The sequence below is a fragment of the Streptomyces sp. NPDC090083 genome (genome assembly GCF_044747445.1).
Classification (GTDB): domain Bacteria; phylum Actinomycetota; class Actinomycetes; order Streptomycetales; family Streptomycetaceae; genus Streptomyces.
The window spans coordinates 392187-505749 of the sequence record NZ_JBIVED010000002.1; the positions used below are offsets into that span (position 1 = coordinate 392187).

At 71.2% G+C, this 113563-nt stretch carries 99 protein-coding genes and 2 tRNA genes (2 of these 101 only partly in view); 53 read left to right on the forward strand and 48 right to left on the reverse strand.

Annotated elements, in window-relative coordinates; translation table 11 throughout:
• The 3 genes from pfkB to ACIPTO_RS07585 form a co-directional block, all read left to right on the forward strand.
• Positions 1–442: the final stretch of a 1-phosphofructokinase gene (gene pfkB / locus ACIPTO_RS07575; protein ID WP_366316781.1), read on the forward strand. Its footprint begins 506 nt before the window's first position; the window shows 442 of its 948 coding nt (coding positions 507–948); the start codon falls outside the window, past its left edge; the stop codon is at positions 440–442.
• A 142-nt stretch (positions 443–584) separates the two neighbouring features.
• On the forward strand, positions 585–2714 hold the full coding sequence (locus ACIPTO_RS07580) for a fructose-specific PTS transporter subunit EIIC (protein ID WP_401190097.1): 2130 nt from the start codon (positions 585–587) through the stop codon (positions 2712–2714).
• A gap of 115 nt (positions 2715–2829) precedes the next feature.
• Positions 2830–3084: a hypothetical protein gene (locus tag ACIPTO_RS07585; RefSeq protein WP_366316777.1), complete on the forward strand. Its 255-nt coding sequence runs from the start codon at positions 2830–2832 to the stop codon at positions 3082–3084.
• An 87-nt stretch (positions 3085–3171) separates the two neighbouring features.
• Here ACIPTO_RS07585 and ACIPTO_RS07590 read toward each other — a convergent pair whose 3' ends face one another.
• From ACIPTO_RS07590 to ACIPTO_RS07605, 4 genes are all read right to left on the reverse strand, one after another.
• Positions 3172–3918: a DUF6227 family protein gene (locus ACIPTO_RS07590; RefSeq protein ID WP_352181851.1), complete on the reverse strand. Its 747-nt coding sequence runs from the start codon at positions 3916–3918 to the stop codon at positions 3172–3174.
• Positions 3919–4075: 157 nt separating this feature from the next.
• Entirely contained in the window at positions 4076–5302 is a 1227-nt protein-coding gene (locus tag ACIPTO_RS07595; RefSeq protein ID WP_401190099.1) for an Ig-like domain-containing protein, read from the reverse strand.
• A 273-nt stretch (positions 5303–5575) separates the two neighbouring features.
• Positions 5576–6604: a P1 family peptidase gene (locus ACIPTO_RS07600; RefSeq protein WP_401190101.1), complete on the reverse strand. Its 1029-nt coding sequence runs from the start codon at positions 6602–6604 to the stop codon at positions 5576–5578.
• Positions 6605–6657: 53 nt separating this feature from the next.
• Positions 6658–7887, reverse strand: coding sequence for a low temperature requirement protein A (locus ACIPTO_RS07605; RefSeq protein WP_401190102.1), 1230 nt, complete (start codon positions 7885–7887; stop codon positions 6658–6660).
• 49 nt (positions 7888–7936) lie between these two features.
• Here ACIPTO_RS07605 and ACIPTO_RS07610 point away from each other — a divergent pair, with 49 nt between their 5' ends.
• Complete coding sequence (locus tag ACIPTO_RS07610) at positions 7937–8113, forward strand: hypothetical protein (RefSeq protein ID WP_366316769.1); 177 nt, start codon at positions 7937–7939, stop codon at positions 8111–8113.
• An 8-nt stretch (positions 8114–8121) separates the two neighbouring features.
• On the opposite strand, the gene mscL is transcribed toward ACIPTO_RS07610, so the two are convergent.
• The 6 genes from mscL to ACIPTO_RS07640 all read right to left on the reverse strand — a co-directional run bounded on the left by mscL (position 8122) and on the right by ACIPTO_RS07640 (position 13960).
• Positions 8122–8580, reverse strand: coding sequence for a large conductance mechanosensitive channel protein MscL (mscL, locus tag ACIPTO_RS07615; RefSeq protein WP_366316767.1), 459 nt, complete (start codon positions 8578–8580; stop codon positions 8122–8124).
• Between the two features lie 174 nt (positions 8581–8754).
• On the reverse strand, positions 8755–9279 hold the full coding sequence (locus tag ACIPTO_RS07620) for a hypothetical protein (protein WP_401190831.1): 525 nt from the start codon (positions 9277–9279) through the stop codon (positions 8755–8757).
• A 227-nt stretch (positions 9280–9506) separates the two neighbouring features.
• Positions 9507–10340 (reverse strand): S-methyl-5'-thioadenosine phosphorylase, encoded by an 834-nt coding sequence (locus tag ACIPTO_RS07625; protein WP_401190105.1) that lies wholly within the window; start codon positions 10338–10340, stop codon positions 9507–9509.
• A gap of 99 nt (positions 10341–10439) precedes the next feature.
• Complete coding sequence (locus ACIPTO_RS07630; RefSeq protein ID WP_366316763.1) at positions 10440–10760, reverse strand: FmdB family zinc ribbon protein; 321 nt, start codon at positions 10758–10760, stop codon at positions 10440–10442.
• 70 nt (positions 10761–10830) lie between these two features.
• On the reverse strand, positions 10831–12108 hold the full coding sequence (locus ACIPTO_RS07635) for an MFS transporter (protein WP_401190107.1): 1278 nt from the start codon (positions 12106–12108) through the stop codon (positions 10831–10833).
• A gap of 271 nt (positions 12109–12379) precedes the next feature.
• Positions 12380–13960 (reverse strand): potassium/proton antiporter, encoded by a 1581-nt coding sequence (locus tag ACIPTO_RS07640; protein WP_401190109.1) that lies wholly within the window; start codon positions 13958–13960, stop codon positions 12380–12382.
• 194 nt (positions 13961–14154) lie between these two features.
• Here ACIPTO_RS07640 and ACIPTO_RS07645 point away from each other — a divergent pair, with 194 nt between their 5' ends.
• Positions 14155–16905 (forward strand): penicillin acylase family protein, encoded by a 2751-nt coding sequence (locus tag ACIPTO_RS07645; protein WP_401190110.1) that lies wholly within the window; start codon positions 14155–14157, stop codon positions 16903–16905.
• A 49-nt stretch (positions 16906–16954) separates the two neighbouring features.
• Here the strand turns inward: ACIPTO_RS07645 and ACIPTO_RS07650 are convergent, their stop codons facing one another.
• Entirely contained in the window at positions 16955–17536 is a 582-nt protein-coding gene (locus ACIPTO_RS07650; RefSeq protein WP_401190112.1) for a 5-formyltetrahydrofolate cyclo-ligase, read from the reverse strand.
• A gap of 132 nt (positions 17537–17668) precedes the next feature.
• On the opposite strand from ACIPTO_RS07650, the gene galU reads away from it, so the two are divergent.
• From galU to ACIPTO_RS07685, 7 genes are all read left to right on the forward strand, one after another.
• On the forward strand, positions 17669–18571 hold the full coding sequence (gene galU / locus ACIPTO_RS07655) for a UTP--glucose-1-phosphate uridylyltransferase GalU (protein WP_366316753.1): 903 nt from the start codon (positions 17669–17671) through the stop codon (positions 18569–18571).
• Between the two features lie 5 nt (positions 18572–18576).
• Positions 18577–19899, forward strand: a complete 1323-nt coding sequence (gene glp / locus ACIPTO_RS07660; RefSeq protein WP_401190114.1) for a gephyrin-like molybdotransferase Glp — start codon at positions 18577–18579, stop codon at positions 19897–19899.
• A gap of 62 nt (positions 19900–19961) precedes the next feature.
• The gene (gene moaC / locus ACIPTO_RS07665; RefSeq protein WP_401190116.1) at positions 19962–20474 is read left to right on the forward strand and encodes a cyclic pyranopterin monophosphate synthase MoaC; all 513 of its coding nucleotides are present in this window, start codon (positions 19962–19964) and stop codon (positions 20472–20474) included.
• Positions 20471–21001 carry a molybdenum cofactor biosynthesis protein B gene (locus tag ACIPTO_RS07670; RefSeq protein WP_401190118.1) on the forward strand — a complete coding sequence of 177 codons (531 nt, stop codon included), beginning with the start codon at positions 20471–20473 and terminating at the stop codon, positions 20999–21001. The genes moaC and ACIPTO_RS07670 overlap by 4 nt, the downstream gene beginning before the upstream one ends.
• A gap of 20 nt (positions 21002–21021) precedes the next feature.
• A complete protein-coding gene (locus ACIPTO_RS07675; protein WP_401190120.1) occupies positions 21022–21636 on the forward strand; it encodes a GNAT family N-acetyltransferase in 615 nt (204 codons plus the stop codon).
• A gap of 209 nt (positions 21637–21845) precedes the next feature.
• Positions 21846–23201 (forward strand): gephyrin-like molybdotransferase receptor GlpR, encoded by a 1356-nt coding sequence (glpR, locus tag ACIPTO_RS07680; RefSeq protein WP_401190122.1) that lies wholly within the window; start codon positions 21846–21848, stop codon positions 23199–23201.
• Positions 23202–23262: 61 nt separating this feature from the next.
• A tRNA-Ala gene (locus ACIPTO_RS07685) sits at positions 23263–23336 on the forward strand.
• A gap of 125 nt (positions 23337–23461) precedes the next feature.
• Here ACIPTO_RS07685 and ACIPTO_RS07690 read toward each other — a convergent pair.
• A complete protein-coding gene (locus tag ACIPTO_RS07690) occupies positions 23462–24127 on the reverse strand; it encodes an ArsR/SmtB family transcription factor (protein ID WP_401190123.1) in 666 nt (221 codons plus the stop codon).
• 70 nt (positions 24128–24197) lie between these two features.
• Between ACIPTO_RS07690 and ACIPTO_RS07695 the strand changes: the two genes are divergently transcribed.
• Positions 24198–25136: a hypothetical protein gene (locus ACIPTO_RS07695; protein WP_401190125.1), complete on the forward strand. Its 939-nt coding sequence runs from the start codon at positions 24198–24200 to the stop codon at positions 25134–25136.
• Positions 25137–25306: 170 nt separating this feature from the next.
• On the opposite strand, the gene ACIPTO_RS07700 is transcribed toward ACIPTO_RS07695, so the two are convergent.
• On the reverse strand, positions 25307–25783 hold the full coding sequence (locus tag ACIPTO_RS07700; protein ID WP_401190127.1) for a GNAT family N-acetyltransferase: 477 nt from the start codon (positions 25781–25783) through the stop codon (positions 25307–25309).
• Positions 25784–25946: 163 nt separating this feature from the next.
• On the opposite strand from ACIPTO_RS07700, the gene ACIPTO_RS07705 reads away from it, so the two are divergent.
• Entirely contained in the window at positions 25947–26750 is an 804-nt protein-coding gene (locus ACIPTO_RS07705) for an exodeoxyribonuclease III (protein ID WP_401190129.1), read from the forward strand.
• Here ACIPTO_RS07705 and ACIPTO_RS07710 read toward each other — a convergent pair.
• Positions 26738–27370: a MerR family transcriptional regulator gene (locus ACIPTO_RS07710; protein ID WP_401190833.1), complete on the reverse strand. Its 633-nt coding sequence runs from the start codon at positions 27368–27370 to the stop codon at positions 26738–26740. The genes ACIPTO_RS07705 and ACIPTO_RS07710 overlap by 13 nt on opposite strands.
• A 216-nt stretch (positions 27371–27586) precedes the next feature.
• Here ACIPTO_RS07710 and ACIPTO_RS07715 point away from each other — a divergent pair, with 216 nt between their 5' ends.
• The 4 genes from ACIPTO_RS07715 to ACIPTO_RS07730 all read left to right on the forward strand — a co-directional run bounded on the left by ACIPTO_RS07715 (position 27587) and on the right by ACIPTO_RS07730 (position 31320).
• Positions 27587–29191, forward strand: coding sequence for a flavin-containing monooxygenase (locus tag ACIPTO_RS07715; RefSeq protein WP_401190130.1), 1605 nt, complete (start codon positions 27587–27589; stop codon positions 29189–29191).
• On the forward strand, positions 29188–30126 hold the full coding sequence (locus ACIPTO_RS07720) for an alpha/beta fold hydrolase (RefSeq protein WP_401190132.1): 939 nt from the start codon (positions 29188–29190) through the stop codon (positions 30124–30126). The genes ACIPTO_RS07715 and ACIPTO_RS07720 overlap by 4 nt, the downstream gene beginning before the upstream one ends.
• Positions 30123–31043, forward strand: a complete 921-nt coding sequence (locus tag ACIPTO_RS07725) for an SDR family oxidoreductase (RefSeq protein ID WP_401190134.1) — start codon at positions 30123–30125, stop codon at positions 31041–31043. The genes ACIPTO_RS07720 and ACIPTO_RS07725 overlap by 4 nt, the downstream gene beginning before the upstream one ends.
• A gap of 91 nt (positions 31044–31134) precedes the next feature.
• On the forward strand, positions 31135–31320 hold the full coding sequence (locus tag ACIPTO_RS07730) for a hypothetical protein (RefSeq protein WP_366316727.1): 186 nt from the start codon (positions 31135–31137) through the stop codon (positions 31318–31320).
• 831 nt (positions 31321–32151) lie between these two features.
• Here the strand turns inward: ACIPTO_RS07730 and ACIPTO_RS07735 are convergent.
• Positions 32152–35472, reverse strand: a complete 3321-nt coding sequence (locus ACIPTO_RS07735) for a S41 family peptidase (protein ID WP_401190136.1) — start codon at positions 35470–35472, stop codon at positions 32152–32154.
• Between the two features lie 165 nt (positions 35473–35637).
• On the opposite strand from ACIPTO_RS07735, the gene ACIPTO_RS07740 reads away from it, so the two are divergent.
• The 4 genes from ACIPTO_RS07740 (at position 35638) to ACIPTO_RS07755 (ending at position 39813) form a co-directional block, all read left to right on the forward strand.
• The gene (locus tag ACIPTO_RS07740) at positions 35638–36237 is read left to right on the forward strand and encodes a TetR/AcrR family transcriptional regulator (RefSeq protein ID WP_366316723.1); all 600 of its coding nucleotides are present in this window, start codon (positions 35638–35640) and stop codon (positions 36235–36237) included.
• 122 nt (positions 36238–36359) lie between these two features.
• Positions 36360–38594, forward strand: a complete 2235-nt coding sequence (locus ACIPTO_RS07745) for an MMPL family transporter (protein ID WP_401190139.1) — start codon at positions 36360–36362, stop codon at positions 38592–38594.
• Between the two features lie 95 nt (positions 38595–38689).
• Entirely contained in the window at positions 38690–39241 is a 552-nt protein-coding gene (locus ACIPTO_RS07750) for an isochorismatase family protein (protein WP_401190140.1), read from the forward strand.
• A gap of 59 nt (positions 39242–39300) precedes the next feature.
• Positions 39301–39813 carry a YbaK/EbsC family protein gene (locus tag ACIPTO_RS07755; RefSeq protein ID WP_366316717.1) on the forward strand — a complete coding sequence of 171 codons (513 nt, stop codon included), beginning with the start codon at positions 39301–39303 and terminating at the stop codon, positions 39811–39813.
• Between the two features lie 45 nt (positions 39814–39858).
• Here ACIPTO_RS07755 and ACIPTO_RS07760 read toward each other — a convergent pair whose 3' ends face one another.
• The 7 genes from ACIPTO_RS07760 to ACIPTO_RS07790 form a co-directional block, all read right to left on the reverse strand.
• Positions 39859–41328, reverse strand: coding sequence for a metallophosphoesterase (locus tag ACIPTO_RS07760; RefSeq protein ID WP_401190143.1), 1470 nt, complete (start codon positions 41326–41328; stop codon positions 39859–39861).
• Positions 41329–41395: 67 nt separating this feature from the next.
• Positions 41396–42562 carry a serine hydrolase domain-containing protein gene (locus ACIPTO_RS07765; RefSeq protein ID WP_401190145.1) on the reverse strand — a complete coding sequence of 389 codons (1167 nt, stop codon included), beginning with the start codon at positions 42560–42562 and terminating at the stop codon, positions 41396–41398.
• Between the two features lie 45 nt (positions 42563–42607).
• Complete coding sequence (locus tag ACIPTO_RS07770) at positions 42608–43063, reverse strand: organic hydroperoxide resistance protein (protein WP_366316711.1); 456 nt, start codon at positions 43061–43063, stop codon at positions 42608–42610.
• A gap of 123 nt (positions 43064–43186) precedes the next feature.
• The gene (locus ACIPTO_RS07775; RefSeq protein ID WP_401190147.1) at positions 43187–43654 is read right to left on the reverse strand and encodes a MarR family winged helix-turn-helix transcriptional regulator; all 468 of its coding nucleotides are present in this window, start codon (positions 43652–43654) and stop codon (positions 43187–43189) included.
• The gene (locus tag ACIPTO_RS07780) at positions 43651–44409 is read right to left on the reverse strand and encodes an energy-coupling factor ABC transporter ATP-binding protein (RefSeq protein WP_401190149.1); all 759 of its coding nucleotides are present in this window, start codon (positions 44407–44409) and stop codon (positions 43651–43653) included. The genes ACIPTO_RS07775 and ACIPTO_RS07780 overlap by 4 nt, the downstream gene beginning before the upstream one ends.
• A complete protein-coding gene (gene cbiQ / locus ACIPTO_RS07785) occupies positions 44397–45158 on the reverse strand; it encodes a cobalt ECF transporter T component CbiQ (protein WP_401190151.1) in 762 nt (253 codons plus the stop codon). Before cbiQ ends, ACIPTO_RS07780 begins: the two co-directional genes overlap by 13 nt.
• A gap of 1 nt (position 45159) precedes the next feature.
• Positions 45160–46194 (reverse strand): energy-coupling factor ABC transporter permease, encoded by a 1035-nt coding sequence (locus ACIPTO_RS07790; RefSeq protein ID WP_401190153.1) that lies wholly within the window; start codon positions 46192–46194, stop codon positions 45160–45162.
• Positions 46195–46397: 203 nt separating this feature from the next.
• Between ACIPTO_RS07790 and ACIPTO_RS07795 the strand changes: the two genes are divergently transcribed.
• The gene (locus tag ACIPTO_RS07795; RefSeq protein WP_366316702.1) at positions 46398–46751 is read left to right on the forward strand and encodes an SsgA family sporulation/cell division regulator; all 354 of its coding nucleotides are present in this window, start codon (positions 46398–46400) and stop codon (positions 46749–46751) included.
• A gap of 23 nt (positions 46752–46774) precedes the next feature.
• On the opposite strand, the gene ACIPTO_RS07800 is transcribed toward ACIPTO_RS07795, so the two are convergent.
• The 3 genes from ACIPTO_RS07800 to ACIPTO_RS07810 form a co-directional block, all read right to left on the reverse strand.
• Complete coding sequence (locus ACIPTO_RS07800; RefSeq protein WP_401190154.1) at positions 46775–48454, reverse strand: penicillin-binding transpeptidase domain-containing protein; 1680 nt, start codon at positions 48452–48454, stop codon at positions 46775–46777.
• A 128-nt stretch (positions 48455–48582) separates the two neighbouring features.
• Entirely contained in the window at positions 48583–50220 is a 1638-nt protein-coding gene (locus tag ACIPTO_RS07805) for a penicillin-binding transpeptidase domain-containing protein (RefSeq protein ID WP_401190155.1), read from the reverse strand.
• 201 nt (positions 50221–50421) lie between these two features.
• Positions 50422–52173, reverse strand: a complete 1752-nt coding sequence (locus ACIPTO_RS07810; RefSeq protein ID WP_401190156.1) for a dolichyl-phosphate-mannose--protein mannosyltransferase — start codon at positions 52171–52173, stop codon at positions 50422–50424.
• Positions 52174–52235: 62 nt separating this feature from the next.
• Between ACIPTO_RS07810 and rsmI the strand changes: the two genes are divergently transcribed.
• The 10 genes from rsmI (at position 52236) to ACIPTO_RS07860 (ending at position 64768) form a co-directional block, all read left to right on the forward strand.
• Positions 52236–53096 (forward strand): 16S rRNA (cytidine(1402)-2'-O)-methyltransferase, encoded by an 861-nt coding sequence (gene rsmI, locus ACIPTO_RS07815; protein ID WP_401190157.1) that lies wholly within the window; start codon positions 52236–52238, stop codon positions 53094–53096.
• Positions 53097–53378: 282 nt separating this feature from the next.
• Positions 53379–53828 carry a hypothetical protein gene (locus tag ACIPTO_RS07820; protein WP_401190158.1) on the forward strand — a complete coding sequence of 150 codons (450 nt, stop codon included), beginning with the start codon at positions 53379–53381 and terminating at the stop codon, positions 53826–53828.
• Positions 53829–53875: 47 nt separating this feature from the next.
• Positions 53876–54763: a TatD family hydrolase gene (locus ACIPTO_RS07825; protein ID WP_401190159.1), complete on the forward strand. Its 888-nt coding sequence runs from the start codon at positions 53876–53878 to the stop codon at positions 54761–54763.
• 143 nt (positions 54764–54906) lie between these two features.
• Positions 54907–56217, forward strand: coding sequence for a ubiquitin-like domain-containing protein (locus ACIPTO_RS07830; protein WP_401190160.1), 1311 nt, complete (start codon positions 54907–54909; stop codon positions 56215–56217).
• A gap of 125 nt (positions 56218–56342) precedes the next feature.
• A complete protein-coding gene (rsmA, locus tag ACIPTO_RS07835) occupies positions 56343–57260 on the forward strand; it encodes a 16S rRNA (adenine(1518)-N(6)/adenine(1519)-N(6))-dimethyltransferase RsmA (RefSeq protein ID WP_401190161.1) in 918 nt (305 codons plus the stop codon).
• The gene (locus tag ACIPTO_RS07840; protein ID WP_401190162.1) at positions 57257–58159 is read left to right on the forward strand and encodes a 4-(cytidine 5'-diphospho)-2-C-methyl-D-erythritol kinase; all 903 of its coding nucleotides are present in this window, start codon (positions 57257–57259) and stop codon (positions 58157–58159) included. The genes rsmA and ACIPTO_RS07840 overlap by 4 nt, the downstream gene beginning before the upstream one ends.
• An 82-nt stretch (positions 58160–58241) precedes the next feature.
• On the forward strand, positions 58242–60044 hold the full coding sequence (locus ACIPTO_RS07845; protein WP_401190163.1) for an ABC-F family ATP-binding cassette domain-containing protein: 1803 nt from the start codon (positions 58242–58244) through the stop codon (positions 60042–60044).
• Positions 60045–60234: 190 nt separating this feature from the next.
• Positions 60235–61956, forward strand: a complete 1722-nt coding sequence (locus ACIPTO_RS07850) for a PQQ-binding-like beta-propeller repeat protein (RefSeq protein WP_401190164.1) — start codon at positions 60235–60237, stop codon at positions 61954–61956.
• Positions 61957–62002: 46 nt separating this feature from the next.
• On the forward strand, positions 62003–63841 hold the full coding sequence (locus ACIPTO_RS07855; RefSeq protein WP_401190165.1) for a PQQ-binding-like beta-propeller repeat protein: 1839 nt from the start codon (positions 62003–62005) through the stop codon (positions 63839–63841).
• Between the two features lie 237 nt (positions 63842–64078).
• Complete coding sequence (locus ACIPTO_RS07860; protein ID WP_366316678.1) at positions 64079–64768, forward strand: response regulator transcription factor; 690 nt, start codon at positions 64079–64081, stop codon at positions 64766–64768.
• Positions 64769–65219: 451 nt separating this feature from the next.
• Here the strand turns inward: ACIPTO_RS07860 and ACIPTO_RS07865 are convergent, their stop codons facing one another.
• Positions 65220–65552: a hypothetical protein gene (locus ACIPTO_RS07865; protein WP_366316676.1), complete on the reverse strand. Its 333-nt coding sequence runs from the start codon at positions 65550–65552 to the stop codon at positions 65220–65222.
• 21 nt (positions 65553–65573) lie between these two features.
• Positions 65574–67253, reverse strand: a complete 1680-nt coding sequence (locus ACIPTO_RS07870; RefSeq protein ID WP_366316674.1) for a sodium:solute symporter family protein — start codon at positions 67251–67253, stop codon at positions 65574–65576.
• Positions 67254–67444: 191 nt separating this feature from the next.
• Between ACIPTO_RS07870 and galT the strand changes: the two genes are divergently transcribed.
• From galT to galK, 3 genes are read left to right on the forward strand one after another with little or no spacing between them, the layout of a single operon-like run.
• A complete protein-coding gene (gene galT / locus ACIPTO_RS07875; protein ID WP_401190166.1) occupies positions 67445–68503 on the forward strand; it encodes a galactose-1-phosphate uridylyltransferase in 1059 nt (352 codons plus the stop codon).
• Positions 68503–69465 carry a UDP-glucose 4-epimerase GalE gene (galE, locus tag ACIPTO_RS07880; protein ID WP_401190167.1) on the forward strand — a complete coding sequence of 321 codons (963 nt, stop codon included), beginning with the start codon at positions 68503–68505 and terminating at the stop codon, positions 69463–69465. The genes galT and galE overlap by 1 nt, the downstream gene beginning before the upstream one ends.
• Before the next feature lie 22 nt (positions 69466–69487).
• The gene (gene galK / locus ACIPTO_RS07885; RefSeq protein WP_401190168.1) at positions 69488–70630 is read left to right on the forward strand and encodes a galactokinase; all 1143 of its coding nucleotides are present in this window, start codon (positions 69488–69490) and stop codon (positions 70628–70630) included.
• A gap of 78 nt (positions 70631–70708) precedes the next feature.
• On the opposite strand, the gene ACIPTO_RS07890 is transcribed toward galK, so the two are convergent.
• From ACIPTO_RS07890 to ACIPTO_RS07900, 3 genes are all read right to left on the reverse strand, one after another.
• On the reverse strand, positions 70709–71173 hold the full coding sequence (locus ACIPTO_RS07890) for a hypothetical protein (protein WP_401190169.1): 465 nt from the start codon (positions 71171–71173) through the stop codon (positions 70709–70711).
• 14 nt (positions 71174–71187) lie between these two features.
• Positions 71188–72426: an MFS transporter gene (locus ACIPTO_RS07895; protein ID WP_401190170.1), complete on the reverse strand. Its 1239-nt coding sequence runs from the start codon at positions 72424–72426 to the stop codon at positions 71188–71190.
• A gap of 72 nt (positions 72427–72498) precedes the next feature.
• Positions 72499–72954: an N-acetyltransferase gene (locus ACIPTO_RS07900; protein WP_366316664.1), complete on the reverse strand. Its 456-nt coding sequence runs from the start codon at positions 72952–72954 to the stop codon at positions 72499–72501.
• Positions 72955–73214: 260 nt separating this feature from the next.
• Here ACIPTO_RS07900 and ACIPTO_RS07905 point away from each other — a divergent pair, with 260 nt between their 5' ends.
• A complete protein-coding gene (locus ACIPTO_RS07905) occupies positions 73215–73982 on the forward strand; it encodes a response regulator transcription factor (protein ID WP_043684893.1) in 768 nt (255 codons plus the stop codon).
• Here ACIPTO_RS07905 and tamR read toward each other — a convergent pair.
• Positions 73941–74438: a MarR family transcriptional regulator TamR gene (gene tamR / locus ACIPTO_RS07910; protein ID WP_200685517.1), complete on the reverse strand. Its 498-nt coding sequence runs from the start codon at positions 74436–74438 to the stop codon at positions 73941–73943. The genes ACIPTO_RS07905 and tamR overlap by 42 nt on opposite strands.
• Before the next feature lie 104 nt (positions 74439–74542).
• On the opposite strand from tamR, the gene ACIPTO_RS07915 reads away from it, so the two are divergent.
• From ACIPTO_RS07915 to ACIPTO_RS07925, 3 genes are all read left to right on the forward strand, one after another.
• Positions 74543–75346 (forward strand): trans-aconitate 2-methyltransferase, encoded by an 804-nt coding sequence (locus ACIPTO_RS07915; protein WP_366316661.1) that lies wholly within the window; start codon positions 74543–74545, stop codon positions 75344–75346.
• Between the two features lie 3 nt (positions 75347–75349).
• Positions 75350–75712 carry a VOC family protein gene (locus ACIPTO_RS07920; protein WP_366316659.1) on the forward strand — a complete coding sequence of 121 codons (363 nt, stop codon included), beginning with the start codon at positions 75350–75352 and terminating at the stop codon, positions 75710–75712.
• Positions 75713–75794: 82 nt separating this feature from the next.
• The gene (locus ACIPTO_RS07925) at positions 75795–75968 is read left to right on the forward strand and encodes a CsbD family protein (protein WP_366316657.1); all 174 of its coding nucleotides are present in this window, start codon (positions 75795–75797) and stop codon (positions 75966–75968) included.
• An 89-nt stretch (positions 75969–76057) separates the two neighbouring features.
• Here ACIPTO_RS07925 and ACIPTO_RS07930 read toward each other — a convergent pair whose 3' ends face one another.
• Positions 76058–76735, reverse strand: coding sequence for a TetR/AcrR family transcriptional regulator (locus ACIPTO_RS07930; protein ID WP_366316655.1), 678 nt, complete (start codon positions 76733–76735; stop codon positions 76058–76060).
• A complete protein-coding gene (locus ACIPTO_RS07935) occupies positions 76732–77748 on the reverse strand; it encodes a fatty acid desaturase (RefSeq protein WP_366316653.1) in 1017 nt (338 codons plus the stop codon). The genes ACIPTO_RS07930 and ACIPTO_RS07935 overlap by 4 nt, the downstream gene beginning before the upstream one ends.
• A gap of 306 nt (positions 77749–78054) precedes the next feature.
• On the opposite strand from ACIPTO_RS07935, the gene ppc reads away from it, so the two are divergent.
• Positions 78055–80787 (forward strand): phosphoenolpyruvate carboxylase, encoded by a 2733-nt coding sequence (ppc, locus tag ACIPTO_RS07940; RefSeq protein WP_366316651.1) that lies wholly within the window; start codon positions 78055–78057, stop codon positions 80785–80787.
• Between the two features lie 80 nt (positions 80788–80867).
• Here ppc and ACIPTO_RS07945 read toward each other — a convergent pair whose 3' ends face one another.
• From ACIPTO_RS07945 to ACIPTO_RS07970, 6 genes are all read right to left on the reverse strand, one after another.
• The gene (locus ACIPTO_RS07945; protein WP_366316649.1) at positions 80868–81314 is read right to left on the reverse strand and encodes a hypothetical protein; all 447 of its coding nucleotides are present in this window, start codon (positions 81312–81314) and stop codon (positions 80868–80870) included.
• 89 nt (positions 81315–81403) lie between these two features.
• Positions 81404–82006, reverse strand: coding sequence for an aminoacyl-tRNA hydrolase (gene pth, locus ACIPTO_RS07950; protein WP_401190171.1), 603 nt, complete (start codon positions 82004–82006; stop codon positions 81404–81406).
• Positions 82007–82111: 105 nt separating this feature from the next.
• Positions 82112–82699 (reverse strand): 50S ribosomal protein L25/general stress protein Ctc, encoded by a 588-nt coding sequence (locus ACIPTO_RS07955; RefSeq protein WP_366316645.1) that lies wholly within the window; start codon positions 82697–82699, stop codon positions 82112–82114.
• 191 nt (positions 82700–82890) lie between these two features.
• A complete protein-coding gene (locus tag ACIPTO_RS07960) occupies positions 82891–83871 on the reverse strand; it encodes a ribose-phosphate diphosphokinase (RefSeq protein WP_366316643.1) in 981 nt (326 codons plus the stop codon).
• Between the two features lie 77 nt (positions 83872–83948).
• Positions 83949–85394, reverse strand: coding sequence for a bifunctional UDP-N-acetylglucosamine diphosphorylase/glucosamine-1-phosphate N-acetyltransferase GlmU (glmU, locus tag ACIPTO_RS07965; protein ID WP_401190172.1), 1446 nt, complete (start codon positions 85392–85394; stop codon positions 83949–83951).
• 186 nt (positions 85395–85580) lie between these two features.
• Positions 85581–85652 (reverse strand) — tRNA-Gln (locus ACIPTO_RS07970).
• 214 nt (positions 85653–85866) lie between these two features.
• Here ACIPTO_RS07970 and ACIPTO_RS07975 point away from each other — a divergent pair.
• On the forward strand, positions 85867–87213 hold the full coding sequence (locus tag ACIPTO_RS07975; RefSeq protein ID WP_401190173.1) for a sensor histidine kinase: 1347 nt from the start codon (positions 85867–85869) through the stop codon (positions 87211–87213).
• A 355-nt stretch (positions 87214–87568) separates the two neighbouring features.
• Here ACIPTO_RS07975 and ACIPTO_RS07980 read toward each other — a convergent pair whose 3' ends face one another.
• A complete protein-coding gene (locus ACIPTO_RS07980; RefSeq protein ID WP_401190174.1) occupies positions 87569–88063 on the reverse strand; it encodes an SUKH-3 domain-containing protein in 495 nt (164 codons plus the stop codon).
• 136 nt (positions 88064–88199) lie between these two features.
• Positions 88200–88739 carry a YwqJ-related putative deaminase gene (locus tag ACIPTO_RS07985; RefSeq protein ID WP_366316635.1) on the reverse strand — a complete coding sequence of 180 codons (540 nt, stop codon included), beginning with the start codon at positions 88737–88739 and terminating at the stop codon, positions 88200–88202.
• A gap of 363 nt (positions 88740–89102) precedes the next feature.
• Between ACIPTO_RS07985 and ACIPTO_RS07990 the strand changes: the two genes are divergently transcribed.
• From ACIPTO_RS07990 to ACIPTO_RS08000, 3 genes are all read left to right on the forward strand, one after another.
• On the forward strand, positions 89103–90098 hold the full coding sequence (locus ACIPTO_RS07990; RefSeq protein ID WP_366316633.1) for an SMI1/KNR4 family protein: 996 nt from the start codon (positions 89103–89105) through the stop codon (positions 90096–90098).
• An 8-nt stretch (positions 90099–90106) separates the two neighbouring features.
• The gene (locus ACIPTO_RS07995; RefSeq protein ID WP_401190175.1) at positions 90107–92701 is read left to right on the forward strand and encodes an SUKH-4 family immunity protein; all 2595 of its coding nucleotides are present in this window, start codon (positions 90107–90109) and stop codon (positions 92699–92701) included.
• A 191-nt stretch (positions 92702–92892) separates the two neighbouring features.
• A complete protein-coding gene (locus tag ACIPTO_RS08000) occupies positions 92893–93780 on the forward strand; it encodes a DivIVA domain-containing protein (protein ID WP_401190176.1) in 888 nt (295 codons plus the stop codon).
• Positions 93781–93859: 79 nt separating this feature from the next.
• Here the strand turns inward: ACIPTO_RS08000 and ACIPTO_RS08005 are convergent, their stop codons facing one another.
• The 4 genes from ACIPTO_RS08005 to ACIPTO_RS08020 all read right to left on the reverse strand — a co-directional run bounded on the left by ACIPTO_RS08005 (position 93860) and on the right by ACIPTO_RS08020 (position 98489).
• A complete protein-coding gene (locus ACIPTO_RS08005; protein ID WP_401190177.1) occupies positions 93860–94462 on the reverse strand; it encodes a hypothetical protein in 603 nt (200 codons plus the stop codon).
• Positions 94459–96180 carry a PHP domain-containing protein gene (locus ACIPTO_RS08010; RefSeq protein ID WP_401190178.1) on the reverse strand — a complete coding sequence of 574 codons (1722 nt, stop codon included), beginning with the start codon at positions 96178–96180 and terminating at the stop codon, positions 94459–94461. The genes ACIPTO_RS08005 and ACIPTO_RS08010 overlap by 4 nt, the downstream gene beginning before the upstream one ends.
• Before the next feature lie 126 nt (positions 96181–96306).
• The gene (locus ACIPTO_RS08015) at positions 96307–97992 is read right to left on the reverse strand and encodes a cation acetate symporter (RefSeq protein WP_401190179.1); all 1686 of its coding nucleotides are present in this window, start codon (positions 97990–97992) and stop codon (positions 96307–96309) included.
• Positions 97989–98489 (reverse strand): DUF485 domain-containing protein, encoded by a 501-nt coding sequence (locus ACIPTO_RS08020; protein ID WP_401190180.1) that lies wholly within the window; start codon positions 98487–98489, stop codon positions 97989–97991. Before ACIPTO_RS08020 ends, ACIPTO_RS08015 begins: the two co-directional genes overlap by 4 nt.
• A gap of 350 nt (positions 98490–98839) precedes the next feature.
• Here ACIPTO_RS08020 and ACIPTO_RS08025 point away from each other — a divergent pair, with 350 nt between their 5' ends.
• Genes ACIPTO_RS08025 through ACIPTO_RS08035 form a run of 3 tightly spaced genes read left to right on the forward strand, consistent with a single transcriptional unit; the run spans position 98840 to position 101370 of the window.
• Complete coding sequence (locus ACIPTO_RS08025) at positions 98840–99133, forward strand: polyprenyl synthetase (RefSeq protein WP_401190181.1); 294 nt, start codon at positions 98840–98842, stop codon at positions 99131–99133.
• Positions 99123–100178, forward strand: a complete 1056-nt coding sequence (locus ACIPTO_RS08030) for a polyprenyl synthetase family protein (RefSeq protein WP_366316617.1) — start codon at positions 99123–99125, stop codon at positions 100176–100178. The genes ACIPTO_RS08025 and ACIPTO_RS08030 overlap by 11 nt, the downstream gene beginning before the upstream one ends.
• Before the next feature lie 31 nt (positions 100179–100209).
• Positions 100210–101370 carry an oxygenase MpaB family protein gene (locus tag ACIPTO_RS08035; RefSeq protein ID WP_366316615.1) on the forward strand — a complete coding sequence of 387 codons (1161 nt, stop codon included), beginning with the start codon at positions 100210–100212 and terminating at the stop codon, positions 101368–101370.
• Positions 101371–101382: 12 nt separating this feature from the next.
• Here ACIPTO_RS08035 and ACIPTO_RS08040 read toward each other — a convergent pair whose 3' ends face one another.
• Entirely contained in the window at positions 101383–102798 is a 1416-nt protein-coding gene (locus ACIPTO_RS08040; RefSeq protein WP_401190835.1) for an MFS transporter, read from the reverse strand.
• 502 nt (positions 102799–103300) lie between these two features.
• On the opposite strand from ACIPTO_RS08040, the gene ACIPTO_RS08045 reads away from it, so the two are divergent.
• From ACIPTO_RS08045 to mfd, 3 genes are all read left to right on the forward strand, one after another.
• The gene (locus ACIPTO_RS08045; protein ID WP_366316611.1) at positions 103301–104089 is read left to right on the forward strand and encodes an ABC transporter ATP-binding protein; all 789 of its coding nucleotides are present in this window, start codon (positions 103301–103303) and stop codon (positions 104087–104089) included.
• On the forward strand, positions 104086–106659 hold the full coding sequence (locus tag ACIPTO_RS08050) for an ABC transporter permease (RefSeq protein ID WP_401190182.1): 2574 nt from the start codon (positions 104086–104088) through the stop codon (positions 106657–106659). The genes ACIPTO_RS08045 and ACIPTO_RS08050 overlap by 4 nt, the downstream gene beginning before the upstream one ends.
• A gap of 222 nt (positions 106660–106881) precedes the next feature.
• A complete protein-coding gene (gene mfd / locus ACIPTO_RS08055) occupies positions 106882–110436 on the forward strand; it encodes a transcription-repair coupling factor (RefSeq protein WP_401190183.1) in 3555 nt (1184 codons plus the stop codon).
• 153 nt (positions 110437–110589) lie between these two features.
• Here mfd and ACIPTO_RS08060 read toward each other — a convergent pair whose 3' ends face one another.
• Positions 110590–111273 carry a TetR/AcrR family transcriptional regulator gene (locus ACIPTO_RS08060; protein WP_401190184.1) on the reverse strand — a complete coding sequence of 228 codons (684 nt, stop codon included), beginning with the start codon at positions 111271–111273 and terminating at the stop codon, positions 110590–110592.
• Between the two features lie 106 nt (positions 111274–111379).
• Between ACIPTO_RS08060 and ACIPTO_RS08065 the strand changes: the two genes are divergently transcribed.
• Both ACIPTO_RS08065 and ACIPTO_RS08070 read left to right on the forward strand, forming a co-directional pair.
• Entirely contained in the window at positions 111380–112288 is a 909-nt protein-coding gene (locus ACIPTO_RS08065) for a hypothetical protein (RefSeq protein ID WP_401190185.1), read from the forward strand.
• A gap of 237 nt (positions 112289–112525) precedes the next feature.
• Entirely contained in the window at positions 112526–113251 is a 726-nt protein-coding gene (locus tag ACIPTO_RS08070; protein WP_366317118.1) for an HNH endonuclease family protein, read from the forward strand.
• Between the two features lie 112 nt (positions 113252–113363).
• Here ACIPTO_RS08070 and ACIPTO_RS08075 read toward each other — a convergent pair whose 3' ends face one another.
• Positions 113364–113563, reverse strand: the 3' end of a protein-coding gene (locus ACIPTO_RS08075; RefSeq protein WP_401190186.1) for a hypothetical protein. It continues 550 nt past the right edge of the window; 200 of the gene's 750 nt are visible here — the last part of the coding sequence; its start codon lies beyond the right edge, outside the window; it ends in the stop codon at positions 113364–113366.

Consider the following 113563-nt stretch of genomic DNA (forward strand, 5'->3'; position numbering starts at 1 on the left):
GCTCATCGAGGCGCTGCGCGAGGGCCCGGACGTCGTCAAGCCGAACGCCGAGGAACTCGCCGAGGCCGTCTCCCGCCCGCTCGCCACCGTCGGCGACGCGGTCAAGGCGGCCGAGGAACTACGGGAGTTGGGCGCCGGTGCCGTCCTCGCCAGCCTCGGCGCCGACGGGCAGCTGCTCGTGGACGGCTCCGGTGTCTGGTACGGCAGCGCGCGCGTCGACGCCGTACGCAGCAACGTCGGTGCGGGGGACTCCTCGCTGGCCGGCTTCCTGATCGCCGGCGGCAGCGGCCCCGAGGCCCTCGCCTCCGCCGTCGCCCACGGCGCCGCCGCCGTCCAGCTGCCCGGCAGCGTGATGCCCACCCCGGCCGACCTCGACCCGGCCGCGGTGACCGTCACGGCGGACGTCCCGGTGGACCGCGTCCTCACGGAGCCGGTGACATGAGCGCGCCCACGGTCCCCACGGCCGCGCCCCCCCGCGCTCCGTCAACGGCCGCCCCCTCCCCGCAGTCCCGCCGTACCCCCGTCCCCGTCCCCACCCCCGCCCACGGCAGTCCCCGGGCGATACGCGAGCGAAGGAGCCCGCGATGAGCGAGATGATCACCGCGGACCTGGTCGACCTCGACCTGTCCGCCGACACCAAAGAGGCGGCGGCACGTGCCCTCGCCGAGCGCATGGTCGCCCAGGGCCGGGTCACCGACCTCGACGGCTTCCTCGCCGACGTGGCCGCCCGCGAGGCGCAGATGCCGACCGGCCTCGACGGCGGCATCGGCATCCCGCACTGCCGCAGCGAGCACGTCACCGAGCCGTCCCTCGCCTTCGGCCGCAGCGCCGGGGGAGTCGACTTCGGCGCCCCCGACGGCCCCGCCGACCTGATCTTCCTGATCGCCGCGCCCGCGGGCGCCGACGACGCCCACCTCACGATCCTCTCCTCGCTGGCCCGGCAGCTCATGAACGCCGAGTTCACGTCCGCGCTGCGGTCGGTGGGCGACGCGGAGAGTGCGGCGGCGCTGATCCGCGGCGACGAGACCCCGGCGGCGAGCACCTCCGACGACTCCGGGCGCTCCGAGAACGCCGAGGACGTCGAGGACTCCGGGGGCTCCGAAGACTCCGTGGCGGCGCCGGTGGCGGCCTCCACCGACGCCGCCACGGACAGCACGGCACCGGCGTCCGCCGGGAACGGGAACGGAGCCGGCGACGGTGACCGGGGCAGCGGCGGCCCGTTCCGTATCGTCGCCGTCACCTCCTGCCCCACCGGCATCGCGCACACCTACATGGCGGCCGAGTCGCTGGAGAACGCGGGCCGCGAGGCCGGTGTCGACCTGGTCGTCGAGACGCAGGGCTCGGCCGGTTTCACCCGGCTCGACCCGGCGGTGATCGCGGCGGCCGACGCCGTGATCTTCGCCCACGACGTGCCCGTACGGGACAAGGACCGCTTCGCCGGGAAGCCGACCGTCGACGTCGGTGTGAAGGCGGGCATCAACCGCCCCGCCGAGCTGATCTCCGAGGTCCGCGGCAAGGCGGAGCGCGGCGAGGTCACCGGCGGCGCCACGCCCACCCCGGTCGAGCGCGGCGGCGAGGAGGGCGAGGGCTACGGCACCAAGCTCCGCAAGTGGCTGATGTCCGGCGTCAGTTACATGGTCCCGTTCGTCGCGGCCGGCGGTCTGCTGATCGCCCTCGGCTTCGCGATCGGCGGCTACGAGATCAAGTCCGCGCCCTCGGTCATGCAGCACTTCGTGTGGACGCAGGCCGACAGCTGGGCCGCGCTGATGTTCCAGATCGGCGGCGTCGCCTTCGGCTTCCTCGTCCCGGTCCTGGCCGGTTACATCGCCTACGGCATGGCCGACCGGCCGGGTCTGGTGCCCGGGTTCGTCGGCGGCATGATCGCCTCCACCATCAACGCGGGCTTCCTCGGCGGTCTGGCCGCCGGTCTGATCGCCGGTGGTGTGGTGCTGGCGATCCAGAAGGTGAAGATCCCCAAGCCGGTGCGGGGGATCATGCCGGTGGTCGTGATCCCGCTGATCTCCACGGCGATCGTCGGGTTCCTGATGTTCGTGGTCATCGGCAAGCCGATCGCCTCGGCGCAGAAGGGCATGACCGACTGGCTCAACGGCCTCAGCGGCTCGAACGCGATCCTGCTGGGCGCCCTGCTCGGCCTGATGATGTGCTTCGACCTCGGCGGCCCGGTCAACAAGGTCGCGTACACCTTCGCCACCGCCGGTATCGCGGTCTCCAACCCCAGTGACTCCGCGATGAAGATCATGGCCGCGGTGATGGCGGCCGGCATGGTCCCGCCGCTGGCGATGGCGCTGGCCACGACCGTGCGCGGCAAGCTCTTCACCGAGACCGAGCGCGAGAACGGCAAGGCCGCCTGGGTCCTGGGCGCCTCCTTCATCTCCGAGGGCGCGATCCCGTTCGCGGCGGCCGACCCGCTGCGCGTCATCCCGTCCTCGATGGTGGGCGGCGCGATCACCGGAGCCCTGTCGATGTCCTTCGGCGCGACCCTGCGGGCCCCGCACGGCGGCATCTTCGTGGTCCCGCTGATCGGCAACCCGTTCCTCTACCTGATCGCCATCGCGGTCGGCATGTGTGTCACGGCGGCCCTGGTCGTCGTACTGAAGGGCATGCGCAAGCCGGCCGCCGGGGGCACCGCTCCCGGGACACCGGAGGAGCTGGCCGCCCCTGCCGCGGAGCCGAAGCAGCCGGTCGCCGTGTAGGGCTTGTCCGGCCTCCGTCCGGCCGCTTTTGGGTCATGGTGAGGTGTTCACGGCAACTGCGAGATACGTCACGGTCCGGGGCCATGGTCCCGGACCGTGGTGTCTACTGGACCGCATGCCTGAGCACGTCTCGATCCTCCAGCTGACCGGTGCGGCCGTCCTCGCCCTGGCGACCGTCGCCTGGGTGTTCGGTCTGACGCGCATTTTGCGCCGCTCCTTCGCGGAGCCCACCGCATGGCACGCGGCCCACCCGGCCTACGGCCTCCCGTCCCAGCGCGCCACCCCTCCGCACGTGGAGTCCGTCGAACTGACCCCGGCCGAGCGCGACGCGTTCGCGGGTCTCGTACGACAGCTCAGCGACGGGCGCTGAACGAGCGGAGCGCTTCTGGGCCGCCGGGGACCGCTGAGGGCGCTGGAGGCCGGGCCGCGCGGAGACCGCCCCGTCCGTCCCTGGCCGCTACGAGACCTGCGCCGCCCGCCGCTCCATCGCATCCCGGGCCGCGTCCTCGCTGACGTACACCTCGCACATGTGCCGGCCGTCCGGCGTCGCCGTGTGCTCGACCTCCCACAGGGAGATCTCCGTCCCGTCCTGCAACAGGAACGCGTGCTCGTAGAGCGAGAAGCACAGCGCCGCCCTGCCCGCCCGGAACGGCCGGCCGAAGGCCTGCGTGATCTGGTGCGCGAACGCCGTCTCCAGCAGCTCGGCCGTCTCCGCGCCCGGCTTGTCCGCGTTCTCCGCCCGGCGCAGTAAACGGCGCGCGTGGTCCGCGGAGTCGTCCGCCAGGTACGTGTGCCGGGGCTCCGGGAGCGGCGACAGCTGGACCAGCACCGGCAGTTCGAAGTCCGGGGTGTCCGGCGGCAGCGGGAGCCGCACGGTCGCGGTGCGCAGCTCCTCCTCGTCCACGTACACCTCGTGCTGCGTCTCGCGGCCCAGCACGGTGTTGTGGACGAGCTCCCACAGGGTGAGCGCCGAACCGTCGGCGAGCAGCCACGTGTGCCGGTACGTCTCCCGGTGCAGGCCGGCGCTGTGGTGCGCGGAGTGCAGCGAACTGTCGTGCGCCAGCGCGCAGTCGAGGCGCCCTATGGTCTCGTCGGGCAGCTCGAAGGAGTTCAGGGCACGGCCGAGGAGTCGCTCGAGGTGCTCTTGCGGAGACTCGGGCGACTCGGGTTGTTCGTACGCTGCCGTGTCGTACGGAACGCTCAAGGCTTCTCCCGGCGTTGCTGCATGTCACCTTGTGGGTGCATACCGTAGCCCCTCGGTCGGACATCATGTCCGGGAACCGAGAAAACGTATGCCCAGAAAACGCGCGGGCCGCGCGGGATGTTCCCGCGCGGCCCGAGATTCCGTCAAAATCCGCCGGTCAGGCGGCACTTCCGGACGTCCACTCGCTCCACGACATGTTCCAGCCGTTGAGTCCGTTGTCCGGGTCCACCGTCCTGTCGGGGGAGTTCTTCACGATCACGACGTCCCCGATGAGCGAGTTGTCGTAGAACCACTTGGCGTTCGTCGCGCCCTGCGCGCCCTGTACGTCCGCGAGCCCGACACAGCCGTGGCTGGTGCCCGTCCGGCCGAAGGGCGGGTTGGACTGGTTGTACCAGTAGTTGCCGTGGATGAACGTCCCCGACGAGGTCAGGCGCATCGCGTGCGGCACGTCCGGGATGTCGTACTCCCCGCCCAGACCGACCGTCCGGCTGTCCATCCGCGTCTGCGTGAACTTCTCGGAGATCACCATCTGGCCGTTGTACGTGGTGTGTTCGGGGCTGCCGGACGAGATCGGCAGCGACTTGAGGGTCTGGCCGTCCCGGACGACCGTCATCGTCTGCGTGTTGACGTCGACCGTGGAGACCTGCGAGCGGCCGACCGTGAAGGTCACGGTCTTCTTCTGCACGCCGTACACGCCGTTCGCGCCCTGCACGCCGTCCAGGTCGATCTTCATCGTGACCTTGGAGCCGGCCTTCCAGTAGTCCTGCGGCCGGAAGTCCAGCCGCTGCGCGCCGAACCAGTGGCCCACGACCTGCTGCCCGGTGCTCGACGTGACGGTGATGTGCGACTGCACGGCCTTCTTGTCGCTGATCGTCTTGTCGAACGTGAACGACACCGGCATCCCCACGCCGACCGTCGTCCCGTTGTCCGGGGTGTACGTCCCGATGAAGCTGTTGCTCGAAGTGACCGTCGTGAAGATGGAGTTGGCGGCCGCGGTCTTGCCGGACGAGTCCTTCGCGGTCGCCGATATCTGGTACTTGGTCCCGCGCTCCAGCTGCTCCTTCGGCTTCCAGCCGGCGCCGTCCGCGGACATCGCGCCGTCCACGGCCTGGCCGGAGCCCGCGACCGTCATCTTCACGTCGGTCAACTTGCCGCCGCTGACCCGCACTCCGGTCGCGTTGATGGACGCGTTCGTCGAGCCGTCCTTCGCCGAGATGACGATTTTCGCGGTGGACGTCTTCGCGGTGGTGCCGCCGCCGTTCTTGGTGTCGGTGTTGGCGTCCGCGCTGGCGTTGCCGCCGCATGCGCTGAGGGTGAGGGTGCCGACCACCAGGGCGGCGATGGCCCCCAGTACGCGCCGCGCTGCTATGTCCGGCGTTGTCACGGGCTGCTCCAGGTTCGGTGTGGTGTGCGGTGTCCGCTGTGATGCGTGAACGAAGAGCGGCGCGAGGCCGGGGTGGGTTCCCTCCGTTTCTCTTGGACGCCGTCCGGTGACAGAACCGGGACATATACGGGGTGCCCGCCTGCGTCCGGACGAGGTGACCGCCCGCAGCCGGACGAGGTGGCCGGCCGCGCCCCGGACGAGACGGCGGAGTGCCCGACGAGGTGGCGCAGTGCCCGACGAGGTGGCGGAGTGCCGGACGAACTGGCGGAGTGTCTACCGTCTGCCGTACAGCTCCTCGTACGACGGCCACGTCCCGCCCGGGCCGTCCACCGGCTCGGCGGCCCGCACCGCTCGCACGATGGCCCTGGTCACCGCGTCCGCGCCCGCCGCCAGGACCTCGTTCAGGGCCAGGGGGTTCTGCGCGTCCAACGGGCGGGTCCCGGTCGCCAGCGCGAAGACCGTGTCGCCGTCGTTCAGCAGGTGCACCGGGCGCACGGCGCGCGCGATGCCGTCGTGCGCCGTGCCTGCCAGTTTCTGCGCCTGGGCTTTGGTGAGGGTGGCGTCCGTGGCCACCACCGCGAGGGTCGTGTTCAGCGGGGGAGGGGTGTTCTTCGCCGCCGCCCCGGTCAGGCGTCGTCTCGCCGCCTCGTGGACCTCCGGGTCGGGGTACGTCACCCAGCCCTGGAACAACTCCCCGTACAGCACGCCCGTTTCCGGGTCCGCTGCCGAGCCTGCCGCGTTGGCCACCACCAGTGCCGCCACCGTGACGCCCGACTCCAGCACGATGCTCGCGGTGCCGACTCCGCCCTTCAACTGCCCGACCACCGCGCCCGTACCCGCGCCCACGCACCCCTCCCGCACCCGCACCCCGGGCCCGCTGATCGCCGCGGCCTCGACCGCGGCCCGGCCCGTCGCCGCGTCCGGCCGCGCCCTGAAGGTGCCGCCGCGGCCCAGGTCGAACACGCAGGCCGCGGGTACCACGGGCACCACGTGCAGAGGGTCGGCTCCCACCCGTACCCCGCGTCCCTGCTCCTCCAGCCAGGCCATCACCCCCGACGCGGCGTCCAGTCCGTACGCGCTGCCGCCGGTCAGGACGATCGCGTCCACCCGTTGCACCAGGTTGCGTGGGTCCAGCGCGTCCGTCTCCTTGGTGCCGGGGCCGCCGCCTCGTACGTCCACCGCGGCCACCGCTCCGCCCTCCGGCGCCAGCACGACAGTGGTGCCCGTGAGCCAGCCGTCGCCCGCCCTTGTCGCATGGCCCACCCGCACACCGGCCACATCCGTCAACGCGTCAACTGTCATGGCCCCCAGTCTTGCCCAGCACCTGACGGATCGGGGGACCTTCCGCGCGTCGGTCAGGCCGTCGGTGCCGTCGGTGCGGCCCCGCTCCCCGCGGTCGCCATGCGTGCCGTCAGGGTCACCCCGACCGCCACCGTCAGCGCCGACACCAGTCCCGCCGCCAACACCGCCCAATGACCCAGGAACGTGCAGCAGATCACCAGCAACGCGGCCACCGGAAGGACCAGTTGCTGCGCGATGCCCACCTTGTAGTGACGGGCGTGCAGGGCCCAGACGCTGAGCAGGTAGAGGGCCGTCGGCAGGGTCACCGCGGCGGAGGCCGCCAGGGTGGAGACATGGGCCTTGCCCACCGCCTCGGTCACCGCAACCTCCAGGCCCGCGCCGATCGTGGCCGCCGCGGCGAAGATCAGGTAGTGGCCGTAACCCCAGAGGAACGCCTGCTGGTTGGAGCGCAGGTGCCCGTGGATCGGCACCACGAAGTAGATCCACCAGGCGGCGAACACGATCAGCAGCCCGCCCGCGGCGATCGGCAGCAACTCGCCCAGCGCGTCGTGCTCGTCCACCCCCGACTTCACCGCCACCGTCGCCGCCGCGATCGTCTCGCCCAGCACGATGATCGTGAACAGGCCGTACCGCTCGGAGATGTGGTGCGGATGCCAGGGCGTCGTGCAGTCCTTCTCCGCGTACAGCGGCACGCACAGCTCCGCGATCACCATCACGAGGAACACCCACGCCCGCGCGTGCTCCGGCAGCACCACCAGCCCCAGCCAGCCGACCAGGCAGAGGAGTACGCCGCCCGCGTACCTCAGGGCCATCGTGCGCTCCGGGCCCTGTGCCGCCCGCGCCGCCCGGAGCCACTGCGATGCCATCGCCAGCCGCATGATCAGGTAGCCGAGCCAGACGACCACGTAGTCGTGCTGTTCGAAGGCCCGCGAGACGCCGGCCGCGAGGACCAGGACGCCGGCGATCTGCACCAGGGTGACGACGCGGTACAGCACGTCGTCGTTGTCGTAGGCCGAGGAGAACCACGAGAAGTTCATCCATGCCCACCAGATGGAGAAGAACTGCATCGCGTAGTTCAGGATGCCCTCGCCCGCGTGTCCCTCGACGACGGCGTGCGCCAGCTGGACGCCCGCCTGCGCGATGGCCACGACGAAGCACAGGTCGAAGAAGAGCTCCAGCGGAGAGGCGACCCGGTGCGGCTGGTCTCTGCCCCGGGCGGTGAGCGGGCGTGCGAGGCGCAGGGGGCCCTGGGGCCTGGGGGAGCTGTGGGTGTCCGAGGTCATGGGCACTAGCACAGCAGATGACCTCCGCAGGTGGCCGTACCCTGGAGGCATGAGTACCGCCCCTGGCCCCGAGCCGCGCGATCCGAAGCCCGCGCTGGTCTTCGACGACCCGCTGAGCCGGCCGTCCTCCGACGACACGGACCGCGGGTGGGGCGAGCGTCCCGAGGGTGACAGCGCCGCCGATCTGAAGCGCTTCCTCGACGAGAAGCCGCCCCACCACATCTGAGCCGTCCGTTACGGCTCGCGGTGTCCTTCGCCGCGCTGCGCGACGAGCGCGTCGCGGATCTCCTTGAGGACCTCCAGCTCGGTGATCTCGATGATCTCCTGCGTGCCCTCCTTGGCCTTCCGATGGGCCTCGATCCGCGCCAGGTACTTCGACATCGGCAGGACCATCAGGAAGTAGACGACGGCAGCGGTGATCACGAAGCTGAGGGTGGCTCCCAGGACGGAGCCCCACATCAGCTGGATGCCCTTGTCGCCGGAGCAACTGCTGCTCAGACACGAGCTGTAGGTGTCCAGGTTCTGTGTGCCGATCGCCCCGACGAGCGGGTTGATGATCCCCTTCACCACCGAGTTGACGATGTTCGTGAAGGCGGCACCGATGACGACCGCGACTGCCAGATCGACGACGTTCCCGCGCATCAGGAAGGACTTGAAGCCCTGCCAGACGCTCGGTTCCTTCTTCTCGCTCAACTCGGAGCCTCTTCTCGCACGCGCGGTGTGTGGAACGAACAGGTCCGCAACCTACGTCAAGGTCCGGCCGTCCTGTCCAATTCAGTAACTCGAAAGAGGGACTTGACAGCAAGTCGCCGAGCCCGCGAAAGACCTGGTTCACCCGCCGGACCAGCACCGACACCCACCGGCTGATCAGCACAGCGTCACCGCCAGCCGTGCCGTGACGCTCGCGCCTGCCAGCCGCGCCGCCGTGCCGCGCGGTACCGACAGCACCACCAACGCCCCGCCGCCGTCCGCCACTTCGACCGGCTCGGGCACCTTCGTCACCCGCGCCCCGCGCGCGACCACATGCGCCTCGCCGCCCGCCGCCGACTCCTCTGCGGCGATCACATCGACCCGGTCACCCGCCCGCAGCAGCCGCACCGTGCCCGCGTCGGCGATCCGCACCGGCGCCGACACCCATTCCACCGCCCGGCGCTGCCGTACCGGATCGGCCGCCGGGTGCCCGCGCGGCCGTTCACTGTGCCGTACCTCCGCGGCCTCCCGCGGGCCGGCCGCCACGAGCGCCGCGGCCGTCAGCGCCAGCCCCGCGGCCACGGCGCGCCTCCGATGCCGTAGCAACCGGTGCAGCTGCCGGAGGCCGCCCCGCACCCGCACCGGCGCGAAGTGCGGCACCTCGCACGTGGGCGGAGCGTCGGTGCCCAACGGGCGCGGCACGGCGGCGGGACGGGGACCGGGACCGGGTGAGGCCGGGGAGAGCGGTCCTGACGGGGCTGTGAAGGGCGGACGGGAGAGGGACACGGGAAACACCACCTGCGACGAGGGATCAGCTTGCGGTCCCACGATGAGGCTTCGCGCCGATGCCCGCCGGAGCCCGTGCGGTACCCGCCGGTTGTGGACAACTCCCTCACCCGAACGGGACGTTCCGCCGCCCGGGTCCCCGGCTACGGCAGTACGAAGCCCGGGTCCATGCCGCCCAGCGCGTTCGCGCACAGGCAGTCCCGCTCCCCGCTCTCCGGCAGCGCGGCCACCGTGTCGAAGAGCACGCCACGCAGCCGGTCCACGTTGGCCGCGAACACCCGCAGCACCTCGTCGTGGGAGACGCCCTCGCCGGTCTCGGCGCCCGCGTCGAGGTCGGTGACGAGGGTCAACGAGGAGTAGCAGAGCTCCAGTTCACGGGCGAGCGCGGCCTCGGGGTGGCCGGTCATACCGACCACCGACCAGCCCTGCGCCTGGTGCCAGAGCGACTCGGCGCGGGTCGAGAAACGCGGGCCCTCGATCACCACGAGCGTGCCGCCGTCCACCGGCTCCCAGTCCCGCCCGCGCGCCGACTTCAGCGCGGCGGCCCGCCCGGCCGGGCAGTAGGGATCGGCCAGCGACACGTGCACCACGTTCGGCACCGCGCCGTCGGGCAGCGGGAGTCCGTCGAAGTACGTGCCCGCGCGGGACTTGGTGCGGTCCACCAGCTGGTCCGGCACCAGCAGCGTGCCCGGCCCGTACTCGGGGCGCAGCCCGCCCACCGCGCACGGGCCGAGGACCTGGCGGACGCCGACGGAGCGCAACGCCCAGAGGTTGGCGCGGTAGTTGATGCGGTGCGGCGGCAGATGGTGGCCGCGTCCGTGCCGGGGCAGGAACGCGACCCGCCGGCCGGCGATCTCGCCGAGGAAGAGGGAGTCGCTGGGGGGTCCGTAGGGGGTGTCCACCTCGACCTCGGTCACGTCGTCGAGGAACGAGTAGAAGCCGGAGCCGCCGATTACGCCGATCTCTGCGTTCGCCATGTCCCGCACCCTAGCGGCCCCCGAAAAAGCGGGGGGAGCGGGCTCCGGAAACACCGAGGACCCTGTCGTCGTACGACGACAGGGTCCCGCGAAAACGTCTTACGCGGCGGAGCTGCTGCTGGACGAGGAGCCCGAGCTCGACGACTTCGAGTCCGAGGAGGACGACGACGTCGAGGTGGTGGAGGGCTTCGAGTCCGAGGACGTCGACGGCTTCGGGGTGGCCGGCGTGCTGCTCGACGAGGAGCCGCGGCTGTCGTTCCGGTAGAAGCCGGAGCCCTTGAAGACAATGCCGACCGCGGAGTACACCTTCTTCAGGCGTCCACCGCAATTGGGGCACTCGGTCAGCGCGTCGTCGGTGAACTTCTGGACCGCTTCAAGGCCCTCGCCGCACTCGGTGCACTGGTACTGGTAGGTCGGCACTGTTGTCTTCCTCCTGGCACTCTCACTCAGTGAGTGCTAACGAGCGTCCATACTGACGTATTCCCGGGGATCAGTCCACTGCCACCGGCACGCGGTGACCGACGCCACGTGCCACGGTGTGGCTGTGGGGCCGGGTCGCCAGGCGCGAGCGCAGGGCCAGCAGGGTCCCCAGGGCGAGCACCGTGCCGACCATCGGGACCAGGAAACCGGCGCCGCCCCACAGGCGGTCCTCCAGCTGTCCCGCGACCGTGACGGCGGCGGCCTGGCCGAGGGCGACCGCGCCGGTCAGCCAGGTGAAGGCCTCCGTGCGGGCGCCGGCCGGGACGAGCCCCTCGACCAGCGTGTAGCCGGTGATCAGGGCGGGCGCGATGCACATGCCGACCAGGAGACCCAGGCCCGCCAGCAGCGGCACGGAGTGGGCGGTCCACAGGGCGGACGCGGTCAGCGCGAGCGCCGCGTACCCGATCAGGAGGCGGCGCTGCGGGGCCACCCTCCAGGCGACGGCACCGCAGACGATCCCGGAGAGCATGTTGCCCGCGGCGAACGTGCCGTACAGGACGCCGTTCAGACCCGGTTCGCCGATGGACTCGGTGAACGCGGCCAGGGAGACCTGCATCCCGCCGAAGACGGAACCGATGCCCAGGAAGGTCACGATCAGCACGCGCACCCCGGGGACGCCGAGTGCGGAGGCGTGCTCCACGCGTGCGTGCCCGGCGGCGACGGCCACCGTGGGCTGCGTGCTCTTCTGGGCGGCGAACAGGAGACCGCCGACGAGCGTCAGGGAGGCCTCGGTGATCAGGCCGGCGGCCGGGTTCACGGCGGTGCACAGGGCGGTCGCCAGGAGCGGGCCGAAGACGAAGGTCAGCTCGTCCGTGACGGACTCGAAGGCCGCGGCGGTGCTCAGCAGCGGGGAGTCCTGGAGCTTCACGCCCCAGCGGGCGCGCACCATGGGCCCGATCTGCGGCACCGAGGCACCGGTCGGCACGGCCGCCACGAACAGCGCCCACAGGGGCGCGTGACCGAGCGCGAGGGCCGTGAACGTGAGACCCGACAGGGCGTGCACCAGGACGCCGGGCAGCAGGACGGTCCGCTGTCCGTAGCGGTCGGCCAGGCGCCCGCTGTAGGGCGCGAACAGGGCCATGGAGACACCGGTGACGGCCGCGGCGGCACCCGCCGCGCCATAGGAGCCGGTGGTGTGCTGGACCAGCAGCACGATGGAGATGGTGAGCATCGCGAACGGCTGGCGTGCCGCGAAGCCGGGGAGCAGGAACGTCCAGGCGCCGCGCGTGCGCAGCAGCTGCCCGTATCCGGGACGGGATCCCGTCCCGGAGGTGACCGTGGATGCCACGGCCCGTGCCTTTCCGCCGCCTGGTAGCGCGCCCTGTGCGGGGGGCGCCGAGAGCTGTCCTCTTGCGCGGAACTGCGGTAGATACCGGTGCCCACTGCGGAGAGGGTTTCGGCCGCCATACGGTCGCGCCAGCACTGCTTCAGGCAGAGTTGGTTCGATCAGAATGTGCCTTCATCGTACAGGCGGCGAGGTGCGGTGAGCCTGTGAAAACGGGCACCACGCGCGCGTTCACCTGTGATTGGTGAACATGTGAACCGTACGAAACATGCCCTTAACGGCCGGCGCCGGTGACGTCCGTGCCCAGCCACCCCGCGAGCTTGCCGCCGTGGCCCACCGCACGCAGGCGCTGTTCCGCCGCGTCCCGGACGGGGTCCGTGGTGACCACGAGGAGTTCGTCGCCGCGCCGCAGGACCGTCGAGGGCAGCGGCACGAACGACTTCCCCTCGCGCACGACGAGGGTGACCGCGGCCCCGGCCGGCAGTCTCAGCTCGTTGACCTCGACGCCGTGCATCTTCGACTCCGCGGGGATCGCCACGGACAGCAGATGCCCGCGCAGCCGCTCCAGGGGCGCCGATTCGACTCCGAGGTCGTCGGCCTCCGCGCCCTGGCCGAGCCGCAGCTTGCGTGCCAGCCAGGGGAGCGTCGGTCCCTGGACGAGGGTGTAGACGACGACCAGGACGAAGACGATGTTGAAGACGCGACGGCTGCCGGAGACGCCGTTCACCATGGGGATCGTCGCCAGGATGATGGGCACCGCGCCGCGCAGTCCGGCCCAGGACATGAGGCTCTGCTCCTGCCAGGGCACCCGGAACGGCGTGAGGCTCACCACCACGCTGAGCGGCCGGGCGACCATCGTCAGCACCAGGCCGATGATGAGCGCGGGCCAGACGTCGTCCCCCAGTTCGTGCGGGGTGACCAGCAGGCCGAGCAGGACGAACATGCCGATCTGGGCGATCCAGCCGAGCCCCTCGGCGAACCCGCGTGTGGCGGGCCAGTGGGGCAGCTTGGCGTTGCCGAGCATCATCGAGGCGAGATAGACCGCCAGGAAGCCGCTGCCGTGCGCCAGGGCGCCCGCCGCGTACGCGGTGACCGCGATGGCCATGACGGCGATCGGGTAGAGGCCGGAGGCGGGCAGTGCCACGTGCCGGAGTCCCCAGGAGCCGAGCCAGCCCACCGCGAGGCCCATGGCGGCCCCGATGGCCAGTTCCAGTGCTATCTCGCCCACCAGCAGGTACCAGTGCTCGACGGGGCCCGCCGTGGAGAAGGCGACGACCAGGATGACCACCGGGGCGTCGTTGAAGCCGGACTCGGCCTCCAGCGTGCCCGTCACGCGCGTGGGGAGGGGGATCCGGCGCAGCACGGAGAAGACCGCCGCCGCGTCCGTCGAGGACACCACCGCCCCGATGATGAGCGCCTGCCGCCATTCCAGGTCGACCACGTAGTGCGCGGCCGCGGCCGTGACGCCGACGCTCACCGCCACCCCTGCCAGCGCCAGTGTGGCGGCGGACGACAGGACGGGCCTGACCTCTTTCCACTTCGTGCCGAGGCCGCCCTCGGCCAGGATCACGACCAGGGCCGCGTACCCGATGACCTGGGTCAGCTCGGCGTTGTCGAAGTGGATGTCGCCGACGCCGTCCTGCCCCATGGCGATGCCGATCCCCAGGTACACGAGCAGGCTGGGGAGCCCGCTGCGCGAGGAGATCCGGACCGCCGCCACGGCGACGAGCAGGACGAGCGAGCAGACGAGCAGAAGCTGGTCGAGGTGGTGGACAGTCAGTGGCCTTCCCTTCCTCGGCTGACGCGTCTCTGGGGCGACAGCGCACGTACGGGGGACGCGGGGCTGCGGCGCCATACATCCAAGTACTTCGTTACCTTACCTAACTCTTGACGTTTTCTTGACGCTTCTCGAGGCAGGATCGAACGCCCGTCCGCGTCAGTACCCGACTCCGCGTCAAGTCGCCCGGGACCCTGCGCCTATGGTTGCTCCAGCGCTCAGTCAAAAGCACAGCCCGCCCTGCCGCTCGCGTTAGGACAGCAAGGACAGCGATGCCCCCCAACACCACCGCCTCATCGGGTCATAAGCCCGGCAAGTCCGGCAGGAAAAAGGGGCGCAAAGCCCGTCTATTGGTGCTTGTTCTGGTACTGGCCATCATCGGGGGCATCGCCTACGGCGCGTACTGGTCGATCAGCACGGTCCGCGCGTCCCTTCCGCAGACCACCGGATCGATCACCCTCGACGGCCTGTCCGGACCCGTCGACGTGAAGCGCGACAGCTACGGCATCCCGCAGATCTACGCGTCCTCCGACGAGGACCTGTTCATGGCCCAGGGCTACGTCCAGGCGCAGGACCGGTTCTACGAGATGGACGTGCGCCGGCACATGACCTCCGGCCGGCTCTCCGAGATGTTCGGCAAGGGCCAGGTCAAGAACGACGAGTTCCTGCGCACCCTGGGCTGGGACCGGGTGGCCCAGAAGGAGTACGACACCACGCTGTCGGCCTCCACGAAGAAGTACCTCCAGGCCTACGCCAAGGGAGTCAACGCCTACCTCAAGGGCAAGGACGGCAAGGACATCTCCCTGGAGTACGCGGCCCTAGGGTTCGAGAACGACTACACCCCGCAGAAGTGGACCCCGGTCGACTCGATCGCGTGGCTCAAGGCGATGGCCTGGGACCTGCGCGGCAACATGCAGGACGAGATCGACCGCGCCCTGATGACCACCCGCCTCGGCCCCCAGCAGATCGCGGACCTGTACCCGGAGTACCCGTACAGCCGCAACCAGCCGATCGTCACCGAGGGCGAGTACAACGACTACACCAAGACCTTCGGCGACGCCGACAGCTCCACCGGTACGTCCACGGGCGGCACGACGGGCTCGACGTCGTCCTCGTCGGGTTCGGCCTTCACGAGCCAGCTCTCGGGCCTCTCGGACGTCCTGGAGGACCTCCCGACGGCGGTCGGCGTGAACGGCCAGGGCATCGGCTCCAACTCCTGGGTCGTCGCCGGGAAGAACACCATCACCGGCAAGCCCCTCCTGGCCAACGACCCGCACCTGGAGGCCTCGCTGCCCTCCGTCTGGTACCAGATGGGCCTGCACTGCCGCGCCGTCTCCAGCAAGTGCCAGTACGACGTCTCCGGCTACACCTTCGCGGGCATGCCGGGCGTCATCATCGGCCACAACCAGAACATCGCCTGGGGCATGACCAACTCCGGGGTCGACACCACCGACCTCTACCTGGAGAAGCTCTCCGGGGACGGCTACCTGTACGACGGCAAGACGAAGCCCTTCACGACCCGCACGGAGACCATCAAGGTCGCCGGCGGCGCGTCCAAGAAGATCGTCGTCCGGGAGACCAACAACGGCCCCCTGCTGTCCGACCGCGACGACGAACTCGTGAAGGTCGGCAAGAAGGCCACCGTCGACACCGCGGCCCCCGACAGAGGCGACGGCTACGGCATCGCCCTGCGCTGGACCGCCGAGGACCCGGGCACCACCATGGACGCCGTCTTCGCCATCGACAAGGCGTCCAACTGGACCGAGTTCCGCGCGGCCGCCACGAAGTTCGACGTGCCCTCCCAGAACCTCGTCTACGCCGACACCAAGAACAACATCGGCTACACCCTGCCCGGCAAGATCCCCACGCGCGGGAAGGGCGACGGCTCGCTGCCGGTGCCCGGCTGGGACCCCAAGTACGACTGGACCGGCTACATCCCGCAGGCCGCCCTGCCGTACGAGTTCAACCCGAAGCGCGGCTTCATCGTCACCGCCAACCAGGCCGTGATCGACAAGGACAAGTACCCGTACACGCTCACCACGGACTGGGGCTACGGCACCCGCAGCCAGCGCATCACCGATCTGATCCAGTCGAAGATCGACGGCGGCGGCAAGATCTCCACCGACGACATGCGGCAGATGCAGCTCGACGACAGCAGTGAGATCGCCAAGCTGATCGTGCCCAAGCTGCTGAAGCTCGACATCGACGATCCGGACGTGCGCGAGGCCCAGAAGCTCCTGGAGGGCTGGGACTACACCCAGGACGCCGATTCGGCGGCTGCCGCCTACTTCAACTCGGTCTGGCGCAACATCCTCAAGCTCGCCTTCGGCAACAAGCTCCCCAAGGAGCTGCGGGTCAAGGGCCAGTGCCTGTTCGTCACGCCGGTCGACACCACCGGGCCCGCCGACGAGACCAACCAGAAGGTCCGCGAGTGCGGCGAGCGCGACGCCGACGAGGCGCAGCCGGACGGCGGCGACCGCTGGTTCGAGGTCGTCCGCAAGCTCATGGACGACCCCACCAACGACTGGTGGAAGACCCCCAAGTCGGGCAACCGCCCGGGGGCGACCACCATGAACCAGCTGTTCGAGCGCGCCATGATCGACGCCCGCTGGGAGCTCACCGCCAAGCTCGGCAAGGACATCGACACGTGGAGCTGGGGCAGGCTGCACCGCTTGTTCCTGAAGAACCAGACCCTGGGCACCGAGGGGCCCGGCATCGTCCAGTACATCCTCAACCGCGGCCCCTGGAAGCTCAGCGGCGGCGAGGCCACGGTCAACGCGACCGGCTGGAACGCGGCCGGCGGCTACGGAGTCGTCTGGGTGCCGTCGATGCGCATGGTGGTCAACCTGGACAACTTCGACAAGTCCAAGTGGATCAACCTCACCGGAGCCTCCGGGCACGCCTACAGCGCGCACTACACCGACCAGACCAGCAAGTGGGTCAACGGTGAGCTGCTGCCCTGGTCGTTCTCGTCCAAGGCGGTCGACGACAGCACGAGCGACACCCTGGTGCTCAAGCCGTGAATCGTTGAACGAACTGAAATGGCCCTCCACGCGCGCGTGGAGGGCCATTTCAGTTACCGGGGAACCGCCGCACACCCGAAGGTGTCACCACGGCCCGCACCGGCCGGTCGTGGGCCTCCGCGGGGACGCGCTCGACGACCTCGGAGTCGTACAGCAGCACCACCGGCGCGGGATGCGCGCCCGCCCGCTCCAGCCGCGCCAGCACGCGGTCGTACGACCCTCCGCCGCGGCCCAGGCGCATCCCGCGCCCGTCGACCGCCAGACCGGGCAGCAGGACGACGTCGGCGGCCGTTACGGCGTCCGGGCCGAGCCGCTCGCCGGTGGGCTCGAACAGGGCCATCTTTCCGCCGTGTTGGACCCGCGCGAGCGAGCCCTCGCCGCTGTAGGCGCCCCAGTCCAGGTCGTTGTCCGGGAGGAGCACCGGCAGCAGCACTTCGATGTCCCGCGCGCGGAGTGCGTCCAGGAGCGCGAGCGTCCCGGGCTCGGTCCCGACGGAGACGTAGGCCGCCACCGTGCGTGCCTGCGCCAACTCCGGCAGTTCCAGGGCACGGTCGGCGAGCGCGTCGCCCGCCCCCCGCACGTCATCGGCCGTCAACCTGTTCCTCACCATGAGGAACTCTCGTCGCAACATTCGCTTGTCAGGCTCGGCTTCACGTCCCAGGTCACGCACTGGTCCCACACGCCCCTTTCCTAATCTGCTCATATGAGAATGTTTCAGCCAGTGCCACAGATTCCGCACAAAGGCACCGGATAAGGTTCGGGCATGACTCAGTCGCACCCCAGGATCAGCAAGGCTGTCATTCCCGCAGCCGGTCTCGGCACCAGGTTCCTGCCGGCCACGAAGGCAACTCCCAAGGAGATGCTGCCGGTCGTGGACAAGCCCGCGATCCAGTACGTGGTCGAAGAGGCCGTGTCGGCTGGGCTCGACGACGTCCTCATGATCACAGGACGCAACAAGCGCCCTCTTGAGGACCACTTCGACCGCAACTACGAGCTCGAATCCGCCCTCCAGAAGAAGGGCGACGCGGGCCGGCTCGCCAAGGTCCAGGAGTCCAGCGACCTCGCGACCATGCACTACGTCCGCCAGGGCGACCCCAAGGGCCTCGGCCACGCCGTGCTGTGCGCCGCCCCGCACGTCGGCCAGGAGCCCTTCGCCGTCCTCCTCGGGGATGACCTGATCGACCCCCGCGACCCCCTCCTCGCGCGCATGGTCGAGGTCCAGGAGCTGCACGGCGGCAGCGTCGTCGCCCTCATGGAAGTCACGCCCGAGCAGATCCACCTCTACGGCTCCGCGGCCGTCGAGGCCACCGCGGACGCCGACGTCGTCAAGGTGACCGGCCTGGTCGAGAAGCCCGACGCGGCCGACGCCCCGTCGAACTACGCGATCATCGGCCGCTACGTCCTCGACCCCCACATCTTCGACATACTGCGCAAGACCGAGCCGGGCCGCGGCGGCGAGATCCAGCTCACCGACGCCCTCCAGCAGCTCGCCACCGACGAGAAGATCGGCGGCCCCGTGCACGGCGTCGTCTTCAAGGGCCGCCGCTATGACACCGGCGACCGGGGCGACTATCTGCGTGCCATTGTCAGACTCGCGTGCGAACGTGAAGACCTGGGGCCGGACTTCCGGGCCTGGCTTCGCAGTTACGTAGCCGAGGAGATGTAGCAACGTTGAGCACCGCCGCGACCCGCACCGCAGGACCCGACCACCTCTGGACGGTGGACGAGCACCTGGAGGACATCCTCGCGACCGTCCGCCCCCTGGATCCCATCGAGCTCCAACTGCTCGACGCCCAAGGCTGCGTCCTGGTCGAGGACATCATGGTGCCGGTCTCGCTCCCGCCCTTCGACAACAGCTCGATGGACGGGTACGCGGTACGGGTCACGGACGTCGCGGGCGCGAGCGAGGAGTACCCGGCCGTCCTGACGGTCATCGGTGACGTCGCGGCCGGCCAGGCCGAGTCCCTTCATGTGGGCCCCGGAGAGACCGCCCGCATCATGACCGGCGCCCCGCTCCCGCCCGGCGCCGAAGCCGTCGTCCCCGTCGAGTGGACCGACGGAGGCCTCGGCGAGGGCCCCGTCGCCGGCATGCGGGCCCGCAGCCAGTCCCCCGAGGGGGCCGACGGCCACGTGCACGTGTACCGCTCGGCCGAGGCACGCGCGCACGTACGCGCGCAGGGCAGCGACGTGAAGGCGGGCGACCGCGCCCTGACGGCCGGCACCGTCCTCGGCCCGCCGCAGATCGCCCTCCTCGCCGCCATCGGCCGCGGCACCGTCCGCGTACGCCCGCGCCCGCGTGTGGTCGTCATGTCCACCGGCAGCGAACTCGTCCAGCCCGACGAGCAGTTGGGCAGCGGCCAGATCTACGACTCGAACAGCTTCGCCCTCACCGCCGCCGCCCGCGACGCCGGAGCCATCGCCTACCGGGTGGGCGCCGTCGCCGACGACGCCGAGACCCTCCGCTCCACCATCGAGGACCAGCTCGTCCGCGCCGACCTCATGGTCACCACCGGCGGCGTGAGCGTCGGGGCCTACGACGTCGTCAAGGAGGCGCTGTCCTCCGTGGGGGACGAGGACGAGGAGGGCGCCGGGATCGACTTCCGCAAGCTCGCCATGCAGCCCGGCAAACCCCAGGGCTTCGGCTCCATCGGCCCCGATCACACCCCGCTGCTGGCCCTCCCCGGCAACCCGGTGTCGTCGTACGTCTCCTTCGAGCTGTTCGTCCGCCCCGCGATCCGCACCCTCATGGGCCTGGACGACGTGCACCGTCCCAGGACCCGGGCCACGCTCACCGCGGACAAGGCACTGACCTCCCCGAAGGGCCGCAGACAGTTCCTGCGCGGGACCTACGCCGACGGCGCGGTCACCCCCGTAGGAGGCGCCGGATCGCACCTCGTGGCGGCCCTCGCGCTCGCCGACGCGCTGATCGTCGTCCCCGAGGAGGTCGAGTCCGTGGAACCCGGCACCGAGGTCGACGTGGTCCTGCTCGGCTGACTGCCACTGGTTGGCGGTACCGTGTCGCGCACAACACGCCCGGACCGGGAGCGCCACACAGCATGACTGAGCCTTTCCGGGGGAGCACCTCCGGACCCCCTGCCCACGACCGACTGACGCACATCGACGAAGCGGGCGCCGCCCGGATGGTCGACGTGTCCGGCAAGGACGTGACCGCGCGCACCGCCACCGCCACCGGACGCGTCCTCGTCTCGGCCCGCGTGGTCGAACTGCTGCGCGGCGAGGGGGTCCCCAAGGGCGATGCCCTCGCCACCGCGCGCATCGCCGGGATCATGGGCGCCAAACGCACCCCGGACCTGATCCCGCTCTGCCACCCGTTGTCGGTGTCGGGTGTGAAACTGGATCTGTCGGTCGCGGACGACGCCGTACGCATCCGGGCCACCGTGAAGACGACGGACCGCACAGGCGTCGAGATGGAGGCGCTCACCGCGGTCTCCGTCGCCGCGCTCACCGTGATCGACATGGTCAAGGCGGTCGACAAGGAAGCGGTCATCACGGACGTGCGTGTGGAGGAGAAGTCGGGCGGCAAGTCGGGCGACTGGAGCCGGACATGACGCCCGACAGCACGCTGCCCCGGCCGTATCGCGCCCTGGTGGTCACGGCCTCCAACCGGGCCGCCTCCGGCGTCTACGAGGACAAAGGCGGCCCGCTGGTCGCCGACGGCCTCAGAAGCCTCGGCTTCGCGGTCGAGGGGCCGCGCGTGGTCCCCGACGGCGACCCGGTGGCGGCCGCGCTGAGAGCCGCCGTGCAGGACGGCTACGACGCCGTCGTCACCACCGGCGGCACCGGTGTCTCGCCCACCGACCGCACCCCTGAGGCGACCCGCGCGGTCATCGATTACGAGGTGCCGGGCATCGCCGAGGCCATCCGGGCGTTCGGACGGGAGAAGGTGCCGACCGCGGCGCTCTCCCGGGGGCTCGCCGGAGTCGCCGGGCACACACTGATCGTCAACCTTCCGGGGTCCACCGGCGGTGTGAGGGACGGCCTCGCCGTCCTGGAACCCCTGCTGGCGCACGCCGTCGACCAGATCCGCGGCGGCGATCACCCCAGACCCGCCGACACCAGTGGGGGTGCGAGCTGAACAGCCCATCCTGGCCCGCCGTGCTGGTGGACGGCGACATCGTCCTGAGGCCGATAAAGCTGCGCGACCAGCGGTCCTGGCGCGAGGTCAACCGGCGCAACCGGGACTGGCTGCGCCCCTGGGAGGCGACGATCCCGCCGCCCACCCCCAGCGGGCCGATCGCGCACCGGCCGACGTACCGGCAGATGGTCCGGCATCTCCGTTCCGAGGCGAACTCGGGCCGGATGCTGCCGTTCGTCATCGAATACCAGGGTCGCCTGGTCGGGCAGTTGACGGTGGCCGGGATCACCTGGGGTTCCATGTGTTCGGGCCACATCGGTTACTGGGTGGACGAGTCGGTGGCCGGGCGCGGAGTGATGCCGACGTCCGTGGCACTCGTCGTCGACCACTGTTTCCGGACCGTGGGACTGCATCGCATCGAGGTCTGCATTCGCCCGGAGAACGGCCCCAGCCGCCGGGTCGTCGAGAAACTCGGATTCCGCGAGGAGGGGCTCAGGCCCCGCTATCTCCACATCGACGGCGCCTGGCGCGACCACCTCGTCTTCGCCCTCACCGCGGAAGAGGTGCCCGAGGGGTTGCTGAGCCGCTGGCAGCGGGCACGCTCCCGGAGTACCCCGCACGACAATCCCGCATAGCCCGGAGGGGTGGAAGTCCGGGACGCCAGAAAATGGAATAAGTGTTCGAAAGTGATCGACGGATGACCGCCTTGGGGCAATGAATTCACCAACTCGGCGGCCCGCTGATCGCATCGGTCACAAAAAAAGCTCGAAATATCAGCCAGATCGTGCGACACACCGGCTCAATTGGCAGATGGCCTCACACAAACCCCTCTACCGTGTGAGGCGTGAGCAGCAGCGGCCTCATCTACGCAGTCATTGTCGGGGCCTGGGCCGCCTACTTGGTGCCGATGTGGCTCCGTAGGCAGGACGAGCTGAACGAGGCCCGTCCGACGGAACGCTTCAGCACCGCCATCCGGCTGCTGTCCGGACGGGCGGGAATGGAGCGCCGGTACGCCAAGGACCTGCGGGCGCGCTCCACCGAGGAGGGGGAGTCCGGCGCCGACGCCTCGGACGCCGTCACCGACTCGGTGGACGTCCGGGCCTTCGCCATGCCCCCGGCCCGTCCCCAGGTGCACGCACCCGTCCGCCAGCAGAGCCAGGAACGGCCGGAAGCGGCGCGAGAACCGGAACGCGGAGCGGTCCGCGAGTCGGAGCGCGCGGCGGCGCGGGAAGCGGCGCGCGAGCCCGAGCACGCGCCGGTCCGCGAACCGGCGCGCGATCAGGCGCCCAAGTCGGCTCCCCAGCAGGCCTCCGCGTCCGCCAAGGCGCCCAAGTCCGCCTCCATGCCCGCGCGCAAGCGCGTCCCCGCCGCGCGGCGCAGCCCCGCCGATGAGGCCGCGGCAGCGCGCGCCCGGCGGATCAAGGTGCTCGCACGCCGCAGACGTACCACCGTGATGCTCTTCCTCGCCTTCACGCTCGGCGCGATCGTCGCGGCGGTCGGCGGACTCGCCCTGCTCTGGGCGCCCGGTGTGCCGGCGGTGCTGCTCAGCGGATACATCGCCTACCTGCGCACCCAGGAACGCCGCCGGTTCGCCTACCAGATGGACCGGCGCAGGGCCGAGGTCGCCGCGCAGCGACTGCGGGAACGCCAGCCGCGTCGCCGCGCGTCCGTGGACGCCGGGCTCGACGACGCCGAGGAGGGCCCGGAACCGGAGACCGACCCCGGGCTGTCCGCGCTCGCCGCCGACCGCCGCGCCCTCGTCGAACAGACCGACCACGCCGAGTGGGTCGACCAGCAGCGCGAGCGGCAGCGCCGTCCGGGGCAGGGCGACAGCTGGGACCCGGTGCCGGTCCCGCTGCCGACGTACGTCACCGCACCGGTTGCACCGCGCGCCACGTCCGACGTGGACCTCGGGGCGCCGGACGCGTGGAGTTCGGCCCGGTCCAGTCCCGTGGTGCCGGAGCAGGAGGCACAGCCGGGCTCGCGGGACGAACACGACGCGCGGGAGGCCCAGCACGCCCACGACGGCCACGACGCCCGGGACGAGGACGCGGAGGACGCGTCGGAGGACAGGGCGACGGCGGACGGCCGTACCGACGCCCGCCGCGCGGCCTCCGCCCGCCGCGCCCGCGAGCGGGGCCGCACCCCGCTGTTCGATCAGTACGAGGACGGCGAACGGCCTCGCGCGGCCAACGAGTGACCAGGCAAGGAACGGATTTCCAAGCACCCTGACGGGGATGCTAGAGTTTCACTCGTTGCAAGGGCCTGTGGCGCAGTCTGGTAGCGCACCTCGTTCGCATCGAGGGGGTCTGGGGTTCAAATCCCCACAGGTCCACCGCAATGACTGTTCTTGAGTTCACTCAGGGGTAGTTGACGAGATCCCGTCCGATCTTCACGATCGGGCGGGATATTCGTCGTTTCCAGGGGCCTTCGCCCGCAGCCGAGTTGGGGTCATTGGGGTCAATCGGCGGGAAGGGCGAACCACCGCAGATGTACGGGGCGGGCGCCGGGAGGCGCGTCTTCCGGGCCCCGCGAGAAACGGGCCAGGAGCTCCAGGTAGGCGTCGTGGAAGGCGTCGACCTCTTCCACGGTGAGATGGCTGAGGCTTCGTGAGCCGCGCATCCAGCCCTGTGAGTCCGCCTGTTCCGCCATGAAACGGCGGGTGAGTTCGATGTCCTCCTCCATCCGCAACCGGTCGAGCGTGCCCGCGACGGCACGCTCGCCGTCCGTCATCTCGTCCTGCGCGGGCCTGCGGATGTCCAGCCCGCGCACCGCCTGCCACCACCGCTCGCGTCCGCCGGGGCTGTCCGGGACGTCCTCGATGAATCCGCCCTGCTCCAGCCGGCGCAGGTGATAGCTGAGCGTGCCGGTGTTCTCGCCGAGGGCGGTGGCGAGTGTGGTCGAGGTCGCCGGTCCGGAGATGCCGAGGTGGCGCAGGATCCGTAGCCGGAGCGGGTGGGCGAGCGCCTTCAGCGCGGCGGGGTCGCTGACCTGGCGCCGGGTGTCGTCGGCGGGCTCGGGAGCCGGGGGGAGGTCCGACGCGGGGTGCGCGGGGTTCGGCGTGCGGTTCGGCTCAAGGTCGTCCCCTGCGGGATCCGGTGCGGGGAGTTCCTGCGATTCGCTCATGGCGGCAGAGTACAGCCGATGCTCTGCAGACTTTTCTCTGCAGACCTTTCCATGCAGAGAAAAGTCTGCAATGCTGGATGCAGGCCGCTCCTTCGAGTCGGTCGACCCGACGCTTCATTCGGAGGTCGCCATGCTTCGTGCCGCCCGTACAGCCCATGCCGCCCGCACGGTTCGCGCGGTGGGCGCAGCTACCGCAGCTACCGCGGTTCGTTCGGTTCGTCTGGTTCGCGCGGTGCGCAGAGTTCACGCAGACCGTTCGGTGCGGACGCCCCGTCTGGCTCGGCGGTTCGTGCTGTCGCTGGCCGCACTGACCCTGGGGGTGGGTGTGACGGCGGGGTCGGCCCACGCGGCTGTTCCCGCCCCGGCGCGAGGTATCGACTTCGGTGCCTGTCCCGCGCTCTCCGAGCTTCCTGAGGGTGCCGATCCCGGGGCGTGGCGGTGTGAAGCGATGACCGCCAGCGGGCACATGACCCTCGGTCGCTTGGATCAGTCGCTCGGCAGGGGCATGGCAATCACCTTCGCCGAGGGCACCGTCGACGGACAGGTCCGCCAGGTCTTCGGCGCCATGACGGCTGCTCCTGTGCGCGTCCGGGGCATACCGCTGGTGATCACGCCTCGGTACGCGGGCTACTTCGACTTCCAGTCGAACGACCAGCGGCGCGGCGAGCTGAACCTGACGTTCGCGATCTCGGGGCCGGCCGTGCCGCCCGGCTGTTCCATCGGCACCGACGCGGATCCGGTGCGGCTGGTGCTGAAGGAGACCGCGGCGTCGACCGTCGTCTCGCAGGATCCGCTCGTCCTCGCGTTCGGGGTGGCGGACAACCGGTTCACGGCACCGAGGACTTCGGGCTGCGGCCGTCTGGGGCCGGTGCTCGACGCCGTGCTCCGGATGCCGTCACCGGCCGGCGCGAACAGCCTCGCCTTGAATGCGCGGGTGGGTCTCCGGGGATACGGCGAGGCGGGCGCGCCCGCGTCTCGGGCGGGTGGGCTCATATCCCGGTCCGGGTGAGAGGGCGAAGGGAGCGGGGGCCGGCCGCTTCCCTGGCTGCCGCATCACCCGCCCACCCCATAGCCCACCACCCCGTAATCCGCCCACCCCGGGACCCGCCCACCCCGGGACCCGCCCACCCTGGGCGCCCACCCTGGGCCCCGCCCGGCCCGCTCGCCGTCGCGAACCGGTCAGAGCCCCTTCGCGAAGCACCGGCTGTCCGCGTGGAAGCGGTAGTAGCCGAACTTCACGCAGGGCTCGTAGCCGCTGGAGGTGTAGAGGGCGATGGCCTCCGGTTGCTTGATGCCGGTTTCCAGGACCATCCGGGTGCGGCCGGCGGCGCGGGCGTTCTCCTCCAGGGTGGCCAGCATGCGGCGGGCGAGGCCCAGGCCGCGGGCCTGCTCGATCACGTACATGCGCTTGAGTTCGGCGTCGCCGTTCTCGTTGCCCTCGCCGTTGGCGTCCTGGGAGCGCCAGCCGCCGGTGGCGACGGGGGAGTCGTTCTCGTCGTACGCGATCAGGTACACGCCGTTCGGTGGGGTGAAGTCCGCCGGGTCCAGGGTGGTGGCGTCGCCTCCGTCGCCGTAGCGGACGTGGTACTCCGCCTGGACCTGGTCGTTCAGCTTCACGGCGTCGGGGTGGTCGAACGGGACGGGGCGTATATTCATGCCGAGTATCGTACTTCTATGCGTAGGGAGGGGTTGTGGAGAACAGGGTAGGACCGCGGAGGGCCTCGGGAGTCCGCGCAGTGTCGCGAGGGTTCGCGGAGGACTGTGACGGTCCGCGCAGGGTGGATCCGGACTCCGTCCAGTGTGCCGGTATTGTGCCCGAGTGCTCACTGTGACCTCTGCCAATGTGAATGGACTGCGGGCCGCCGCGAAGAAGGGCTTCGTGGAGTGGCTCGCGGAGACCTCCGCCGATGTGCTCTGTCTGCAGGAGGTGCGGGCCGAGCCGCAGCAGCTGCCGGAGCACGTCCGCGCCCCTGAGGGCTGGCACGTCGTGCACGCGCCGGCCGCCGCCAAGGGTCGCGCGGGGGTCTCCCTCTACAGCCGGCGTGAGCCGGACCGGGTCCAGGTGGGCTTCGGGTCGGCCGAGTTCGACGGGAGCGGCCGTTACGTCGAGGTCGACCTGCCCGGTGTCACGGTGGCGAGTCTGTATCTGCCCTCGGGGGAGGTCGGTACCGAGCGGCAGGACGAGAAGGTGCGGTTCATGGGCGAGTTCCTCGCCTATCTGAAGGAGCTGCGGGAGCGGGCCGCCGCGGATGGGCGCGAGGTCGTCGTCTGCGGTGACTGGAACATCGCCCACCACCCCGCCGACCTCAAGAACTGGCGGGCGAACCAGAAGAGTTCCGGCTTCCTGCCGGAGGAGAGGGAGTGGCTGGGCGCCGTCCTGGACGCCGGGGACGGTGGGTACGTGGACGTCGTGCGCGGGCTGCATCCCGACGTCGAGGGGCCGTACTCCTGGTGGTCCTACCGAGGGCGGGCGTTCGACAACGACAGTGGCTGGCGGATCGACTATCACGTGTCGACGCCGGGGCTCGCGGTCAAGGCGGTCAAGGGGTTCGTCGAGCGGGCGGCCACGCATGACGAGCGGTGGTCGGACCACGCGCCGGTGACGGTGGTCTACGACCTCTGATCGGCCTGGCGGAGTCGGCGGTCCATGGCCATCGACAGTTCCGCCTCGACGACGCTCTTCGCGAGGGGGCGCAGTCGTTGCAGGTCCTCCGGGGTGCGGCCGCCGGAGATGACCAGGCCGGTGAAGAGTTCGGCGAGGGCGTCGGTGTGCTCGCGGACGCGGCGGCCCGCGGCGAGGACGTCGGCGAGGGGGATGCCCTCGCGGACCAGGGCGGCCGTGACGTCCAGCAGGCGGCGGCTTATGTGGACGATCTCGCTGCCGTCGGTGCCGAGGTAGCCGAGTTCGAGTGAGGCGGCGAAGTTCTCCGGGGTGGCCTGGTCGCCGAAGTAGTCGGCGAGGGCCTCCGGGGTCAGCCGGACCGGGGTCTCCTCGGTGGGGGCGCCGAGGCCGAGCAGTTCGCCGACGTTGCGGCCGTGGTCGAAGGCCTCGGCGAGTTCGGCGATGCCGTTGAGGGTGTGGCCGCGTTCGAGAAGCGCCGAGATGGTGCGCAGGCGGGCCAGGTGCGTCTCGTCGTACCAGGCGATGCGGCCCTCGCGGCGCGGCGGGTGGATGAGTTTGCGCTCGCGGTAGAAGCGCAGGGTGCGCACGGTGATGCCGGCCTCCGCGGCCAGTTCCTCCATGCGGTACTCGCGCTTCTCCGTCCGCTCCGCCTTCTCCGTCTGCTCCGCCTTCTCCGCCACGCCCGCACCCTACGTCGTGGTCCGGGGACGTGGGTGGGCGGCCGTTGATTCAAATGCGCTCGCCCCTACCCCTACCCATCGGTAAGGAGCTGTTCTACGCTCCGATTGCGCCAGTGTTCACTGGCGCGGTAGCTAGGTCGTAGGGAAGGGCACGGGATGACCGAACACGAGCATGTGCGGGTGGCGGTGATCGGGTCCGGGTTCGGCGGGCTGGGAGCCGCGGTGCGGCTGCGGCGCGAGGGCGTCACGGACTTCGTCGTCCTGGAGCGCGCCGACAGCGTGGGCGGGACCTGGCGGGACAACAGCTATCCCGGCTGCGCCTGTGACGTACCGTCCCATCTGTACTCGTTCTCCTTCGCGCCGAACGCCGAATGGCCGCGCACGTTCTCCGGGCAGGGGCACATCCGCGCCTACCTGGAGCACGTCACGGACGTCTTCCGGCTCCGGCCGCACCTCCGTTTCAACAGCGAGGTGAAGACGATGACGTGGGACGCGGAGCGGCTGCGCTGGGACATCGAGACCACCAGCGGTTCGTACTCGGCCGACCTCGTCGTCTCCGCCACCGGGCCGCTCTCCGACCCCAAGGTCCCGGACGTCCCGGGGCTCGACACCTTCCCCGGCCAGGTCTTCCACTCCGCGCGCTGGGACCACGACTACGACCTGCGCGGCAAGCGGGTCGCCGTGGTCGGCACCGGTGCCTCCGCGATACAGATCGTGCCGGCGATCCAGCCCCAGGTGGAGCGGCTCACCCTCTTCCAGCGCACCCCGCCTTGGGTGATGCCCCGCGTCGACCGCGCCATCAGCGGCGCCGAGCGCGCACTGCACCGCGCGCTGCCCTTCACCACCCAGGCCCGGCGCGGACTCCTGTGGGGCATAAGGGAGTTGCAGACCCAGGCGTTCACGAAGCACCCCGACCAGCTCGCCCTGGTGGAGCGGCTGGCCAAGCGGAACATGGCCCGCGCCATCAAGGACCCGGCGCTGCGCGCCAAGCTGACCCCCGACTACCGCCTCGGCTGCAAGCGCGTCCTGCTCTCCAGCGCCTACTACCCGGCGCTCGCCCGGCCCAATGTCGACGTCGTGGCCAGCGGGCTGAGCGAGATCCGCGGTTCGACCGTCGTCGCGGCCGACGGCAGTACGGCCGAGGTCGACGCGATCGTCTTCGGTACGGGCTTCCACGTCACGGACATGCCGATCGCCGAACGGGTCATCGGCGTGGGCGGACGGACCCTCGCCGAGGCCTGGCAGGGCGGTATGCAGGCGCTGCGCGGGACATCGGCGGCCGGGTTCCCGAACTGGATGACCGTGATCGGGCCCAACACCGGCCTCGGCACGTCCTCCATGATCCTGATGATCGAGTCCCAGCTGAACTATCTCGCCGACTACATCAGGCAGTTGGACGTGCTGGGCGGACAGGTCGCGCTCGACGCCCGCCCGAGCGCCGTCGGCGCGTGGAACCGGTGGGTGCAGGAACGCCTGAAGCGGACCGTCTGGAACACCGGCGGCTGCACCAGCTGGTACCTCGACGCGAACGGCCGCAACACCACCGTCTGGCCCGGCACGACGGCCGAGTTCCGCAAGGCGACCCGGCGCGTGGACCTCACGGAGTACGAGGTCGTCCGGGCGGAGACCCGGCCGACGGAGGCCGCGGAGGCACAGGTCGTGGGGACGGAGGCCGCGGAGGCACAGGTCGTGGGGACGGAGGCCGCGGAGGCGCAGGTCGTGGGGATGGAGGCCGCTGAGGCGGAGGTGGCCAGCGCGTGAGCAGGCTCATGCATGTCTCGTCCGGGCGTTTCGAACCGCCCGTACCCGTCCGTGAGTTGACCGTCACCTCGGCCGACGGCTCCCGGCTGCACGTCGAGGTGCACGGGCCCGAGGAGGGCGTGCCGACCGTCGTCCTCGCGCACGGCTGGACCTGTTCCACCGCGTTCTGGGCCGCGCAGATCAGGGAGTTGGCGGTCGACCACCGGGTCGTCGCCTACGACCAGCGGGGCCACGGGCGCAGTCCCGCGGCCCGCGCGTACAGCACCGACGTGCTCGCCGACGACCTGGACGCCGTACTGGAGAAGACACTTCGGGGCGGCGAGAAGGCGGTGGTCGCCGGGCATTCCATGGGCGGGATGGCGGTGCTGGCGGCTGCTTCGCGGGCGCGGTTCCGGGAGCATGTCGTGGCCGTTCTGCTGTGCAGCACCGGGAGTTCGCGGCTGGTGGGCGAGTCGCTCGTGGTGCCGATGCGGGCCGGACGGGCGCGGACCTGGCTCACCCGGAAGGTGCTCGGGTCGCGGGCGCCGCTCGGGCCGGTCACGCCGACCGCCCGGCGGATCCTCAAGTACGCGACGATGGGCGCCGGTTCGGCACCCGACATGGTCGAGGCCTGCGCGCGGATCGTGCACGCGTGCCCGCGGGGCGTGCGGCACGCGTGGTCGGAAGTCCTCGACACGCTCGATCTCGACCACGGCGTACGGGAGTTGGCGGTGCCCACGGCCGTCGTCGTCGGGACGGCGGACCGGATGACGCCGCCGGTGCACGCGCGGGGACTGGTCGCCGCGCTGCCGCAGTGCGTCGGCAGCACCGAACTCCCCGGGCTCGGCCATATGACACCCGTCGAGGCGCCCGAGCTGGTCAGCACGAAGATCCGCGAACTGGCCGCCGCATACGCGCAGTTCAGTCAGGGCGATCAGGTCAAGGAGGGCGCATGAGCAAGGTGAGTCTTGAGGGCCAGGTCGCGGTCGTGACCGGGGCCGCACGGGGTGTCGGCGAGCTGCTCGCCCGCAAACTCTCCGCGCGCGGAGCCAAGGTGGCGCTCGTCGGGCTGGAGGCGGACGAGCTGAAGCAGGTCTCCGAACGGCTGCACACCGACAGCGCCCACTGGTACGCGGACGTCACGGACCACGAGGCGATGGCCCGGGTCGCGGCCGAGGTCAAGGAGCGGTTCGGGAAGGTCGACATCGTCGTCGCCAACGCGGGAGTCGCCAGCGGAGGGCCGTTCCTCGACTCCGATCCCGTCGCCTGGCGGCGGGTGATCGAGGTCAATCTCATCGGGTCCGCGGTGACCGCGCGGGCGTTTCTGCCCGTGCTGATGGAGAGCCGGGGATATCTGCTCCAGATCGCCTCCCTGGCCGCGATCACTCCGGCGCCGATGATGACCGCGTACTGCGCGTCCAAGTCCGGCGTCGAGGCGTACGCGCACAGTCTGCGGGCCGAGGTCGGACACAAGGGCGTGCGGGTCGGCGTCGGATATCTGTCCTGGACCGACACGGACATGGTGCGCGGGGCCGATCAGGACGACGTCATGCGGGAGTTGAGGTCGCGGCTGCCGTGGCCCGCGAACAAGACGTATCCGCTCGGGCCGGCCGTGGACCGGATCGTCGCCGGGATCGAACGGCGGTCCAGCCATGTGTACGGGCAGTGGTGGCTGCGCGGGATGCAGGGCGTGCGGGGGTATCTGCCCGGGGTCATCGGGACCGTCGGACAGCGGGAGATGCGGCGGTTCGGGGCGCGGCTGGACGGGATGCGGTCGGGGCTCGTCGGGGCGGGTGGGGCGGCGGACGACGCGGCGCGGGCTGCGCGGACCACTCGGGCCACTCAGGCCAACCGCGCTACTCAGCGTGACTGATCGAGATGCGGGGGGTTACCGGGCGTGTGAGTCTGGACGAGGCCCCACCGACGGGGCCGTGAATCCCCCACCTGCACGGGAGTGAACCCACATGGGTATGAAGGACCAGTTCCAGGACAAGGCCAAGGACCTCGCGGAGAAGGCGAAGGACCGGATGGACCAGGGTAAGGACCAGGCGCGGGACCGGGGGCAGCAGCGGGAAGAGGACGCTCAGCGTACGGGGCAGGGTGCGCGGGAGCGGATGGATCAGGAGATGGAGCGGGACTACGACGCGTAGCCGCTGCGCTTGGCTTTTGCGGTGTGCGTGGGGCGCCCTGTTGTTGGGGCGTCCTGCGTTTTTTTGTTGGCGGGTGCGGGTGCGGGTGGGTGGGGGCTGGTCGCGCAGTTCCCCGCGCCCCTGAAAGGCGGGGTTGGTCGCGTAGTTCGCCGTGCGGCCTGAACGGTGAGGGCTGGTTGCGGAGTTCGGCGCGCGCCTGAACGGTGTGGATTGGTCACGCCGTTCCGCGTGGCCCTGAACGGGTGGGGGTTGGCGTAGCCCCTCGTGCAAGAACGCCTTTTCTCCGCGCGCGTCCCTCCGCACGCCGTTTCCCGAGGACGTCCTCTCTATAGTCCTCAGTCCTCTCTCTGCGCGCCCCCTCCCTCCTCAAGGGCGTCCTCGCTCCGCGCACCTCTCGTCGAGGACGCCGCCTCTCAGCGCACCCCGTACCTTTTCTCGGGAACACCACTTCCTCGCGCGGCCTTCTCGGGAACACGCCTCTTCTCCCCACGCTCGTGTCGGGAACACCACTTCCCCGCGCGCCCTTCTCGGGAACGCCTCTTCCCCGCGTGCTCGTGTCGAGGACGTTCTTCTCCGCGCGGCCTTCCTTCCTGGGAACGCCCTCTCCGCGCGCCCTTTCTTGGGGACGCCGCCTCTCCACGCGCCTCCTTCTCCAGGACCCCGCCCTTTCGCGCGCGCCCTTTTTGCGGACGCCACCTCTCCGCGCCCCCTTCTCCAGGGGACGCCACCTCTCCCCGCACGCCCCCTTCTCCAGGGTTCCGCCTCTCCGCGCGCGCCCCTTTCCCCAGGGCTCCGCCTCACCATGCGCGCCCCTCCCCAGGTGCCTTCGGCTCACGTGCGTGGGGGGAGTTGGGGGCGGGAGCGGTTCGGTGCGTTGTTGTGGTCTGGTGGGGTTGCCGGTGGGTGGATGGCCAGGAGGTCCAGGGCCAGTTTGATGGCGTCGTCCAGTTGGGCGTGGCGGCCCTCCGCCCAGTCCAGGGGGGTGCGGAGGATCTCCAGGTCCGGGGTCACGCCCCGGTTCTCCACCGACCAGCCGTACGCGTCGAACCAGGCCGCGTTCATGGGGACGGTGATCACCGTGCCGTCGCCGAGTTCGTGGCGGCCGGTCATGCCGACCACACCGCCCCAGGTGCGCTGGCCCACCACCGGGCCGAGTTTGAGCAGCTTGAACGCCGCCGTGATCATGTCGCCGTCCGACGAGGTCGCCTCGTCGGCGAGGGCGACCACCGGGCCCCTGGGGGCGTTCGAGGCGTACGACACCGGTTGGGCGTTGCGGGTCAGGTCCCAGCCGAGGATCGTGCGGGTGAGCTTCTCCACCACCAGCTCGCTGATGTGGCCGCCCGCGTTGCCGCGTACGTCGACGATCAGGGCCGGGCGGGAGACCTCCAGGCGCAGGTCGCGGTTGAACTGGGCCCAGCCGGAGCCGCCCATGTCGGGGATGTGGAGGTAGCCGCAGTGGCCGCCGCTCAACTCCCGTACCACGGCCCGGCGTTTGGCCACCCAGTCCTGGTAGCGCAGGGGGCGTTCGTCGATCAGGGGGACCACGGCGACCCGGCGGGCCCTGCCTTCGCCGTCCGCCGGGGTGAAGGTCAGCTCGACCGTGGTGCCGCCCGCGCCCGCCAACAGGGGGAACGGTCCCGTCAGCCGGTCCACCGGGCGGCCGTCGACGTGGGTCAGGACCGCGCCCTCCCGGATGCCGGTGCCGGCCAGCGGGGAGCGGGCCTTGGAGTCCGACGACTCGCCGGGGAGGATGCGGGCCACCGTCCAACCACCCTCCCTGCGCACGAAGTTGGCGCCCAGCAGGCCCTGGCGGCGCTGGTAGTGGGGCGGGCCCTCGTTGCGGCGGGACGGGGTGACGTAGGCGTGCGACGTGCCCAACTCGCCCAGGACTTCGCGGAGGAGGTCCGCGAAGTCGTCGGGGGACGCGACCCGGTCGACGAGCGGGCGGTACTGGTCCAGGACCCCGGTCCAGTCGATGCCGCACATCCCCGGGTCCCAGAAGTACGCGCGGATCAGGCGGCCCGCCTCCTCGTACGACTGGCGCCATTCGGCGGGCGGGTCGACCTCGTGGAGGATGCGGCGGAGGTCGATCCAGACCGTGGAGTCGCTGTCGCCGGACTCGGTCGAGGGGACCGCGCGGAGTTCGTCCTCGTCGACCACCACCAGCCGGGTGCCGTCGCCGCTCACCGCGAACCAGTCGAGGTGGTCCACGAGTTCGGACTTCTTCGCCTTGCTGATGTTGAAGTACTCAAGGGTCGGGCGACCGCTGGTGTCGTCCGGGTTGGCGAAGGTCTCGCCCAGCGCGCCGGAGATCGGCCAGCGCAGCCAGACCAGGCCGCCGCCCGAAACCGGGTACAGCGCCGAGTACTTGGAGGCCGCCACCGGGAACGGGGTGACCCTGCTCTCCAGGCCCTCCACCTCCACGGTCACCGTGCCGTCGGCGCCCTCGTCGTCCTCCGCCGCGTCCAGGCCACCGGCGGCGGGGCGGCCCTCCGGGGTCAGCGCGAAGGGGGAGGGCGTGGCCGAGGAGAGGGGGACGAGGTAGGGGCGGCAGCCGAGCGGGAAGGAGAGGTCGCCGGTGTGGACGTCGTAGACCGGGTCGAAGCCGCGCCAGGAGAGGAAGGCGAGGTAGCGGCCGTCCCTGGTGAAGACCGGGTTCTCGTCCTCGAAGCGGCCGTTGGTGACGTCGACGATCAGGCGGTCCTTCATCCGGGCCATCTTGATCTGGCGGAGGCTGCGGCCGATGCCCGGGTGGGACCAGGTCAGCCAGCTGCCGTCGGGGGAGAAGGCGAGGTCGCGGACCGGCCCGTTGATCGAGCGGATCAGCTCGGTCACCTTGCCGCCTCCCCCGGACCCCGTCCGGGACGCGCCTTCAGAGTCCCTGGAGTCCCCTGAGTTCGTGGAGTTCCCGGCGTTCCCGGAGTCCGCAGCGTCCCCGGCGTCCTCGGTGGCGTCGAGGAGGAGCAGGCGGCCGTCGTGCGCGGCGATCGCGAGGCGTTCGCCCGCCGGGTCCGAGACCAGTTCCAGGGCGCGGCCCACCTCGCCGGAGGCGAGCCGGCGGGGCTCGCGGTCGCCGGTGGCGCGGGGGAGGTAGGCGATCTCGACCGCGTCCTCGCCGTCGGCGTCCGTGACGTAGGCGACCTGGCCGCCGGAGCCCAGCATCTCGGGGAGCCGGACGCGGACGCCCGGGGTGTCGGCGATGGTGCGGGCGGGGCCGTCGCGGTGGGTCAGCCAGTACAGGCTGCCGCGGACGACGACGGCGCTCGCGCGGCCCGTCTCGTCGACCGAGATGCCGTCGACGTGCTGGGCGGCGGGGACCTGGTAGGTGCGGCGGCCCGGGCGCGGGCCGCTCAGCCGCACGTCCAGCCTGCGCGGGACCGACGTGGGGGACAGGTCGTCGACGATCCACAGGTCACCGGCGCACTGGTACACGACGCGGGTGCCGTCGCTCGCCGCGTGCCGGGCGTAGAAGGCGTCGTGGTCGGTGTGGCGGCGCAGGTCGGAGCCGTCGTGGGAACAGGAGTAGAGGTTGCCGACGCCCTCGTGGTCGGAGAGGAAGGCGATCCGGCCGTCGACGAACATCGGGGAGTGCAGATGGCCCCCGATGTCGGCAAGGAGGCGGCGGCCGTGCAGCCAGAGGCGGCCCGTCGCGCCGCCGCGGTAGCGCTTCCAGGCGGCCGGTTCGTGCGGTGGGGTGCCGGTCAGGAGGAGGGTCTGGTGTTCGCCGCCGATGTCGGCGAGCTGGATGTCGGCGACCGGGCCCCAGGGGAGCCGGCCGCCGGGGTCGCCGTCCGTGGGGACCTTGTGGGCCCAGGTGAAGTAGGAGAACGGTTCGCCGTGCGAGGCCACCGCGAGGATGTCGCCGTCGGGGGTCCAGCCGCAGACCTGGGTGTCGGGGCTGCCCCAGTACGTGAGGCGGCGGCCGGGTCCGCCCTCGACCGGCGCGAGATGGATCTCCGGGACCAGGCTGCGCCAGCTCGTGTACGCGATGTGGCCGCCGTCGGGCGAGAAGCGGGGGTGGCCGACCTTGGTGCGGTCGACGGTGAGCCGCCAGGCGCGGCCTCTGCCGTCGAGGGGGGCCAGCCAGAGGTCGTCCTCGGCCACGAAGGTCAGGAGGTCGCCGCTGAGGTGCGGCAGGCGCAGATAGCTCACGTCCCTATGCTTTTCCGGGGGATGGACCGGAGCAACTTGTGAAAAATCGCCGGAGGTGACCCAGCACACGTACGAAACGGTTTCGTTTCGTTGTGGAGTGCGCTACATTCGTGACTACGAGGTAGGTACGAAACCGTCTCGTTCGGAACCGGAGAGGTGAGTGGCATGACTGAAGTCGCAACGGCGCGTCGCAGTCGCATCACGCCCGAGCGTGAGGCCGAGCTGTACGCGGCCGTGCTCGACCTGCTCCGGGAGGTCGGCTACGACGCCCTCACCATGGACGCCGTGGCGGCCCGCACCCGCTCCAGCAAGGCGACGCTCTACCGCCAGTGGGGCAGCAAGGCCGAGCTGGTGGTGCGCGCCATGCGGCACAGCAAGCCGGGACGGGTCACCGACGTCGACACCGGGTCGCTCCGGGGCGACATGCACGCCATGGTGGTCCGCGAGGACGACTGCCGGATGGAACAGAACTCCGCGCTGATGCGGGGTCTGGCCATGGCCACGCACAACAACCCGGACCTGCTGCGGGCGTTCCGCGAGCTGATGGTCGAACCGGAGATGGAAGAGTTCCGGATCGTCATGCAACGTGCCGTCGACCGGGGAGAGGTCCGTGCGGACTGCCCGGCGCTGCAGTACGTGGTGCACATGATGATCGGCGCCTTCGCGACCCGGACGCTCATCGAGGACAAGCCACCGACCCAGGAATACCTCACCTCGTACATCGACGCCGTCATGCTCCCCGCTCTCGGCGTACCCACCTCCTGACCCACCCACAGCACGCCCACCTGACGTAACCGCTCACGTCGTCGGGCCGATCACCCGTGTCCCCAACCGGCTGATCACCCCTGCCCCGAAGAACCCCACGACCTGACCGGGAGTACGCCCTCGTGGCCACGTTCCTCTACAAAGTAGGCCGGCTCGCCTTCAGGCGACGGCACTACGTCGCCCTCCTGTGGATCGCGCTGCTGACCCTCGCGGGAGTCGGCGCGGCCAGTGCGCCCGCCGCCGGCGCCTCCTCCTTCTCCGTACCGGGAACCGAGGCCCAGAAGGCCTTCGACCTGCTGGAACAGCGCTTCCCCGGGATGAGCGCCGACGGCGCCACCGCCCGGGTCGTCTTCAAGGCACCGGCCGGCGAGAAGCTCGACAGCGGCGCCAACAAGGCCACCGTCGAGAAGACCGTCAAGGACCTCGGCGACGGCTCCGAGGTCGTCTCGGTCGCCGACCCCTTCAAGGGCAAGGCCGTCAGCAAGGACGGCACGATCGCCTACGCGTCCGTGAAGTACAAGGTCTCCGGCATGGAGCTGAAGGACGCCTCCAAGGACGCCCTCACGGACACCGCGGAACAGGCGCGCACGGCGGGACTCACCGTCGAGGTCGGCGGTGACGCGCTCACCGCGACCCCCGAGACGGGCTCCACGGAGATCATCGGCATCGCGATAGCCGCCGTGGTCCTCGTGATCACCTTCGGCTCCCTGCTCGCGGCGGGCTTCCCGCTGCTCACCGCCCTCATCGGGGTCGGCATCGGCGTCTCCACCATCACGGCACTCGCCAGCGCCCTCGACCTCGGCACCACCACCTCCACCCTCGCGATGATGATCGGCCTCGCGGTCGGCATCGACTACGCCCTGTTCATCGTCTCCCGCTACCGGGCGGAGCTGGCGGAGGGCCGCGAACGCGAGGAGGCGGCCGGACGGGCGGTCGGTACGGCGGGCTCGGCGGTCGTCTTCGCCGGTCTGACGGTCGTGATCGCCCTGGTCGGCCTGGCGGTCGTCAACATCCCGATGCTGACGAAGATGGGCGTGGCCGCGGCCGGCACGGTCGCGATAGCGGTCCTCATCGCCCTCACCATGATCCCGGCACTGCTCGGCTACGCCGGCAAGAAGATCAAGCCCGCGGGAGAGAAGAGCAAGCTCCTGGGCGGCGGACGCGCCAAGGCCGCCGCGAAGCCGGCCCGCCCGAACATGGGCACCCGCTGGGCGAGCTTCGTCGTACGACGCCCGCTCGCGGTGCTGCTGCTGGGCGTGATCGGACTCGGCGCGGCGGCGATCCCCGCGGCCTCGCTCGAACTGGGCCTGCCCGACGACGGTTCGCAGCCCACGTCCACGACCCAGCGCCGGGCCTACGACCTGCTGTCCGAGGGCTTCGGTCCCGGCTTCAACGGGCCGCTGATGGTCGTCGTCGACGCGAAGGACAGCAGGACCCCGAAGGCCGACGTCACCACGGTGACCGACAAGATCAAGGCCCTCAAGGACGTCACCACCGTCACCCCGGCCACCTTCAACAAGGACGGCGACACCGCGACGATCACCGTCGTCCCGGACTCCAAGCCGTCGTCCGTCACGACCGAGAACCTCGTCCACGGCATCCGTGACGCGGGAGCGCAGGTCAAGGCGGACACCGACTCGTCGGTCCTGGTCACCGGCACCACGGCGATGAACATCGACGTCTCCCAGAAGCTGAACGACGCGCTCATCCCGTACCTGATCCTGGTCGTGGGCCTGGCGTTCCTGCTGCTGATCGTGGTCTTCCGCTCGGTCCTGGTCCCGCTGAAGGCCGCCCTTGGCTTCCTGCTGTCGGTCATGGCGGCGCTCGGCGCGGTCGTGGCGGTCTTCCAGTGGGGCTGGCTGTCGGGCCTGATGGGCGTGGAGGAGACCGGACCCGTCATGTCGATGATGCCGATCTTCATGGTCGGCGTGGTCTTCGGACTGGCCATGGACTACGAGGTGTTCCTCGTGACCCGTATCCGCGAGGCCCACGTCCACGGCGAGAAGCCGGGTCAGGCGATCGTCACCGGCTTCCGGCACAGTGCCCGGGTGGTGACCGCGGCGGCCGTCATCATGATCGCGGTGTTCTCGGGCTTCATCAGCTCCAGCGAGTCCATGATCAAGATGATCGGCTTCGGCCTGGCGATCGCGGTCTTCTTCGACGCGTTCGTGGTGCGCATGGCGATCGTTCCGGCGGTGCTCGCGCTGCTGGGGAAGCGGGCCTGGTGGCTGCCGAAGTGGCTGGACCGGGTGCTTCCCAACGTGGACGTCGAGGGCGAGGGCCTGCGCGAAATCGGCTCCACGGGCTCGGGTTCCGGCTCCGGCCCCGACGAGGACCGCGAGCTGGTCCGCGCCTGACCGGCCGAGTGCGGATGACGTCGACCCCGGGCCGTCCTCGCGGCACCGGGGTCTTCCCCTGCCGGAGGGCGGTCCGGTCGATAACCTCCTGAGGTATGACCACTCTGCCGGAACGTCCGCACACCGCTCTGCTGCTGATCGACGTCCAGGTCGGCGTCGTCGCCGAGGCGTACGCCCGTGACACGGTCGTCGCCACCATCGCCGGACTCGTCGAAGGGGCGCGCGCGGCGTCCGTGCCGGTCGTCTGGGTGCAGCACTCCGACGACAACGTGCCGCGGGGCAGCGATGCCTGGCAGTACGTCCCCGAACTCACCCGCCACGAGCCCGAGGCCCTCGTACCCAAGAGCTACCCCGACTCCTTCGAGGACACGTCCCTGGAGCGGGTCCTCGCCGAGGCCGGGGTCGGACACCTGGTGGTGGCCGGTGCCTCCACCGACGCGTGCATCCGCTCCACGATCCACGGCGCCTTCGTACGCGGCTACGACGTGACCCTTGTCGCGGACGCGCACACCACGTCGGACCTGAGCCGGTGGGGGGCGCCGGCGCCGGAGCAGGTCATCGCGCACACGAACCTGTACTGGAAGTACCACGAGGGGCCCGGGCGGACGGCCGCGGTCGTGCAGGCGAAGGAGGTCGTGTGGCCGTAGGGCCACCCGCTTCCGGAACCCGGTCGCAGTCCCGGCGCGCCCACCGTTACCGTGCCGCCATGAGCATGAACGACATCGAAGACGGCACCACCGGCGCCCACCCCCGATTCGCCGACGCGCTGCGGGAGCTGGGCCTCGCGGAGCTGCTCGGCCGGATTCGCCGGTTCCCGGACGCCACCCGGACCGCGGCCGAGGCCGCCGCCGCGATCGGGTGCGAGCTGAGCGAGATCTGCAAGTCCCTGATCTTCGCGGCCGACGGGGTTCCCGTGCTGGTGCTGATGGACGGGGCGTCCCGGGTGGACGTGGAACTGGTGCGCCGGGAACTCGGGGTGGAGAAGGTCACGCGGGCCAAGGTGGAGGTCGTGCGGGAGACGACCGGGTATGCCATCGGGGGTGTGCCGCCGTTCGGGCACCGTACGAGGACCCGGGTGCTCGCCGACCGTTCGCTGCTCGCGCACGACGTGGTGTGGGCCGCCGCCGGCAATCCCCACGCCGTGTTCCCCATGGAGCCCAAGGAGCTTGTCGCCCACGCCGGTGCGACGCTGGTGGACGTGCGCGAGCAGGGCTCGTGAGGGAGGCGCGGTGGTCCGGCGGCGCGGCGATCGGCGGGGGCTCGGCTACGGGGTGGCGATCCGTGGCGCGGTGATCCCCGACAGGTCGTGCCGGTGGACGCTGTTGCGGTCCGTGGCGGTGCGGCCGAGGGCGTGGTGGGGCCAGAGGCCGCCTGCCGCGCGGCGGCTGCGTTCGGCCCATTCCCGGGATTCGGGGGCCGTCGTCTTGTAGTGGTTGAGGGCGTAGCCGCCGGTGTGGATGCGGACCAGGCAGAAGCCGCCGGGGTAGTCCTTGGCGGCGGTGACCTCCTGCTGGGTGACGTGCGGGGCGCGCGGGAGGGCGGTTCTCTTGTTGCGGTGGGTGTGGCCCGCGTGGTGGAGGAAGACGCCCGGCGCGGAGGCGTAGGCCTCGATGATGGCGCGGGCCTGGCGGGCGTCCAGGCGCTGGCCGCGGGTCACCGGGAACACGGAGTCCCGCACCGTCAGCGGGTGGTGGCCGAAGACCAGGGTCGGGCGGTCGGGGTCCGACCTCAACTGGTCGCGGAACCAGGACAGTTGGTCGGGGCCCAGGGCTCCCGCGTCGCCGCCGTTGCCGGTCTTGTCGTAGGTGTCCAGGCCGATGATCCGCAGGCCGCCGAGGTCGTGGGCGAAGTACGCGGGGGCCGCGTCCGTGCCGAACGTCTCCGCGAACGGGTCGGCCCAGGGGGCCGGTGGGCGGTCGTGGTTGCCGCGTACGACGAGGTAGTCGCGGCCCAGGGTGCCGAAGCCGTCGAGGATCCGGCGGGCCGTCGCGACGTCCCGGGGTGCGCCGCCCGCCGAGAGGTCGCCGGCCGCGAGGAGGACGTCCGCGCCGCGTCCGCGTGCCTCCTCGACCAGGGCGCGGCTCATGATCTCCGGGTACGCCGTGCGGCCCGCCGTCTGGGAGACGCCCCGCAGCAGGGGGAAGCCCGCCATCAGGCCCGCTGTGGTCTCGCCCAGGTGCAGGTCGTTGCAGAGGGCGATGGTCATCACGTGGCTGCCGGGCGGGGGTTGGGGCGTGGTGAAGGAGTACACCCCGGTGCGGTGTCCGCCGAAGCCGTGGCGGGACGTGCCGACCGCGTTGCCGCGCACGTGGTGCAGCGGGGTCGGTGTCGCGGGGACGCCTCGGGAGCGGGCCCGGTAGTAGTAGGTCTGGCCGGGTTCCAGGTCCGTCAGTTCCACGTGGTGGTGGGCGGTGGGGCGTTCCTCGGCCGCGGTGCGGTTGAGGTGGGCCGGGTGGGTGCCGTAGACGACCTCCCCCTCGGTGCGGGCCGGGAGCATGTGGCCGAAGGCGTCGGCCGTGCCCGGTATGCCGGTGTACCAGGTGAGGACGGCGCGGTCCTCGGTGAGCGTGACGAGTTCGAGGTGGACGGCCGCCAACGTGTCGGGATGGCGGCGGCTCCCGACGTAGGCGGCGCGCAGCAGGGCGGGGACGAGGAGGGTGCCGGAGCGCAGGACGTCGTAGGGCGTGGGGAGTGCGGCGAGGGCGGCGAGGGGAGCGGAGAGGCAGCAGCGCATGTGTCTCTCCTGCCCGTCGGCCGTGAACGGCAGCGGTGGTGGTGGCGGCCGGCTTCGTACCAGTGTGCTACACCAGCGCGGCGCGTACCGCCCGCACCAGCGCCTGAGCCCTCGGGTCGGCCGTGACGCTCTTGCGGAAACCGTTGGTGACATAGCCGAACGCGATGCCCGACTCCGGGTCGGCGAAGCCGAGCGAGCCGCCCCGGCCCGGGTGTCCGAAGGAGGTCTCCGACAGGAGCGGGGACGCGCTGCCGTGCAGCATGTAGCCCAGGCCGAAGCGGGTGGTGATGACGAGGACGCGGTCCGGGCCCGACGCGTTCTCCGCGCGCGCCAGTTCCACCGTGTCCGGGGTGAACAGCCGTGTCCCGCCGTCGACTTCACCGATGAGCGACGCGTAGACGCGGGCCAGTCCGTCCGCCGTGGCGATCCCGTTCGACGCGGGCAGTACGGCGGCCCGGTACGCGGGATCGTTCTCGTCCGGCAGTGGCGTGATCGCCCCGAACGCGCGCCGGGTGAGGGAGTCCGGGTTCGCGTACGCCTCGGAGACGGAGCGCTTGGGGCGGGTGCGCAGGACGCCCGGGTCCGTCGCCGCGGGGGCTTCCAGCTGTGCGACCCGGCCCACCCGGCCCGCCCGGGCCGCCGGCAGGCCCACCCACAGGTCCGCTCCGACCGGGCCCGCGATCTCGTCCGCGATCCACTCGCCGATCGACCGGCCCGTCACCCGGCGCACGAGTTCGCCGGTCAGCCAGCTGTACGTCTGCGCGTGGTACCCGTGGTCCGTGCCCGGCCGCCACACCGGCGCCTGCGCCGCCACCGCCGCCGCGCCGAGCACCGGGTCGGCCGCCTCGCGCGGGGTCAGCGGACGGTCCAGCACCGGCACGCCCGCGCGATGCGCCAGCAGGTGCCGGACGAGGGTGTGCTCCTTGCCCGCCGCCTTGTACTCCGGCCAGTACGCGCCGACCGGAGCGTCCAGGTCCAGCTCCCCGCGCTGCGCCAGCAGCAGGACCGCGGCGGCCGCCACACCCTTCGTCGCCGAGCGTACGATCTGAGCCGTGTCCTGCTCCCAGGGCGCGGTGCCGTCGACGTCCTTCGTGCCCGCCCAGAGGTCCACGACCCGGTGCCCGTGCCGGTACACGGTCACGGCCGCGCCCCGGTCGCCCCGGATCTCGAAGTTGGCCGCGAACGCCTCCCCGACCGGCTCGAAGCCCTCGGCCACCCACCCGTTCACGTCCACGCCCGTGCTCTCCGTCCCGATGGTCCGCCGTGCCGTTGCCCTCTCTCACCCAAGCAGGATCGTCACGTCGATGTTCCCGCGGGTCGCGTTGGAGTACGGGCAGACCTCGTGCGCCGCGTCCACCAGCTGCGCCGCGACGCCCTGGTCGAGGACCGGCAGGGACACGCTGAGGGCGACGGCGAGGCCGTAGCCGCGCTGCTTGTTGGGGCCGATGCCGACCTTCGCGGCGACCGTGGAACCGGTCAGGTCGAAGCCCGCCCTGCGGCCGACCAGGACCAGCGCGTTGTGGAAGCAGGAGCTGTAGCCGGCCGCGAAGAGCTGCTCGGGGTTGGTGCCGTTGCCGTCGCCGCCGAGCGCCGGGGGCATCGCGACCTGGAGGGCGAGCTGGCCGTCCTGGCTGCTGACGAAGCCGTCCCGGCCGCCGTGGGCGGTGGCCTCGGCGACATACATGATCTTCGTCGGGCGGGTGTCGACAGCGGTGTCAGCGGTGTCGTCGGTCATGGCGGGACCTCCCCTGGGACGGAAACACAAGAGCGCGCGATTACATCGTGCACAAGATACTGACCGGTAGAACGCCCCTGCCCGCCAGGGGGTACGAACCGGCGGTAACCCGAGGTCGGCCGGTCAGCGAGCCCTTTCCGCCGCCGCCTCCGCGCGCTCCGCGAGCCGCCACAGCTCCGCCCGCAGCCGTGTGACCTCGGGCAGCTCCAGTTCCGTCGCCGCGAGCAGGGCGCCGGGCACACCCGCCGCGCGCCCCCTGAGCGCCGTGCCGCGCTCCGTGCACGCCACCAGCACCGAGCGCTCGTCGTGCGCCGCCCGCTCACGGAGCACGAGACCCGCCGACTCCAGGCGCTTCAGCAGCGGCGACAGCGTGCCGTAGTCGAGGTGCAGCGCGGTCGAGAGGTCCTTGATCGGGGTCTCGCCGCGCTCCCAGAGGACGAGGAGGACGAGGTACTGCGGGTAGGTCAGCCCCAGCTCGTCCAGGAGCGGGCGGTACGCGGCCGTCAGCGCCCGCTGGGCCGCGTACAGCGCGAAGCACAACTGCTCGTCCAGGAGCGGCGATCCGGCCCCGGTGTGGTCCTCGTTCGTCACGCGCCCATTGTCACGGACCGCGGGTCGAACCCGAAGGGCAACTCCAGACGGTGGGCCCGCATCAGCCCGTCGTCCGCGAGGAGTTCGCCGGTCCGCCCGTCCGCCGCGATGACGCCCTCGCTGAGGATCAGCGCTCGTGGGCACAGCTCCAGGGCGTACGGCAGATCGTGCGTGACCATGAGGACCGTCACGTCCAACGACCGCAGGATGTCCGCCAGTTCGCGGCGCGAGGCGGGGTCGAGGTTGGACGAGGGCTCGTCGAGGACGAGGATCTCCGGCTCCATCGCCAGCACGGTCGCCACGGCCACGCGCCGCCGCTGCCCGAAGGAGAGGTGGTGCGGAGGGCGGTCCGCGAACTCCGCCATGCCGACCGACTCCAGTGCCGTACGCACCCGTCGCTCCAGCTCGGCGCCCTTCATCCCGGCCGCCGCCGGGCCGAACGCCACGTCCTCGCGGACCGTCGGCATGAAGAGCTGGTCGTCCGGATCCTGGAAGACGATCCCGACCCGGCGCCTGATCTCCGCCATGTGCCGCTTGCCGACCGGGAGTCCGGCCACCGTCACCGTCCCGGCGCCTGCCGTGAGGATGCCGTTGAGGTGCAGCACGAGGGTGGTCTTGCCGGCGCCGTTCGGACCGAGCAGCGCGACGCGTTCACCGCGTCCGACGGTGAAGTCGACGCCGAACAGGGCCTGTTGGCCGTCGGGGTAGGCGAAGGCCAGTCCGGCCACTTCGAGCGAGGGGGTCACAGTGTCCATCCCAGCAGACATACGACGAGGGCGGCACAGGGGAGGGCGAGGGCGTACGACCACTGCGCCCGGGACGCGGTCACCTCGTCGATCACCGGCATCGAACCGGTGTAACCCCGGCTCAGCATGGCGAGATGGACCCGCTCCCCGCGTTCGTAGGAGCGGATGAACAGCGCGCCCGCCGACTTCGCGAGGACGCCCCAGTGGCGGACGCCCCGGGCCTCGAAACCCCGGGACGCGCGGGCGATCCGCATCCGGCGCATCTCGTCGGTGACGACATCGCCGTAGCGGATCATGAACGACGCGATCTGGACGAGGAGGGGCGGGAGCCTCAACCGCTGGAGGCCCAGGAGGAGTTCGCGGAGTTCGGTGGTCGAGGCGAGGAGGACCGAGGCCGCCACGCCCAGCGTGCCCTTGGCGAGGACGTTCCAGGCGCCCCACAGGCCGTTCACGCTCAACCGCATTCCCAGGAAGGTGACATGGTCGCCCTCCGCCACGAAGGGCATCAGCACCGCGAAGGCCACGAAGGGGATCTCGACCAGCAGGCGGCGCAGCAGGAAGCCCGCGGGGACGCGGGCCGTGTACGCGACGCACGCGAGGAGGACGGCGTAGCCGGCGAACGCCCACATCGCCTCGCGCGGGGTCGACACCACGACCACCACGAAGGCGAGGGCGGCGGCCAGCTTTGTGTGCGGCGGCAGCGTGTGCACGGGGGAGCGGCCCGGCCGGTAGAGGCGGTGGGCGTGGCCCGCACCCATGTCAGGCCACCTGTGAGGTGTCGCGGCGCCTGCGGACCGCCCAGAAGACGCCGGTGCCCGCGACGACCGTCACGCCCACGCCGATCACTCCGGCGAGGCCGCCGGAGAGCCGGGCGTCCTCGACGTCGCGCACGCCGTAGTCCGCGAGCGGTGAGTCCGCCGAGGCGTGCTCCTTCGTCTGCCGGTCGATGCCCTGGTCGGCGGCGACCTTCTCCAGCCCGTCCGGGTTCGAGGAGGCGTAGAAGCTGACGAAACCGGCGAGGACGAGAGAGGCGACCAGGCCGCCGATCCACAGCTTCCGGCGCGAGGTGTCGCGCACGGCGACCGGCTCCGACGGCCGTGGCGCGTCCACGAGTTCGCCGTCCACCCGCAGCTTGAGCCGCTGCTCCAGGCCGCGCGCGCCATGGACGAGATCCGGGCGTACGGCGATCACGGCGCCGACCGTCAGCGCGGTGATCGCGGCCTCGCCGACGCCGATGAGGACGTGGACGCCGATCATCGCGGTGGCGACCTTGCCGAGCGAGACGTCGGTGGTGCCGCCGAGGGCGTAGAGGAGGGTGAAGACGAGGGCGGCGGCCGGGACCGACAGCAGGGCCGCCACGAAGGACGCGGCCGTGATCGAGCGACGGCCGCGCGGCAGGACCTTGACCAGGCCGCGGAAGACGGCGTAGGCGACGACCGTCGTCGTGATCGCCATGTCGGTGATGTTCACGCCGAGCGCGGTCAGGCCGCCGTCCGCGAACAGGATGCCCTGCATGAGCAGGACGACCGAGACGCAGAGGACCCCGGTGTAGGGGCCGACCAGGATCGCGGCCAGCGCCCCGCCGAGCAGGTGGCCGCTGGTGCCGGCCGCGACGGGGAAGTTGAGCATCTGCACGGCGAAGATGAACGCGGCGACCAGGCCCGCCAGGGGCGCCGTCCGTTCTCTCCCCAGCTCGCGGCGGGCGCCGCGCAGGCTCACGGCGATGGCGCCGGCGGCGACCACGCCGGTCGCGGCGGATATGGGGGCGTCGATGAATCCGTCAGGCACATGCACGGGATGATTTTAGATGGTTATTGCGAGTGCTTTGCAAGAGCCAGGCGCTTGTGGAATGTGGCCGTTCCGGGAGTGAAACGTGTCCGCTCCGGAATGTGAGATCTGTCGCCTCGACGGGCGCTCCCGGGAAAATGTGCGACATTTGGGTAGTGGAAGCGGATGCATAGCTTTCACACAGGTCACTCAGCGTAAGGGGCCGCCCGATGTCCGTAGTCGAACAGTACGCGCGAGCCCATATCGTCACCGACGAGGACGTGGACCGGCTGGATGCTGACGCGGTCCCCGTCGTCCTGCGGTACGACCCCGAATCCGACCCCCGAGCCGTCCGCATAGGTCTCCCGGGACCGCATGAGTGGACCTTCGACCGGGCCCTGCTGGAGCAGGGACTGCGGTCCCCCGCCGGCAGCGGCGAGGTGCGGGTGTGGCCGTGCGGGCGCGTGCAGGCCGTGGTCGAGTTCCACTCCGAACAGGGCGTCGCCGTCGTCCAGTTCGAGACGAAGACGATCATGCGGTTCCTGCGCCGCACCTATACGGCCGCCGCACCCGTGGCGAGCTGAACCCCCCTCGGCAGCACGGGAGTTCAGCCGCCGAGACTGGCGCCCAGCTTGAGCAGGGCCGCCACGATCGGGCCCGCCGTGTCGCCGCCGTGGCCGCCCGCCTGGACGACGCCCGCGGCGACGAGGTCGCCCTTGTACGCGGTGAACCAGCCGTTGGGCTTCTTCTGGCCGTCGACCTCCGCGGAGCCGGTCTTCGCGCCGTAGTCGGGCCCGAGCCCGGACATCGCCTGGGCCGCCGTGCCGTAGTCCGCCGTGTACTTCATGACCTCCTTCAGCTGGGCCTGGGTCGTCGACGACATCGTGCGCGACGCCTTCGCGAGCGTGCGGCCGTCGACCGTCGGCGAGACCAGGTACGGCTGGTGGAAGGTGCCCGTGTCGACCGTCGCGGCCACCGACGCCATGTTCAGCGGGTTCATGCGCACCCCGCCCTGGCCGATCAGCGAGGCGCCCATCTGCGCGCCGCTCTGCACCGGCACCGAACCGTCGAAGGTGGGGACGCCTATGGCCCAGTTGTTCATGCCGAGGCCGTAGACCTGCTGGGCCTCCGTCGTCAGGTCGCTGTCGGACAGCTTCGGCGCGAAGTTGATGAAGGCGTTGTTGCAGGACGCCCCGAAGGCCATCTTGAACGTGCCCTTCTTGATCTCCGAGTCGTCGTCGTTGTGGAAGGTCCAGCCCGCCAGCTTGTACGTCTTGGGGCAGGGGTGGGACGCGTCCGGGGTGACGAGGTCCTTCTCGAAGAGCATCGTCGACGTCACGATCTTCATCGTGGAACCGGGGGCGAGGGAGCCCTGGAACGCCACGTTGAAGCCGTGCGAGGCGTTCGCCACGGCCAGGATCTCGCCGGTCGAGGGGCGCAGCATGACGACCGAGGAGTTCTTCTGCTTGCTCACCTGCGTCTCGGCCGCCGCCTGGAGCGTCGGGCTGAGCGTCGTCTTCACCTTGCCCGGCGTGCCCTTGCTCAGCTCCAGCAGCGTCTTGTCGGACTCCTTGGACTTCTTGCCCCGGATCACCCGCAGCTCGATGCCCGCCTTGCCGCCGGCCTTCTTGCCGAACTTCTCCCGCAGCCCGTCCAACACCGTGCCCAGGGACGGGTACTTGGCCGCCGTCAGCTCGCCGCCGTCACGGTCGTAGGCCTTGATCGGCGGAGTGCCGGACTCGCCCGTCACCAGGGTGTCGCCGTCCGCGAGGTCCGGGTGGACGACGGACGCGTGCCACGAGACGTACGGCTTGCCGTCCTTCGCGCTGCGCACGACCGTGAGTGAACTCGCGTACGACAGGGGCTTGTCGATGCCCTTGTACGACACCGTGCACTTCACCGAGAAGGGGACCTTGGTGCCGGTGCGGGCGCCCTCGGTGAGGGTCATGCCCTTCATGTGGGCGTTCTTCGTGTACCCGGTGAGCAGGGCGGTGGCCGCCGTCGACCGGTCCGTCGTCGCGGCGGCCTGGGCGACCTTGCCCTGCTGCCAGTCGGCCAGGAACCGCTGCGCCGTCGTCTGCACCTCGGTCGCCGACAGCGGGCCCGTCTTGACGGCCTTGTGGTCGGAGCCGCCCGACGTGCCCGCCTCGGCGGACGCGCCGCCGTCGTACAGCGCGTAGGCACCGACGCCCGCACCGACGAGCGCCACGGCGATCACCCCGCCGACCACGGCCGGCCTCGTCCTGCGCTTCTCGGGTACGCGCCTTCTCTTGCCCCTCGTGCCCACTGTTCCCGATCCTCCGCGAATCCCTCTGGGCCCCGCCGTCCCGGCCCTCGTCCCTCACACACCCCAACGACGGGGCACACCCTAGAGTCCCGTCCTGTGCGGGTGAGTCCCGTCTCACGGGGGTGAGTTCAGCCACCCGCCGCCAGTACGGCCCGGACGATCGGGCCCGCCGCGTCGATGCCGTGGCCGCCGTCCTGCGTCATCGCCGCCGCGGCCACGTCGTCGCGGTAGCCGGTGAACCAGCTGTTGGACCTCGACTGCCCGTCCACCTCGGCCGACCCCGTCTTCGCGCCGATGCTGCCGCGCAGACCGGACATGATGCCGGCGGCGGTGCCGGAGGTCGCGGTGCGGTTCATCATCGCCCGCAGCTGGGCCGACGTACTCGCCGACAGGCCCTTGGCGGTGGCCAGTTGACGGTCGTCGAGGCTCTGCGCGACCAGCACCGGCTGACGGAACGTGCCGGTCTTCGCGGTCGCCGTCACCGACGCCATGTTCAGCGGGCTCATCTGCACCTGGCCCTGGCCGATCAGGTTGGCCGCGGTGTCCGGGCCGCCGGACGCGGGGACCGAGCCGTCGAAGGACGGGATGCCGGTCTTCCAGTTGTCCCGGCCGAGGCCGAAGCGGTCCTCGGCCTCCTTGGTCAGCGAGTCCACCTTGACCGAGTCGGCGAACTTCACGAACGCGGTGTTGCAGGACCGGGCGAAACTGCCGGCCAGCGTGGCCTTCTCGTCCGGGGCCAGCCCCTCCAGGTTGTGGAAGGTCTGGCTCTGCCAGGTCGCGGTGGGCGGGCAGGGCGCCGCGCCGGTCATGCTGGTGATGTCGTTGTCGATGAGCGTGGCGGCACTGATGATCTTCATCGTGGAGCCGGGCGCCAACTGGCCCAGGAACGCGGCGTTGAAGCCGTCGTTGCGGTTGTTGGCGACCGCCAGGATCTGACCGGTGCTCGGCTGCACGGCCACGACCGACGACTCCGAGTACTTCGTCACCGCCTGCTCGGCGGCGGCCTGCGCGCCCGCGCTGAGCGTCGTGCGCACCTTGCCGGGCTCACCCTTCTCCAGGGTCACCAGCGTGGTGTCGGCGGAGTCCGCGACCGGATGCTTGATCGCCAGCTCGATGCCCGGCGTACCGCCCGCCTTGTCGCCGTACTTGGCGCGCAGCTCGTCGATGATCGGCCCGAGGGACGGATACTTCTCCTTCGTCAGCACGGACCCGTTCCGGTCCACGGCCTCGATCGCCGGGTTCTCGGCCTCGCCGGTCACGAAGGTGTCGCCGGTCCTCAACTCCGGGTGCACGACGGACGGCTGCCAGTCGACGAGGGCCCGCCCCGTGGTCTCCCCGCGCACGACCGTCAGCCGGCTCCGGTAGGTGAGCGGCTTGTCGGTGCCCTTGTACGACACCGTCGCGTGCACGGTGAACGGCACGGTGGCTCCGCCGGTACCGGATGCGGCACCGGGCGTGATCTTCACCTTCCCGATGTGCCCGGCCCCGCCGTACGACTCCAGTACGGGCTCGGCGGCGGCGTCGTTGTTCGTGTACGACGCGGCGGACACGGCAGCGCCGCTCTCCCAGGCCGCGAAGAACTTCTTCGTCGTCTCCTTGACCTCCGACGCGCTCGGTGGCCCGGTCTTCACGGGCGCGGGCCCACCGGACCCCGCCGGCCCGCCGCCGTGGAGCGAGGACAGCACGTTGTACGCCCCGTACCCGGCCCCACCCACCATCACGGCGAACACACTGCCTATGACGGTGGCTTTGACCCCCTTGCGCATGGTGCGGTCCCCTCCCCGTGTACCAGTCCTACGACTGTAGGTCGGCTGGGGGAAAGTTGTGACAGCTGTTTCCTTTTGTTGTCCTAAGAGAGACCGCCGGGGGAGGGGACGGACCGGGCGGGGGCGGGGGCGGGGTCGGTGCCGGGCCCAGGTCGAAGGGGGCGCGGCAGTCCGCCGCGCCCCCTTGATGCCTTCGCCCAGCTACACCCACGTGTCCAGCCACATCCGTGACCGCCACTGGTCGATCGGGATTGCCGTGCCCGTGTACAGGGGCCAGAAGTAGATGAAGTTCCAGGTGATCAGGAGGACGAGTACGCCCGCGCCGACCGCGCCCGTGACCCGGCGGGTGTCGCTGGAGCCGGGGGGGCCGATGAGCGCGCCGATCAGCATCGCCACCGCCAGGCAGAGGAAGGGGAGGAAGACGATGGAGTAGAAGAAGAAGATCGTGCGGTCCTGGTACATGAACCAGGGGAGGTAGCCGGCCGCCACGCCGCAGGCGATGGCGCCCGCGCGCCAGTCGCGGCGGAAGGCCCAGCGCCACAGGACGTAGAGGAGGGCGAAGCAGGCGGCCCACCACAGGAGGGGCGTGCCGATGGCGAGGACCTCGCGCGCGCACTTCTCGCCCGCGTTCACCGGGCAGCCGTCCGAGCCGGGGGACGGGGACTCGTAGAAGTAGGAGACCGGGCGGCCGTCGACGAGCCAGCTCCAGGGGTTGGACATGTACGTGTGCGGCGAGTGGAGGCCGACGTTGAACTCGTAGACCTCGTGCTCGTAGTGCCACAGGCTGCGCACCCAGTCCGGCATGAACCGGCTCCAGGAGCCGCCCTTGCCGTCGGTCGCGGCCCAGTTGCGGAAGTAGCCGCCGGTGCCGTTGGCGGGGGAGAGGATCCAGCCGAGCCAGGAGAGGACGTAGACCGAGATCGCCACCGGGGCGGTGGAGACGAAGGCGAGGCCCACGTCGTGCTTGAGGACGGCGGTGTACGGCTTGCTCGCGCCCGCGACCTTGCGGGAGCCGACGTCCCAGAGGACGGCCATCACGACGAAGGCGGCGGCGTAGAACATGCCGTTCCACTTCGTGGCCATCGCGAGGCCGAGCGTCAGTCCGGCCATCCAGCGCCAGGGCCGCCAGCCCAGGGAGAGGGTGTCGGCGATGTGCGCGTCCGGGCGTGCCCGGCCGTCGGCGTCGACGGGGAGGGCCGCCGCGAGTCTCGCGCGGGCCCGGTCCCGGTCCAGCAGCAGGCAGCCGAACGCGGCCACCACGAAGAACATCAGCACGCCGTCGAGCAGCGAGGTGCGGGCCATCACGAAGGCCAGGCCGTCGAGCGCCATCATGGTGCCCGCCACACAGCCCAGGAACGTGGAGCGGAACAGGCGGCGGCCGATGCGGCACAGCATCAGGATGGCCAGGGTGCCCAGCAGCGCCGTCATGAAGCGCCAGCCGAACGGGTTGAAGCCGAAGATCAGCTCACCGATGCCGATGACGTACTTGCCGACCGGCGGGTGCACCACATAGGCCGCGTCGGTCGGGATCGGGACATGGCCGTTGTGCTGGAGGATCAGGTCGTTGGCGTTCTTGTCCCAGTTGACCTCGAAGCCGCGGTGGACCAGCGCCCACGCGTCCTTCGCGTAGTACGTCTCGTCGAATATCACCGCCTTGGGGCTGCCCAGGTGGTAGAAGCGCATCGCGCCCGCCAGCAGTGTGACCAGCAGCGGGCCGCCCCAGCCGGACCAGCGGTTGATGCGGCCGACGAGGGCCGGCGAGAAGCCGAGCGCCGCCCACAGCCGCGGACTGGGCTCGGCGTACGGCGGCACCAGCCGGTCCCGTACGTCGCTTCTGGGCCCCGCCGCGTAGCCGAATCGGCGCAGCCGCTGCTGCCACGACGGCCGCTGCTCGTGCGGAGCCTGCCCTTGCCGGGTGTCCGTGGAGTCCATGGACGACGCTGTACTGGTCACCGCGCCATCGTAGGGAACAGGTCTGTGTGAGTCCCGCCTCTCTCCCCTGAGAGGATGGAAACGTGACAGTTGCTCCCGGAACCCTGGTCCTTGCCGGCACCCCCATCGGCGACATCGCGGACGCCCCGCCGCGCCTCGCCGAGGAACTGGCCGGGGCCGACGTGGTGGCCGCCGAGGACACCCGGCGGCTGCGGCGGCTGACGCAGGCGCTCGGGGTGCAGCCCAAGGGGCGGGTCGTGTCCTACTTCGAGGGCAACGAGGCCGCCCGGACACCGGAGCTGGTCGAGGCGCTCCTCGACGGTTCGCGCGTGCTGCTGGTGACCGACGCGGGGATGCCGTCCGTGTCCGACCCCGGGTACCGGCTGGTCGCCGCCGCCGTGGAGCGGGACATCAGGGTGACCGCGGTACCGGGGCCCTCGGCGGTGCTCACCGCGCTCGCGCTGTCGGGGCTGCCGGTGGACCGGTTCTGCTTCGAGGGGTTCCTGCCGCGCAAGGCGGGCGAGCGGCTGTCGCGGCTGCGGGAGGTCGCCGGTGAGCGGCGCACCCTCGTCTACTTCGAGGCGCCGCACCGGCTCGACGACACCCTCGCCGCGATGGCGGAGGCCTTCGGCGCCGAGCGGCGGGCCGCCGTGTGCCGGGAGCTGACGAAGACGTACGAGGAGATCAGGCGCGGCCCGGTCGGCGAGCTGGCCGAGTGGGCGGCGGAGGGGGTCCGGGGGGAGATCACCGTCGTCGTCGAGGGCGCTCCCGAGAGGACCGAGGAACTCGGCGCCGACGAACTCGTACGGCGGGTCCGGGTGCGTGAGGAGGCGGGGGAGCGGCGCAAAGAAGCGATCGCCGCCGTGGCCGTCGAGGCAGGCCTTCCCAAGCGGGCGGTGTTCGATGCCGTGGTGGCGGCGAAGAGTGCGCAAAAACCTGTCTGACCTGCGGGAAAGGTTCCTCTGAGCGGGGCGCTGTTCCGATGAGCGCACGCCCCATGGCGGGGCAAAGCACCGTCCGCGAATGCAAAAGCCGGACCGCCTTGCCGGGGTGATTCGACAAGGAAAGTCCAAATCGCCTCCAACAGACGACAGGACGGATGCATTCGCCCTGCCGGAGGCGTCCACTGGATGAAGGGACGCACCCGTCCCTCACCTCCAACGGGATTCCGGGGGGAATCCCCTCGCCGGAGGTATTTGTCCAGCGGAGAGCAAGCAGGAGCTGGCATGAGTGAGATCGCAGGGCAGACCGGTCTTCGTGGCGGTGCCACCGCCGTGGTCAACGAGTCGTACTCCTTCGCCTGCATGCGGTGCGGGCACGGCTGGGAGCAGTCGTACGAGATAGAGCACCACGTCGACACCGACGGGCACCAGTTCGTGATGTACGTGGCGGACGGCCAGGTCGTGCCGTCGCCGCTGAGCCGCCCCGCGTGCCTCAACTGCGACGGACACGTCGTGCGCATCATGCGCGCGGGCCAGGTCTCGTCGGTACGGGAGGCCGCGCAGCGGCAGTACGCTCCGCCGCGGCCCCGCCCGGCGGCGGCAGCGGCGGACGCCACGGCCGAGGCCACGGCCCCGGAGGACGGCAGCGCGGCCGTGACCCCGCTGCCGGACCACAAGGACCACCACTGGCACCTGTCCGACCTGCTGCACCCGTTCCACCGCAACGCGAGCTGACGGGCTCCGACGACCGGGCGGGCATGCCCCTTTCGTAGGATCGGGGCATGCCTGCCTCCAGCGAGAAGTCCGCCGACAAGACGGCGCCGCCGCTCCCGGAGCCCCTCCGGGTGGCCGTCGCCGACTCCCACACCCACCTCGACATGCAGTCCGGCACGGTGGACCAGGCGCTCGCCAAGGCCGCCTCGGTCGGCGTGACGACGGTCGTCCAGGTCGGCTGCGACCTCAAGGGCTCCCGCTGGGCCGCCGAGACGGCCGCCCGCCACGACTCCGTCCACGCGACGGTCGCCCTGCACCCGAACGAAGCCCCGCGCATCGTCCACGGGGACCCCGACGGATGGTCCCGGCAGGGCGCGCGTGTGCCCGGCGGCGACGGCGCCCTCGACGAGGCGCTCGCCGAGATCGACCGCCTCGCCGGGCTCCCGCAGGTCAAGGGCGTCGGCGAGACCGGGCTCGACTACTTCCGCACCGGCCCCGAGGGTAAGGCGGCCCAGGAGAAGTCGTTCCGCGCCCACATCGAGATCGCCAAGCGGCACGGCAAGGCCCTTGTCATCCACGACCGCGACGCCCACGCCGACGTCCTGCGCGTCCTCAAGGAGGAGGGCGCCCCCGACCGCACGGTCTTCCACTGCTACTCCGGCGACGCCGAGATGGCCGAACTCTGCGCCCGCGCCGGGTACTTCATGTCCTTCGCCGGCACGGTCACCTTCAAGAACGCCCAGGACCTGAGGGACGCCCTCGCCGTGGCCCCGCTCGAACTGGTCCTGGTGGAGACCGACGCCCCCTTCCTCACCCCGGCCCCGTACCGCGGACGGCCCAACGCCCCCTATCTCGTTCCGGTCACGGTCCGCGCGATGGCGGCCGTACGGGGCATCGACGAGGACGTGCTGGCGACCGCGCTCGCCGCCAACACGGCCCGGGCGTTCGCCTATTGAGCCCTGGCGGCCCCGCCGCGGGTATCGCGGGGATGTCATCGAACACAACTCTGGGTAGCCGTGCCGCTTTGGAGAGTGACGGCCGCTCCGCTAGGTTCTGTTGGCCCGATCCGGACCCCCGTGGCCCTCTGGAGCGTGTCGGCGTGAGCAACTTCGAGACCTACGAGACCTACGAGACGTACGACCGCGGTGTGCGTGCGGACACGTACACCGACGGCCCGACCGAGGTGTACGAGGACACGTACCGGCCCGCCTACGAGGGGTACGAGCCCGTGCTCCCCCGCCAGGCGGGCACCGCGGCGCCGGAGAGCGAACCGGCGGCGCGGCACGGGCGGCGCCGAAGAGCCGACCGCCCGGACACCGGTTCCGCGATGCGCAGACTGGTCCCGCAGGCCTTGGTCGTCGCCTTCCTCGCCGGCGGCACCACCGCGTTCGTCGCCAAGGACAAGGCGATCGAGCTGAACGTCGACGGCAAGCCGCGCACCCTGCACACCTTCGCCGACGACGTCACCGAACTCCTCGCCCAGCAGGGCGTGGACGTCGGCGAACACGACGTGGTCGCCCCCGGCCGTGACGCGCCCCTCAGCAGCGGCGACGAGGTCGAGATCCGCTACGGCCGCCCCGTCCGGCTCACCCTCGACGGCCGGCGGCACGAGGTGTGGACCACGGCCCGCACGGTCGACGCGGCCCTCGAAGAACTCGGCGTCAGGGCCGAGGGCGCCTATGTCTCGACCTCGCGCTCCCAGCCCATCGGCCGCGCCGGACTCGCCCTGGACATCCGCACCGAACGCACCGTCACGATCATGGCCGACGGCCGCGCCCGCACGATCCGCACCAACGCGGCGACGGTCGGCCGGGCGGTCCAGGAGGCCGGCATCGGCCTGCACGGCGAGGACACCACCTCCGTCCCGGCCGACAGCTTCCCCCGCGACGGCCAGACCGTCACCGTCCTCCGGGTCACCGGCACGAAGGAGATCCGCGAGGAGGCGATCCCCTTCGACGTCGAGCGCCAGGACGACCCCACCCTGTTCAAGGGCACGGAGGTCGTCGATCGAGCCGGCCGGTCGGGCCTCCGCCGCGTCACCTACGCCCTCCGCACGGTCAACGGCGTCAAGGAGAAGCCCCGCCGGGTCGACGACCGGCTCGTCCGCGAGCCGCACTCCCAGCTCGTCCGGGTCGGCACCAAGCCGATGCCCACCTCCGTCCAGGGCGCCGACCAGCTGAACTGGCACGGCCTCGCCACCTGCGAGTCCGGCGGGCGCCCCGGCGCGGTCGACCCGTCCGGCACCTACGGAGGCCTCTACCAGTTCGACACCCACACCTGGCACAGCCTGGGCGGCAGCGGACGCCCGCAGGACGCGTCCGCGGAGGAACAGACGCTCAGGGCGAAGAGGCTGTACGTACGGCGGGGTTCCAGCCCATGGCCGCACTGCGGAACGAGGCTGCACGGCTGACATGGGGGGTTCGGGGGCCTGCCCCTCAAAGGGGCGCGGGGCCGTTTCGGTGTGCGGCTCCGCCGCGTGGGCGCGCCACGCCACGACGGTCCGGCGGACGAATTCGGCCCCGTAACCTAGACGTCGTGAGCAGCAACCCCCTCCCCGACCCCCTCTCCGACGCACTCCTTGGCCCCGCCGAGATCCGCGAACTCGCCGCCGCCCTGAACGTCCGTCCGACCAAACAGCGCGGCCAGAACTTCGTGATCGACGCGAACACGGTCCGCCGCATCGTCCGCACCGCGGACGTCGGTCCCGACGACGTGGTCGTGGAGGTGGGTCCCGGCCTCGGCTCGCTCACCCTCGCCCTGCTGGAGGTGGCCGACCGCGTCACCGCCGTGGAGATCGACGACACCCTCGCGAGCGCGCTCCCGGCGACGGTCGCGGCACGGATGCCGGCCCGGGCGGACCGCTTCGCGCTGGTGCACTCGGACGCCATGCAGGTCACGGAGCTGCCGGGCCCGGCCCCCACCGCACTCGTCGCGAACCTGCCGTACAACGTGGCCGTACCGGTCCTGCTGCACATGCTGGAGCACTTCCCCAGCATCGAGCGCACGCTGGTCATGGTCCAGGCGGAGGTCGCCGACCGGCTGGCCGCGGCGCCGGGTTCGAAGGTGTACGGCGTCCCGTCCGTGAAGGCGAACTGGTACGCCGAGGTCAAGCGGGCCGGTTCCATCGGCCGTACCGTCTTCTGGCCCGCGCCGAACGTCGACAGCGGACTCGTCGCGCTCACCCGCAGGACGGAGCCGCCGAAGACGACCGCCGACCGGCGCGAGGTGTTCGCCGTGGTCGACGCGGCCTTCGCGCAGCGCCGCAAGACCCTGCGGGCGGCGCTCGCCGGCTGGGCGGGATCGGCGGCGGCGGCCGAGGCGGCCCTCGTCGCGGCCGGCGTCTCGCCGCAGGCCCGGGGCGAGTCGCTGACGGTGGAGGAGTTCGCGCGCATCGCGGAGGCCGCGCCGGCCCGGGAGACGACCCCCGAACCCCCGAAGGAGCCCGGTAAGTGAGCGTCACCGTCCGCGTCCCCGCCAAGGTCAACGTCCAGCTCGCGGTGGGTGCCGCACGCCCCGACGGCTTCCACGACCTGGCCAACGTCTTCCTCGCCGTCGGCCTCCACGACGAGGTCACCGTGACCCCCGCCGACGCGCTCCGCATCACCTGCACGGGCCCGGACGCGGCCCAGGTCCCCCTGGACGGCACGAACCTGGCCGCACGGGCGGCCGTGGCACTCGCCGGGCGGTACGGCCGTGACCCCGCCGTGCACATCCACATCGCCAAGGACATCCCCGTCGCCGGGGGCATGGCGGGCGGCAGCGCGGACGGGGCGGGCGCGCTGGTGGCGTGCGACGCGCTGTGGGGCACCGGTGCCTCGCGGGCTGAACTGCTCGACATCTGCGCGGAGTTGGGCAGCGACGTGCCGTTCAGTCTGGTGGGCGGGGCGGCGCTCGGCATCGGGCGCGGTGAGAAGCTGACCGTCCTGGAGACCGGCGGCACCTTCCACTGGGTCTTCGCGATGGCCGGGCGGGGACTGTCGACCCCGGCGGTGTTCCGGGAGTTCGACCGACTGGCGGCGGGGACCGACATCCCCGAGCCCGTCGCCTCGCAGCCCCTCCTCGACGCCCTCGCCAAGGGCGACCCGGACGCGCTCGCCGCCGCCGTCTCCAACGACCTCCAGCCCGCGGCCCTGTCGCTCTTCCCGGAACTCGCCGGCACCCTCGCCGCGGGGCGTTCCGCGGGCGCCCTGGCCGCGCTCGTCTCCGGCTCGGGCCCGACGACGGCGTTCCTCGTCCGCGACCCCGGTTCGGCGGCGGAGGTGGCGGACGCGCTGACGGCCTCCGGCACCTGCCGGACGGTCCGCACGGCGACGGCTCCGGCGGCGGGGGCGACCGTCCTCGCGCCCGTCTGACCCTCACCTGACCTGCGCGGACCGTCAGCCTCCCGCCGCGCACTACTCTGGGAGGCTGACCGTCCCCCCTGTCAGGAGAGAAATGGCCGTCAACCTGGTCAATGTCGAGAACGTCAGCAAGGTGTACGGCACCCGTGCCCTGCTCGACGGCGTCTCGCTCGGTGTCTCCGAAGGGGACCGGATCGGGGTCGTGGGGCGCAACGGTGACGGCAAGACCACGCTGATCCGGATGCTCGCCAAGCTGGAGGAGTCCGACACCGGCCGCGTCACCCACTCCGGAGGACTCCGCCTCGGCGTCCTCACCCAGCACGACTCCCTGGACCCCGGCGCGACCGTCCGCCACGAGGTCATCCGGGACATGGCCGACCACGAGTGGGCGGGCAACGCCAAGATCCGCGACGTGCTGACCGGACTCTTCGGCGGGCTCGACCTGCCGGGCTTCCCGCAGGGCCTGGACACCGTGATCGGCCCGCTCTCCGGTGGTGAGCGCCGCCGTATCGCGCTGGCGAAGCTGCTCATCGAGGACCAGGACCTGGTCGTCCTGGACGAGCCCACGAACCACCTGGACGTCGAGGGCATCTCCTGGCTCGCCCGGCACCTGCGCGAGCGGCGCTCCGCGCTCGTCTGCGTCACCCACGACCGCTGGTTCCTGGACCAGGTCTGCACCCGCATGTGGGACGTGCAGAAGGGCGACGTCTACGAGTACGAGGGCGGCTACTCGGACTACGTCTTCGCCCGCGCCGAGCGCGAGCGCATCGCCGCCACCGAGGAGACCAAGCGGCAGAACCTGGTCCGCAAGGAGCTGGCGTGGCTGCGCCGGGGCGCCCCGGCCCGTACGTCCAAGCCGCGCTTCCGGGTCGAGGCGGCCAACGAGCTGATCGCGGACGTGCCGCCGCCGCGCGACACCAGCGAGCTGATGAAGTTCGCGTCCTCGCGGCTGGGCCGCACGGTCTTCGACCTGGAGGACGTGACCGTCCAGGCCGGGCCCAAGGTCCTGCTGAAGCACATCACCTGGCACCTCGGCCCCGGCGACCGCGTCGGCCTGGTCGGGGTCAACGGCGCCGGCAAGACCTCCCTGCTGCGTGCCCTCGCCGAGGCCGCCCGCAGCGACGGCGAGACCCAGCCCGCGGCCGGCAAGGTCGTCGTGGGAAAGACCGTGAAGCTCGCCTACCTCTCGCAGGAGGTCGCCGAACTCAAGCCCACGCTGCGGGTGTTGGAGGCCGTGCAGCAGGTGCGGGAGCGGGTCGACCTCGGCAAGGGGCGGGAGATGACCGCCGGGCAGCTGTGCGAGACGTTCGGCTTCAACAAGGAGAAGCAGTGGACGCCGGTCGGGGACCTGTCCGGCGGTGAGCGCCGCAGGCTCCAGTTGCTGCGGCTGCTGATGGACGAGCCCAACGTGCTCTTCCTCGACGAGCCCACCAACGACCTCGACATCGAGACCCTGACCCAGCTGGAGGACGTCCTCGACGGCTGGCCGGGGTCGATGATCGTGATCTCGCACGACCGGTTCTTCGTCGAGCGCACCACCGACAAGGTGTTCGCGCTGCTGGGCGACGCGACCCTGCGGATGCTGCCGCGCGGGATCGACGAGTACCTGGAGCGCCGCCACCGCATGGAGGAGGCCGCCGCCGCTGCCGCCCCCGTGGTGGAGAAGGCCGCGCCCGCGGTGAGCGCCGCCGACCAGCGGGCCGCGAAGAAGGAACTCCAGAAGATCGAGCGGCAGTTGGACAAGGTCTCCGAGAAGGAGGCCAAGCTGCACACCCAGATCGCCGACAACGCCACGGACTTCGCGAAAGTGGCCGAATTGGACGCACAGCTGCGGGACTTGAGTGGCGAGCGGGACGAACTGGAGATGCGGTGGCTGGAACTCGCCGAAGACGCGTGAAGGGCGGGTGAAGGCGCATAACGGGGGCGTCACGGGCCGGTCCTCCCTTGGGAACAGGGAGGAACCGGCCCGTTGTCCGTGGTCGGTCGAGTGATAGAAAGGGCAGTCTGAGAACTGTCTGAAGACGACTCCGGGCGCCGCGCGAGGCTCGGGGCGTGGCTAAAAATCAGTGAACGAGGGGGAGCCGCTGATGACTCAGCCGCCCGAACAGCCGCCGTCCGGCGGTTACGGAGCGCCGCCGAACCAGCCGCCACAGCCACCGTCCGGCGGCTTCGGCGCCCCGGTACCGCCGCAGCCCGGCTACGGCTATCCGCAGCAGCAACAGCCCGGCCCGTACGGCTATCCGCAACAGCCGCCGCAGCAGCCCGGCCCGTACGGCCAGCCGCCGCAGCAGCCCGGTCCCTACGGCCAGCAGCCCGGTTACGGCTACCCGCCGCCCCAGTTCACCCCGCCGCCCCCTCCGGGCGGCGGCTCCCGCAACCCCTTCAAGGGGCGCCCGGCGCTGGTGATCGCGGCCGCGGTGGCCGGGCTCCTGGTGGTCGGCGGCACGGTGTGGGCGGTCGCCGGTGGAGACGGCGGCGACAAGAAGCCGGTCGCGCAGAAGAGCGGCAGCCCGACGCCCTCCGGCGGCACCGCCACCGACGACCCGGTCGACCCCGGTGACGGCAGCGGCGACGGCGGCAGCGACTCCGAGGACCTCAACGCGGGCCGCGCGGCCGGCGAGGCGAAGGTGCTCTGGTACAAGGAGGCGCCGGACGCGCCCGGTTCCGGCGCCGACGCCCCCGGCATGTGGATCACCGGCAAGACCGCGGTGAAGGCGGCGTACAAGGAACTCGTCGCCTACAACGTGAGCGACGGCAAGCCGACCTGGCCCACGGTCACCTTCCCGCAGAAGATCTGCGCGGTCACCCCGGCGAATTCGGCGGACGGCAAGATCGTCGTCGCGTACGAGAGCGGTGTCAGCGACAACGCCAAGTGCAACCAGCTCCAGCAGGTCGATCTCGGCACCGGTGCGAAGGGCTGGTCGGGGGTCGTCCCGGACGGCGGTCTCTTCGACAGCGCGCTCAGCGTCGGGCTGACCATCTCCGGCAAGACGCTGATGGTGGGCCGCTCGCAGTCGGGCGTCGCGTACGACGTGGACACCGGCAAGAAGCTCTTCGACAAGAAGAAGTACGGCGCGGCCTGCTTCCCGTCCGCGTTCGCGGGCGGCGCGAAGCTGATCGCGGTCTCGTCCTGCGGCGCGAGCACCTCGAACGAGCACGACGAGGTGCAGGAGCTGGACCCGGCGACCGGCAAGGTCAGGTGGACCAAGACGATCCCCAAGGGATGGTCGGTGTCCCGCACGTACTCGGTGGACCCGGTCGTCCTCTACATGACCGACTCGGACCGCAAGCACTGGAACATCTCGACGCTGAAGTCCGACGGCTCGGTCCGCTCGCAGGTCGACTCCAAGGCCACCTTCGCGCCGACGTGCAGTTCGTCGTTCCTCGACACCGACCTCCAGGGCTGCCAGGGCGTCGCGGTCGACGCGGACACCCTGTACCTCCCGACGGACGCGACCACCGGCGCCAACCAGATCGTCGCGATCGACCTGGCCACCGGCAAGGAGAAGTGGCGCGTCAAGTCGCCCGAGGCCGTGTCGATGGTCCCGGTCAAGGTCCAGGGCGGCCGGCTCATCGCCTACGTCGAGGCGTCGTACGACGCGGGCGGCCAGATCGTGTCCGTCCCCACGGCGGGCTCCTCGCACCCGACGACGAAGCTGCTGCAGATGCCCGCGGGCACCGCGAAGATCGAGTCGAGCTTCTTCTCCCGGGACATCGACTACGTCGACGGACGCTTCTACATCTCGTCGACCCGGCTGAACGGCAATGACGACACGAAGGAGAAGTTGATGCTCGCGTACGGCAAGTGAGACCCCGACTTCTCCCCGTCCCGCCGTCCTCCCCGAGGTGTTCGTCATGACCACACCCCCACCGCCCCCGTCCAACGAGCCCCCGAAGGGCGGCTTCGGCCCGCCCCAGGACCAGCCCGCGCAGCAGCCGCAGCCGCAGCCGCAGCAGCCGCCCCAGACCCCGCCCCAGACCCCGCCGGGCTACGGCTACCCGCAGGCACCCCCGCCCCAGCAGCCACCGGTCTACGGCTACCCCCAGCAGCCGCAGCAGCCCCAGCCGCCGCAGGGACCCCCGCAGGCCCCGCCGCCCGGCTACGGCTACCCGGGCCAGCAGCCGAACCCGTACGCGCAGCAGCCGCAGCAGCCCAACCCCTATGGCCAGCAGCCGGGTTACGGCTATCCCGGGCAGCCGGCGACCATGCCGCTGCACCCGCAGCCGGGCCACCCGGGCGGCGGCGGGCGCAAGTTCGGTGCACCCGCGGTGATCATCACCGCCGCGGTCGTCGCGATCGCGCTGATCGTCGGCGGCGGCATCTGGTACTCGTCCTCGTCCGGCAAGAAGGACGACGACACGAAGAAGACCGCCAGCTCCAGCGGCGCCACCGGCGGCACGAACGACAAGGGCGGCACCACGTCCGGCGGCAAGGAGAAGGTGCCCGCCGACACCGCGTCCAAGGTCCTCTTCGAGGTCCCGATGCCCAAGGTCGCCGACACCATGGTGACCTCCGGCTCCTGGCTCACCGACAAGGTGTACGCCAAGACCGGCAGCGCCGAGGTCGTCGGCTACAACCGCGACACCGGCGCCGAGCAGTGGACGATCAAGCTCCCCGGCCCGGTCTGCCAGGCGACGAAGCACACCACCACCGACGACAAGACGGCGATCCTCTACGAGCCCGCCATGCCGACCAAGGACAAGCCCTCGCACGGCTGCAGCCAGATCGCCGCGATCGACCTCGACGCGGGCACCAAGCTGTGGACGAAGACGGCCAACTCCGGTGACCAGCCGATCAGCTTCGGGAACGTCACGGTCAGCGGGAACACCGTGGCCGTGGGCAGCACCGACGGCGGCGCCGCCTTCGACATCTCCACCGGCAAGGTCCTGTGGAGCCCGAAGGTCGCCGACTGCTACGACGCCGGATACGGCGGCGGCGCGAAGCTGGTCGCGGTGCGCCGGTGCGGGACGTACGACAACCCCGTCCTGCACATCCAGACCATCGACCCGGTCTCCGGGAAGGTGATCTCGGACTACAAGATGGCCCAGGGCATCGAGTACGCGAGCATCGTGTCGACCGACCCGCTGGTCGTCGCGGCCGACGTCGGCGACAGCGCGGGCGACGGCAGCGGCATCTCGGACTTCTTCTCCATCGACAACAAGACCGGTGCGCTGCGCTCGCACATCTCGGCGCCGGGCAAGCAGTACGCGGCCCGCTGCGACGGGATCACCCGGGTCGAGTACTGCACCGAACTGGCCGTGGGCAACGACCGGTTGTACGTGCCCACCGAGGACCACGACGGTTCCGGCGACTCCTACAGCCAGACCAACGAGATCGTCGCCTTCGACCTCGCCACCGGCAAGCAGACCGGCCAGCGCGCCGACGCGGGCGACGGCTACACCATCGTCCCGCTGCGCATGGACGGCACCAACGTCATCGCGTACAAGTCCCCGCCGTACAACAAGGGCGGCCAGATCGTCAGCATCGACGGCACCTCCTTCAAGGAGACCAAGCTGCTGGAGAACCCGAGCGCGGACAAGACGCGGCAGACCGAGACCACCTTCCTCCCGGACTACGCGGAGATCCTCTACGCGGAGGGCCACCTCTACATGTCGGCGGTCTACGCGGACAAGGCCTCGACGTCGTCGACGGGGGACAAGGACCTGGCGATCGCGTTCGGCACGGCGGGCTGACCCCCCGCACCACCCCCACGACCCCATCACCCCCACCACCCCCCATCACCCCCGAACACCCGGAATGCGAAAAAGTCAGTCGATCCGGGGCACTTCTCTCCAGTAGGGGCAGCGCAACGTCGAACAAGCGTGTAGCTTCCGGGGGCATGAAGGACGGGGGTGCTGGGGGCCCTCTGTCCGTGGGGACCGGTGGGCAGCCATAGTGGGCATCCATTGGGGGGACTGGGGGGTTGCTCGATGGGAGTGCGGCTGATGGTGGTCGACGACCACCGGTTGCTCGCCGAGGCGCTGGCCTCGGCACTGAAGCTGCGGGGACACCGGGTGCTGGCGGCGGCGGCACCCGCGGCGGGCGCGGCGGAACTGGTGATCAGCCGCGCGCCGGAGGTGTGCCTGCTCGGCACGGCGACACCGGCCGAGCCGGGCATCTTCGACCCGGTGACGAAAATCAAACGTGAACGTCCCCAGGTGGCCGTCCTGGTCCTGGGCCCGGTCCCGAGCCCCCGGGGCATCGCGGCGGCCTTCGCGGCCGGAGCCTCGGGCTACGTCCGCCACGACGAGCGCATCGAGGGCGTGGAGCGGGCGATCATGAAGGCCAGGGCGGGCGAGGCGGCCGTGGCCCCCCAACTGCTCCAGGGCGCCTTCAGTGAACTGCTCAACCCGGCGGCCCAGCCCGACGACGAGGGCCAGCGCCTCCTCCAGATGCTCACCCCGAGGGAGGTGGAGGTCCTGGTCAGGGTCGCCGACGGCGAGGACACCCGCCTCATCGCGGCGGGCATGGGCATCGCCCCGTCGACGGCCAGGACCCACGTCCAGCGGGTCCTGATGAAACTGGGCGTGGGCTCCCGCCTGGAGGCAGCGGCCCTGGCAGCCCGCACAGGCCTCCTGGACAGGGCGACCCCCCTGCACAACTCGACCCCGCCCCCCTGACCACCCCACCCGAAGACCGAATCCTGCCCCGCCGGAGGCAGGGGCGCGATCAGGGCCACGACTCAACACGCCCGACCGGATCCCCCTCAGGGGCGCGGGGAACTGCGCGACCAGGCGCAACGCGCGCCCGACCCGAGCCCCCTCTTCCTGATCCGCCGGAGGCAGGGCGAAGTTCAGGGCCACGGCCCAACACGCCCGACCGGATCGCCGTCAGGGGCGCGGGGAACTGCGCGACCAGCGGCAACGCACGCGCACCCGGCAGGCGACCCGAGCCCCCTCTTCCTGCCCCGCGGGAGCCAGGGGAGCGATCAGGTCCGGCCCGGGTCACCCTCAGGGGCGCGGGGAACTGCGCGACCAGCCGCAACGCACGCGCACCCGGCAACCGACCCGAGCCCCGCCCCTCCGATCCGCCGGAGGCAGGCGCGCAGTTCCCCGCGCTACGCACACCCCTCTACGCCCCCTCTTCCTCCTCCGTGCTGACCTCCACCGGAGGTGTCGGGCGGAGTTTCAGCCAGCCCAGGAAGAAGACGCCGAGGAGCAGCATCGCGAGCCCGGTCCAGAGGTTGATGTTGACGCCCTCGGCCTTGTCCAGCGTGGCCTGGGACGGGCTGATACCTGCGATCGTGACGATGATCCCGTAGACGACGAACAGGCCGCCGATGATCAGCCGGAGGTCGAACAGGCGTGACGCCGTCGTGGACTTGGTCTCCAGGTCGGTGACTTCGCGGTGGACGTCGTGTTCGGAGCGCCCGGAGTGGTCGGGCTGTCCTGAGGTTTCAGACATGGTCTCTCAATCCTTCCGCGACTAGAACGAGAACGGGATGTAGCAGACGGCGGCCAGGACGACCGCGCCCCAGCCGAGGAGCGCGGGCCGCCGGTACCACGCGTCGTCGCCCGCGGCCGGCGCCTCGCTCATGCCGGGGCTGGCGGTGCCGTAGACCAGGCCCTGGAGTTCTTCGGCCGGCTTGGGCCGGGTGAAGAGGGAGACGGCGAACATGACCACCGCACCGGCGACGAAGCCGGCGATGGCGGAGACGAAGTTGGCGCCCTGGTCGGAGGGGATGGAGATGATCCCCTGCTTGTAGATCCAGAAGTAGTTGACCATCGCGGTGACCGTGCCCGCGAGCAGGCCCCAGAAGCCGGACTTCGGGGTGGCCCGCTTCCAGAACATGCCGACGATGAAGACGACGAACATCGGCACGTTGAAGAAGGAGAAGAGCGTCTGGAGGTAGCTCATGATGTTGGAGAAGGAGGACGCCAGGAAGGCCGTGCCGACCGAGGCCGCGACGCCGATCACCGTGATCAGGCGGCCGAAGCGGACGTAGTACTCGTCCTCGCGGTCCTTCACCACGTACTTGGCCCAGATGTCGTTGGTGAACACGGTGTTGAAGGACGACACGTTGGCCGCCATGCCGGCCATGAACGCGGCGAGCAGACCGGTGACCGCGATGCCGAGGACGCCGTTGGGCAGCAGCTCCTGCATCAGGTAGGGAATCGCGTCGTTGTACTGGAGGTCCGAGCCGCTGGTGCCGATCTTCGGGACGAGCGCGGCGGCCACCAGGCCCGGGATCATCACCAGGAAGACGATGAAGACCTTCGGGTACGCGGCGATCAGCGGGGTGCGCTTGGCGGCCGAGAGGTTCTTCGCGGACAGGGCGCGCTGGACCTCGGCGAAGTTGGTCGTCCAGTAGCCGAAGGACAGCACGAAGCCCAGGCCGAGCACGATCGTCAGCCAGTTCGCGCCGAGCGGGTTCGTGCTGCCGATGCCGGTGCCGCCCCACGCGGTGGTGAAGTTGTGGCCGTGGGCCGCGTCGAGCTTGTGGGTCAGCCCGTCCCAGCCGCCGACCTTCTTGAGGCCGAGGTAGGAGATCGGGATCAGCGCGGCGAGGATCACGAAGAACTGGAGCACTTCGTTGTAGATCGCCGACGAGAGTCCGCCGAGGGTGATGTACGCGAGGACGAAGGCGCCGGCGACCACGATCGCCACCCACTGAGGCCACCCCAGCAGCGCCTCGACGACGATCGCGAGGGCGTAGAGGTTCACGCCCGCGATCAGGATGGCGGCGAAGGCGAACAGGATCGAACTCAGCAGGTGTGCCGCCTTGTCGAAGCGCAGCAGCAGGAACTCGGGGACCGAGCGCACTTTCGAGCCGTAGTAGAAGGGCATCATCACCAGGCCGAGGAAGACCATGGCGGGGATGGCGCCGATCCAGTACCAGTGGACGGTGTAGGCGCCGTACTGGGCGCTGTTGGCGGCCATGCCGAGGATCTCGGTCGCGGCCAGGTTGGCCGAGATGAAGGCGAGACCGGTGATCCAGGCGGGCAGGGAGCGCCCGGAGAGGAAGAAGTCGAGGCTCGTCTTCACCGATCTGCGGGCGGCCAGTCCGATGCCGAGGACGACCACGAAGTAGATCGCCAGGATCGTGTAGTCCAGCCCGTTGGTGGGGAGTCGCAGCTCGGCGGCGAGAGAGGTGGGGATCTGCATCAAGCGCTCACCTAGGTAGGGGTTGGCGGTTGGTCTTGCGGGTTTCCGGATCGGTGCGGTTGATGTCTCTAGTTTGGTGTTCTTTGTTTGATTGTGATGGTGACGGCTGGGGGGATTTGTGGTTTGATGTGTTCGGTTCTGTGTTGGGTTATGTGTGAAGCGTGGATGTACGTACGGATGGAGAGCCCGGCGTGAAGAAGACCTCGACCCGGTTGGCCGACGGTCGTGAGCTCATCTACTACGACCTGCGGGACGACACCGTGCGCGACGCGGTGGACCGACGCCCGCTGGAGCGCACGGTCACCACTTCGGAGGTACGGCACGACGTGCTGCTCGGCGACGCGGTGGCGATCGCCTCGCACCGCCAGGGCCGCACGTACCACCCCCCGGCCGACCAGTGCCCGCTCTGCCCGACGACCGGCGACCGGCTCAGCGAGATCCCGGACTCGTCGTACGACGTCGCCGTCTTCGAGAACCGTTTCCCCTCGCTGGCCGGCGACTCCGGGCGCTGCGAGGTGGTCTGCTTCACCTCCGACCACGACGCGTCCTTCGCCTCGCTGACGGAGGAGCAGGCGCGCCTCGTCCTCGACGCGTGGACCGACCGGACGTCGGAACTGTCGCATCTACCCTCCGTCGAGCAGGTCTTCTGTTTCGAGAACCGGGGGGAGGAGATCGGCGTGACGCTCGGTCATCCCCATGGCCAGATCTACGCCTACCCCTTCACCACCCCGCGCACCGCACTGATGTTGCGTTCCCTCGCGGCCCACAAGGAGGCCACCGGCGGGGAGAACCTCTTCGACTCGGTCCTGGAGCGTGAACTCGCCGGTGAGCGGGTCGTCCTTGAGGGTGAACACTGGGCCGCCTTCGTGCCGTACGCCGCGCACTGGCCCTACGAGGTCCACCTGTACCCGAAGCGCCGGGTGCCGGATCTGCTCGGGCTCGACGAGGCGGCGCGCACAGAGTTCCCCCAGGTCTATCTGGAACTCTTGAGGCGCTTCGACCGGATCTTCGGTGAGAGTGAGTCTCCGACGCCGTACATCTCCGCCTGGCACCAGGCGCCGTTCGGCACGCTGGAGGAGTTCGACGGGGTGAGCCGCGACGACTTCGCGCTCCACCTCGAGCTTTTCACCATTCGCCGTACGTCCGGCAAGCTGAAGTTCCTCGCGGGTTCCGAGTCCGGCATGAGTGTGTTCATCAACGACGTGCCGCCGGAGCGCGCGGCCGAGCGAGTGCGAGAGGTAGCGAGTTGATGAGCGGTAAGTACCTGGTCACGGGCGGAGCGGGGTACGTCGGCAGCGTGGTCGCCCAGCACCTGCTGGAGGCGGGCCACGAGGTCACCGTCCTGGACAACCTCTCGACGGGTTTCCGCGAGGGCGTACCGGCGGGTGCCTCCTTCATCGAGGGCGACATCAGGGACGCGGCCAAGTGGCTCGACTCCTCCTACGACGCCGTCCTCCACTTCGCCGCGTTCTCCCAGGTCGGCGAGTCCGTCGTGAAGCCCGAGAAGTACTGGGACAACAACGTCGGCGGCTCGATGGCCCTCCTCGCCGCGATGCGCGAGGCCGGCGTCCGCACGCTCGTCTTCTCCTCCACGGCCGCCACCTACGGCGAGCCCGCGGAGGTCCCGATCGTCGAGACCGCCCGCACCTCCCCGACGAACCCGTACGGCGCGTCGAAGCTGTCGGTCGACTTCATGATCACCAGCGAGGCCGCCGCCCACGGCCTCGGCGCGGTCTCGCTGCGCTACTTCAACGTGGCCGGTGCGTACGGCACGTGCGGCGAGCGGCACCAGCCCGAGTCGCACCTCATCCCGCTCGTCCTCCAGGTCGCCCAGGGCAAGCGCGACGCGATCTCCGTCTACGGCGACGACTACCCGACGCCGGACGGCACCTGCGTCCGTGACTACATCCACGTCGCCGACCTGGCCGACGCGCACCTGCTCGCGCTGAAGGCGGCGACCCCGGGCGAGCACCTGATCTGCAACCTGGGCAACGGCGAGGGCTTCTCCGTCCGCCAGGTCATCGAGACGGTCCGCCAGGTCACCGGGCACCCGATCCCCGAGGTCGTCGCCCCGCGCCGCGGCGGCGACCCGGCGACCCTGGTGGCCTCGGCGACCCTGGCCAAGGAGCGCCTCGGCTGGAACCCGTCCCGCGCGGATCTCGCGGGCATCGTCGCGGACGCGTGGGCGTTCGCGCAGAACGTATCGAACTGACCGAAGGGCTAGGGGATCGCACGTGGGTGTACGCGAGGGCTTCGAGGAGCTGTACGGGACGGCTCCCGAGGGCGTCTGGGCCGCGCCGGGCCGGGTCAACCTGATCGGCGAGTACACCGACTTCAACGAGGGCTTCGTGATGCCGCTCGCCCTGCCGCACACGGCGGTGGCGGCGGTGTCCCGCCGCGACGACGGCGTCCTGCGCCTGCACTCGGCGGACATCGAGGGCCCCGTCGTCGAGCTGCGGGTCGGGGAACTCGCCCCGCGCACGAACACCAGCTGGGCCGCGTACCCGGCGGGTGTGGTGTGGGTGCTGCGCGAGGCGGGGCACGAGGTGACGGGCGCGGACATCCACCTGTCGTCCACGGTCCCGACGGGCGCGGGCCTGTCGTCGTCGGCGGCCCTGGAGGTCGTCACCGCGCTCGCCCTCAACGACCTCTTCGAACTCGGCCTGTCCGCGCAGGAGTTGGCCCGTTACGCGCAGCGCGCGGAGAACGACTTCGTCGGCGTGCCCTGCGGCATCATGGACCAGACGGCCTCGGCCTGCTGCGAGGACGGCCACGCGCTGCACCTCGACTGCCGGGACCTGTCGATCCGTCAGATCCCCTTCGACCTCGCGTCGGAGGGCCTCTCGCTCCTGGTCGTCGACTCCCGCGTGAAGCACGCGCTGGGCGACGGCGCGTACGCGGAGCGCCGGGAGGGCTGCGAGGAGGGCGCGCGGCAGCTGGGCGTGCCGTTCCTGCGGGACGTGGCGTACGCGGACCTGGAGTCGTCGCTGGCCCGCCTGTCGGACGAGCGGATCCGGCGCTACGTCCGCCACGTCGTCTCCGACGACCACCGCGTCGACCAGGTCATCCGCCTGCTCGACGCGGGCGAGGTGCGCGCGATCGGCCCGGTCCTCACCGAGGGCCATGTCTCCCTCCGTGACGATCTGCGCATCTCCTGCCCGGAGTTGGACCTCGTGGTCGACACCGCGGTCGGCGCGGGTGCGCTGGGCGCCCGCATGACCGGCGGCGGCTTCGGCGGCTCGGCGGTCGTCCTCGTGGAGGCCGACGACGCGGACACGGTCACCAAGGCGGTCGAGGAGGCCTTCACCACGGCGGGCTACGCCGCGCCACGCGTGTTCCCGGCGGTCCCTTCAGCGGGCGCACGACGCCTGAGCTGACGGCAGGCCCGAGAAGAAGGCCGGCTATAGAAGTCGGCTGCCGTGAGAAGACGCCCTGGGCAACCGGGGCGTCTTCGCTCACCCGGGAATGTCGTCGCAGACGGGGTCCGTGGCCGGGAGGCTTGCGGTCAGGCGGAGCAGTTCGCCGTGGGCCAGGGTGCGCAGCCGTGCCGCGGTGAGCGCGGACGCGCTGTCGTAGGTGAGGATTCGCACCACGTCGACGTGCAGGCGGTCGGTCCCGTCGAGGGCGGGGAGACCGGCGAGCAGTTCATGGTCGGGGCGCCGCGACACGGTGTCCGCCACGTCGGCCAGCCGGAGTCTGCCGATCGTGGCCGGCGTGTGCGGCTTTCCCTGGGTCTGGGCGTCCAGCGCGAGCGCGTGGATGCCCAGGGTGAGCAGGGTCCGTAGCAGGGCGTCGGCCGTGCCCGGGTGCAACCGCCAGTTCCCGTACCGCTGTTGGCGGCGGAGGCGGGCGTCGGGGAGCCGGTCGGCGGCGGTCAGGATGCGGTGGCTCCACGCGGTGCAGTCCGGCCAGATGTCCACCTCCCCAGCCCCCGTCAGGGCGTCGTGCGCAGCGCTCGTACTCCCGGAGCCAGCAGTGCTCCGAGTGTGGCGAGGACGATCAGGGTCGCGCAGCCGGCGAGGGTGTGGCCCAGGCCGACGGTCGTCGCGAGCGGGCCCGCGACGAGCAGGCCCAGCGGGGCGAAGGCCAGCGAGCCGAAGCCGTCGTAGGAGCTGACGCGGGAGAGGGACTCCTCGGGGATCTCGCGGTGGATGGTCGTGGCCCACAGGACGCCGAAGACGTCGTTGGAGATCCCGGCGGTGAACATCGCGGTGGCGATCAGCCAGACCGGGGCGCGGACGGCGAGGAGCGCGATCGGGACGGCCGCGGGGAGGGTGGCGAGCACGGCCACCAGGATCGGGCGGCGGACCCGGACCCGGGCGGCCAGCCCCGCGCCGGCGATCGTGCCCAGGGCCTGCGCGGCGACGATGACCGACCAGGCGCGGGCACCGCCGAGGTAGCGGTCGGCGGTGAGCGGGCCGAGGACTCCCACGTTCGCGTTGAGCGCCGCGATCACGATCGACCACTGGGCCACCACGGCCCACAGCCACTGGCGGGACGCGAACTCCCGCCAGCCTTCCCGGAGATCGGCCCAGCCGGTGGATTTCCTGGGCGGGCGCGCGGCGACCGGGAGACGGACGGTGAGGGCCGCGCTGACGACGAAGGACACGGCGTTCAGCGCGAGCGCCCAGCCCGCTCCCACCAGGGCCACGGTCACGCCCGACAGCGCGAGGCCCAGCAGCCGGGCGCTGTTGGTGCCCACCCGCAGCAGACCGTTGGCCCGCTGGAGGCGTTCGCCGGAGACGATCAGCGGCACGATGCCCTCCATCGCGGGCATGAACAGGGCCGAGGCGGTACCCGCCGCCACCGCCAGCACGCACATCGCGGGCAGCGGCGCGTGCCCGGACAGCACCAGCGCGGCCAGGCCCGTGTAGGCGACGGCGCCCATCGCCTCCGCGAGTGCCATCAGCCGGGCGCGTGACATGCGGTCCGCGATGACCCCGCCCGCCAGGATGAACATCAGCTGCGGCAACGCCTGGCAGGCCAGCACGAGCGAGAGCCGGCCCGGACCGGCCCCGGGGAGGGCGAGGACGGCGAAGGCGAGGGCCACGGCGGCGAAGCCGTTGCCCAGCACGGACACGGTCCGCGCGCTCGCGAGCAGCACGAACGCGGGCTCACGCCACAGTGATGCCGGTCCCGGACGCTCCGCGGTGGTGGCTGAAGTGGATGTCACGGCCAGGGACCTTAGACGACCCGTGCCGCCCCGCGGCGGCCCGTTCCGACGCGCGGCGAGAACCGGCCATTGTCACCGCAGGTCCTTGGTGAGGGTGTACTCGGTGATCCCCGGCGGATAGTCCGGGATCACGCTCACCACCTGGTATCCCCGCTTCTGGTAGAAGCCCGGCGCCTGGAAGTCCCAGGTCTCCAGGCGGGACGCCCCGCAGCCGCGCTCCTCGCGGGCGATCCGCTCCGCCTCGTCCAGCAGCCGTGAGCCGAGCCCGGTGCCGCGGTGGCGGTCGTCGATCCACAGGTACGTCACATGCAGCCAGTCCGCCCAGCTGTGCCCGACCAGTCCGCCCGCGAGATCACCGACGGCGTCCAACGCCCACACATGGAGCGGCACTTCACGTTCGCGAGGGGTTCCGCGCAGCGCGCGCAGCACCGGCGACGCGGCCGTGTTGGTCTCGAGCAGCCGGGCGCGGAGCAGATCGCGTCGCTCTTTGTCGACTTCCGTCTCAATACGAAACATGCGGCTCACCATAAACGCGCCGGACAGTCAGTTCTGCAAATGGGGTTACGCTGCCGCGCCCCGGCCGTACGCTGTGAGCGGCACCGGTGGGGGCCGGTGCTGATCAGGGGGCGAGACAAGTCGGGTACGACGCCCGATGTGGGGGTAGCAGTGTCTGCATGGCGGCGGCCGTGCGACGCGGACCGCCCCGGGCGTCGTACCCGCAATCATCGCTTCGTCTCCCGACGATGAGGTATCCCCTGCTCCACCAGGAGCCTGGGGAAGGGGGTTTCGTGGTTCGCATCCGAGTCCTGGTCGTCGACGACCATCGCATCTTCGCCGAATCGCTCGCCGCGGCGCTGGCGGCCGAGCCCGACGTGGACGTCTCCGCGGCGGGCAGCGGTCCCGCGGCGCTGCGCTGCATGGAGCGCGCGTCCGCCGAGGGCCGCAGATTCGACGTCCTGCTCGTGGACGCCGACCTGGGCGGCAACGTCCCGGGCGTCCGGCCCGCCGTCCCGGTTCAGGCGGGCAACGAGGACGGGCTGGTGGACGGGATCTCCCTGGTCGCCGGGGTCCGTTCGGCCCAGCCGAGCGTGCGAATGGTCGTGCTGGCCGAGAAGGACGATCCGCGCCGGGCCGCGCTGGCGCTCCAGGCCGGGGCCTCCGGCTGGGTCGCCAAGGACTGCTCGCTGTCCAGGCTTTTAACCGTCATACGGGGTGTCCTGCGCGACGAGACGCATCTGCCGCCGGCTCTGCTGACCGGCGTCCTGCGGGAGTTGACGGCCGCGCGCAAGCACCGCACCGAGAGCGAGCGCCTGGTGGAGTCGCTGACACCGCGGGAGCGTGAGGTGTTGCGCTGCATGGTGGCCGGGCTGGGGCGCAAGGCGGTCGCCGAGCGGCTGTTCCTCTCCCCGCACACGGTCCGGACGCATATGCAGAACGTGCTCGGCAAGCTGGGCGTCCACTCCACCCTCGCGGCGGTCGCGCTCGCGCGGCGCGCCGGGGTCGGTCCCGTCGACCTAGCCGGGGATGTTGTCGAACGGGGCGGTCAACTGGCGTAGCAGGCCCGCCAGTTCGCCCCGCTGGGCGCGGGAGAGTTCCGCGAGGATCGCGCGCTCCTGCGCCAGCAGTCCGGCCAGGGCCTGGTCCGCCCGGTCCTGGCCCTCGTCGGTGAGGCGGACCAGGACGCCCCGGCGGTCGCTGGGGTCGGGGAGCCGCTCGACGAGGCCCTTCTGCGCGAGCCGGTCGATGCGGTTCGTCATCGTGCCGGACGTGACCAGGGTCTGCGTCAGCAGCTGGCCGGGGGAGAGCTGGTAGGGGCTGCCCGCGCGCCTGAGCGCCGTCAGCACGTCGAACTCCCAGGGCTCCAGGCTGTGCTCGGCGAACGCCAGCCGCCTGGCCCGGTCCAGATGCCGGGCCAGCCTGCTCACCCGGCTGAGCACTTCGAGTGGCTCCACGTCGAGGTCGGGGCGCTCCCGGCGCCACGCTGCGACAAGCCGATCGACCTCGTCCTCCATGGCGATCAGTGTAGTGGTTGTGTCGACATGAAGTCTCTTGATGTCGAGCTTCTCGACCACAAGTATCTTGACATCGAGATAGACGGGCAGGAAAGGTGGAGGACATGACGACTTGGGACCCCGCTCAGTACCTGCGCCACGCCGGCCACCGCGCCCGCCCGTTCGCCGACCTGCTCGCCCGCGTCGGCGAACTCCCCGCCACCGCACCCCGCATCGCCGACCTCGGCTGCGGCCCCGGCAACGTGACCATCGTCCTCGCCGACCGCTGGCCCACCGCGCACATCACCGGCTACGACAACTCGCCCGAGATGCTCGCCAGGACCGAGGCCCACGCCGGTCCCACCCCCGGCGGCGGCCGGCTCGACTTCGCCCACGCGGACGCGACGGAGTGGACACCGGCCCAGACGTACGACCTGATCGTCTCGAACGCGGCGCTGCAGTGGGTGCCGGGTCACCTGGACCGGTTCGGCGACTGGGTCACCGCGCTGGCCCCCGGCGGCACGTTCGCCTTCCAGGTCCCGGACAACATCGACGCCCCCCTGCACGCCCTGATGCGCGAACTGGCCGGCACCGCCCGCTGGAAGCACCGCCTCGGCGAGGTCCTGCGCCGCGAGGACTCCGTCCACGCCCCCGGCGTCTACCTCGACCACCTGGCCCGCCTCGGCTGCGCCCCCGACATCTGGCAGACGACGTACCAGCACGTCCTGTCCGGCGACGACCCGGTCCTCGACTGGGTCAAGGGCACCGGCCTCCGTCCGGTCCTCACCGCCCTGTCGGACGACCCAGAGGCGAGGGACGCCTTCGTGGGCGAGTACCGCGACCTGCTCCGCGAGGCGTACCCGACGAAGGCCTACGGAACGGTGCTCCCGTTCCGGCGGCTGTTCGTGGTGGCGTGGAAGGAGGCGTGAGGGATGCTCGCGGCCGTGGACCATGTGCAGCTGGCCGCTCCGGCCGGCTCGGAGGACGCGCTGCGGCGGTACTACGTCGACGTCCTCGGGATGACCGAGATCGCGAAGCCGCCCGTGCTGGCCGCGCGCGGCGGATGCTGGTTCGGGGCGGGGGCGGTGCGACTGCACCTGGGCGTCGAGGACGGCTTCCGCCCGGCGCGGAAGGCGCATCCCGGGCTCCGGGTGACCGGCATCGAGGCGTACGCGGCGCGGCTGACGTCCCTCGGGGCGCCCGTCACGTGGGACCACGACCTGCCGGGACACCGCCGGTTCTACTCCGAGGACCCGGTGGGGAACCGGCTGGAGTTCCTGGAGCCGGCGGGCTGAGCGGTGTTTGCGCTGTGGTATCGCGGCTACTCGGTCGGTGGCACCGAGTTCCCAGATCCGAACCGACCGGGAGTGATGAACCGTGGCGAAGGACGAGAAGGCCAAGGCCAAGAAGGAACAGGCCAAGGGCAAGGTCAAGGAGACCGTGGGCCGTGCCGTGGGAAACGAGTCCATGCAGGCCAAGGGACAGGCCGAGAAGTCCAAGGGAGACGCTCGGCAGGCCAAGGAGAAGGCGAAGGACGCGTTCAAGCGCTGACGCCAAAAGCGGTGAGGGCCCCTGCCGGACGGCAGGGGCCCTTCTGTTTCCCCGCACTGGGGGTTCAGCCTCTTTCCCGCACCAGGGGTTCAGCTTTTCCGGCGTCCTATCAGGTGCGGCTTCGACTCCAGGCCGTCCAGCCCGTGCCACGCCAGGTTCACCAGGTGCGCGGCGACCTCGGCCTTCCTCGGACGGCGGACGTCCAGCCACCACTGGCCGGTCAGGGCGACCATGCCGACGAGGGCCTGGGCGTAGAGCGGGGCCAGCTTCGCGTCGAAGCCCCGGCTCTTGAACTCGCGGCCGAGGATGTCCTCGACCTGCGTCGCGATGTCCGAGATCAGGGACGCGAAGGACCCGGTGGACTGGGGGATGGGGGAGTCGCGGACCAGGATGCGGAAGCCGTCCGTGTACTCCTCGATGTAGTCGAGGAGGGCGAAGGCCGCCTGTTCGCAGAGTTCGCGGGGATGGCCCGCCGTCAGCGAGCTGGTCACCATGTCCAGCAGGCGGCGCATCTCGCGGTCCACCACCACCGCGTACAGGCCCTCCTTGCCGCCGAAGTGCTCGTAGACCACCGGCTTGGACACCCCGGCCTTCGCCGCGATCTCCTCCACCGACGTGGCCTCGAAGCCCTTCGTCGCGAAGAGCGTGCGACCGACCTCGAGCAACTGGGCCCGGCGTTCCGCTCCCGTCATCCGGGTGCGGCGCGCGCGTCGGGGCTTCTCGTTGCTCGGGGTACTGCTGGGATCGGTCGCCACGGCGTCAATCATGCCGCCTCCGCCGACTCCTTCCGGGGCTCGGAGCCGTCCGCGGCGGAGATACGGCGCGAATCGATACGCGAGCGTGACGGCCAGCGCACGTCATAGGCCCAGCCGAGCTGCTCGCACCAGCGGATGATCCGGGCCGAGGAATCCAGCTGGCCGCGCATCACGCCGTGCCGCGCGGAGGTCGGGTCGGCGTGGTGCAGGTTGTGCCAGGACTCGCCGCAGGACAGGACCGCCAGCCACCACACGTTGCCGGAGCGGTCCCGGGACTTGAAGGGGCGCTTGCCGACCGCGTGGCAGATCGAGTTGATCGACCAGGTCACGTGGTGCAGCAGCGCGACCCGCACGAGCGAGCCCCAGAAGAAGCCGGTGAACGCGCCCCACCAGGACATCGTGGCCAGCCCGCCGATCAGCGGCGGCAGCGCGAGCGAGAGCATCGTCCAGAAGATGAACTGGCGGGAGATCGCCCGGATCGCACGGTCCTTGATCAGGTCCGGCGCGTACTTCTCCTGCGGGGTGCGCTCCTCGTCGAACATCCACGCGATGTGCGCCCACCACAGGCCCTTGAGCAGGGCCGGCACGGTCTCGCCGTAGCGCCACGGCGAATGCGGGTCGCCCTCGGCGTCGGAGAACTTGTGGTGCTTGCGGTGGTCGGCGACCCAGCGCACCAGCGGACCCTCGACGGCCATCGACCCGGCGATGGCGATGGCGATCCGCAGCGGGCGCTTCGCCTTGAAGGAGCCGTGCGTGAAGTACCGGTGGTAGCCGATCGTCACGCCGTGGCAGCCGAGGTAGTAGAAGAACACGAGCAGGCCGAGGTCCAGCCAGCTCACCCCGCCCCAGCTCCAGGCCAGCGGCACCGCCGCGATCAGGGCGACGAAGGGGACGGTGATGAAGAGGAGGAGCGTGAGCTGTTCCAGCGTCCCCTTCTTCTCGCCGCCCCGTGTGGCGGCGGGCAGTGGAGTGCCGTCGTCGTTCGCCCGCGGGGCGTCGTCGATCACATCGGAGCTCGTGGTCATGGGCGTCCCCTGTGGGGTTCGGAGGTGGAGGCGGAGCGTCGGACGGCGGGAGCCGGGCAGTGGCAGTTCAGCATGGACATCCCTACGGTTCCGTAACCTACGGCGACGTAAGTATGGCAGTGCGTCGACCGGTGGACGAAGCCCGTGAGACCGCGCGTCAGAGTGGACACCTATCCTTGGTGTCGGTCGGACAGCGCGGTCCGCTCTGATTTCTTCCCGGATGTCCGTCCCGTAAGCGGCAGCCGCCGCGGGACCGCCTCCGGGTTCCCTCCAGACGAGCTTCAAACACTGCAAGGAGCCGCACCTGTGAGCAGTGCCGACGACCAGGCCACCACGACCAACAACGAGCTGCGCGCCGACATCCGGCGCCTGGGCGACCTGCTCGGCGAGACCCTTGTCCGCCAGGAGGGCCCCGAGCTGCTCGAACTGGTCGAGAAGGTCCGCCGCCTCACCCGGGAGGACGGCGAGGCCGCCGCCGAGCTGCTGCGCGGCACCGAACTGGAGACCGCCGCCAAGCTCGTCCGCGCCTTCTCCACCTACTTCCATCTGGCCAACGTCACCGAGCAGGTGCACCGCGGCCGCGAGCTGCGCGCCCGCCGCGCCGCCGAGGGCGGTCTCCTCGCCCGGACGGCCGACCGCCTCAAGGACGCCGACCCCGACCACCTGCGCGAGACGGTCAGGAACCTGAACGTGCGGCCGGTCTTCACCGCGCACCCCACCGAGGCCGCGCGCCGGTCGGTCCTCAACAAGCTCCGGCGCATCGCCACGCTCCTGGAGACCCCGGTCATCGAGTCCGACCGCCGTCGCTACGACACCCGACTGGCCGAGAACATCGACCTGGTGTGGCAGACCGACGAGCTGCGCGTCGTACGCCCGGAACCCGCCGACGAAGCCCGCAACGCCATCTACTACCTGGACGAGCTGCACGCGGGCGCCGTGGGAGACGTCCTGGAGGACCTGACGGCCGAGCTGGAGCGCGTCGGCGTCAAGCTGCCCGACGACACCCGCCCGCTCACCTTCGGCACCTGGATCGGCGGCGACCGGGACGGCAATCCGAACGTCACCCCCCAGGTCACCTGGGACGTCCTGATCCTCCAGCACGAGCACGGCATCAACGACGCGCTGGAGACGATCGACGAGCTGCGCGGCTTCCTCTCCAACTCCATCCGCTACACGGGTGCGACGGAGGAACTGCTCGGGTCCCTCCAGGCGGACCTGGAGCGGCTGCCCGAGATCAGCCCCCGCTACAAGCGCCTCAACGCCGAGGAGCCGTACCGCCTCAAGGCCACCTGCATCCGGCAGAAGCTGGAGAACACCAAGAGCCGGCTGGCCAAGGGCACCCCGCACGAGGACGGCCGCGACTACCTGGGCACCGCCGAGCTGCTGCACGACCTCACCCTGATCCAGGCCTCCCTGCGCGCCCACCGCGGCGGCCTCTTCGCCGACGGCCGCATGGACCGTACGATCCGCACGCTCGCCGCGTTCGGCCTCCAGCTCGCCACCATGGACGTGCGCGAGCACGCGGACGCCCACCACCACGCGCTCGGCCAGCTCTTCGACCGGCTCGGCGAGGAGTCCTGGCGGTACTCCGACATGCCCCGCGAGTACCGGGCGAAGCTGCTCGCCAAGGAGCTGCGGTCCAGGAGGCCGCTGGCCCCCACCCCGGCGCCCGTCGACGCGGCCGGCGAGAAGACCCTCGGCGTCTTCGAGACCGTCAAGAAGGCGCTCGCCGTCTTCGGGCCCGAGGTCATCGAGTCGTACATCATCTCGATGTGCCAGGGCGCCGACGACGTGTTCGCCGCCGCCGTGCTGGCCCGCGAGGCCGGACTCCTCGATCTGCACGCCGGCTGGGCGAAGGTCGGCATCGTGCCGCTGCTGGAGACCACGGACGAGCTGAAGGCCGCCGACACCATCCTTGAGGACATGCTCTCCGACCCGTCCTACCGGCGCCTGGTGGCGCTGCGCGGGGACGTCCAGGAGGTCATGCTCGGGTACTCCGACTCGTCGAAGTTCGGCGGCATCACGACCTCGCAGTGGGAGATCCACCGGGCGCAGCGCCGCCTGCGGGACGTGGCCCACCGCTACGGCGTCCGGCTCCGCCTCTTCCACGGCCGCGGCGGAACCGTCGGCCGCGGTGGCGGTCCCTCGCACGACGCGATCCTCGCCCAGCCCTGGGGCACTCTGGAGGGCGAGATCAAGGTGACCGAGCAGGGCGAGGTCATCTCCGACAAGTACCTCGTGCCGTCCCTGGCCCGCGAGAACCTCGAACTGACCGTCGCGGCCACGCTCCAGGCCTCCGCCCTGCACACCTCGCCCCGCCAGTCCGACGAGGCGCTGGCCCGCTGGGACGCGGCGATGGACGTGGTGAGCGACGCGGCCCACTCCGCGTACCGCAGGCTGGTCGAGGACCCGGACCTGCCGACGTACTTCCTCGCCTCCACGCCGGTGGACCAGCTCGCCGAACTGCACCTGGGCTCGCGGCCCTCCCGCCGCCCCGGCTCGGGCGTCTCGCTCGACGGACTGCGCGCCATCCCGTGGGTGTTCGGCTGGACCCAGTCCCGGCAGATCGTGCCGGGCTGGTTCGGCGTGGGCTCGGGGCTGAAGGCGCTGCGCGAGGCGGGCCTGGACACCGTGCTCGACGAGATGCACGAGCAGTGGCACTTCTTCCGCAACTTCCTCTCGAACGTCGAGATGACCCTCGCGAAGACGGACCTGCGGATCGCCCAGCACTACGTCGACACCCTCGTCCCGGACGAACTGAAGCACGTCTTCGACACGATCCGGGCCGAGCACGACCTGACCGTGGCCGAGGTGCTGCGCATCACCGGTGAGACCGAACTCCTCGACGCCAACCCGGTGTTGCAGCAGACGTTCACCATCCGCGACGCCTACCTCGACCCGATCTCCTACCTCCAGGTCGCCCTGCTGAAGCGCCAGCGCGACGAGGCGGCGGCGGGCGCGGACCCCGACCCGCTGCTGAGCCGGGCCCTGCTCCTCACGGTGAACGGCGTGGCGGCGGGCCTGCGCAACACCGGCTGACCCACCGGCCGACCGGCGACAACACGAGTGCCCCCGAGCCGCTTCGACGGCCCGGGGGCACTCCTGTGTCCTACGACCGGTCAGATGGCCAGGAACGCCGCCGTCAGCAGGGCGATCCCCGACCCGGCCAGCACCCATGCGGTCCGGGTCAGCCGCAGGCCGCCCGCGACCACCACCGAGGCCAGCAGGAGGGCACCGCCGAGCGGGACCCAGGCGTAGAGGACGCCGGCGGGACCCGAGCGCATCACCTCGTCGGTTCCGGGCTTCACGATCACGGTGTACGTCCGGCCCTTGGTCACCGCGACCGTGTGGTCGATGACGACCTTTGCGCGGGGGCTCGATCCGGTCGACACCGGTGTGTACGGGCCGGTGCAGGTGGCGTCGCCGCAGGAGGTGACCCGGACCGTGCCGTGCTCGCGGCCCTTGGTCAGCATCACGTTGTGCGCGGTCGGCCAGGAGCCCCACACCCCGGCGATCAGGATCAGCACGGCGACCGTGCCCATCGCCGCGAGCCGTCCGAAGTTCATGGCGGGGATCATTGGCCATACCTGCACGCGCGGTCAATTCCCGCCCGGGACAAGCCGGTCAGGGCAGGCGATTCCGCACGGCGTACGGCTCAGGAGTTGTACGCGCTCTGGGCCCGCTCCAGGCCCTCGCTCACCAGGCACTCCACGGAGTCCGTCGCCCGGTCCACCAGGAAGTCCAGTTCCTTGCGCTCCGTGGAGGAGAAGTCCTTCAGCACGAAGTCGGCGACCTGCATCCGGCCCGGCGGACGCCCGATGCCGAACCGCACCCGGTGGTAGTCCGGGCCCATCGCCTTGGTCATCGACTTCAGACCGTTGTGGCCGTTGTCGCCGCCGCCGAGCTTCAGACGGAGGGTGCCGTAGTCGATGTCGAGTTCGTCGTGCACGGCGACGATGTGGGCGAGCGGCACCTTGTAGAAGTCACGCAGCGCGTTGACGGGGCCGCCCGACAGGTTCATGAACGACGTCGGCTTCACCAGCACGACCCGGCGGCTCGCCGGACCCGGGGCGCCGAGGCGGCCCTCCAGGACCTGCGCCTGCGCCTTGCCGGCCCGCTTGAACCTGCCGCCGATCCGCTCGGCCAGCAGGTCGGCCACCATGAAGCCCACGTTGTGCCGGTTGTTCGCGTACTCGGGGCCGGGGTTCCCGAGCCCCACGATCAGCCAGGGGGCGTCGGCGTCGGTCGTCACGTCCATGTCTCCATCTGCTGTGATGTTCGCGGGACAGCCCCCGACGGCCTCCGGCAGTCAGCCGCCGCTCCCGTTGGGAACAGCGGCTGACGACACGGTGAGCGGTGAGGATCAGGCCTCGGCGGACTCGCCCTCGGCGTCCTCGGTGGAGGTCTCCTCGGCCTGCGCGGCCAGGACCTGGAGGACGACCGCGTCCTCGTCGATCGCCAGCGTGGTGCCCTTGGGCAGCGGGATGTCCTTGGCGGCGATGGAGGCGCCGGCCTCCAGGCCCGCGATGGACACGGTGACCGACTCGGGGATGTGCGTGGCCTCGGCCTCGACGGGCAGCGTGCTCAGCACGTGCTCCAGCAGGTAGGCGCCCGGGGCCAGCTCGCCCTCGGTGTGGACCGGGACCTCGACGGTGACCTTCTCGCCGCGCTTCACGAGGAGCAGGTCGACGTGCTCCAGGTAGCCCCGGATCGCGTCACGCTGGACGGCCTTCGGGATGGCCAGCTCGGTCTTGCCCTCGATGTCCAGGGTGAGCAGGACGTTCGGGGTGCGCAGGGCGAGCAGCAGCTCGTGGCCGGGCAGGGTGATGTGGGCGGGCTCGGAGCCGTGGCCGTAGACGACCGCGGGAACCTTGTTGTCGCGGCGGATGCGGCGGGCGGCGCCCTTGCCGAACTCGGTGCGGGTCTCGGCGGTGAGCTTGACGTCGGACATGTCACTCCTCGTAGAACTGATCGGGGAAGGTGGTCACCCGGCCGAACAACGGCCTGCTACGAAGAGCGCGTCGATAACGGACCGCCGTACCGGAACCGGTACGGCCTCCCTCGCCGAGCAACTGTGGCAGCTTACTCGGCGGGGAGGCCGTAACAGAAATCGATCTACGGACCGATCCGTGACGCGTGGGGTCAGTGCTCGTCGAAGAGGCTCGTGACCGAGCCGTCCTCGAAGACCTCGCGGACCGCGCTGGCGATGGTCGGGGCGATCGACAGGACGGTGATCTTGTCGAGGTCGGCGCCCAGTTCGCCCGGTGTCGGCAGGGTGTCCGTGAGGACGAACTCGCTGACCCGGGAGTTCTTCAGCCGGTCGGCAGCGGGGCCGGAGAGCACGCCGTGGGTGGCCGTCACGATGACGTCCTCCGCGCCGTGCGCGAACAGGGCGTCCGCGGCGGCGCAGATCGTGCCGCCGGTGTCGATCATGTCGTCGACCAGGACGCAGACCCGGCCCTTGACCTCACCGACCACCTCGTGGACGGTCACCTGGTTCGCCACGTCCTTGTCGCGCCGCTTGTGCACGATGGCGAGGGGCGCGCCGAGGCGGTCGCACCAGCGGTCGGCGACGCGCACGCGGCCGGCGTCCGGGGAGACGACGGTCAGCTTGGAGCGGTCGACCTTGCCGCCCACGTAGTCCGCCAGCAGCGGGAGGGCGAAGAGGTGGTCCACGGGGCCGTCGAAGAAGCCCTGGATCTGGTCGGTGTGCAGGTCGACGGTGAGGATGCGGTGCGCACCCGCCGTCTTCATCAGGTCCGCGATCAGCCGGGCCGAGATCGGCTCACGGCCGCGGTGCTTCTTGTCCTGGCGGGCGTAGCCGTAGAACGGCACGATCACCGTGATCGAGCGGGCCGACGCGCGCTTGAGGGCGTCGATCATGATGAGCTGTTCCATGATCCACTGGTTGATCGGAGCCGTGTGGCTCTGGATCACGAAACAGTCCGCGCCGCGCACCGACTCCTCGAAGCGGACGTAGATCTCGCCGTTCGCGAAGTCGAAGGCCTTCGTCGGGACGACCCCGACACCCAGCTGCTGGGCGACCTCCTTGGCAAGCTCGGGGTGGGCGCGGCCGGAGAAGAACATCATCTTCTTCTCGCCGGTCGTCTTGATCCCGGTCACAGCACTGTCTCCTCAGAGGGTTATCAACTGGGTGTGCGTTTATCACGGTACGCCGTGTTCGACGCACCCGTTTCCGGTCAGTCTTCGCTCTCGCCCTGGCGGGAAGCCGTTTCCGCGGCCTTCGCCGCCGCGCTGCCCGGACGCTTGCGGGCGACCCAGCCCTCGATATTCCGCTGCTGGCCACGGGCCACGGCCAGCGAACCGGGCGGTACGTCCTTCGTGATCACGGAGCCGGCGGCGGTGTACGAACCGTCCCCGACCGTGACGGGTGCCACAAACATATTGTCCGAACCGGTCCGGCAGTGCGACCCGATGGTGGTGTGGTGTTTGTCCTGCCCGTCGTAGTTGACGAACACGCTTGCCGCGCCGATGTTCGTGTACTCGCCGATCGTCGCGTCCCCGACGTAGGAGAGGTGCGGGATCTTCGTGCCCTCGCCGATCGTCGCGTTCTTCGTCTCGACGTACGTGCCGATCTTGCCCTTCGTGCCCAGGCGGGTGCCGGGGCGGAGATAGGCGAACGGGCCCACGGACGCCTGCGGACCGATGTGCGAGCTGACGGCGACGGTGTTGTCGACGCGGGCGCCGGCCTCGACGGTGGTGTCCGTCAGCCGGGTGTTGGGGCCGACCTCGGCGCCCTCGCCGATGCGGGTGGCGCCGTGCAGCTGGGTGCCGGGGTGGACGACCGCGTCCCGGCCGAAGGTGACGTCGACGTCGATCCAGGTGGTCGCCGGGTCGATGACGGTGACGCCGGCGAGCATGGCGTCGGTCAGCAGCCGGTCGTTCAGGATGCGGCGGGCCTCGGACAGCTGGACGCGGTTGTTGATGCCGGCGATCTCGCGGTGGTCGCCCGCGACGGAGGCGCCGACCCGGTGCCCGGCCTCGCGCAGGATGCCGAGGACGTCGGTGAGGTACTCCTCGCCCTGGCTGTTGTCGGTGCGCACCTTGCCGAGGGCGTCGGCGAGCAGCTGGCCGTCGAAGGCGAACACCCCGGAGTTGATCTCGCGGATCGCGCGCTGCGAGTCGGAGGCGTCCTTGTGCTCGACGATCGCGGTCACCGCGCCGGAGGCGCCGTCGCGGACGATACGGCCGTAGCCGGTGGCGTCGGGGACCTCGGCGGTCAGGACCGTCACCGCGTTGCCGTCGGCGGAGTGGTCGGCGGCGAGGGCGCGCAGGGTCTCGCCGCGCAGCAGGGGGGTGTCGCCGCAGACGACGACCACGGTGCCGTCGACGCTGCCGAGTTCTTCGAGCGCCATGCGTACGGCGTGCCCGGTGCCGTTCTGCTCGGCCTGGACCGCGGTGCGGACGCCGGGGTCGGTCGCGCCGAGGTGGGCGGTCACCTGCTCGCGGGCGTGGCCCACGACGACGACCAGGTTCTCCGGCTCCAACTCGCGGGCGGCGGCCAGCACATGACCGACGAGGGCCCGGCCGCAGAGCTCGTGCAGGACCTTCGGTGTGGCCGACTTCATACGGGTGCCCTCACCCGCTGCGAGGACGACGACGGCTGCCGGGCGAATGGCGCTCACGGGTTTGCCCTTCGGCTTCGGAATGCTGGGGGGTGGACATTCGCAGGATACCGGGGCGTTTCATGGGGGACATGAGAGTGGGCCCCGACAGTGCTGTCAGGGCCCGAACGGGGATGCTGGGGGCGGGAGTTGCCCGGTTGTGGATCGGAGACGATCCGTTGTCGCCCGGTTGCGATCGGGCTGCTGCTCCCCCGCCAGGACTCGAACCCGGACAAATGGCACCAAAAGCCACGGTGCTGCCAATTACACCACGGGGGATCAAACTCGGAAGAGCCGGGCATTCGACCCGGTCGCCGAGTGGGCACCCAACACTATGCCGTACCGGATGGCCTCCGTGCGACGGTACTTCTCTCCGGTCTCCGGTGATCGGGTTCGGCCCGGTGTTTCGTCACCGTCCGACTACGCGTCGTGGTCTAGGCCGGTCGTCGAAACTCACCGGAAAACCGGGCCCCGGCGCCCTTAGGCTGGAGGCATGACCACGACGGGGGAAGACCATGCCGCGGCCCGGGGAGGGCCGTGGTGGTGGACCAGGTGGCGCAGTGCGGTGCTCGACGCGGGGCTCGCGGCGGGGTCCGCGGCGGAGTGCGGGGCGGAAGGCGTCCGGTTCGCCCGGGACGCGGGAATTCCGGCGGCCGTCGGTGTCGTCTTCGGGGTGCTGGCCGGCTCGACGCTGATCGTCCGCCGGAAGTGGCCCATCGCGGTCGTCCTGGTCTCCATCGCCATCACCCCCGCCCAGATGGGCTACGTGATGGGCATCGTCGGCCTCTACACCCTGGCCGCGTCCGAACTGCCGCGCCGGATCATCGGGGCGCTCGCCGGGATGTCGTTCCTCGGGATGCTCATCGTCATGTTCGTGCGGGTGCGGCAGGACATGCAGCACGGCACGTGGGAACTGGGTGACTGGTTCCTGCCGTTCGCCTCCATCACCACCGCGGTCGGGATGACCGCGCCGCCCGTCCTGCTCGGTATGTACGTGGGCGCCCGGCGCCGTCTGATGGAGAGTCTCCGGGAGCGAGCGGACAGCCTGGAGCGGGAGCTGCAACTTCTCGCCGAGCGGGCCGAGGAGCGGGCGGAGTGGGCCCGGGGGGAGGAGCGGACCCGGATCGCCCGTGAGATGCACGACGTCGTCGCGCACCGGGTGAGTCTGATGGTCGTGCACGCGGCGGCGTTGCAGGCGGTGGCCCGCAAGGATCCCGAGAAGGCGGTGAAGAACGCGGCGCTCGTGGGGGACATGGGGCGTCAGGCTCTGACCGAACTCCGGGAGATGCTCGGGGTGCTGCGGAGCGGCGACGGCCGGGATGTGCGCGAGCGGGCGGCGGTGCCGTTGGTCGCGGTGGCCGCGGCTGCCGCGGCGGCGGCGTCTCGGGTCGTCGGCGACGAGGGCGGCGCGGGTGGCGAGGGCGGCGGTGAGGGGGGCAGCGAGGGGCCCTGTCTGTCCGACGTGGACGAGTTGCTCGGGCAGTCCGCGGCGGCCGGGATGGCGGTGGATCTGTCGGTGGAGGGGGAGAGCCGCTCGTACGCGGCGGAGATCGAGCAGACCGCGTACCGGGTGGTGCAGGAGGCGTTGACGAACGTCCACAAGCACGCGGCGGGTGCGAAGACGCATGTCCGGCTGGCTCACCGGGTCTCCGAGATCGCGATGCAGGTCGAGAACGAACCGCCGCCGGAGCTTGCGGCGGCTTCTGCCGCGCGGTTGCCCTCCGGGGGGAATGGGCTGGTGGGGATGCGGGAGCGGGTGCTTGCGCTGGGCGGGGTGTTCGTGTCCGGGCCTACGGATGCCGGGGGGTTTCGGGTGTCTGCGGTGATTCCGGCCGCTTGAGGTTGTTTTTTGGGTGCCGGTCGGTGGGCTTGGGTGTTTTCGGATGTCGGTCGGTGGGCTTGGGTTTCTTCGGGTGCCGGCCGGTGGGCTTGGTTGTTTTTCGGGTGCCGGTCAGTGGGGGCTGGGCGCGCCGTTCCCCGCGCCCCTGGGTGGGTGGGGGTCCGGGTCCGTGGGTGGGTGCCTGTGCGTTGTGGGGCGCCGGGGGCGGGTGATGGGTCGGCGCCGCGCCGCGGGGTGTCCGTCCTCGGATCGGCGCGGCAAGGCTGCTCGGGAGTGCGGCTCTGTGAGCGCCGATCGCTGCGGGCGGACACCCCCCGACACGTCGCCTTGCCGCCGTACGCGGCCCGCGGGCCGGTCAGCCCGCGGTGAGGCGTACCGGCTCCGTGCCCGAGACCAGGGTCGCCAGGGCCTTGTCGATGTCGGGGCCCAGGTACCAGTCGCCGGTGTGGTCCAGGGCGTAGACGCGGCCCTCGGAGTCGATGGCCAGGAGGGACTGGGTCTCGGGTTCCTCGCCCAGCGGGCTGACGTCGGTGTCCAGGGCGCGGCCCAGGTCGCCGAGGGTGCGGGCCATGTGGAGGCCGTGCATCGGGTCCAGGTGGAGTGTCACGGGGGAGATCTGGCGGCCGGGGCCGGAGGGCGTGATGTGCAGGCCGCCGAACTCGGCCCAGACCTCCACCGCCGCCGGGAAGACGGCGTGCTGGTGTCCCGCGGGCGAGGTGTGGTCGCGCAGGGTGTCGGCCCAGATCTCGGCCTGCTTTATGTCCCAACGGCCGGGCTGCCAGCCGGCGGCACGCAGCGCTGCGTCCACGGGCACGGAGAAACGAGTGGTGGAGTGGCGGTCGGCTTGCATCTGCCTTCGATCGTCGGCGTCAGGGACTGTGGAGCGGTAGAGCGGTAGAGCGGTAGAGCGGTGGAGCGGTGGAGCGGTTGAGTGGTGGAGCGGTTGAGTGGTGGTATCGGTTGTGCTTGGTGGTACGGGGGTGGGGTCAGCCTTGTTCGGTCGTGGGGTCCACGACGCGGACGCCGAAGTGGGCGCTGAGGGCTGTGCAGGCCTGGCAGGGGGGCGCGAAGCTGCCGTGCAGGGGGTCGCCGTCCTCGCGGATGCGGCGGGCGGTGAGCTTGGCCTGCTTGAGGGTCTTGCGGGCCTCGCCGTTGGTCATCGGCTTGCGCGCGGCGCGTTTGCTGCGGGCCGCGTCGGCGGCGGCGATGTGGCGGGAGATGAGGATCACCTCGGCACACCGGCCGGTGAACCGGTCCCGCTGCGCGCTGGCGAGGGTGTCGAGGAAGTCCTGTACGAGCGGGTGCAGCGCGGGCGGCTGGTCGCCGCGGGCGGCGGTGCCGGTGAGGGTGGTGGCGCCGCGTACGGACAGGGCGGCGGCGACGGTCGGGAGGATGCCGTCACGGCGGTGGCTGAGGGCCGGTGCGTGCGGCGCCTCGGTGGCGCTCCAGCCGACTCTGGGATCGCCGGAGGGCCCGGTGTGCGCCCCGGTGTGCGGTCCCGTCTGCGTCGCGTTCATGATCGTCATCCCCTCCCGAGCATCCCCCGGCGGGTCACAGAGTGCCAAACGCCGTGGCTGGTGCGGTAGCTGGGGCGGTGCGACACGCCAGGGCTCCGGCGGGCTGTCACGGCGGAGTGACGTCAGGTCACGGAAGTGAGGGTTCGGTGACGGGTGGGGTGCGTTCGGTGAGGGGTGCGGGGAGCGGGTGCGGCCGACCGCTGCCGGTGACCGGTGTCGCCGTACCGCATAGGCTGTCCGCACCGCGTTCCACGCGTGGAGACGGTCGAACGAAGACGTCAAGAAGACGAGACAGTCGATACGGGACATGGTAGGGCGAATTACGTATTCGGCCGCTGTGAATCGTACTGAATGCCGCAGGGGGCAACCGCCATGACGACAGGTCGGCTCGGGCAGCGAGCCGCGCCACCGAACGCGGCCTACGCCGGGCAGGTCGTGCACTTCCCGGATCCGGTCCGGGCGGCCCGCCACCCGCGCGGGGTGCGGATGGACGAGCGCGGTTATCCCGACTTCTCGCCGTACGCGCGCGCCGCGGCCGAGATCGCGGAGCCTCCGGAGGGCTTCGGCGTCGACGAGCTGCGGCTGACGGACTACGTGTCGGCCAACGCGGCACTCGCCGCGACCGGCCACGAGCTGTGGGACACCGTGCCCGCCGTGGCCACCCCGCACGGGTGGACCTGGCACCACGTCGTCGGCACCCGGCGTCTCGAACTCGTTCCCGTGGAAGTGAAGGCGCTGCTGCGGCATCACGGGGGCATCACGACGGCCGGCGTCGATCACGACAAGCGCGGTACCCGCCCGCTCCAGGAGACCCGGCCCGCGCACTTCGGTCTGCCGAAGTCGACGGTCGCGGTCACCGAGGCGCAGGTCCAGGGCGTCGAGGAGGACCTCGGCTACCGGCTCCCGGGCGCCTACCGCTCGTTCCTCAAGGCGGCCGGCGGCTGCGCGCCCGTCGGCACCGCGCTGGACGCCGAGTTGGGCCTGCTGATCGACCAGCCGTTCTTCACGGTCCGCGACGAGGCGGCCGTCAACGACCTCGTGTACGTCAACAAGTGCCTGCGCGATCATCTGACCAAGGACTATCTGGGCGTCGGTTTCGTCCAGGGCGGTCTGCTCGCGGTGAAGGTGAAGGGGCAGGCGCTCGGGTCCGTCTGGTTCTGTGCCTACGACGACGCCCGTGACGTCGACCCGTCGCAGGCACCGGCCGACCGGGTGGAGCGGCTGCTGCTGCCCGCCGGGGACGACTTCGACCAGTTCCTCGCCCGACTCGCGGGAAATCCACCGGAGTTGGAGACGGTGGCGAATCTGATGGTGGACGGCGGGTTCGCGACGGTGGTTCCGGCGACGGCGTCTTCGGTGGGGGAGTGAACTGAACGATGGTGACCTTCGCGCAGGCGCAGGAGCGCGCCGAGGAGTGGATCAACGGCGATGTGCCGTCGTACCAGCATCGCGAGGTGCGGGTGCGGGAGTTCGACCTCGGTTTCGTGATCTGGGCCGAGGACCGCGCCGACGGGCCGCGCTCGGACGGCGGTGGGCAGCGGATGGTGCTCGCCCGCGACAGCGGCGAGGCCACGCTGTGGCCCGCCCTGCCGGTCGGTGAGATCGTCCGCCGGTACGAGGAGGAGTACGGCCGCGCCGACGAGATCGCCGACGCGGTGCCGGCCCCTCCCGCGCGGGTGGACCTGAACCAGACGTCGTTCCTCCTGAGTCCGCCGGAGTGGCTCCAGGAGGCCGCGGACAAGCTGGGGATCCCGGACCGGCGGGAGCCGGCCTCCTCTGCTCCCGCCGGCGGTACGGGGGTTGGGGACTCGGGTTCGGCTCCCGGTTCCGCCGGGCGGGTGCTTCCGGAGACGCAGGCCGGGGTGCCTGCGCCCTCGGCGTGGCCGGATGCCGGGGCGGCGCAGGACGCGCCCGCCGTGCCTGCCGGGGCCACGCCCTGGGCGGGGACCGACACCAACGCGGATGCCGGCGAGGACCGTTCGGTACCGCTGCCCGCGACCGTCTTCGCGCCGCCGCTGAGCGAGCCGGAGGACACGACCCCGGCCGAGGCCAAGACCGCGCTGATCTCCGGCGGGAGCCGGCTTCCGCGTACGACCGTCTCCCCGGCGCTGGACGACTCCAACGGTGGTGCGGGGGACGGGAGTTCGCAGGGTTCCGGTGCGGGCGGGGCGGCTGCGGCCGGTTCGTCGTACGGGTATCCCCAGGGCGCCGGTGGTCCGGGTGCGCCCGCGCCGCAGCCTCCCGGCGGTCCCGGTGCGCCGGGGCGGGCGCTCGCGCCCAACGCCGGCGACATCGCCGACGCCGCGACCAGCAAGGCCGCGCCTCCGCCGCGCCGGGGCGGGGGTTCGACGACCCCGCCTCCGCCGGGTGCGCCGGGGACACCGGGTGCGCGGGCGGGCGGCGCGGCGGGCCCGCCCCCGCCGCCGCCTGCTTCTCCGCCTCCGCCCGGTGCGTATGTGGCGACCCAGCTGGTCCCGGGGCTCGGCCCGGAGGGGCCCGGGGCACCGCAGCCGCCTGGCGCGCCCGGTGCTCCGAACAGCCCCGGGGGTCCGCCCTCGGGGGGAGTGCACTACGCCGCGACCATGTTCGCCGACCCGGGTCAGGGTGGGCCCGTGGGGCCGGGTGCGCCGCCTCCGCCAGGTGCGCCGCAGCCTCCGGGTGCTCCGGGTGTTCCGGGTGCGCCCAAGTCGCCTGGTGCGCCTGGTGCGCCCGGCGTTCCTCAGCCGCCGAACGCTCCCGGTTCGCAAGGTGGGGCCCACGGTGCCGTGCATCATGCGGAGACCATGCTCGCCGGGCCTCCGCCGGGTGGGCCCGGTGTGCCGCCTCCGCCGCCTCCGTTCCCGGGTGCGCCCGGTGCGTCGGGCGGGCCCGGTATGCCGCCGGGTGCTCCGCCGCAGCCGATGCCGCCGGGCGCGGTGCCTCCCGGTGCGATGCCGCCTCCGGGACAGCCCTTCCCGGGGCAGCAGCAGCCCGCCTACGGCTATCCCCAGCAGGGGCAGCCGACCGTGGGACCGGGGTATCAGGCCGTGCTGCGGTACCGCGCGCCGGACGGGTCGGAGCAGCAGCTGATCCGGCGGTCCGCGCCGGGGACGCCGCACCCGGAGTGGCAGATCTTCCACGAGCTGCGCGGCATGAACATCCCGCCGGACCAAGTCCTGGAACTGCACACGGAGTTGGAGTCCTGCGAGCTGCCGGGCGCCTACTGCGCGCGGATGATTCGCGAACAGTGGCCGCAGGCCCGTATCGCCAGCATCGCGCCGTACGGCACGGATCACGCGAGCCGGCAGCAGGGCATGCGTGAACTCCTGGCCCATCAGGGCGAGTTGCACCAGGTCGCCGACGGTCCGGCTCGACTCGCCCCGGTGCGGGCGCCGTTGCCGCCGGTGCAGCCGACGCCGCCGGTCCCGCCGGAGGCCATCGCGCAGGAACTCGCGGGCGCCTTCGGGCCGGGCGTGTTCCGGTTCGAGCAGGCGGCGGTGTCCCGGCAGGGCGTACCGCCGGTCGTCGCGCACACGCTGGTCGCGGCGGGGCTGCCGATGGACATGGGTCCGTTCTTCTGGGCGCAGGCCCAACCGGGGCGCCCGGTACCGACGTTGGCCGAACTCGCGCAGGAGCGCGGGGTGCGGCCGTCCGCCGACGCGGGCTCGTACCTCGTCATGGGCAGCGACTTCGGCCGCGCGATCTGCGTCCAGTACGGCACGGCCAACATCGTCGCCGTGCCGGTGGAGGCGGGGCCGGGCGGCGCGCCCGTACCGCCGCAGTTCGTGAACACGGGGCTGCCCGAGTTCGCGCGCTGTCTGGCGCTGCTCGGCCGGATGTGGCGTCTGCGGTACGGGCTCAACCAGGAGCAGGCGGGCCGTTGGACCGTCGACTTCCAGGCGCAGCTCGCCTCGCTGGACCCGGCGGCGCTCGGGTCGCCGGAGAGCTGGTGGTCGGTGCTGCTGGAGCAGATGTGGGACGGGCTGCTGTGACGGCGATGTTCAGCTGAACCGTCTGCGTCGAAAGGGCTGGATCCGGTCGGGCGACCGGGTCCAGCCCTTTTGCCTGCCCGGATGCCCGTGACCTCTCCGCGGAGTGTCGCGTTATGAACACTTACGCCCGATCCATCAAGATATGCGGCAAATCATCATGTCGTGTCCGTCGGATGGAGAGGGGTTCCAGGATGAGCAGCGCAACGGTGTCACCACGTGGCTTCGCGGTCGTACGGGGGCGCGGCTACCGCCCCGACCAGGTCGACGCGTACGCGGCGGCGATCTCGCAGTACCGGGACGTGGCCTGGGAACGGGCCGCGCGGCTGACCGTCCTGGCCAAGGACATGGAGGCGGAGGCCGAGCGGATGCGGGAGGCCGTCTCCCGGCTGGCTCCGCAGACGTACGAGGCGCTCGGCGAGCGGGCGCACCGGCTGTTCCGGCTGGGTGAGGAAGAGGCGGCCGAACTGCGGGAGTCCGCGCGGCGCGCGGCGCGCGAAGAGGTCGCGCGGGCCGACGCGCACGCCGAGGGTGTGCTCCAGGAGGCGCGGGACGAGGCGGACGCGCTCCGTGCGGAGGTGGAGGAACGGGCCCGGCAGCGGCTTCTCGCCGCCCGTGCCGAGGCCGACGACATCCGGATCGGTGCTCGGCGCGAGGTCAAGGAAGGGCGTACGGAGGCGTTGTCCGCGTTGCGTGAGGTGCGCGGGCGGACGGAGGCGATGCTCGGCGAGCAGGCCAGGGAGCAGGACGAGCGGTGGGCCCTGGCCGAGCGGGAGGCGGCGGAGCGCGTCGCGGCCTGTGACGCGGAGTACGCGGAGCGGATGGCGTGTGCGGAGGCCGCGTTGAGCGAGGCCGAACAGGCCTTCGCCGAGGCCGAGTTGTCGGATCGGCGGCGCCAGGAGGATGCGGCGGAGCGGGCGGCCGAGGTGGTGGCGGAGGCGCGGGTGCGGGAGGAGCGGGTCGCACGGGACACGGAGCGGGTGCTGCGGGAGCACGGTGAGACCTGGGACGACGTGCGGGCGCACATGGATCATGTGCGGAACAGTCTGACCGCGCTCACCGGGCGGGCGCCGGCCGAGTGAGACGAGGGGCGCGGTGGCGGGTGCGCGCCGGCCGGTGAGGGCCGGTCGCGCGGTTCCCCGCGCCCCTGGGCGGAGACGGTCACGGGTGGTCGGCGCAGCACGGGGTGGGGTTGGGGACCTCGAAGGGGGCCAGGGTGCCGGCCGCCGCCGGGACCAGGGCCAGGACCAGTCGTCCTTCGCGCCACTCCGGGCGTACGTGGTCCTGGGTCCGTACGGGGGTGACGGGGTCGGGGCTCCCGCCCGACGTCGCGCCCACCACGATCACCCCGTCCACGGCCGTCTGTTCCAGGAGGTCGGCCAGCGTGATCGTGCCGGTGAGCCGGTCCGAGCCCGGGAAGAGGACGGCCCGGCCGGACCGGCGGGCCGCGTGCTCGGCCGCCGCGAAGGCCGCCGCCTCGGTCGGGCCGTGGCTGCGGTCGCCCAGGATCGAGGCCAGGTCCGTCCCGGTGAGGCGGCGCCAGATCTCCTCCAGCCGTTCCCCGTCCTTCGGCAGGTCCAGGGAGACCGCCGTTCCCCTGCGGGTGTCGGTGCGGATCAGATGGGTGCAGGCGACCGTCCCGGGCGGAAGGGCCAGCGTGGTCCGCAGGTCGCGGATCAGGTGGTCCGCCTCGCGGAGGGTGGTCGTGCCGGCGTCCACCCCGATGACGGGGCGGACGCCGGACGGGCCCTGGGAACCGCTCATGCGGGCAGGACCCACATCGGGTTGGAGTAGAACCAGAGGTCCTTCCACGGGTCGGCGTCGCCGAGGACGTCCATCGCGGGGCCCGCGGGGTCCACGGACGCGCCGTTGACGCCCACGGCGGAACGGTTGCCGTCGGTGCCGCGGAGGCGGACGTAGACCGGCTTGGCGAGGCGGCCGAGGGAGTACGTGAGGCGGACGGTGCCGGACGACCTGTCCACCTCGAAGGACTTGACGACCTTCGTCTTCGGGGCGGCGAACACGTCCCGGTCCTTCGCCGGGCCGGTGACGTCGCCCTGGACGACGTCGACGCGGGCCAGGATCGGCTGGAACTGGGCCCAGTTGGGGCCGTTCGCCAGGCTGATCCTGATCGTCAGGTCGACCTGCGCGCCGCGGCGTACGTGCAGTGCGCCGCCGAGGGTGACCTCCCGGCCGCCGGAGGACAGCCGTGCGTCGAGGCCGCTGATCAGGCCGCCGTGGTCGACCCAGACGCGGCCCGCGCGGATGCCGTCCATGACCGCCTTGTACGAGAAGGAGGCGGCGCCGACGTGCGTGCGGGAGTACTGGCCGGGCCAGAAGTCGGTGTCGGTGAGGCTGATGCCGCCGCTGTACACCGGGTCGTTGTAGCGGCCGTTGGCCTCGAAGTCGCTGTTGGGGCCGCGTACCGCCGTGTCCGCGTACACGTTGTGGGAGTCGGAGTTGGCGGTGATCCACCAGGGCTTGCCCTCGGCGAGGAGGCTGTCCCACAGGCCGCCGACCGTCGACGTCATCCAGTCGAAGCCGCCCCAGGTGCGGTAACTCTCCAGCGGGTAGCCGGGGAACGAGTCCGCGCTCGGGCTGCCGTCGTAGATGCCGCGACCGCCGCCGGGGCCGTTCGGCTTGGGGATGCCGCCCGCCTGGTGGCCGGGGGCGCCCTCCATGCCGACCGCGATCGAGGGCTGCGCGTCGCGCCAGCCGCGGATCTCGTGCGGGGAGTCGATGCCCTTGCGCGCCGGGTGGTTGGCGAGGAACAGCGCGTCCTTGACCTTGCGGCGGCGGACCTGGTCGGCGAGGAAGTTGACGCCCGCGATGGCGAGGGCCTCGTTGGCGGGCGAGTTGCCGCTCGCGTTCTTCACGCTGCCGTCGAAGGAGTTCTCGAACTCCTTGAGCACGGCCACCTCGTGGGAGCCGGGGTGCACGAACACCGTGCCGTGCTCGGCGCCCGGGATGTTCCACTCCAGGCCCTGGAAGACGAGGGTGTCGTCGGTCTTGTCACGGGCGTCGACGATGTCCGGATTGACCTTCTCCACGCCGATCTTGGCGTGCGCGACGCTGCCGTGGTCGGTGATGACCATCCAGTCCAGGCCGTGCGCGTTGGCCTGGCGCACATGGTCGATGACGCGGTACTTGGCGTCGCTGCTGTACTGGGTGTGGATGTGGTGGTCGCCCGCCAGCCACAGATAACCGCCGTTGCCCTTGGCGGAGGTGGGCGCCTGCCGCTGCGCGGACTGCTGCACCGACGCGGCCGCCTCCCCCGCGCCCGCGAGCACGCTGCCCGCCGCGAGTCCCGCGCCCAGGAGGCCGGTGCGGCGCAGCATGCCTCTGCGGGACAGCTGACCGGGTGTCAGCTCGGCGTCCGGTATCGAGGTGTCGAGGGCCGGAGGCAGCGACGAGGTGTCGCCGTCGCCGTGGTGGTGATGGTGGTGGTGACCGTGGTCGCCGTGACTGTGGCCGTGGCTCATGCTCAACTCCCGCTGAATGCAGGGACCTTCACGCTCGGACGTGCAGAGTCTGAGAAGGAGCGGTGAACAGGGGGAGTCGCGGTGGTGGTGTGGCAAAGAACGAGTCATGCACGGCTATGACCCCGGTCATGCGGTGCTTTTGCGTCGGTCATCCTCCGTCTCTCCCGGTGGGCCGGCGGTCTCTCTCCGTACCGCGCCGGCCAGGATCGATCCCTCCAACGCGTCGTACCGCCGCCGCTGTTCGTCCTCCGCGCGCCAGCCCGAGGCGACCGTGCCCAGCCAGCCGAAGGCGAAGCCGAGCGGGATCGTGACGAGGCCGGTCGTGGTGAACGGGAACCAGTTGACGTCGGCGTGCGGGAAGGCGGCGGCGGGCGAGCCGGAGACCAGGTTCGTGCCCGGCATCAGCACCAGGACCGCGAGCGTGCCCCCGATCAACGTGCTGAGCAGGCCTGTTCGGGTGTAGCGGCGCCAGAAGAGGCTGTAGACGAGGGCGGGCGCTATGGCCGAGGCGCCCAGGCAGAAGGACAGGGTCACCAGGGGTTGCAGGCCTCGGTGCTGGATCAGGGTGGCGAGCGCGACGGCCGGGACGCCCACCGCCAGCGCCGAGCAGCGGGCCAGCGTCATCTCGCGGCGGACCGGCATCTCCCGGACCCGGGTGGCGAAGACGTCGTGGGCCAGGGAGTTGGCGCAGGCGAGGATCATCCCGGCGACCGAGGCGAGCAGGGTGAGGAAGACGGCCGTGGTGACGGCGGTGAGGAGCAGGGTCTCCGCCGTCGACACGTCGGCCCCGAACACCGCCCGCGAGCCCAGCAGATACGCCGTGTTGCCCTGCGGGTCGGCCTGCGCGATCGCCGCCCGGCCGACCAGCGCGGTGGCCCCGAACCCGACGACCGTCACGATCACCACGAACAGCGCCACGCTCGACACCGCCCACGACATCGACCGCCGCACCTGCCGGGCGCTCGACGCGGTGTACATGCGCATCGTGATGTGCGGGAGGCAGGCGCCGCCGATGACGACGGTCAGCTGTGAACTGATCATGTCCAGACGGGGAGCCGGCCCGCCCGCGAACTGGAGTCCCGAGTGCAGGAAGGCCTGTCCCACGCCGCTCCGCCGTGCCGCCGCGTCGAAGAAGGCGCCCAGGTCCCAGTGGAAGCGGTTCAGTACGAGTACGGCGATCACGGCACCCGACCCGAGCAGCATCACGATCTTCAGGATCTGGATGAGGGCGGTGCCCTTCATGCCGCCGATCGCCGCGTAGCTGATCATCAGCGCGCCGAGGCCGATGATGCAGCCGGTCTGGAGCGCGTCGCCGGAGAAGCCGAGGATGAACGCCAACAGCTGTCCCGCGCCCGCGAGTTGGACCAGCATCAGCGGCAGCAGCGCGAGGATGGTCACCGTGCACGCGACGATCCGCACCGAACGGCCCGGCATACGGCGGGCGAACGCGTCGCCCATCGTGAACCGGCCCGCGTTGCGCAGCGGTTCGGCCAGCAGGAACATCAGCAGGAGCAGCGACAGGGCCGTGCTCATGGCCAGCACCACGCCGTCGTAGCCGTAGAGGGCGATCACTCCGCCGGTGCCGAGCACGCTCGCCGCGGAGATGTAGTCACCGGCTATGGCGAGGCCGTTGCGGAGCGGGGAGAGGGAGCCGTAGCCCGTGTAGAACTCGTCGAGGTCGTCGCGGTCCGGGCCCGTCAGCACGCACAGCAGCAGCGTGATCGTGGCGACGGTGGTGAAGGCCACCAGCGACATGGTCTGCGAGGAGTCCCTGAGACCGGCCGCCGCGGTCACGGTGAGCGCCCCGGTCATCTGGCCGCCTCCCGTCTGGCGTCCAGCTCGGCCTGCTTGCGGAAGCGGTCCGCGAGCGGGTCGACGTGCTGCCGGGCGGTGTGCTCGTAGAGCCCTATCGCCAGCCAGGTGACCGGCAGTTGGACCAGCGCGAGCAGCAGTCCGGTCGGCACCCCGCCGGTGACGGTGCTCGTCATCAGGCCGGGCGCGAACGCGGAGAGCCCGAGGAAGAGGCAGAAGTAGCCGAGCGCGGCGGTGGTCGCCGCGCGCCGCTGACGGCGGTACGCGCCGCGCAGGATGCGCAGGTCGCGGTGGTTGCCGAGCGCGGGGCGCCGGGGCAGGCGGCGGCGCTCGGGCGGCGGCGGGGGCGGCTGCCAGGGATAGGTGACGGCCGGCGGGGGCGCGGGCGGCGGCGATGCCGGGGGCCGTGCGTGGCCGTACGGGGCGTACGGGTCGGGTGACGGACGTACGTCGTCCGGGCGGTACGAATCATGCGGAGGGTAGGGGTCGTAGGACATCCCGTGCTCCTTGCGTGGCTCGGGTCCGTGGCGGGGGACCGCAGGGAGGGGGCGGCGCGGGCCACGCACGTTACTCGCCGGTTGGGGGATGTGGGTGCTTTTCGCCGAACTGGGCGGTCGGTACGGGTGGGCGGGGGCCGGGCCCGTCAACCCCGCGCTGACCTCGGGTGTTACGCGAGTTGACGGTGTTTCCCGAGAACGCTGGAGGCGGGCGGGGCGCCGGCGTCCGCACGGTCGAGCGAAGTGATCACCCGATCGTGAGTTTCCCCTCGGGGCCGCCCGGGCTGTCGCGATCCTGACAGAAGGACGGGTGATCGGTGCCGTCCGGAAGCGCTACGGGCGGGAGTGGCATGACAGGGGCGGCGGAGCGGCACGAGGGCCTGGACGAGCGGGCGTTGTTGCTGGCGGCGGGGGTGGCCGAGCTGGCGGTGAGCACGGTGGGGTCCGCCGTGGGCTCGGCACTCGGGGCGGTGCGGGGCCTGCTGCGCCGGTCGGACGCGGGCGATCTGGCGGCGGATGCCGAGCGGGATCTCGCGGCGCGCGGACGGCTGGTGCTGGACCGGTACACGGGTCTGCCCCCGGCGCATCTGGAGACCCTGGCCCGGCTCGCGCTCGCCCGGCAGGCCGCCGCCGATGACGTCTGACCGGTGGGAGTCGGCCGCCTTCAAGACGCGCGTCGACCAGGTGCTCCGGCGGTTCGTGGGCGAGGAGGCCGAGCGGTTCGCGGAGATCGACCCGGCGCTGGAGCCGGTCGCCGGGCAGCTGGAGGCCGCGGTCGCCGACGGCAAACGGCTGCGGTCGGCGTTCTGCTACTGGGGCTGGCGCGCGGTGGGCCAGCCCGACAGCGACGCGCTGGTGCGGGCGGCGGCCTCGATGGAACTGGTGCACGCCGCCGCCGTCGTGCACGACGACCTCATCGACGACAGCCCGCTGCGGCACGGCCGCCCCACCGCCCACATCGCGCTGCGCGGTGCCGTGCGCCGTCGCCCGCGCGCCGCCGCGGCGGCCAGGTCGCTCGCCATGCTGATGGGGGATCTGCTGATGGGCATGGCGGGAGAGCTGTTCACCACCAGCGGGCTGCCCGCCGCGTATCTCGCCCGCGCCCGGCCGCTGTGGGCGGTGCTGGCACGGGAGCTGATCGCGGGCGAGTGCCTGGAGATCCTGCGCACCGGGGCCGAGCCGGACACCGCCGCGTCCCTGAAGGTGATCCGCTACAAGACCGCCAAGTACACCGTGGAACAACCCCTGTTGATCGGCGGCGCGCTCGCCGGGGCGGGCGGTCGGCTGCGGGCCGGCTACTCGGCGTACGGGCTGCCGCTGGGCGAGGCCTTCCAGCTGCGGGACGACGTCCTCGGCCTGTTCGGCGACCCGGCGGACACCGGCAAGGCCAACGCCGACGACGTGCGCGGCCATCGGCCCACCGCCCTCCTCGCGGAGACCTGGCGCGGCGCCGGACCCGAGGACCGGGAACGACTGCGCACGCTCATGGGTCAACGCGCCCTGAACGCCGCGGAGTTGGACTCGGTGCGGGAGACGATGCGCCGGCTGGAGGCGCCCGACCGCGTCGAGGGCATGATCGCCGCCCGCGTCGAGGAGGCGCTCGACGCCCTCCAGGAACTGAACGTCCCCGCCCCCGCCGAGGCCGCGCTGACCGCGCTGGCCCACTCGGCGTCGGCCCGCCTGTCCTGATCCGCCCGCCCGCGAACTCCCAGGAGCCCCCGTGACGTACACCGAGACCTCGATGGACGCCCTGCGCCGGGCCGGTGACGAACTCGCCGACGCGACCGTCGCCGCCCTGTTCGACCGCGGGGAGGTGGGCCGGTTCAACACCCTCATGCGCTACGTCTCCGTGGCGGGCGCCCCGCTGCCCGACGGCCTGCCCGCCGTGGCCCTGGAGTACCTCAACGCGACCAGCACACCGCCGAGTTGGGTCGACTGGGCCGAGATGGAGAGGGCCCGGCTGTTCTTCATCGACAACAACGTGCACATCTCCACCGCCCTGTCCTTCGCCGCGATGCCCGCCTGCTACGTCGTCCCGCCGGTCGCGAAACTCCTGTCGGCCAGCCACGGGCTGCGGTATCCGTCCAAACGCATGGCGGAGACAGGGCAGTTCACCGTCTACCTGATGCGGCCCGACGCCTTCGAGGCCGGCAGCCGCTTCATCCCCGCCGCGCAGAAGGTCCGGCTCCTGCACGCCGCGATCCGCCACCACCTCCTGCGCGAGGACCAGTGGGACACGGGCGGGTCGGGGACGCCGATCTGCCAGGAGGACATGATCGGCGGGCAGATGTTCTTCTCGATGCTCGTCCTGGACAGCCTGCACCGCCTCGGCGTCCACATGTCGACGGAGGGCGCCGAGGCCTACTACTACGCGTGGCGCGTGGTCGGCGCGATGCTCGGCGTCGACCAGGACGCCGTACCCAAGTCCCTTGAGGAGGCGCGGCAGTTCCTCGACCTCTATCTGCTGCGGCACATGGGCCCGTCCGAGGAGGGCGCCGTCCTGACCCGCCAGCTCATCGACCTCTACGAGGAGGTCGTGCCCGGCACCTTCTTCGACCCGGTCGTCTCCGCCCTCATCCGCCATCTCGTCGGCGACACCTGCGCCGACTGGCTCCAGGTGCCCCGCACCCGGTGGGACACGCTCGTCAAGGCCGTACCCCACCTCCTCGGCGTGCTGGAGACCATCGAGGACCGTTCCCCGCTCGGCGCCTGGGCGCTGGACCGCCTCGGCCACCTCACCACCGTCCTGGAACTGTCCTCCCTGACCCGCGGTCGCGTCATGCACTACGCCATCCCGGAACAGCTCAAGAAGGACTACGGCGTCCCGCACTCGGTCCCGCGCACGCGCCGGTGGACCCCGCCCGCCGCCTCCGTCTCCTGAACTCCCCGCCGCCTACTGCTCCTTGAGGACCGGAAAGCGCCGGGGCGCCAGGAACAGCAGCACCAGGAAGGCCACCGCCGCCGCGCACCCGGCGCCGACGTACACCGCGTGGACCGCGTCCGCGACGGCCCGCCGGGTCGCCTCGGGGACCGCGCCGCCGTCGAGGCCCCGTGTCACCGAGTCCAGGTCGCTCGCACCGCCCAGCCGGGAGGCCAGCACGCCGTTGGCGACGGCCCCGAACACGGACGCGCCGATCGTCTGGCCGGTCTGGCGGCAGAACAGCACGGACGCGGTCGTCACCCCCCGTTCCTCCCACTCGACCGTCGACTGCACCCCGACGATCAACGGGAGCTGGAAGAGGCCGAGGGCCGCGCCGAGCAGCAGCATCAGCACCATCGGCTGCCAGGCCGCGCCCGGGTAGGGCAGGAACGGGAACGCGAACAGGATCAGCGCCGCCGCCCCGATCCCCAGCATCGCCGTGTTGCGGAAACCGATCCGCCGGTACACGTGCTGGCTCAGCGCGGCCGACACCGGCCAGCTCAACGTCCATACGGACAGCACGAATCCGGCCGCCACGGGCGCGAGCCCGAGCACCGACTGCGCGTACGTCGGCAGGAACACACTCGGCGCCACCATCAGCAACCCCAGGGCGCCCAACGCCAGGTTGACGGCCGCGATCGTACGGCGCCGCCACACCCACCCCGGGATGATCGGCTCGGCCGCCCGGCGCTCGATCAGCACCACGACCCCGGCCAGCCCGAGTCCCGCGGCGAACAGGGCGATCGAGGGCGCGGACAGCCAGTCCCACGCGACCCCGCCCTGCACGAGGGCCGTGATGAGGACGCCTCCGCAGGCGAACACGGCCAGCGCGCCCGCCCAGTCGACGCGGGGACGGGCGGTGCGGGCGCGCTCCGGTTCGTGGAGGTGGCGGACGATCAGCCACAGCGCGACCGCCCCGACCGGGAGGTTGACCAGGAAGATCCAGCGCCAGCCCGCGTACGCGGCGAGCAGCCCGCCCACCCCCGGGCCCGCGACCGCCGACACCGCCCACACGGTGGACAGCTTCGACTGGATCTTCGGGCGCTCCTTCAGCGGGTACAGATCGGCCGCGAGCGTCTGGACGGTACCCTGCAGCGCCCCGCCGCCCAGGCCCTGCACCACGCGGAACGCGATCAGCGCGCCCATGTTCCAGGCCACCGCGCACAGCAGCGAACCGGCGAGGAAGACCGCCGCCCCGACGACCAGCACCGGCTTGCGGCCGAAGGTGTCGGAGAGCTTGCCGTAGACGGGCAGCGTGACCGTCACGGCGAGCAGATAGCCGGAGAACAGCCAGGAGAAGACGGAGAAGCCGCCGAGGTCGCCGACGATCTGCGGTACGGCGGTGGAGACGATGGTGGAGTCGAGGGCGGCCAGGGCCATCGCGAGCATCAGGGCCGCGACCACGGGGCCCCGGCGCCGGTCGGGAGGGGCCGGCGTGGGCTGCTCGGCCGCCTCGGGTCGTATCTCGGTGTCGCTGTCCCCCTGGTCCACAGGAATCCTTTCCCCTTGCATCTATCTGCCGCGCACCAGCTTCCCACTTGACCCTCACGTCGCGGCAGGGCGGAGGCTGAGCGGGTCACCGGGTGGACGACCCCCTAGACCGGCTCCACCCGACGGTGGAGAGCCCCTAGGGGTTCCTCCGTACTACGACCTGGGGACGGTTCGTACCGGCGGAGGAGGAGAAGCGGGGAGGGCCGTCCTTAACCTGGCTTTATGCCGCTGGGGGGCGGCAGGCCGAACCCAGGAGGGTGGGGTTTTCCCCCGGGAAAGACTGCGCTGAGCACCAGCGCGCCGGACCCCCTCCCGCCGACAGAATCATCGTCGTAACTACTTGGCACACCTCGACCGGACACCGGCACGCACCTGCGCCGACCGACTTAGGAGACATACCGTGACATCGGCTGTGACCATTCCCAGGCACGGGGGTACTGGAGGGCGTACGGCCGTTGCCGCGCGAGCGCGGCAGGTCGTCAAGGCGTACGGAGCCGGGGAGACCCGCGTCGTCGCCCTCGACCATGTCGACGTGGACATCGCCCGCGGTCAGTTCACCGCGATCATGGGCCCCTCGGGGTCCGGCAAGTCCACACTCATGCACTGCCTCGCCGGACTCGACACCGTGACGTCCGGGCAGATCTACCTGGACGAGACCGAGATCACCGGCCTCAAGGACAAGAAGCTCACCCAACTCCGGCGGGACCGGATCGGGTTCATCTTCCAGGCCTTCAACCTGCTGCCGACGCTGAACGCGCTGGAGAACATCACCCTCCCGATGGACATAGCCGGCCGCAAGCCCGACAAGGGCTGGCTCGCGCAGGTCGTCGAGACGGTCGGACTCTCCAGCCGGCTCAAGCACCGGCCCAACCAGCTCTCCGGCGGTCAGCAGCAACGCGTCGCCGTGGCACGGGCGTTGGCGGCCCGGCCCGAGATCATCTTCGGTGACGAGCCGACCGGAAACCTCGACTCCCGTGCCGGAGCCGAGGTACTGGGCTTCCTGCGCCGCTCCGTCGACGACCTGGGCCAGACCATCGTGATGGTCACGCACGACCCGGTGGCCGCCTCGTACGCGGACCGCGTCCTGTACCTCGCGGACGGCCGGATCGTCGACGAGATGTTCAAGCCCACCGCGGAGGCCGTCCTCGACCGCATGAAGGACTTCGACGCGCGGGGGCGTACGTCATGACCGTCCTCAAGACCTCGATGCGCAACTTCTTCGCGCACAAAGGGCGGATGGCCCTCTCGGCGATCGCCGTGCTGCTGTCGGTCGCCTTCGTCTGCGGCACGCTCGTGTTCACCGACACGATGAACACGACGTTCGACAAGCTCTTCGCGGCCACCGCGTCCGACGTGACGGTCATGCCGAAGGCCGCCAAGTCCGACGGCAGCACCCCGCAGAACGGACTCCCCGAGTCGCTGCCGGCCTCCACAGTCGCCCGGGTGGCGAAGGCCCAGGGCGTCAAGTCCGTCGAGGGCGGCGTCAGTTCGATGAACGTGACCGTCGTCGACAGCGCCAACAAGAACATGGGCTCCTCGACCGGCGCGCCCACCATCGCGGGCAACTGGACGAAGAACGACCTGCGTTCGATGGAGATCACCTCCGGCCACGCCCCGCGCGGCCCGACCGAGGTGATGGTCGACGCCGACACCGCCGACAAGCACCACCTCACAATGGGCGACTCGCTGCGCACCATCTCCCAGACCGGTGACTTCACCGCGCGGATCGTCGGCATCGCCACCTTCAAGGTGACCAACCCCGGCGCGGCCGTCGTCTACTTCGACACCGCCACCGCGCAGCGCCAACTCCTCGGCGCCACCGGCCGGTTCACGCAGATCGGCGTCACCGCCGCGAACGGTGTGACGGACGCCCGGCTCAAGCAGAACGTGGCACAGACCCTCGCCTCGCCGGGAACGTACAAGATCCAGACGGCCAAGGAGAACGCCGACGAGAACCGCAAGGGCGTCGGCCAGTTCATGAACGTCATCAAGTACGCCATGCTCGGCTTCGCCGGGATCGCGTTCCTGGTCGGCATCTTCCTGATCATCAACACCTTCTCCATGCTGGTCGCCCAACGGACCCGCGAAATCGGCCTGATGAGGGCGATCGGCTCCTCCCGCAAGCAGGTCAACCGCTCGGTGCTGGTCGAGGCGACCCTGCTCGGGATCGTCGGCTCGATCCTCGGCGTCGGCGCCGGGGTCGGCATCGCCGTAGGCCTCATGAAGCTGATGAGCGCGGCGGGCATGGACCTGTCGACCCGGGACCTGACGGTCAAGTGGACCACCCCGGTGCTCGGCCTGCTCCTCGGCGTGATCGTCACCGTCCTCGCCGCCTACCTCCCGGCCCGCCGGGCCGGCAAGGTCTCCCCGATGGCCGCGCTGCGCGACGCCGGAACCCCGGCCGACGGCAAGGCCGGCTGGGTGCGCGGACTGATCGGCCTCGTCCTGACCGGCGCCGGTGTCGCCTCGCTGGTCGCGGCGGCCACCGCCAAGAAGGCGACCGACGGCTCCCTGGTCCTCGGCGCGGGCGTCGTGCTCTCGCTGATCGGCTTCGTCATCATCGGCCCGGTCCTCGCCAACGGAGTCGTCCGGGTGATCAGCCTGGTCCTCCTGCGGGCCTTCGGACCGGTGGGGCGCCTCGCCGAACGCAACGCGCTCCGCAACCCCCGGCGCACCGGCGCCACCGGCGCGGCCCTGATGATCGGCCTCGCGCTGGTCGCCTGCCTCTCGGTGGTCGGCTCCTCGATGGTCGCCTCCGCCACCAGCGAACTCGACAAGTCCGTCGGCGCCGACTTCATCGTCCAGGGCAACCAGCGGATCGTGCCGCAGGCCGAGAAGGCGATGGAACACTCGCCCGACCTCGTTCACGTCACCCGCTACAAGGTCCTCGACGCCACCCTCACCTCGCCCGACGGCCAGAAGGACACCGACGGCCTCACCGCCGCCGACCCGTCCTACGCCCAGGACCTGCGCCGCGCCACCACGGCCGGCGACCTGTCCGCCGCCTACGGCACCAACGCGATGTCGGTCGGCTCCAAGTACGCCAAGAAGCACGGCGTGCACCTCGGGGACACGATCAGCGTCGCCTTCAAGGGCGGCGACACGGCGAAGCTCAAGGTCGCCGCGATCACGGACGACGACGTCGCCATCGACCAGGGCGCGCGGTACACCAGCATCGCCACCATGCAGAAGTACGTCCCGGCGAGCAAGATCCCGCCGAACGAGATCATGTTCGCCAAGGCCAAGGACGGCCAGGAGAAGCAGGCCTACGCGGCCCTGAAGAAGGCCATGGCCCCGTACCCGCAGTACCAGGTGCGCGACCAGACCGACTACAAGCAGGAACTCAAGGACCAGATCGGCCAGCTCCTGAACATGGTCTACGGCCTGCTCGCCCTCGCGATCATCGTCGCGGTCCTGGGTGTCGTGAACACACTGGCCCTCTCGGTCGTCGAGCGGACCCGCGAGATCGGCCTCATGAGGGCGATCGGCATGTCCCGCCGCCAGCTCCGCCGGATGATCCGCATGGAGTCGGTCGTGATCGCCCTCTTCGGAGCGCTGCTCGGCCTCGGCCTGGGGATGGGCTGGGGCGCCACCGCCCAGCAGCTCCTCGCCCTGGAAGGCCTGAAGGTCCTGGAGATCCCCTGGGGCACGATCATCGCGGTCTTCGTCGGCTCCGCCTTCGTGGGCCTGTTCGCCGCCCTGATCCCGGCCTTCCGGGCGGGCCGGATGAACGTCCTCAACGCCATCGCCACCGAGTAGCCCACCAAGCCACCGCCCAACGGGGGCAGGCCCGGCACCGAGAAGTCACGGGGGACTTCTCGGCGCCGGGCCTGTTTTTGTCGTGGGGTTCGTTTCCTGAGAAAAGCGCGGTTGTCCACAGCCCCGGCGCCGGTCGGCGCACCGACGTACGCTGGATACCCCCCGGCCCACCACTCGCGTCGGGCCCTTCGTGTTGCCCACCCCCCAGACGGAAAGCCCTCCATGAGCCTGCACGGTCTGCTCGACGCCGTAGTCAAGGACCCCGCCCTCGCGGAAGCCACCAAGGCGGCGGCCGACGGCAACCGCATGCACATCGACCTGGTCGGCCCCCCGGCGACCCGCCCCTTCGCCGTCGCGGCACTGGCCCGCGAGACCGGCCGCACGGTCCTCGCCGTGACCGCCACCGGCCGGGAGGCCGAGGACCTGGCCGCGGCCCTGCGCTCACTGCTCCCGCCGGACGGAGTCGTGGACTACCCGTCTTGGGAGACCCTCCCGCACGAGCGGCTCAGCCCGCGCAGCGACACCGTGGGCCGCCGCCTCGCCGTCCTGCGCCGCCTGGCCCACCCCCGGCAGGACGACCCGGAGACCGGCCCGGTCTCCGTCGTCGTCGCGCCCATCCGGTCCGTACTGCAGCCGCAGGTCAAGGGGCTCGGAGACCTGGAGCCGGTCGCCCTGAGGACCGGCCTGACCGCCGACCTGAACGCGGTCGTGGACGCCCTCGGCGCCGCCGCGTACGCACGCGTGGAGCTCGTCGAGAAGCGCGGCGAGTTCGCCGTACGAGGCGGCATCCTGGACGTGTTCCCGCCCACCGAGGAACACCCCCTGCGCATCGAGTTCTGGGGCGACGACGTCGAGGAGATCCGCTACTTCAAGGTCGCCGACCAGCGCTCCCTGGAAGTCGCCGAACACGGCCTGTGGGCACCCCCCTGCCGTGAACTCCTGTTGACGGAAGACGTCCGCACGCGTGCGCGTGCCCTCGCCGAACAGCACCCCGAACTGGGCGAGCTGCTCGGCAAGATCGCCGAGGGCATCGCCGTGGAGGGCATGGAGTCGCTGGCTCCGGTGCTCGTCGACGACATGGAACTGCTGCTGGACGTGCTCCCCAAGGGCGCGATGGCCGTCGTGTGCGACCCGGAGCGGGTACGCACGCGTGCGGCCGACCTCGTCGCCACCTCGCAGGAGTTCCTCCAGGCCTCCTGGGCGGCCACCGCGGGCGGCGGCGAGGCACCCATCGACGTGGACGCGGCCTCCCTGTGGGCCATCGCGGACGTACGGAACCGGGCACGCGAGCTCGACATGATGTGGTGGTCGGTGTCGCCGTTCGCCGCCGACGAAGAACTCACGGACATCTTCGCCGCCGACGCTGCCGGGGACACCCTGAAGCTCGGAATGCACGCCCCCGAGACGTACCGCGGCGACACCGCGAAGGCCCTCGCCGACACCAAGGGCTGGCTCGCCGACGGCTGGCGCACGGTCTTCGTCACCGAGGCCCACGGCCCCGCCGCCCGCACCGTCGAGGTCCTCGGCGGCGAAGGCGTCCCGGCCCGCCTGGAGACCGAGCTGGGGGAGATCGCCCCCTCCGTGGTGCACGTGGCCACCGGTTCGATCGACTACGGCTTCGTCGACACCGCGCTCAAGCTCGCCGTCCTCACCGAGACCGACCTCTCCGGGCAGAAGGCCGCCGGCAAGGACGGCGCCCGGATGCCGGCCCGCCGCCGCAAGACCATCGACCCGCTCACCCTGGAGCCGGGCGACTACATCGTCCACGAACAGCACGGCGTGGGCCGCTACATCGAGATGGTGCAGCGCACGGTGCAGGGCGCCACGCGCGAGTACCTGGTCGTCGAGTACGCGCCCGCCAAGCGCGGCCAGCCCGGCGACCGGCTGTACATCCCGACCGACCAGCTGGAGCAGATCACCAAGTACGTCGGCGGCGAGTCACCCACCCTGCACCGCCTGGGCGGCGCCGACTGGACGAAGACCAAGGCGCGCGCCAAGAAGGCCGTCAAGGAGATCGCGGCCGACCTCATCAAGCTGTACAGCGCCCGCATGGCCGCCCCGGGCCACACCTTCGGCCCGGACACGCCCTGGCAGCGCGAGCTGGAGGACGCCTTCCCGTACGTGGAGACGCCCGACCAGCTGACGACCATCGCCGAGGTCAAGGACGACATGGAGAAGTCGGTTCCGATGGACCGCCTGATCTGCGGCGACGTCGGCTACGGCAAGACCGAGATCGCGGTCCGCGCCGCCTTCAAGGCCGTCCAGGACGGCAAGCAGGTCGCCGTCCTCGTCCCGACCACCCTCCTCGTGCAGCAGCACTTCGGGACGTTCAGCGAGCGGTACTCGCAGTTCCCGGTCAACGTGAAGGCGTTGAGCCGCTTCCAGACCGACACGGAGTCGAAGGCCACCCTGGAGGGCCTGCGCGAGGGCTCCGTGGACGTCGTCATCGGCACCCACCGCCTGTTCTCCTCCGAGACCAAGTTCAAGGATCTCGGCCTGGTCATCGTCGACGAGGAACAGCGCTTCGGCGTCGAGCACAAGGAGCAGCTGAAGAAGCTCCGCGCCAACGTCGACGTCCTGACGATGTCCGCCACCCCGATTCCCAGAACCCTGGAGATGGCGGTCACCGGTATCCGCGAGATGTCGACGATCACGACGCCCCCGGAGGAGCGTCACCCGGTGCTGACGTTCGTCGGCCCCTACGAGGAGAAGCAGATCGGCGCCGCGATCCGCCGCGAACTCCTGCGCGAGGGCCAGGTCTTCTACATCCACAACCGCGTCGAGTCGATCGACCGCGCGGCGGCCCGGCTCCGCGAGATCGTCCCGGAGGCACGCATCGCGACCGCCCACGGGCAGATGTCGGAACAGGCGCTGGAGCAGGTCGTCGTCGACTTCTGGGAGAAGAAGTTCGACGTCCTGGTGTCGACGACGATCGTCGAGTCGGGCATCGACATCTCCAACGCGAACACGCTGATCGTGGAACGAGGCGACAACTTCGGCCTGTCGCAGCTCCACCAGCTGCGCGGCCGGGTGGGGCGCGGTCGCGAGCGCGGCTACGCGTACTTCCTGTACCCCCCGGAGAAGCCGCTGACGGAGACCGCCCACGAACGCCTCGCCACCATCGCCCAGCACACCGAGATGGGCGCGGGCATGTACGTGGCGATGAAGGACCTGGAGATCCGCGGAGCCGGAAACCTCCTGGGCGGGGAACAGTCCGGGCACATCGCGGGCGTCGGCTTCGACCTGTACGTCCGCATGGTCGGCGAGGCCGTCGCGGACTACCGCGCCTCCCTGGAGGGCGGAGTCGAGGAGGAACCGCCCCTGGAGGTCAAGATCGAGCTCCCGGTCGACGCGCACGTCCCGCACGACTACGCCCCCGGCGAGCGCCTGCGCCTCCAGGCCTACCGGTCCATCGCCTCCGCCACCACGGAGGAGGACATCAAGGCCGTACGCGAGGAACTCGTCGACCGCTACGGCAAGTTGCCCGAGCCGGTGGAGAACCTGCTGCTGGTGGCCGGCCTGCGCATGCTCGCGCGCGCGTGCGGCGTCGGCGACATCGTCCTCCAGGGCACCAACATTCGCTTCGCACCGGTGGAGTTGAGGGAGTCCCAGGAACTGCGCCTCAAGCGGCTCTACCCGGGCAGCGTCATCAAGCAGGCCGCCCACCAGGTGCTGGTACCGCGCCCGAAGACGGCGAAGGTGGGCGGAAAGCCTTTGGTCGGGCGGGAGTTGCTCGGGTGGGTGGGGGAGTTCCTGGCTTCGATCCTGGGGTCGTGAGGCTTGGGGGAGTGAGGCCAGGGGGATTCCGGGAGTTCCGGGGACCCTGGGGGGTCCGGGGACTCTGAGGGTTCCAGGGTTCCGGGAAACCTGGGGATTCCACGGCCCGGTACCGGAGTCGGAGGGCGTCCGCCGAAGACCTCCGTCACGTCACTACGCCGGAGCCTGGAACAGCATCGAGGCCAGGGCCCGGAACACCTCCTCCGGGTCCTGCTCGCTCACCGCGCCGTCCAGGTTGCGGCCGAGCAGCAGCGTCGCGAAGCCGTGGGCCAGGGACCAGGCGGCGACACCGGCGAGGCGGGCGTCGGGGCCGCGGCCCTCGCGGGGTACGGCGGAGACGGCGTGGCTCAGCGCGTCGGCGGCGAGGGCACGGGCCGTGGTGAGTTCGAGGTCGCCGTCGCGGAGCAGTTCGGGCGCGAACATCACCTGGAAATGGGCGGGGTGTTCGCGCGCGAAGCGTACGTAGCGGACGCCCGCGTCCTTCAGGTCCGCCGCCTCGCCGATCGCGCCCGCGAGCAGGCCGAAGCCCTCCGCCGCGATGGCCGTCAACAGGCCTGTGCGGTCCTTGAAGTGATGCGCCGGCGCCGCGTGCGAGACACCGGCACGGCGGGCGAGATCCCGCAGGCTCAGCGCGGACGGGCCGTCGACGGCGATGACGTCGAGCGCGGCGGTGAGGATGGCGCGTCGCAGATCGCCGTGGTGGTACGGGCGGCTGCTCCCGGAGGCCCTGGCGCCGCCCGAAGCCTTGGCACCCCCGGTGGTCGCGGGGCTCGTGTCGGTGGTCGCGGCGGTGGTTTCGGCGGTCCCGTCCGTCTTCGCGGGCTCGGCTGTGCTCATGGTCAGCAGCGTACGCCGAATCTAGGCATTGACAAGTTCGGAACGGTGAGGGAATCTTGTCAGTGTCAAGTTGTGGAACGACCGGGACGCGACGAGGAGTTACGTCATGTCGGACAGCGTGCGTGGAGCGGAGACCACGAAAAGCCCCGTCACCGTGGAGCTGAGCCGCGTGCGCCAGCTCTGGCATCTGCTCGAACCCCTGCACGCCGTGGTGTATTACGCGCCGGAGGTCTTCGAGGAGGCCGCCGCCCTCGGCTACGGCACCGAGGAGCGCTGGCCGAGCTACTTCCCTTTGCGCGCAGCCCCGTTGGGCCCGGTCGGCAGCGAGCGGGTGACCTCCGCCTTCTACAGCTTCAGCCCCCGCATGGTCGCCGAGCACATGGACACGGCGTGGAGCGTCGCGAGCCCGGAGGCCGTACTGCGGGCGCGGCTGCGCGGAATGGACCGGGCCTACCGCGCGATATTCGGCGACCGCGTCGACAGCCCCGAGCTGGCGGAGGCCGCGGCCCTGGCCCGCCGCGCCGCCGAGGCGGCCGACCTGGAGGGCCGCCCCCTCGCCGCGGCCAACGCCGAGCTGCCCTGGCCGGAGGAACCCCACCTCCAGCTCTGGCAGGCGGCGACGATCCTGCGCGAACACCGGGGCGACGGCCACCTCGTCGCCCTCCTCGCCGCCGGCCTCGACCCGGTCGAGTCGCTGGTCTCCTTCGCCGCGATCGGCGCCGCCTCCGTCGAGCGCTTCGAGAGCCGGGGGTGGAGCCGGGACGAATGGACGGCGGCACGCGGACGGCTGGTCGCCCGAGGCGTCATAGACGACAGGGGTACGGCGACGCGGGCGGGCCGCGAACTGCGGCAGGAGGTCGAGCACCGCACCGACCGACTGGCCGCCGCGCCCTGGGAGTCGCTCGGCCGGACCGACACCGGCCGACTCACCGACCTGCTGGGGGAGTTCTGGATCGCCGTCCTGGGCTCCGGGCTGCTGCCCTCGGAGTCGACGCTGGGCATCGGCAGGGTGTGAGCCGGCAAGGCCCGAGAGTGAGGGGGCGTCATATTCGGTGCCGGAGCAGGGGGAGTAAGGAGAGGGGGTGAGGGAAGCCGGTACTTCGGCCTGTTCCACCACCGCGATACAGGCGAGTTGCGTGCCGTACGGGGAGAGGTCCCGTATGCCCGTGACGCGTCCGCCGCTACCGTGGGACCAGGCAATATCCGCCCCTGCAGGGGCGGGGCCGGGTGAGCAAGGGGAGGGGCGCACGTGATGCGTCTGAGGGGTGGGGCGGCGATCGCCGCCCTGGTCATGTTGTCCGTCGCCGGATGCAAGACGGACACCACGGGAACGGGCGACTCCGGACCCGAGGCGACAGCCGGCGGGGGATCAGGAGGCGGCGCGGCACTGACCGCCGCCCAGGCCCTGCCCGTCAAGGGGCGGGCGCCGAAGACGGGTTACTCCCGTGAGCGGTTCGGCAGCGCCTGGGCCGACACGGACTCCAACGGCTGCGACACCAGGGACGACATCCTCAAGCGGGACCTGAAGCAGGTGAAGTTCACCGGCGGCGACTGCAAGGTGTCGTACGGCGTCCTCGAATCCGATCCGTACTCCGGCAAGGAAGTCACCTACAAGCGCGGTGCCAGCCTCGTCGACATAGACCACCTGGTCTCCCTCTCCGACGCCTGGCAGAAGGGCGCCAAGTACTGGGACGCCAGCAAGCGCATAGCTCTCGCCAACGACCCGCTCAACCTCCTCACCGTCGGCGCCAGCCCCAACCGCAGCAAGGGCGACGGCGACACGGCGACCTGGGTGCCGCCCCAGGCGTACCGCTGCACGTATGTCGCCGCGCAGGTCGCCGTGAAGAAGAAGTACGGGCTGTGGGTCACGTCGGCGGAGAAGGACGCGATGGTCAAGGTCCTCTCCACCTGCTCGAAGCAGGCCCTCCCCACCGGCGGCAACCCGACGAACGCGCCGGCGAGGTTCCACGCGAACTGAGCCGAGGTGACGTGAGCGGCGGGCGCGGGGAAGCCGAGTCATCGAGCCCGGCGTGTGGCTGCGGCGCGTTCGGGGAGCGAACGTGCCGCAGCCACAGGCCTGTTGAGCTGGATCAGCTGCCCAGCTTGTCCAGGTCCAGGATCTTCCCCGCCGGCTTCTCCGCGAGCACCGGCTTCTCGTACTCGCTGAAGGTGAGCGTCCCGGGGTCCTTGGCGGACACGCTGTCGATGCGCAGCGCGTACGGCTTGCCCTCGGTCGCCACGTACAGCGTGTAGGAGTCCTTGCCGTCCTTCTCGCGCACGGTGATCGCCG

Coding starts and splice junctions, on each gene's coding strand:
- ACIPTO_RS07580 (WP_401190097.1), top strand. CDS start 585: ATGAGCGAGATGATCACCGCGGACCTGGTCGACCTCGACCTGTCCGCC.
- ACIPTO_RS07585 (WP_366316777.1), top strand. CDS start 2,830: ATGCCTGAGCACGTCTCGATCCTCCAGCTGACCGGTGCGGCCGTCCTC.
- ACIPTO_RS07600 (WP_401190101.1), bottom strand. CDS start 6,604: ATGACAGTTGACGCGTTGACGGATGTGGCCGGTGTGCGGGTGGGCCAT.
- ACIPTO_RS07605 (WP_401190102.1), bottom strand. CDS start 7,887: ATGACCTCGGACACCCACAGCTCCCCCAGGCCCCAGGGCCCCCTGCGC.
- ACIPTO_RS07610 (WP_366316769.1), top strand. CDS start 7,937: ATGAGTACCGCCCCTGGCCCCGAGCCGCGCGATCCGAAGCCCGCGCTG.
- ACIPTO_RS07625 (WP_401190105.1), bottom strand. CDS start 10,340: ATGGCGAACGCAGAGATCGGCGTAATCGGCGGCTCCGGCTTCTACTCG.
- ACIPTO_RS07640 (WP_401190109.1), bottom strand. CDS start 13,960: ATGGCGCCGCAGCCCCGCGTCCCCCGTACGTGCGCTGTCGCCCCAGAG.
- ACIPTO_RS07645 (WP_401190110.1), top strand. CDS start 14,155: ATGCCCCCCAACACCACCGCCTCATCGGGTCATAAGCCCGGCAAGTCC.
- ACIPTO_RS07650 (WP_401190112.1), bottom strand. CDS start 17,536: ATGTTGCGACGAGAGTTCCTCATGGTGAGGAACAGGTTGACGGCCGAT.
- galU (WP_366316753.1), top strand. CDS start 17,669: ATGACTCAGTCGCACCCCAGGATCAGCAAGGCTGTCATTCCCGCAGCC.
- moaC (WP_401190116.1), top strand. CDS start 19,962: ATGACTGAGCCTTTCCGGGGGAGCACCTCCGGACCCCCTGCCCACGAC.
- ACIPTO_RS07670 (WP_401190118.1), top strand. CDS start 20,471: ATGACGCCCGACAGCACGCTGCCCCGGCCGTATCGCGCCCTGGTGGTC.
- ACIPTO_RS07690 (WP_401190123.1), bottom strand. CDS start 24,127: ATGAGCGAATCGCAGGAACTCCCCGCACCGGATCCCGCAGGGGACGAC.
- ACIPTO_RS07695 (WP_401190125.1), top strand. CDS start 24,198: ATGCTGGATGCAGGCCGCTCCTTCGAGTCGGTCGACCCGACGCTTCAT.
- ACIPTO_RS07700 (WP_401190127.1), bottom strand. CDS start 25,783: ATGAATATACGCCCCGTCCCGTTCGACCACCCCGACGCCGTGAAGCTG.
- ACIPTO_RS07710 (WP_401190833.1), bottom strand. CDS start 27,370: ATGGAGGAACTGGCCGCGGAGGCCGGCATCACCGTGCGCACCCTGCGC.
- ACIPTO_RS07715 (WP_401190130.1), top strand. CDS start 27,587: ATGACCGAACACGAGCATGTGCGGGTGGCGGTGATCGGGTCCGGGTTC.
- ACIPTO_RS07725 (WP_401190134.1), top strand. CDS start 30,123: ATGAGCAAGGTGAGTCTTGAGGGCCAGGTCGCGGTCGTGACCGGGGCC.
- ACIPTO_RS07730 (WP_366316727.1), top strand. CDS start 31,135: ATGGGTATGAAGGACCAGTTCCAGGACAAGGCCAAGGACCTCGCGGAG.
- ACIPTO_RS07740 (WP_366316723.1), top strand. CDS start 35,638: ATGACTGAAGTCGCAACGGCGCGTCGCAGTCGCATCACGCCCGAGCGT.
- ACIPTO_RS07750 (WP_401190140.1), top strand. CDS start 38,690: ATGACCACTCTGCCGGAACGTCCGCACACCGCTCTGCTGCTGATCGAC.
- ACIPTO_RS07755 (WP_366316717.1), top strand. CDS start 39,301: ATGAGCATGAACGACATCGAAGACGGCACCACCGGCGCCCACCCCCGA.
- ACIPTO_RS07760 (WP_401190143.1), bottom strand. CDS start 41,328: ATGCGCTGCTGCCTCTCCGCTCCCCTCGCCGCCCTCGCCGCACTCCCC.
- ACIPTO_RS07770 (WP_366316711.1), bottom strand. CDS start 43,063: ATGACCGACGACACCGCTGACACCGCTGTCGACACCCGCCCGACGAAG.
- ACIPTO_RS07780 (WP_401190149.1), bottom strand. CDS start 44,409: ATGGACACTGTGACCCCCTCGCTCGAAGTGGCCGGACTGGCCTTCGCC.
- cbiQ (WP_401190151.1), bottom strand. CDS start 45,158: ATGGGTGCGGGCCACGCCCACCGCCTCTACCGGCCGGGCCGCTCCCCC.
- ACIPTO_RS07795 (WP_366316702.1), top strand. CDS start 46,398: ATGTCCGTAGTCGAACAGTACGCGCGAGCCCATATCGTCACCGACGAG.
- ACIPTO_RS07805 (WP_401190155.1), bottom strand. CDS start 50,220: ATGCGCAAGGGGGTCAAAGCCACCGTCATAGGCAGTGTGTTCGCCGTG.
- ACIPTO_RS07820 (WP_401190158.1), top strand. CDS start 53,379: ATGAGTGAGATCGCAGGGCAGACCGGTCTTCGTGGCGGTGCCACCGCC.
- ACIPTO_RS07825 (WP_401190159.1), top strand. CDS start 53,876: ATGCCTGCCTCCAGCGAGAAGTCCGCCGACAAGACGGCGCCGCCGCTC.
- ACIPTO_RS07845 (WP_401190163.1), top strand. CDS start 58,242: ATGGCCGTCAACCTGGTCAATGTCGAGAACGTCAGCAAGGTGTACGGC.
- ACIPTO_RS07850 (WP_401190164.1), top strand. CDS start 60,235: ATGACTCAGCCGCCCGAACAGCCGCCGTCCGGCGGTTACGGAGCGCCG.
- ACIPTO_RS07855 (WP_401190165.1), top strand. CDS start 62,003: ATGACCACACCCCCACCGCCCCCGTCCAACGAGCCCCCGAAGGGCGGC.
- ACIPTO_RS07860 (WP_366316678.1), top strand. CDS start 64,079: ATGGGAGTGCGGCTGATGGTGGTCGACGACCACCGGTTGCTCGCCGAG.
- ACIPTO_RS07865 (WP_366316676.1), bottom strand. CDS start 65,552: ATGTCTGAAACCTCAGGACAGCCCGACCACTCCGGGCGCTCCGAACAC.
- ACIPTO_RS07870 (WP_366316674.1), bottom strand. CDS start 67,253: ATGCAGATCCCCACCTCTCTCGCCGCCGAGCTGCGACTCCCCACCAAC.
- galE (WP_401190167.1), top strand. CDS start 68,503: ATGAGCGGTAAGTACCTGGTCACGGGCGGAGCGGGGTACGTCGGCAGC.
- ACIPTO_RS07900 (WP_366316664.1), bottom strand. CDS start 72,954: ATGGTGAGCCGCATGTTTCGTATTGAGACGGAAGTCGACAAAGAGCGA.
- tamR (WP_200685517.1), bottom strand. CDS start 74,438: ATGGAGGACGAGGTCGATCGGCTTGTCGCAGCGTGGCGCCGGGAGCGC.
- ACIPTO_RS07915 (WP_366316661.1), top strand. CDS start 74,543: ATGACGACTTGGGACCCCGCTCAGTACCTGCGCCACGCCGGCCACCGC.
- ACIPTO_RS07920 (WP_366316659.1), top strand. CDS start 75,350: ATGCTCGCGGCCGTGGACCATGTGCAGCTGGCCGCTCCGGCCGGCTCG.
- ACIPTO_RS07930 (WP_366316655.1), bottom strand. CDS start 76,735: ATGATTGACGCCGTGGCGACCGATCCCAGCAGTACCCCGAGCAACGAG.
- ACIPTO_RS07935 (WP_366316653.1), bottom strand. CDS start 77,748: ATGACCACGAGCTCCGATGTGATCGACGACGCCCCGCGGGCGAACGAC.
- ACIPTO_RS07945 (WP_366316649.1), bottom strand. CDS start 81,314: ATGAACTTCGGACGGCTCGCGGCGATGGGCACGGTCGCCGTGCTGATC.
- pth (WP_401190171.1), bottom strand. CDS start 82,006: ATGGACGTGACGACCGACGCCGACGCCCCCTGGCTGATCGTGGGGCTC.
- ACIPTO_RS07955 (WP_366316645.1), bottom strand. CDS start 82,699: ATGTCCGACGTCAAGCTCACCGCCGAGACCCGCACCGAGTTCGGCAAG.
- ACIPTO_RS07975 (WP_401190173.1), top strand. CDS start 85,867: ATGACCACGACGGGGGAAGACCATGCCGCGGCCCGGGGAGGGCCGTGG.
- ACIPTO_RS07980 (WP_401190174.1), bottom strand. CDS start 88,063: ATGCAAGCCGACCGCCACTCCACCACTCGTTTCTCCGTGCCCGTGGAC.
- ACIPTO_RS07985 (WP_366316635.1), bottom strand. CDS start 88,739: ATGACGATCATGAACGCGACGCAGACGGGACCGCACACCGGGGCGCAC.
- ACIPTO_RS07990 (WP_366316633.1), top strand. CDS start 89,103: ATGACGACAGGTCGGCTCGGGCAGCGAGCCGCGCCACCGAACGCGGCC.
- ACIPTO_RS07995 (WP_401190175.1), top strand. CDS start 90,107: ATGGTGACCTTCGCGCAGGCGCAGGAGCGCGCCGAGGAGTGGATCAAC.
- ACIPTO_RS08000 (WP_401190176.1), top strand. CDS start 92,893: ATGAGCAGCGCAACGGTGTCACCACGTGGCTTCGCGGTCGTACGGGGG.
- ACIPTO_RS08005 (WP_401190177.1), bottom strand. CDS start 94,462: ATGAGCGGTTCCCAGGGCCCGTCCGGCGTCCGCCCCGTCATCGGGGTG.
- ACIPTO_RS08010 (WP_401190178.1), bottom strand. CDS start 96,180: ATGAGCCACGGCCACAGTCACGGCGACCACGGTCACCACCACCATCAC.
- ACIPTO_RS08015 (WP_401190179.1), bottom strand. CDS start 97,992: ATGACCGGGGCGCTCACCGTGACCGCGGCGGCCGGTCTCAGGGACTCC.
- ACIPTO_RS08020 (WP_401190180.1), bottom strand. CDS start 98,489: ATGTCCTACGACCCCTACCCTCCGCATGATTCGTACCGCCCGGACGAC.
- ACIPTO_RS08025 (WP_401190181.1), top strand. CDS start 98,840: ATGACAGGGGCGGCGGAGCGGCACGAGGGCCTGGACGAGCGGGCGTTG.
- ACIPTO_RS08030 (WP_366316617.1), top strand. CDS start 99,123: ATGACGTCTGACCGGTGGGAGTCGGCCGCCTTCAAGACGCGCGTCGAC.
- ACIPTO_RS08040 (WP_401190835.1), bottom strand. CDS start 102,798: ATGCTCGCGATGGCCCTGGCCGCCCTCGACTCCACCATCGTCTCCACC.
- ACIPTO_RS08050 (WP_401190182.1), top strand. CDS start 104,086: ATGACCGTCCTCAAGACCTCGATGCGCAACTTCTTCGCGCACAAAGGG.
- mfd (WP_401190183.1), top strand. CDS start 106,882: ATGAGCCTGCACGGTCTGCTCGACGCCGTAGTCAAGGACCCCGCCCTC.
- ACIPTO_RS08060 (WP_401190184.1), bottom strand. CDS start 111,273: ATGAGCACAGCCGAGCCCGCGAAGACGGACGGGACCGCCGAAACCACC.
- ACIPTO_RS08065 (WP_401190185.1), top strand. CDS start 111,380: ATGTCGGACAGCGTGCGTGGAGCGGAGACCACGAAAAGCCCCGTCACC.
- ACIPTO_RS08070 (WP_366317118.1), top strand. CDS start 112,526: ATGCGTCTGAGGGGTGGGGCGGCGATCGCCGCCCTGGTCATGTTGTCC.